112 protein-coding genes (1 of these 112 running past the window's edge) are annotated in these 112,856 nt (G+C 64.7%); 62 read left to right on the top strand and 50 right to left on the bottom strand.

The genetic code is table 11. From position 1 onward, the window contains the following. Positions 1–231: 231 nt before the first annotated feature. Both JAB6_RS20870 and JAB6_RS20865 read right to left on the bottom strand, forming a co-directional pair. Positions 232–636, bottom strand: coding sequence for a heme-binding protein (locus JAB6_RS20870; RefSeq protein WP_034757420.1), 405 nt, complete (start codon positions 634–636; stop codon positions 232–234). 59 nt (positions 637–695) lie between these two features. Continuing rightward, positions 696–1,607, bottom strand: a complete 912-nt coding sequence (locus JAB6_RS20865) for a patatin-like phospholipase family protein (protein ID WP_070304351.1) — start codon at positions 1,605–1,607, stop codon at positions 696–698. Positions 1,608–1,793: 186 nt separating this feature from the next. On the opposite strand from JAB6_RS20865, the gene JAB6_RS20860 reads away from it, so the two are divergent. The 4 genes from JAB6_RS20860 to JAB6_RS20845 all read left to right on the top strand — a co-directional run bounded on the left by JAB6_RS20860 (position 1,794) and on the right by JAB6_RS20845 (position 6,408). Beyond that, positions 1,794–2,243: a hypothetical protein gene (locus tag JAB6_RS20860; protein WP_070304350.1), complete on the top strand. Its 450-nt coding sequence runs from the start codon at positions 1,794–1,796 to the stop codon at positions 2,241–2,243. Positions 2,244–2,299: 56 nt separating this feature from the next. Continuing rightward, positions 2,300–2,587 carry a barstar family protein gene (locus JAB6_RS20855; protein ID WP_070304349.1) on the top strand — a complete coding sequence of 96 codons (288 nt, stop codon included), beginning with the start codon at positions 2,300–2,302 and terminating at the stop codon, positions 2,585–2,587. A gap of 352 nt (positions 2,588–2,939) precedes the next feature. Continuing rightward, positions 2,940–4,646 (top strand): 2-isopropylmalate synthase, encoded by a 1,707-nt coding sequence (gene leuA / locus JAB6_RS20850; RefSeq protein ID WP_070304348.1) that lies wholly within the window; start codon positions 2,940–2,942, stop codon positions 4,644–4,646. A 169-nt stretch (positions 4,647–4,815) separates the two neighbouring features. Continuing rightward, positions 4,816–6,408, top strand: a complete 1,593-nt coding sequence (locus JAB6_RS20845) for a methyl-accepting chemotaxis protein (RefSeq protein WP_070304347.1) — start codon at positions 4,816–4,818, stop codon at positions 6,406–6,408. Positions 6,409–6,413: 5 nt separating this feature from the next. On the opposite strand, the gene egtB is transcribed toward JAB6_RS20845, so the two are convergent. Together egtB and egtD are read right to left on the bottom strand one after the other, a co-directional pair. After that, entirely contained in the window at positions 6,414–7,646 is a 1,233-nt protein-coding gene (egtB, locus tag JAB6_RS20840) for an ergothioneine biosynthesis protein EgtB (protein WP_070304346.1), read from the bottom strand. 7 nt (positions 7,647–7,653) lie between these two features. After that, positions 7,654–8,646 (bottom strand): L-histidine N(alpha)-methyltransferase, encoded by a 993-nt coding sequence (gene egtD, locus JAB6_RS20835; protein WP_083292867.1) that lies wholly within the window; start codon positions 8,644–8,646, stop codon positions 7,654–7,656. A gap of 311 nt (positions 8,647–8,957) precedes the next feature. Here egtD and JAB6_RS20830 point away from each other — a divergent pair, with 311 nt between their 5' ends. The 3 genes from JAB6_RS20830 (at position 8,958) to JAB6_RS20820 (ending at position 15,862) form a co-directional block, all read left to right on the top strand. Next, a complete protein-coding gene (locus JAB6_RS20830) occupies positions 8,958–9,650 on the top strand; it encodes an ABC transporter ATP-binding protein (RefSeq protein WP_034757401.1) in 693 nt (230 codons plus the stop codon). 178 nt (positions 9,651–9,828) lie between these two features. Then, positions 9,829–10,116: a hypothetical protein gene (locus JAB6_RS20825; protein ID WP_034757399.1), complete on the top strand. Its 288-nt coding sequence runs from the start codon at positions 9,829–9,831 to the stop codon at positions 10,114–10,116. Between the two features lie 274 nt (positions 10,117–10,390). After that, entirely contained in the window at positions 10,391–15,862 is a 5,472-nt protein-coding gene (locus JAB6_RS20820) for a CHAT domain-containing protein (RefSeq protein WP_070304345.1), read from the top strand. On the opposite strand, the gene JAB6_RS20815 is transcribed toward JAB6_RS20820, so the two are convergent. Further along, positions 15,795–16,556, bottom strand: a complete 762-nt coding sequence (locus JAB6_RS20815; RefSeq protein ID WP_034757395.1) for a GNAT family N-acetyltransferase — start codon at positions 16,554–16,556, stop codon at positions 15,795–15,797. The two genes, JAB6_RS20820 and JAB6_RS20815, sit on opposite strands and share 68 nt — an antisense overlap. Before the next feature lie 144 nt (positions 16,557–16,700). On the opposite strand from JAB6_RS20815, the gene JAB6_RS20810 reads away from it, so the two are divergent. Further along, positions 16,701–19,010: an FdhF/YdeP family oxidoreductase gene (locus tag JAB6_RS20810; RefSeq protein ID WP_070304344.1), complete on the top strand. Its 2,310-nt coding sequence runs from the start codon at positions 16,701–16,703 to the stop codon at positions 19,008–19,010. Here JAB6_RS20810 and fdhD read toward each other — a convergent pair. The 4 genes from fdhD to JAB6_RS20790 form a co-directional block, all read right to left on the bottom strand. After that, the gene (gene fdhD / locus JAB6_RS20805; protein ID WP_083292865.1) at positions 19,000–19,827 is read right to left on the bottom strand and encodes a formate dehydrogenase accessory sulfurtransferase FdhD; all 828 of its coding nucleotides are present in this window, start codon (positions 19,825–19,827) and stop codon (positions 19,000–19,002) included. The genes JAB6_RS20810 and fdhD overlap by 11 nt on opposite strands. A gap of 68 nt (positions 19,828–19,895) precedes the next feature. Beyond that, positions 19,896–20,609 carry a hypothetical protein gene (locus tag JAB6_RS20800; RefSeq protein ID WP_083292863.1) on the bottom strand — a complete coding sequence of 238 codons (714 nt, stop codon included), beginning with the start codon at positions 20,607–20,609 and terminating at the stop codon, positions 19,896–19,898. Positions 20,610–20,710: 101 nt separating this feature from the next. After that, positions 20,711–22,168, bottom strand: a complete 1,458-nt coding sequence (locus tag JAB6_RS20795; protein ID WP_034757385.1) for a Ppx/GppA phosphatase family protein — start codon at positions 22,166–22,168, stop codon at positions 20,711–20,713. A gap of 289 nt (positions 22,169–22,457) precedes the next feature. Continuing rightward, the gene (locus tag JAB6_RS20790) at positions 22,458–23,540 is read right to left on the bottom strand and encodes a calcium:proton antiporter (protein ID WP_034757382.1); all 1,083 of its coding nucleotides are present in this window, start codon (positions 23,538–23,540) and stop codon (positions 22,458–22,460) included. A 304-nt stretch (positions 23,541–23,844) separates the two neighbouring features. Here JAB6_RS20790 and JAB6_RS20785 point away from each other — a divergent pair, with 304 nt between their 5' ends. After that, positions 23,845–24,189, top strand: a complete 345-nt coding sequence (locus JAB6_RS20785) for a hypothetical protein (RefSeq protein ID WP_070304343.1) — start codon at positions 23,845–23,847, stop codon at positions 24,187–24,189. Positions 24,190–24,195: 6 nt separating this feature from the next. Here JAB6_RS20785 and JAB6_RS20780 read toward each other — a convergent pair whose 3' ends face one another. Together JAB6_RS20780 and JAB6_RS20775 are read right to left on the bottom strand one after the other, a co-directional pair. Continuing rightward, positions 24,196–25,347 (bottom strand): diguanylate cyclase, encoded by a 1,152-nt coding sequence (locus JAB6_RS20780; protein WP_034757375.1) that lies wholly within the window; start codon positions 25,345–25,347, stop codon positions 24,196–24,198. Between the two features lie 37 nt (positions 25,348–25,384). Further along, positions 25,385–25,660 carry a hypothetical protein gene (locus JAB6_RS20775; protein WP_034757372.1) on the bottom strand — a complete coding sequence of 92 codons (276 nt, stop codon included), beginning with the start codon at positions 25,658–25,660 and terminating at the stop codon, positions 25,385–25,387. Positions 25,661–25,817: 157 nt separating this feature from the next. On the opposite strand from JAB6_RS20775, the gene JAB6_RS20770 reads away from it, so the two are divergent. Beyond that, positions 25,818–26,594 (top strand): transferase spermidine synthase, encoded by a 777-nt coding sequence (locus JAB6_RS20770; RefSeq protein WP_034757369.1) that lies wholly within the window; start codon positions 25,818–25,820, stop codon positions 26,592–26,594. A gap of 154 nt (positions 26,595–26,748) precedes the next feature. Next, positions 26,749–29,634 carry an EAL domain-containing protein gene (locus JAB6_RS20765; RefSeq protein ID WP_070304342.1) on the top strand — a complete coding sequence of 962 codons (2,886 nt, stop codon included), beginning with the start codon at positions 26,749–26,751 and terminating at the stop codon, positions 29,632–29,634. 16 nt (positions 29,635–29,650) lie between these two features. Here the strand turns inward: JAB6_RS20765 and JAB6_RS20760 are convergent, their stop codons facing one another. The 4 genes from JAB6_RS20760 to JAB6_RS20745 all read right to left on the bottom strand — a co-directional run bounded on the left by JAB6_RS20760 (position 29,651) and on the right by JAB6_RS20745 (position 34,007). Then, on the bottom strand, positions 29,651–30,532 hold the full coding sequence (locus JAB6_RS20760) for a LysR family transcriptional regulator (RefSeq protein WP_070304341.1): 882 nt from the start codon (positions 30,530–30,532) through the stop codon (positions 29,651–29,653). Between the two features lie 80 nt (positions 30,533–30,612). Further along, positions 30,613–31,230: a hemolysin III family protein gene (locus JAB6_RS20755; RefSeq protein WP_070304340.1), complete on the bottom strand. Its 618-nt coding sequence runs from the start codon at positions 31,228–31,230 to the stop codon at positions 30,613–30,615. Between the two features lie 101 nt (positions 31,231–31,331). Then, positions 31,332–32,807, bottom strand: a complete 1,476-nt coding sequence (locus JAB6_RS20750; RefSeq protein ID WP_083292861.1) for an NYN domain-containing protein — start codon at positions 32,805–32,807, stop codon at positions 31,332–31,334. A 111-nt stretch (positions 32,808–32,918) separates the two neighbouring features. Then, positions 32,919–34,007, bottom strand: coding sequence for a dienelactone hydrolase family protein (locus JAB6_RS20745; protein WP_254671720.1), 1,089 nt, complete (start codon positions 34,005–34,007; stop codon positions 32,919–32,921). A 266-nt stretch (positions 34,008–34,273) separates the two neighbouring features. Between JAB6_RS20745 and JAB6_RS20740 the strand changes: the two genes are divergently transcribed. After that, positions 34,274–34,645 carry a flagellar basal body protein gene (locus JAB6_RS20740; RefSeq protein ID WP_034757354.1) on the top strand — a complete coding sequence of 124 codons (372 nt, stop codon included), beginning with the start codon at positions 34,274–34,276 and terminating at the stop codon, positions 34,643–34,645. A gap of 16 nt (positions 34,646–34,661) precedes the next feature. Here JAB6_RS20740 and JAB6_RS20735 read toward each other — a convergent pair whose 3' ends face one another. After that, positions 34,662–35,270, bottom strand: coding sequence for a TetR/AcrR family transcriptional regulator (locus tag JAB6_RS20735; RefSeq protein ID WP_070304338.1), 609 nt, complete (start codon positions 35,268–35,270; stop codon positions 34,662–34,664). Between the two features lie 140 nt (positions 35,271–35,410). Here JAB6_RS20735 and JAB6_RS20730 point away from each other — a divergent pair, with 140 nt between their 5' ends. From JAB6_RS20730 to JAB6_RS20680, 11 genes are all read left to right on the top strand, one after another. After that, entirely contained in the window at positions 35,411–36,472 is a 1,062-nt protein-coding gene (locus JAB6_RS20730) for a sugar phosphate isomerase/epimerase (protein ID WP_070304337.1), read from the top strand. A gap of 13 nt (positions 36,473–36,485) precedes the next feature. Then, positions 36,486–37,346, top strand: a complete 861-nt coding sequence (locus JAB6_RS20725; RefSeq protein WP_034757345.1) for an alpha/beta fold hydrolase — start codon at positions 36,486–36,488, stop codon at positions 37,344–37,346. Next, positions 37,343–38,272, top strand: coding sequence for an alpha/beta hydrolase (locus JAB6_RS20720; RefSeq protein ID WP_070304336.1), 930 nt, complete (start codon positions 37,343–37,345; stop codon positions 38,270–38,272). Before JAB6_RS20725 ends, JAB6_RS20720 begins: the two co-directional genes overlap by 4 nt. A 286-nt stretch (positions 38,273–38,558) precedes the next feature. After that, positions 38,559–39,383 (top strand): IclR family transcriptional regulator, encoded by an 825-nt coding sequence (locus JAB6_RS20715; protein WP_035817702.1) that lies wholly within the window; start codon positions 38,559–38,561, stop codon positions 39,381–39,383. 51 nt (positions 39,384–39,434) lie between these two features. Continuing rightward, entirely contained in the window at positions 39,435–40,589 is a 1,155-nt protein-coding gene (locus JAB6_RS20710) for an acyl-CoA dehydrogenase family protein (protein WP_070304335.1), read from the top strand. A gap of 11 nt (positions 40,590–40,600) precedes the next feature. Continuing rightward, complete coding sequence (locus tag JAB6_RS20705) at positions 40,601–42,139, top strand: class I adenylate-forming enzyme family protein (protein ID WP_070304334.1); 1,539 nt, start codon at positions 40,601–40,603, stop codon at positions 42,137–42,139. A 60-nt stretch (positions 42,140–42,199) separates the two neighbouring features. Further along, a complete protein-coding gene (locus tag JAB6_RS20700) occupies positions 42,200–43,366 on the top strand; it encodes an ABC transporter substrate-binding protein (protein WP_034757328.1) in 1,167 nt (388 codons plus the stop codon). A 109-nt stretch (positions 43,367–43,475) separates the two neighbouring features. Continuing rightward, positions 43,476–44,348 (top strand): branched-chain amino acid ABC transporter permease, encoded by an 873-nt coding sequence (locus JAB6_RS20695; protein ID WP_035817692.1) that lies wholly within the window; start codon positions 43,476–43,478, stop codon positions 44,346–44,348. After that, positions 44,345–45,307, top strand: a complete 963-nt coding sequence (locus JAB6_RS20690) for a branched-chain amino acid ABC transporter permease (protein ID WP_070304333.1) — start codon at positions 44,345–44,347, stop codon at positions 45,305–45,307. Before JAB6_RS20695 ends, JAB6_RS20690 begins: the two co-directional genes overlap by 4 nt. Then, entirely contained in the window at positions 45,300–46,013 is a 714-nt protein-coding gene (locus JAB6_RS20685; protein ID WP_034757316.1) for an ABC transporter ATP-binding protein, read from the top strand. The genes JAB6_RS20690 and JAB6_RS20685 overlap by 8 nt, the downstream gene beginning before the upstream one ends. Further along, the gene (locus JAB6_RS20680; protein WP_070304332.1) at positions 46,006–46,707 is read left to right on the top strand and encodes an ABC transporter ATP-binding protein; all 702 of its coding nucleotides are present in this window, start codon (positions 46,006–46,008) and stop codon (positions 46,705–46,707) included. Before JAB6_RS20685 ends, JAB6_RS20680 begins: the two co-directional genes overlap by 8 nt. A gap of 26 nt (positions 46,708–46,733) precedes the next feature. Here the strand turns inward: JAB6_RS20680 and JAB6_RS20675 are convergent, their stop codons facing one another. Further along, positions 46,734–47,735: an HDOD domain-containing protein gene (locus JAB6_RS20675; RefSeq protein ID WP_254671719.1), complete on the bottom strand. Its 1,002-nt coding sequence runs from the start codon at positions 47,733–47,735 to the stop codon at positions 46,734–46,736. A gap of 150 nt (positions 47,736–47,885) precedes the next feature. Between JAB6_RS20675 and JAB6_RS20670 the strand changes: the two genes are divergently transcribed. Then, entirely contained in the window at positions 47,886–48,470 is a 585-nt protein-coding gene (locus JAB6_RS20670; RefSeq protein WP_070304330.1) for a DinB family protein, read from the top strand. A gap of 1 nt (position 48,471) precedes the next feature. On the opposite strand, the gene JAB6_RS20665 is transcribed toward JAB6_RS20670, so the two are convergent. Beyond that, the gene (locus JAB6_RS20665; RefSeq protein ID WP_070304329.1) at positions 48,472–48,864 is read right to left on the bottom strand and encodes a VOC family protein; all 393 of its coding nucleotides are present in this window, start codon (positions 48,862–48,864) and stop codon (positions 48,472–48,474) included. A gap of 83 nt (positions 48,865–48,947) precedes the next feature. Here JAB6_RS20665 and JAB6_RS20660 point away from each other — a divergent pair, with 83 nt between their 5' ends. From JAB6_RS20660 to fghA, 6 genes are all read left to right on the top strand, one after another. Then, a complete protein-coding gene (locus tag JAB6_RS20660) occupies positions 48,948–49,487 on the top strand; it encodes a GNAT family N-acetyltransferase (protein ID WP_070304328.1) in 540 nt (179 codons plus the stop codon). A gap of 131 nt (positions 49,488–49,618) precedes the next feature. Next, positions 49,619–49,870 carry a hypothetical protein gene (locus JAB6_RS20655; RefSeq protein WP_070304327.1) on the top strand — a complete coding sequence of 84 codons (252 nt, stop codon included), beginning with the start codon at positions 49,619–49,621 and terminating at the stop codon, positions 49,868–49,870. Further along, on the top strand, positions 49,867–50,109 hold the full coding sequence (locus JAB6_RS20650) for a hypothetical protein (RefSeq protein ID WP_070304326.1): 243 nt from the start codon (positions 49,867–49,869) through the stop codon (positions 50,107–50,109). Before JAB6_RS20655 ends, JAB6_RS20650 begins: the two co-directional genes overlap by 4 nt. A 172-nt stretch (positions 50,110–50,281) precedes the next feature. Then, positions 50,282–50,953, top strand: coding sequence for a signal peptidase I (gene lepB, locus JAB6_RS20645; protein WP_070304325.1), 672 nt, complete (start codon positions 50,282–50,284; stop codon positions 50,951–50,953). Between the two features lie 49 nt (positions 50,954–51,002). Further along, entirely contained in the window at positions 51,003–51,866 is an 864-nt protein-coding gene (locus tag JAB6_RS20640; RefSeq protein WP_070304324.1) for an NAD-dependent protein deacetylase, read from the top strand. A 56-nt stretch (positions 51,867–51,922) separates the two neighbouring features. Next, a complete protein-coding gene (gene fghA, locus JAB6_RS20635; protein ID WP_070304323.1) occupies positions 51,923–52,789 on the top strand; it encodes an S-formylglutathione hydrolase in 867 nt (288 codons plus the stop codon). Positions 52,790–52,798: 9 nt separating this feature from the next. Here the strand turns inward: fghA and JAB6_RS20630 are convergent, their stop codons facing one another. The 4 genes from JAB6_RS20630 to JAB6_RS20615 all read right to left on the bottom strand — a co-directional run bounded on the left by JAB6_RS20630 (position 52,799) and on the right by JAB6_RS20615 (position 57,695). Continuing rightward, entirely contained in the window at positions 52,799–53,464 is a 666-nt protein-coding gene (locus JAB6_RS20630; protein WP_070304322.1) for a dienelactone hydrolase family protein, read from the bottom strand. Between the two features lie 138 nt (positions 53,465–53,602). After that, positions 53,603–55,921, bottom strand: coding sequence for a xanthine dehydrogenase family protein molybdopterin-binding subunit (locus JAB6_RS20625; RefSeq protein ID WP_070304321.1), 2,319 nt, complete (start codon positions 55,919–55,921; stop codon positions 53,603–53,605). Continuing rightward, on the bottom strand, positions 55,914–56,381 hold the full coding sequence (locus JAB6_RS20620) for a (2Fe-2S)-binding protein (protein ID WP_034757277.1): 468 nt from the start codon (positions 56,379–56,381) through the stop codon (positions 55,914–55,916). Before JAB6_RS20620 ends, JAB6_RS20625 begins: the two co-directional genes overlap by 8 nt. 15 nt (positions 56,382–56,396) lie before the next feature. Beyond that, complete coding sequence (locus JAB6_RS20615) at positions 56,397–57,695, bottom strand: cytochrome c (RefSeq protein ID WP_070304320.1); 1,299 nt, start codon at positions 57,693–57,695, stop codon at positions 56,397–56,399. 190 nt (positions 57,696–57,885) lie between these two features. Between JAB6_RS20615 and JAB6_RS20610 the strand changes: the two genes are divergently transcribed. From JAB6_RS20610 to JAB6_RS20570, 9 genes are all read left to right on the top strand, one after another. Further along, positions 57,886–59,538, top strand: coding sequence for a Na+/H+ antiporter (locus JAB6_RS20610; RefSeq protein WP_070304412.1), 1,653 nt, complete (start codon positions 57,886–57,888; stop codon positions 59,536–59,538). A gap of 193 nt (positions 59,539–59,731) precedes the next feature. Further along, positions 59,732–60,313: a YfiR family protein gene (locus JAB6_RS20605; protein ID WP_254671718.1), complete on the top strand. Its 582-nt coding sequence runs from the start codon at positions 59,732–59,734 to the stop codon at positions 60,311–60,313. Positions 60,314–60,321: 8 nt separating this feature from the next. Further along, positions 60,322–61,581 (top strand): diguanylate cyclase, encoded by a 1,260-nt coding sequence (locus tag JAB6_RS20600; protein WP_070304410.1) that lies wholly within the window; start codon positions 60,322–60,324, stop codon positions 61,579–61,581. A 16-nt stretch (positions 61,582–61,597) separates the two neighbouring features. Next, on the top strand, positions 61,598–62,101 hold the full coding sequence (locus JAB6_RS20595) for an OmpA family protein (protein ID WP_070304319.1): 504 nt from the start codon (positions 61,598–61,600) through the stop codon (positions 62,099–62,101). An 8-nt stretch (positions 62,102–62,109) separates the two neighbouring features. After that, positions 62,110–62,604: a gluconokinase gene (locus tag JAB6_RS20590; RefSeq protein WP_139143470.1), complete on the top strand. Its 495-nt coding sequence runs from the start codon at positions 62,110–62,112 to the stop codon at positions 62,602–62,604. Positions 62,605–62,675: 71 nt separating this feature from the next. Next, positions 62,676–62,993 carry a DUF3144 domain-containing protein gene (locus tag JAB6_RS20585; RefSeq protein WP_034757267.1) on the top strand — a complete coding sequence of 106 codons (318 nt, stop codon included), beginning with the start codon at positions 62,676–62,678 and terminating at the stop codon, positions 62,991–62,993. Beyond that, positions 62,993–63,907 carry an acyl-CoA desaturase gene (locus tag JAB6_RS20580; RefSeq protein WP_070304318.1) on the top strand — a complete coding sequence of 305 codons (915 nt, stop codon included), beginning with the start codon at positions 62,993–62,995 and terminating at the stop codon, positions 63,905–63,907. Before JAB6_RS20585 ends, JAB6_RS20580 begins: the two co-directional genes overlap by 1 nt. Before the next feature lie 82 nt (positions 63,908–63,989). Further along, a complete protein-coding gene (locus JAB6_RS20575) occupies positions 63,990–64,385 on the top strand; it encodes a helix-turn-helix domain-containing protein (RefSeq protein WP_070304317.1) in 396 nt (131 codons plus the stop codon). Then, a complete protein-coding gene (locus tag JAB6_RS20570) occupies positions 64,367–64,726 on the top strand; it encodes a hypothetical protein (RefSeq protein WP_034757252.1) in 360 nt (119 codons plus the stop codon). The genes JAB6_RS20575 and JAB6_RS20570 overlap by 19 nt, the downstream gene beginning before the upstream one ends. A 4-nt stretch (positions 64,727–64,730) precedes the next feature. On the opposite strand, the gene JAB6_RS20565 is transcribed toward JAB6_RS20570, so the two are convergent. The 5 genes from JAB6_RS20565 to JAB6_RS20545 form a co-directional block, all read right to left on the bottom strand. After that, positions 64,731–65,270: a gamma carbonic anhydrase family protein gene (locus tag JAB6_RS20565; protein ID WP_070304316.1), complete on the bottom strand. Its 540-nt coding sequence runs from the start codon at positions 65,268–65,270 to the stop codon at positions 64,731–64,733. A gap of 37 nt (positions 65,271–65,307) precedes the next feature. Further along, on the bottom strand, positions 65,308–66,039 hold the full coding sequence (locus JAB6_RS20560; RefSeq protein ID WP_070304315.1) for a CPBP family intramembrane glutamic endopeptidase: 732 nt from the start codon (positions 66,037–66,039) through the stop codon (positions 65,308–65,310). Positions 66,040–66,122: 83 nt separating this feature from the next. After that, on the bottom strand, positions 66,123–67,328 hold the full coding sequence (locus JAB6_RS20555) for a benzoate/H(+) symporter BenE family transporter (RefSeq protein ID WP_217494647.1): 1,206 nt from the start codon (positions 67,326–67,328) through the stop codon (positions 66,123–66,125). A gap of 97 nt (positions 67,329–67,425) precedes the next feature. Beyond that, the gene (locus JAB6_RS20550; RefSeq protein WP_070304313.1) at positions 67,426–68,895 is read right to left on the bottom strand and encodes a PLP-dependent aminotransferase family protein; all 1,470 of its coding nucleotides are present in this window, start codon (positions 68,893–68,895) and stop codon (positions 67,426–67,428) included. Then, positions 68,892–69,836: a hypothetical protein gene (locus JAB6_RS20545; protein WP_070304312.1), complete on the bottom strand. Its 945-nt coding sequence runs from the start codon at positions 69,834–69,836 to the stop codon at positions 68,892–68,894. The genes JAB6_RS20550 and JAB6_RS20545 overlap by 4 nt, the downstream gene beginning before the upstream one ends. Positions 69,837–69,978: 142 nt before the next feature. On the opposite strand from JAB6_RS20545, the gene JAB6_RS20540 reads away from it, so the two are divergent. Together JAB6_RS20540 and JAB6_RS20535 are read left to right on the top strand one after the other, a co-directional pair. Then, a complete protein-coding gene (locus JAB6_RS20540) occupies positions 69,979–70,434 on the top strand; it encodes an META domain-containing protein (protein WP_070304311.1) in 456 nt (151 codons plus the stop codon). 55 nt (positions 70,435–70,489) lie between these two features. After that, on the top strand, positions 70,490–71,200 hold the full coding sequence (locus JAB6_RS20535; RefSeq protein ID WP_070304310.1) for an HAD-IA family hydrolase: 711 nt from the start codon (positions 70,490–70,492) through the stop codon (positions 71,198–71,200). Here the strand turns inward: JAB6_RS20535 and JAB6_RS20530 are convergent. The 5 genes from JAB6_RS20530 to ssuE form a co-directional block, all read right to left on the bottom strand. Beyond that, positions 71,157–71,984 carry an ATP-binding cassette domain-containing protein gene (locus JAB6_RS20530; protein ID WP_083292880.1) on the bottom strand — a complete coding sequence of 276 codons (828 nt, stop codon included), beginning with the start codon at positions 71,982–71,984 and terminating at the stop codon, positions 71,157–71,159. The genes JAB6_RS20535 and JAB6_RS20530 overlap by 44 nt on opposite strands. Positions 71,985–72,009: 25 nt before the next feature. Next, complete coding sequence (gene ssuC, locus JAB6_RS20525; RefSeq protein WP_070304309.1) at positions 72,010–72,801, bottom strand: aliphatic sulfonate ABC transporter permease SsuC; 792 nt, start codon at positions 72,799–72,801, stop codon at positions 72,010–72,012. 1 nt (position 72,802) lies between these two features. Continuing rightward, complete coding sequence (ssuD, locus tag JAB6_RS20520) at positions 72,803–73,963, bottom strand: FMNH2-dependent alkanesulfonate monooxygenase (RefSeq protein ID WP_070279091.1); 1,161 nt, start codon at positions 73,961–73,963, stop codon at positions 72,803–72,805. A 12-nt stretch (positions 73,964–73,975) separates the two neighbouring features. Beyond that, a complete protein-coding gene (locus JAB6_RS20515) occupies positions 73,976–74,905 on the bottom strand; it encodes a sulfonate ABC transporter substrate-binding protein (RefSeq protein WP_254671725.1) in 930 nt (309 codons plus the stop codon). A gap of 99 nt (positions 74,906–75,004) precedes the next feature. After that, entirely contained in the window at positions 75,005–75,625 is a 621-nt protein-coding gene (gene ssuE, locus JAB6_RS20510; protein ID WP_070304307.1) for an NADPH-dependent FMN reductase, read from the bottom strand. Between the two features lie 254 nt (positions 75,626–75,879). Between ssuE and JAB6_RS20505 the strand changes: the two genes are divergently transcribed. From JAB6_RS20505 to JAB6_RS20465, 9 genes are all read left to right on the top strand, one after another. After that, positions 75,880–77,094 (top strand): acyl-CoA dehydrogenase family protein, encoded by a 1,215-nt coding sequence (locus tag JAB6_RS20505; RefSeq protein WP_070304306.1) that lies wholly within the window; start codon positions 75,880–75,882, stop codon positions 77,092–77,094. 107 nt (positions 77,095–77,201) lie between these two features. Continuing rightward, complete coding sequence (locus JAB6_RS20500) at positions 77,202–78,029, top strand: MetQ/NlpA family ABC transporter substrate-binding protein (protein WP_070304305.1); 828 nt, start codon at positions 77,202–77,204, stop codon at positions 78,027–78,029. Between the two features lie 3 nt (positions 78,030–78,032). Continuing rightward, on the top strand, positions 78,033–79,424 hold the full coding sequence (locus JAB6_RS20495; protein ID WP_070304304.1) for an LLM class flavin-dependent oxidoreductase: 1,392 nt from the start codon (positions 78,033–78,035) through the stop codon (positions 79,422–79,424). A gap of 28 nt (positions 79,425–79,452) precedes the next feature. Next, entirely contained in the window at positions 79,453–80,451 is a 999-nt protein-coding gene (locus tag JAB6_RS20490) for an aliphatic sulfonate ABC transporter substrate-binding protein (RefSeq protein ID WP_070304303.1), read from the top strand. Positions 80,452–80,457: 6 nt separating this feature from the next. Continuing rightward, on the top strand, positions 80,458–81,282 hold the full coding sequence (locus JAB6_RS20485; RefSeq protein ID WP_070304302.1) for an ABC transporter permease: 825 nt from the start codon (positions 80,458–80,460) through the stop codon (positions 81,280–81,282). Positions 81,283–81,297: 15 nt separating this feature from the next. After that, entirely contained in the window at positions 81,298–82,032 is a 735-nt protein-coding gene (locus JAB6_RS20480; protein ID WP_070304301.1) for an ABC transporter ATP-binding protein, read from the top strand. A gap of 75 nt (positions 82,033–82,107) precedes the next feature. After that, on the top strand, positions 82,108–82,866 hold the full coding sequence (locus tag JAB6_RS20475) for a hypothetical protein (protein ID WP_058047950.1): 759 nt from the start codon (positions 82,108–82,110) through the stop codon (positions 82,864–82,866). A 64-nt stretch (positions 82,867–82,930) separates the two neighbouring features. Further along, positions 82,931–83,821 (top strand): subclass B3 metallo-beta-lactamase, encoded by an 891-nt coding sequence (bla, locus tag JAB6_RS20470; RefSeq protein WP_070304300.1) that lies wholly within the window; start codon positions 82,931–82,933, stop codon positions 83,819–83,821. A gap of 92 nt (positions 83,822–83,913) precedes the next feature. Next, positions 83,914–84,393 carry an META domain-containing protein gene (locus JAB6_RS20465; protein ID WP_070304299.1) on the top strand — a complete coding sequence of 160 codons (480 nt, stop codon included), beginning with the start codon at positions 83,914–83,916 and terminating at the stop codon, positions 84,391–84,393. Between the two features lie 136 nt (positions 84,394–84,529). Here the strand turns inward: JAB6_RS20465 and epsC are convergent, their stop codons facing one another. After that, entirely contained in the window at positions 84,530–85,468 is a 939-nt protein-coding gene (gene epsC / locus JAB6_RS20460; RefSeq protein ID WP_052140419.1) for a serine O-acetyltransferase EpsC, read from the bottom strand. 188 nt (positions 85,469–85,656) lie between these two features. Between epsC and JAB6_RS20455 the strand changes: the two genes are divergently transcribed. Beyond that, positions 85,657–86,832 carry a multidrug effflux MFS transporter gene (locus tag JAB6_RS20455; protein WP_070304298.1) on the top strand — a complete coding sequence of 392 codons (1,176 nt, stop codon included), beginning with the start codon at positions 85,657–85,659 and terminating at the stop codon, positions 86,830–86,832. 80 nt (positions 86,833–86,912) lie between these two features. Here the strand turns inward: JAB6_RS20455 and JAB6_RS20450 are convergent, their stop codons facing one another. Next, positions 86,913–87,209, bottom strand: coding sequence for a hypothetical protein (locus JAB6_RS20450; protein ID WP_051991917.1), 297 nt, complete (start codon positions 87,207–87,209; stop codon positions 86,913–86,915). An 80-nt stretch (positions 87,210–87,289) separates the two neighbouring features. Continuing rightward, positions 87,290–87,730 carry a carboxymuconolactone decarboxylase family protein gene (locus tag JAB6_RS20445; protein WP_070304297.1) on the bottom strand — a complete coding sequence of 147 codons (441 nt, stop codon included), beginning with the start codon at positions 87,728–87,730 and terminating at the stop codon, positions 87,290–87,292. A gap of 105 nt (positions 87,731–87,835) precedes the next feature. On the opposite strand from JAB6_RS20445, the gene JAB6_RS20440 reads away from it, so the two are divergent. Next, complete coding sequence (locus JAB6_RS20440; protein ID WP_051991846.1) at positions 87,836–89,308, top strand: PLP-dependent aminotransferase family protein; 1,473 nt, start codon at positions 87,836–87,838, stop codon at positions 89,306–89,308. Here the strand turns inward: JAB6_RS20440 and JAB6_RS20435 are convergent. The 6 genes from JAB6_RS20435 to JAB6_RS20410 form a co-directional block, all read right to left on the bottom strand. Then, positions 89,277–89,867, bottom strand: coding sequence for a DUF1287 domain-containing protein (locus tag JAB6_RS20435; RefSeq protein ID WP_070304296.1), 591 nt, complete (start codon positions 89,865–89,867; stop codon positions 89,277–89,279). The genes JAB6_RS20440 and JAB6_RS20435 overlap by 32 nt on opposite strands. 62 nt (positions 89,868–89,929) lie before the next feature. Next, complete coding sequence (locus tag JAB6_RS20430; RefSeq protein ID WP_070304295.1) at positions 89,930–90,265, bottom strand: DUF6616 family protein; 336 nt, start codon at positions 90,263–90,265, stop codon at positions 89,930–89,932. A 17-nt stretch (positions 90,266–90,282) separates the two neighbouring features. Continuing rightward, the gene (locus JAB6_RS20425) at positions 90,283–91,029 is read right to left on the bottom strand and encodes a HEAT repeat domain-containing protein (RefSeq protein ID WP_070304294.1); all 747 of its coding nucleotides are present in this window, start codon (positions 91,027–91,029) and stop codon (positions 90,283–90,285) included. Further along, a complete protein-coding gene (locus tag JAB6_RS20420) occupies positions 91,026–91,535 on the bottom strand; it encodes a MarR family winged helix-turn-helix transcriptional regulator (protein WP_217494648.1) in 510 nt (169 codons plus the stop codon). The genes JAB6_RS20425 and JAB6_RS20420 overlap by 4 nt, the downstream gene beginning before the upstream one ends. Before the next feature lie 70 nt (positions 91,536–91,605). Further along, entirely contained in the window at positions 91,606–92,055 is a 450-nt protein-coding gene (trxC, locus tag JAB6_RS20415; RefSeq protein ID WP_046683653.1) for a thioredoxin TrxC, read from the bottom strand. A gap of 87 nt (positions 92,056–92,142) precedes the next feature. Further along, complete coding sequence (locus JAB6_RS20410; RefSeq protein ID WP_034757131.1) at positions 92,143–92,748, bottom strand: LysE/ArgO family amino acid transporter; 606 nt, start codon at positions 92,746–92,748, stop codon at positions 92,143–92,145. 202 nt (positions 92,749–92,950) lie between these two features. Here JAB6_RS20410 and JAB6_RS20405 point away from each other — a divergent pair, with 202 nt between their 5' ends. Together JAB6_RS20405 and JAB6_RS20400 are read left to right on the top strand one after the other, a co-directional pair. Continuing rightward, entirely contained in the window at positions 92,951–93,841 is an 891-nt protein-coding gene (locus JAB6_RS20405) for a LysR family transcriptional regulator ArgP (protein WP_070304292.1), read from the top strand. 105 nt (positions 93,842–93,946) lie between these two features. After that, positions 93,947–94,975, top strand: coding sequence for an alpha/beta hydrolase (locus JAB6_RS20400; RefSeq protein ID WP_254671717.1), 1,029 nt, complete (start codon positions 93,947–93,949; stop codon positions 94,973–94,975). Between the two features lie 106 nt (positions 94,976–95,081). On the opposite strand, the gene phaP is transcribed toward JAB6_RS20400, so the two are convergent. The 6 genes from phaP to JAB6_RS20370 form a co-directional block, all read right to left on the bottom strand. Next, on the bottom strand, positions 95,082–95,717 hold the full coding sequence (gene phaP / locus JAB6_RS20395; protein ID WP_034757122.1) for a TIGR01841 family phasin: 636 nt from the start codon (positions 95,715–95,717) through the stop codon (positions 95,082–95,084). A 274-nt stretch (positions 95,718–95,991) separates the two neighbouring features. Continuing rightward, positions 95,992–96,327, bottom strand: coding sequence for a hypothetical protein (locus tag JAB6_RS20390; protein ID WP_051991844.1), 336 nt, complete (start codon positions 96,325–96,327; stop codon positions 95,992–95,994). Between the two features lie 27 nt (positions 96,328–96,354). After that, positions 96,355–96,726, bottom strand: a complete 372-nt coding sequence (locus JAB6_RS20385; RefSeq protein ID WP_080698767.1) for a VOC family protein — start codon at positions 96,724–96,726, stop codon at positions 96,355–96,357. 115 nt (positions 96,727–96,841) lie between these two features. Beyond that, positions 96,842–98,113: a YncE family protein gene (locus JAB6_RS20380; protein WP_070304291.1), complete on the bottom strand. Its 1,272-nt coding sequence runs from the start codon at positions 98,111–98,113 to the stop codon at positions 96,842–96,844. Between the two features lie 54 nt (positions 98,114–98,167). Then, on the bottom strand, positions 98,168–99,061 hold the full coding sequence (locus JAB6_RS20375) for a creatininase family protein (RefSeq protein ID WP_368072929.1): 894 nt from the start codon (positions 99,059–99,061) through the stop codon (positions 98,168–98,170). 142 nt (positions 99,062–99,203) lie between these two features. Beyond that, a complete protein-coding gene (locus JAB6_RS20370; RefSeq protein ID WP_070304289.1) occupies positions 99,204–99,674 on the bottom strand; it encodes an SRPBCC family protein in 471 nt (156 codons plus the stop codon). 133 nt (positions 99,675–99,807) lie between these two features. Here JAB6_RS20370 and JAB6_RS20365 point away from each other — a divergent pair, with 133 nt between their 5' ends. Both JAB6_RS20365 and JAB6_RS28570 read left to right on the top strand, forming a co-directional pair. Continuing rightward, positions 99,808–100,224, top strand: a complete 417-nt coding sequence (locus tag JAB6_RS20365) for a hypothetical protein (RefSeq protein WP_070304288.1) — start codon at positions 99,808–99,810, stop codon at positions 100,222–100,224. A gap of 31 nt (positions 100,225–100,255) precedes the next feature. After that, positions 100,256–100,693 carry a GFA family protein gene (locus JAB6_RS28570; protein ID WP_083292857.1) on the top strand — a complete coding sequence of 146 codons (438 nt, stop codon included), beginning with the start codon at positions 100,256–100,258 and terminating at the stop codon, positions 100,691–100,693. Between the two features lie 36 nt (positions 100,694–100,729). On the opposite strand, the gene JAB6_RS20360 is transcribed toward JAB6_RS28570, so the two are convergent. From JAB6_RS20360 to JAB6_RS20350, 3 genes are all read right to left on the bottom strand, one after another. Continuing rightward, positions 100,730–102,367 (bottom strand): methyl-accepting chemotaxis protein, encoded by a 1,638-nt coding sequence (locus JAB6_RS20360; RefSeq protein ID WP_083292855.1) that lies wholly within the window; start codon positions 102,365–102,367, stop codon positions 100,730–100,732. An 84-nt stretch (positions 102,368–102,451) separates the two neighbouring features. Beyond that, positions 102,452–103,573: a patatin-like phospholipase family protein gene (locus tag JAB6_RS20355; protein ID WP_070304287.1), complete on the bottom strand. Its 1,122-nt coding sequence runs from the start codon at positions 103,571–103,573 to the stop codon at positions 102,452–102,454. 313 nt (positions 103,574–103,886) lie between these two features. Further along, the gene (locus JAB6_RS20350) at positions 103,887–104,813 is read right to left on the bottom strand and encodes a LysR family transcriptional regulator (protein ID WP_070304286.1); all 927 of its coding nucleotides are present in this window, start codon (positions 104,811–104,813) and stop codon (positions 103,887–103,889) included. A gap of 115 nt (positions 104,814–104,928) precedes the next feature. Between JAB6_RS20350 and JAB6_RS20345 the strand changes: the two genes are divergently transcribed. The 6 genes from JAB6_RS20345 to malE all read left to right on the top strand — a co-directional run. Then, positions 104,929–106,488, top strand: coding sequence for an MFS transporter (locus JAB6_RS20345; RefSeq protein WP_070304285.1), 1,560 nt, complete (start codon positions 104,929–104,931; stop codon positions 106,486–106,488). 221 nt (positions 106,489–106,709) lie between these two features. Continuing rightward, positions 106,710–107,927, top strand: coding sequence for a carbohydrate porin (locus tag JAB6_RS20340; RefSeq protein ID WP_034757095.1), 1,218 nt, complete (start codon positions 106,710–106,712; stop codon positions 107,925–107,927). 412 nt (positions 107,928–108,339) lie between these two features. Then, the gene (locus JAB6_RS20335; protein WP_070304284.1) at positions 108,340–109,350 is read left to right on the top strand and encodes a substrate-binding domain-containing protein; all 1,011 of its coding nucleotides are present in this window, start codon (positions 108,340–108,342) and stop codon (positions 109,348–109,350) included. A 240-nt stretch (positions 109,351–109,590) separates the two neighbouring features. After that, a complete protein-coding gene (locus tag JAB6_RS20330) occupies positions 109,591–111,228 on the top strand; it encodes an alpha-amylase family glycosyl hydrolase (RefSeq protein ID WP_051991838.1) in 1,638 nt (545 codons plus the stop codon). A gap of 84 nt (positions 111,229–111,312) precedes the next feature. Further along, positions 111,313–112,398 (top strand): ABC transporter ATP-binding protein, encoded by a 1,086-nt coding sequence (locus JAB6_RS20325; RefSeq protein ID WP_058047927.1) that lies wholly within the window; start codon positions 111,313–111,315, stop codon positions 112,396–112,398. 111 nt (positions 112,399–112,509) lie between these two features. Then, positions 112,510–112,856: the 5' portion of a maltose/maltodextrin ABC transporter substrate-binding protein MalE gene (gene malE / locus JAB6_RS20320; protein ID WP_051991836.1), read on the top strand. The gene runs 874 nt beyond the window's last position; only the first 347 of its 1,221 coding nucleotides appear in the window; it begins with the start codon at positions 112,510–112,512; its stop codon lies off the right edge, out of view.

Raw genomic sequence — 112,856 nt, 5'->3', positions numbered from 1 at the left:
CAGATGCACTCAGGGTGTTTCAACGGTCATTTTGAATGAGGGGATGGGTAGTCGCTACGGTATATGTGTGATTGGCTAAACCTTTGAATTATAACCAAAAGGAAGCTTTTCCACAAGGAAGAAAATACAGAAGCCCCGGCATTTTTTTGCGCAGCAGCATAAATCCTGCGCCCCATGAAAAAAGCCGCCCGGCTTGCGCGGAGCGGCTTGCAAAGCAATATCGGTTACTACTTACACTAAGGCCGCAATGCCAGCCTTGGCGATTTGTGCATCTTCCGCGGATTTCACGCCCGAGACGCCGACTGCGCCCACGTAGTGGCCATCGAACACGATGGGCACGCCGCCTTCGAGCAAGCCGTCGATTTCCGGCGCGCTCAGGAACGACACGCGGCCGCCATTGATCATCTCTTCGTAGATGCGCGATTCGCGGCGGCCCAGCGCGGCCGTCTTGGCTTTCGATGGGGCGATGTGCGACGAGATCGGCGCCACGCCATCCATGCGCTGCAGCCACAGCAGGTGGCCGCCGTCGTCGACGATGGCGATCGTGACCGCCCAGTTATTCTTGACCGCTTCCGCTTCGGCGGCGGCAGCGATTTTCTTTACGTCGTCCAGGGTCAAAATCGGTTTCGATTGCATGGTGCATCCTTGTTATGTTGAAACAAAATTGTATACGAAATGCGCGGTGGCGCTATTCATCACTGCTCGCGTTTGGCTTTCAGCTTTTGCTTGAGCTGCGCCATCACGGCAAAGGTCGCCTGCTCGCCCGCCAGGATGGCCTGGTTGCGGCTGTTGAAATCGTTGCCCTTCATGGTGCCCAGGCTGGGCTGGATCACCACGTCCGCATCTTTCAATTCAAACTGATTGATGCGCTGGCCCATGATGGCGAACGTCTGCATCAGCACTTCCATCGAGCTGATGGCCTTCTGGGTATCCGTTTGCGACGAAATATTCACGGCGATGATGAAATCGGCGCCCATGTCGCGCGCGAAGCGCACGGGCACGGGAGCGACGAGGCCGCCATCGACATAGGTGTGGCCGGCAATCGTCACGGGCTGGAACACGCCAGGCACGGCCGACGAGGCGCGCACGGCCATGCCGGTGTTACCGCGCTGGAACAGGATCGGCTGGCCATTTTTCAGATCGGTCGCCACCACGCCAAATGGAATCTTGAGTTTTTCCAGCGGCACGCCGCCGACAGCCTTGTTGACATAGCTTTGCAGCGCTTCGCCCTTGAGCACGCCGGACGACTTGCCGAACAGGGGCAAGGCCCAGTCGGAAATGGCCGCCTCGTCCATGTCGAACGCCATCTTTTGCAGGGCAAAGCCGGAGTTGCCAGCCGCATACATGGCGCCCACCACGCTGCCGGCGCTGGTGCCGGTGACGATATCAGCCTGGATGCCTTGCGATTCGAGCGCCTTGATCACGCCGATATGCGCGAAACCGCGCGCCGCGCCGCCGCCCAGCGCCAGGCCGATCTTGATCTTGCGCGGCGTGACGACGATGGGTTCGGGTGGCGTCAATACTTGGATGGGTTTCGGGGCGGTGGTATCGCAGCCGGCCAGCACGAAGGCGGCCAGGGCAAGCAGGGTCAGGCGTTTAGGGAGCATGGTGGAGAGGGGAAACCGCGCGCGGCAGTGGCAATAAAGGAGAGCCGATTGTAGCGCAAGCGGGGCCGCCCGCACTGAAGCCCGTCTTAAATGTTTACAAATGACAATGTTCCGAACCGTGCGCGCCACGCCGGCTGCTAGACTGGCCCCTGGCGTCCCACCTCCCCCACTTTCATTGAGCGGCTTATGAAAACAGACCTGTTCCATCTCATCGCGCACCCATGCTTGCTCGTTGCAGCCCTGCTGGGTGCGGCCTGCGCCAACGCCGCCCCCGTCGCGGCGACGGAGCGCCAGGATAGCATCGCGGCAAGAATGGAGGGCTTTACTTGTACGGGGAACATACAAATTCCCAATGATACGCAGGAGCACACGATTGAGCTCAGCTTCGACGCCCCCGACCAGCACGGCGCGCAAGGCACCCACCTGGTTGACGGGCGCGGCAAAGCGGGCAACTTTTACGGCTGCCGGCAAAGCGGCGACAGCCTGTCTTGCACATACGACGCAGGGCCGGCCAGCGGCCCGCTGACCATGCGCTTTACTGGCAACTTGACGCAGGTAAAGGGCGAGTTCAATTCCCCTTTTGAAAACAGTGCCACCATGCAATTTTCCGCACGCTGCCAAAAATCGGCGCCGTAGCGGCGTCCAGTCCATTTTGCCGAAACGGACCTGCGGAACTTGCTCAAGGAAATAGGATGAATCGACAAGCCCTCGTGACAATCGACTTGAGCGAGATCAACTCGCCGCGCCAACTGCATGCGGCCTTGGCTACGGCACTGGCTTTCCCTTCCTTCTATGGCATGAACTGGGATGCGTTCTGGGATGCCGTCACGGGCCTGGTGGACATGCCGCAACAGATCGAGCTGCGCGGGTGGCCAGCCTTCGCGGCACGGCTCCCTCACGATGCGGCCCAGTTGCAGCGCATCCTGGCGCGCATGGCACAAGAAATGCCCGACGAGGCAGCGCATGTGCTTTACATGTAGCGCGGAAACGCTTGACAGCCCGGCCCGACTTCCCTTACATTGAGTGCATGTCCTCCTTCAAACATCCATCCCCTTCCCTGCTGTCGCTATCGCGACTACACCTAGCACGCGCATAAGTTTGCCGCATTGCTTCGCCTGGCCACACGCCGGCGTGTTTCAAAAACCCTGGAAGGTTTGATGATGTTTGCACCATCCCCATTCGTACACGTAATCCCCACTGCGACCGCCCCCGCTGGCATCGCAGCCGCTCTGCTACCGCTACCGATCGCTTGCCTGGCCTAGTGTCTCGTGGCCGCCCGGCAAGCTTGCGCCACAACCATTGATTTCCCCCTATCTTCAGGAGTACCCGATCATGATGTTGCAAAACCCAGCTTCCAAATACCGCGCCTTTCCTCCAGTTAAATTGACCGACCGTCAATGGCCGAACCAGATCATCAGCAAACCGCCTATCTGGATGAGCACCGATTTGCGCGACGGCAACCAGTCGCTGATCGAGCCGATGAGCGCGGAAAAGAAGCTGCGTTTCTTCGAAATGCTGATCGCCATCGGCTTGAAGGAAATCGAAGTGGGTTTCCCATCGGCATCGCAGACGGACTTCGATTTTGTACGCAAGCTCGTCGATGAAGGCCGCATCCCGGACGACGTCACCATCATCGTGCTGACACAGTCGCGTGAAGAATTGATACGCCGCACGGTGGAATCCGTCGTCGGCGCCAAGCGCGCCATCGTCCACCTGTACAACTCCGTGGCGCCCGTGTTCCGCAAGGTCGTGTTCGGCATGTCGCGCGAAGAAATCACGAATATCGCCACCACCGGCACCACCCTCGTCAAACAGCTGGTGGCCCAGCATCCGCAAACGGAATGGGGCTTTGAATACACGCCGGAATCGTTCTCGACGACGGAACTCGATTTCTCCAAGCATATCTGCGACGCCGTCAGCGCCATCTGGAAGCCGACGCCCGCCAACAAGATGATCATCAACCTGCCATCGACGGTGGAATGCAGCACGCCCAACGTGTATGCGGACCAGATCGAATGGATGTCGCGCAAGCTGGCGCGCCGCGATTCCATCATCATCAGCGTGCACCCGCATAACGACCGCGGCACGGCCGTCGCGTCGGCCGAACTGGCCGTGATGGCGGGTGCCGACCGCGTGGAAGGCTGCTTGTTCGGCAATGGCGAGCGCACGGGCAACGTCGACCTGGTGACGTTGGCGATGAACTTGTACACGCAAGGCGTGCACCCGGGCCTCGATTTCTCCGACATCGACAGCGTGCGCAAGTGCGTGGAAGAGTGCAACCAGTTGCCCGTCCACCCGCGCCACCCGTATGCGGGCGACCTGGTCTTCACGGCCTTCTCCGGCTCGCACCAGGATGCGATCAAGAAAGGTTTCGCCAAGCAACAACCGGACAGCATCTGGGAAGTGCCGTACTTGCCGATCGACCCGGCCGACCTGGGCCGCAGCTACGACGCCGTGATCCGCGTCAACAGCCAGTCCGGCAAGGGCGGCATGGCGTACTTGCTGGAACAGGAATACGGCCTGGTCTTGCCGCGCCGCCTGCAGATCGAATTCTCGCGCGCCGTGCAAGCGGTGGCTGATGCCACGGGCCGCGAAATCGCCGCGCAGGATATCCATGAAATCTTCCAGCAGGAATACCTGGAGCAGACGGCGCCGTACGCCTACGCTTCGCACCGCATGGTGGAAGACACGAGCAGCGACGAATCCGTGCAGATCGACATCAGCCTGTCGCACCGCCAGACGCCGCTGGCCCTGCAAGGCGGCGGCAACGGCCCCATCGATGCCTTCGTCAATGCGCTCGGTCTCGACATCAAGCTGATGGATTACCATGAGCACTCGATCGGCTCCGGCGCCAACGCGCAAGCGGCTTGCTACGTGGAATTGCGCCTCGATAACGGTCCGACCCTGTTCGGCGCCGCCATCGACAGCAATATCGTCACCGCCTCGTTCAAGGCCGTCTTGTCGGCCGTGAACCGCCGCATCAAGCAGACGGACGCCGAAAAAACAACAGCGGCCGACGTGGCTGCCAGCGCCGCCTGAACACGGATCAAGCATCCCTCATAGGGAGAAAAAGCGGTAGGGCTTGATCGCCGTGCCGCTTTTTCATTTCTATAAGGCAATTAGTAGTGCAAATCAGGTATCGCCAGCCGTATAATCATTTCATAACAAGACCACCGGAGACAGATCACTAGCTACCGAGGGAATCAGTATGAAATTGACGGATATGAAGATAGGCGTGCGCCTGGGCGCCGGTTTTGGCGTGGTGCTGCTGCTGATGGCAGTGCTGGTAGGCACGGGCCTTTTCCGGCTGGACAAGATCGGCGCGCTCAGCGAAGCCATCATCGAGAAAGACTGGGCCAAGGCCGACGCCATCGCCACCATCCGCAGCACCACGCGTTCGAACGCGGCACTGGTGCTGGAACTGTTCATCCATGAAGATCCGGCCCGCGCCAACGCCATCCACGGTGAAATCGACGCCAACAAGGCCACCATCACCGATGCGCTGACCATCCTCGACCGCCTGATCGTGCTGCCTGAAGGCAAGGAACTACTGGCTACGCTGAAGCAGCAGCGCAAGGCCTATGTCGTCTCGTTCAGCCAGGCCGACAAGCTGCTGGTGGCGGGACAGCGCGCGGAAGCGGCCACGCACGTGCGCGACGACACCCTGCCCGCCCTGAACCAGTTGCAAAAGACCGTGAACCGCCTGAATGAAATCCAGCGCGGCGTCGTCGTGCATGGCGGCCAGCAAATCCAGCAGAATATTTCCGCAGCCAATGTGCTGATGGCCAGCCTGGGCACGGCCGCCCTGCTGCTGGGCGTGCTCTTTGCGTGGCGGGTCACGCGCTCGATCACCACGCCGATCGCATACGCCCTGCGCGTGGCGCAAGCGGTGGCCGGAGGCGACTTGAGCAGCAAAATCGTGGCCGACGGCAAGGATGAAGCGGGCCAGCTGCTGCAGGCGCTGCGCGACATGAACACCAACCTGGCCACCCTGGTGGGGCAAGTGCGCGGCGGCACGGGCACCATTGCCGTCGCGTCGAGCCAGATCGCCAGCGGCAATGCCGACCTGTCGGCCCGCACGGAAGCGCAGGCCAGCGCGCTGGAAGAGACAGCCTCGTCGATGATCGAACTGACGGGCACCGTGCGCAGCAACAGCGACAATGCGCGCCAGGCCGACAGCCTGGCCCGCTCGGCGTCGGCCATCGCGCAGCGCGGCGGCTCGGCCATGGCGGAAGTGGTCGGCACCATGGACGCCATCAATACATCGTCGCGCAAGATCGTCGACATCATCGCCGTCATCGACGGCATCGCTTTCCAGACGAATATCCTGGCCCTGAATGCGGCCGTCGAGGCAGCGCGTGCCGGCGAGCAAGGACGCGGCTTTGCCGTGGTGGCCTCCGAAGTGCGCAACCTGGCGCAACGCTCGGCCGCGGCTGCGAAGGAAATCAAGGAACTGATCGCCGACTCCGTCGACCGGGTCGGCCAGGGCGCGCAGCTGGTCAGCCAGGCGGGCGCCACAATGGATGAAGTGGTGGCCAGCGTGGGCCGGGTCAGCGCCATCGTCGGTGAAATCAGCGTCGCCAACCACGAGCAAAGCGAAGGCATCGAGCAGATCAATGCCGCCATCATGCAGATGGACCAGACGACGCAGCAAAACGCGGCCCTCGTCGAGGAAGCGGCCGCGGCTGCGGCGGCCATGCATGAACAGGCGGGCGAACTGGAAACCCTCGTCAGCCAGTTCAAGCTGGAACAGAACGCCGGAGGCAAAGCGCCGCCACCTGCCGTCCCGCGGTTGCACTAAGCCGATTACTCCACCTGGCGTGCCAGGCGGATGCCGGAAAATTGCCAGCGCGCGCCGGCCGGGAAGAAATTGCGGTAGCTGGCACGCGCATGGCCGGCCGGCGTGGCGCAGGACGAGCCGCGCAGCACATACTGGTTCAGCATGAACTTGCCGTTGTATTCACCGAGTGCCCCAGGCGCCGTGCGGTAGCCCGGATACGGCGCGTAGCTGCTGCTGGTCCATTGCCAGCAGTGGCCGAACATCTGCCGCAATCCCGTTCCCGGCACGCCCGCCGCTGGATGCAGCTGGCCAACTTCCACGGCGGTGCCTTGCGCCGCCAGCTCCCACTCCGCTTCCGTCGGCAGGCGCGCGCCAGCCCAGTGCGCATAGGCGTCCGCCTCGAACAGGGACAGATGCGTGGCCGGCGCCTGCAGGTCGAGCGGACGCAAGCCGAACAAGGTGAATTCCTGCCAGTGTCCGGCATCATCGCGCTGCCAGTACAGCGGACACTCGAGCTGCTGGCTGCGTACCCAGTCCCAGCCTTCGGCCAGCCACAAATGCGCCGTGCGGTAGCCGCCCGCCTCGATGAAGGCGAGATATTCGCCATTCGTCACCAGCGCGCTGGCCAGTTCGAACGGCGCCACGTATTGCGGGTGGCGCGGCAATTCATTGTCGAAACAGAAGCCATCGCCCGCATGACCGATCTGCGCCAGGCCGCCATCGAACGCGAGCCAGGCCGTGGGCTGCGCGTGTTCTTGCGCTAGCGCAGGCGCAGTGTCAAGGTAAGCGGGAAACAGGGCGCTCTGCGCGAGCAGGTGCTTGACGTCCGTCAACAGCAACTCCTGGTGCTGCTGCTCATGCTCGAGGCCCAGCGCCAGCAGCATGGTCAGCCGTTCGCGCTCGCCGCGCGCCAGTTCGCCCGCCAGCAGGCACGCGATGCGCGCATCGACATTGGCGCGGTAAGCGCGCACCTGGGCCATGCCGGGGCGCGTCAGCAAGCCCCGCTGGGCGCGCGGGTGCTTCTCGCCCACGCCGTTGTAATACGAGTTGAACAGCACGCGGAAGGCCGGGTGAAAGGGCGCGAACGCCGCTTCCATGCTTTCCAGAATAAACGTTTCGAAAAACCAGGTCGTATGCGCGAGATGCCATTTCACGGGACTGGCGTCCGGCATCGACTGGGCACCGCAATCCTCGTCGGACAGCGGTTCGGCCAGCAGCAGCGAGTGCTGGCGCACCTTGTTGTAGTGATCGATCAGCATCTTTTTCTTAGTCCCTGATCACGCGTGCGTAAATCACGGCAAACCATTGCTGCGGGTCCGTCCAGACTTGCACGGTGGAAAACCCCGCCTGTTCCAGCAAGCCGACGAAGCTGGCGCGCGTGTATTTGTAGCTGTCTTCTGTATGGATGCGCTCGCCTTTCGCGAAACGCCGCTGGCCGCCTTTCCAATGGACAAGCTGCTCGCTGCGCGCTTCCAAGTGCATTTCGACGCGGCGCTCGTCGGCGTTGAAAAAGCCATGGTGCTGCCACGCGCGCACGTCGAAGTCGGCGCCGATCAACCCGTTCACGTGGCGCAGCATGTTCAGGTTGAAGGCAGCCGTGACGCCCAGCGCATCGTCATAGGCGGCGTCGAGGATGGCGTCGTCCTTGATCAGGTCGACGCCGATCAGCAGGCCGCCATCGCCGTCCGCATTCGCGCGCAGGCGGCGCAAAAAGGCGGTCGCTTGCTCAGGCGCAAAATTGCCGATCGACGAGCCGGGGTAGAAGAACAGGCGCCGCGCGTCGCGCACGCTGTCGGGCAAGTCCAGGCGGCTGGAGAAATCCAGGCCCAGACCCGTCATCTCGATGTGCGGAAAGCGCTGCTGCAGCCGGCTCAGCGATTCACTGAGGAAATCGTAGGAAATATCCACGGCCACGTACTGGGCCGGATGCAGCAGCGGAAACAGGCTGGCGGCCTTGGCGCAATTGCCCGCGCCCAAGTCGATCAGGGTGCTGCCCGGCCCCACGGCGTGCGCGATCTCGGCGCCGTGACGGGCGAAGATGGCCGCTTCCGTGCGCGTCGGATAGTACTCGGGCAAGGCGCAGATGGCTTCGAACAACTTCGAGCCGAGCGCGTCGTACAGGTATTTGGGCGAGGTCCAGGCATCGCGCGCCAGCAGGCCGCTGCTGATCTCGGCTATCGTGGCAGGAGTGGCGCTGGCCGCTTCTGCGTTGCTGGTGGGATACAAATTGGACTGCTGTTGCGCAAGTGGCATGGTCATGGGCTGGCGTCGTCAATATTAGGTTCACGAAGGGCTTGCACGGTCAGCCAACGGGCGCGCCGCCCCTGCCATAGCGGTTTGCAGGCGCCTTGCCGATGACTTTTTTCCATCATAACGGAATCCGCACAAGCCAGCCGTGCGGCAGGTAACTTAAGGTCAAACAGGCTGCGCACAGAAAAATTGGTATTACCAAGCAAAAAGCATAAGCCTGTCGTATACTACACATTGCCGGCCAAACAATCCGCGCGCCATTGCAGTTCCCAGGCCCCCCTCTCCCCCGCGTGCCTCCCTTTACGGTAACCGTTAACACCATGCTCGAATTGCGCCATCTGTCGAAGTCCTATGCCAATGCCCGTCCCGTGCTGGCCAACATTTCCTGCCGCTTCAAGGCCGGGGAATTCATCGCCATCATGGGCGACTCTGGCGTGGGCAAGTCGACACTGCTGAACCTGATCGCCGGCCTCGATACGCCCGATGCGGGTGCCGAAGCGCACCCTATCCTGGTGGACGGCATTGCCATGTCCAGCCTCGATGACGCCGCCGCGACCCGGCTGCGTCGCGCCCGCATGGGCTTTATCTTCCAGGCGTTTCACGTCTTGCCGCACCTGACCCTGCTGCAAAACGTGGCCCTGCCGCTGCTGCTCAACGGACTGCCCCAGGAGCGTGCCGCCAGCATGCTCGAGGCCGTCGGCCTGGGCGGACGCGGCGGCGACTTCCCGCAGCAATTATCGGGTGGCGAAATGCAGCGCGTGGCCATCGCCCGCGCGCTCGTCCACAAGCCGGCGCTGGTGCTGGCCGATGAGCCGACCGGCAACCTCGACCCGGACACGGCGCACAGCATCCTGCAATTGCTGCGCGCCGAAATCAAGGCCAACGGCAGTTGCGCGATCATGGTCACGCATTCGCTGGCCGCCGCCGAAATGGCGGACCGGACCATGATCCTGACGAAAAGCGGATTACAAAATACAACAATCGTCAACCAAATTGATCAAACAATCAGTTAATTTAACTGACCATCTGTCACAAGTTTTGTTATCGTAGTATTATTTAAACACTTGCCTGGTTATCAATGTTGTAACGCGAATGTTGTCACGTCACCCAGACAGCCGTACTGCGATGACGAACTATAGCCGGGACCATATAAAGTGGTCTCGTCCCTTGCATAACCTGAAGGAGGAGTAAATGAACGTTCGGCAAAAGAAGCTGGAAATGATTGAAGCGATGAACCGGGCGCGTGCGCTCGAACCATCGAGTTTTGTGCCCAACAAGCTGCTCGATACCTTGATCGAGAAGTTGAACTTGAAAAATGATGCGGAACTGTGCCGTGTCCTGGAAGTTCAGCCTCCCATCATCAGCAAGATTCGGCACGGAAAACTGTCGGTCGGTGCAACGATTTTATTGCGCATGCATGAAAAATCGGACATCACCATCCGCGAACTGAAGGAACTGTCCGCCACGCCAGTCCATTGAAGCACCCGCTGTTGTAATGCCATGCCAGGCACCCCAGGTTCCCGGCGCAATGAACTTTTGCCATACAATTCGCGTAGTTCGCTCACCGCACAACATCCGAGCACGATAGCGAAGAGACCCAGCCCAAACCATGCTGACCGTTTCTCTGCCCTCCCGCTCCAGCAAGCCCTCTCCAGCTTCTCCCCCCCTGCATTTCCACGCAAACTTGATCTGACACAACACGCATAGTCCCAGCAGGCATCAAGGTCAGCTTTTAACCAGCGATCCCAACCGCATGTCCAGCGATCCCCTTGCGCCGTCCGTGCTGCGCCTGACGCTCACGCGCGATCCCCTCGCCAGCGCCGGCGACTGCCCCGCCGCGCCCGGCTGGCACGCCGAAACCCATGTGCTGTCCAGCGCGCGCGGCATCGGCAGCTGCCGCACCGTGCTCGATATCGGCCCGTCCGACGTCGTGCAACTGCTGCTGTGCGACGGCAGTTCGCTGCTGGCGGGCAGCCTCGACCTGCCACGCTACCTGGGACCGGCCACGGTGGCGCGCGACGGCGCCCCCGCCAGCATCGAAGTGGGACTGGCCTTGCGCCCGCAGGCGGCGCGCCAGCCGCCCGGCGCCAGCCGCGACGGCCTGGGCGCCTGGATGCTGCGGGCCGTGCGCGTGTACCGCTGCGGCGCCGCCGCCATGACGGCGCTGGCGGCGGCGGGCGCCTTCCAGGACCGCCAGCTGGAACAGCGCCTGGGCCTGTACCGCTGCGGCATCGAGGCGGGCAGCATGACGGCCGTCGCCAGCCTGCCCGCCGGGCCGGAACCGGTGCTGCTGCTGTTGCACGGCACGGCCTCGTCGACCCGGCGCAGCTTTGGCGGCCTGTGGCGCAACGGGCTGGCGCCGCAACTGGCGGCGCAATACGGCAACCGCATCTACGGCTATGAGCACCGCAGCCTCAGCGACAGCCCCATCGAGAATGCGCTGACCCTCGTGCGCCAGCTGCCGCACGGCGCCGTGCTGCACCTGCTGGCCCATTCGCGCGGCGGCCTGGTGGGCGAATTGCTGGCGCGCGCGCAGCGCATCGACAGCTGCGGCGCCGTCGACCTGGCCGGCGACGGCCTGGAGCGGTTGAGCGAAAACACCGTGGGCGGCGAAGCGTTCAACAGCCACGATATCGAACACTTCACGGCGCAGGCGCGGCTGGGCGGACGCGGCGGCTACGACGAAGATGCGGCGCGCCTGCGCGCGCTCAGCGTGGAACTGAAGACGCGCGCCATCCGCATCGCCCGCTTCGTGCGCGTGGCTTGCCCGGCGCGCGGCACCACCCTGATGTCGGGCCGCCTCGACCGCTGGGCCAGCGTGATGTTCAACCTGCTGCTGCACGGCGGCGTTCCCGACGGCGCCATGGCCTTCCTGCTGGCCGTGGTGCGGCAGCGCTGCGACGCGCGCATCCTGCCCGGCCTGGAAGCGATGATGCCCGACTCGCCGCTGGTGGCCCTGCTCAACGCGCCCGACGTGCGCGTGGCCAGTCCGCTGCACGTGCTGGCCGGTGCCTGCAGCGGCGATGGCTTGCTGGGCTGGCTGGGCGACTGCCTCGGCGACCAGCTGTACGGTGGGCAGAACGACCTGGTGGTCAATTGCGCCTCGATGGCCGGCGGCGCCACGCGCAGCACGCCGGTGCGGCAACTGCTGCTGCGCGGGCCGCACACGCACCACATGAACTACTTCGAGCGCGCGCCGTCCAGCCAGGCCGCCGTGCAGGTGCTCACCGGCGACGAGGCAGCCTACCAGCCGCTGCCCGGCATCGAGCACGGCCCGCTGGCGCGCGGCGGCGAAGTGCCGAAACGGCGCGCGCACGCGCCCATCGCGCTGCTGCTGCCCGATATCATGGGCAGCCACCTGCAAGTGGGCAGCAACCGCATCTGGTTCGATCCCGTCAACCTGGTCGAAGGGCGCATCGAACGCCTGGCCGTGGGCCAGCCGCACATCGTCAGCGCCGGCTGGATCGAGTCCTGCTATGAACCGTTTGCCCGCTTTCTCGCGCAAAGCCAGGAAGTGCGGCCTTTTACCTATGACTGGCGATTGTCGCTGCAGGAGTCGTGCCGCGCCTTCCTGCCCGTGCTCGACGACGCCATGCGCGACGCGGAACAGCGCGGACAACCGTTGCGCATCGTCGCCCACGGCATGGGCGGACTGGTGGCGCGCCTGGCCCTGAAAGACCGCTGGCAGCGCTTCGGCGCCCTGCCCGGCAGCCGATTGCTGCAGGTGGGCACGGCCAACCGCGGCACGCAGGCGATGGTGCAAGTGCTGCTGGGGCGCGACCGGCTGGTGCAGATGCTGGCGTGCTGGATAGGCTGGAAGCACACGCGGCGCCAGTTTCTCGGCTTCGTGCGCGCCTTTCCCGGCGTGCTGGACATGCTGCCGTGGCCGCAGGCGGGCGGCGGTGTCGATTATTTCGACGCCAATACATGGGCGCAGCTGGCCGCCGGCGACGCGCAAGCGAACCTGCCCGGCGGCTGGCAGGCGCCCGAGGCCCAAGCGCTGGCTGCGGCGCGCGCCACCGTCGCCCTGCTGGAAGCGGCCCCGCTCGACGCCCGCCTTTGCAGCTATCTGACCGGCTGCGCCGACACGCCGGTGGCGCTGCGCCTGCGCGACGGCGGCATCGAGACGGCCTGGTCGCCCGATGGCGATGGCCGCACGGCCTGGCAAGGCGCAGTGCCGGACGGCGTGGCCGCCTGCTACCTGCCCGTGGCGCATGGCGACCTGCTGCTGCAAAAAGACTACTACCCGGCCATCGCGCAGCTGCTCGACAGCGGCCAGGCCGCAGCCCTGCCCCGCCATCCGCCGCATGCGCCCGGCGGCGCCCCGCCCCGCTTCCATTCCTACGTGCCAGAGGCGACGCCGCTGTACCCGCAGCCGCAGGAATTGCTCGACGCGGCCATCGGCGCCGCCGGCCCGGCCAGTGCGCCGGAAAGCCGCGCGCCGCAGCTGAGCCTATCCGTCATCCACGGCAGCATGGCCTCGGCCGACGCGCCCGTCATGAGCGGCTGCTACGCGTCCGAATCGCTGCGCGGCAGCATGAGTTTTCTCGACCGCCTGCTGGCGGGCAAGCTGCAGGAAATCCACGCGCTGGGCCGCTTTCCGCAACGCCCCGACTCCGCCCTCGTGGTGCTGCAGCCCGACGCGGCGCGCCGTCCCGGCGGCGCCATCGTCATCGGCCTGGGCGCGCTGGGCGAACTGACGCCGGGCGAACTGGCGCGCGCCTTTGCCGGCGGCCTGCTCGAATACGCGTGCGTCTGCCTGCAGGTGCGCGCCGCCGGCCACGTGGCCGCGCCGCCGATGGGCGAACACGGCTTGCGCGTGGCCAGCCTGTTGTCCGGTTCCGGCTATGGCGGCTTGAGCATCGCCCTGTGCGCGCGGGCCCTGATCGACGGCGCGCGCAGCGCCAACCGGCGCCTCGAAGACGCGGGCATGGCGTGCCGCATCGGCCACATCGCCATCTATGAACAGTCCGAGGCGCGCGCCATCGCCGCCGCCGTGGCCATCGAACAGATCATGGCCGAAGCGCGCTACCAGGGCAGCTTCACGTTCGAGCGGCGCATCCGCCACAGCCCCGGCGGCTACCGGCGCATCCTGCCCAGCCTGAGCGGCGACAATGGCTGGCGCCGCGTGCAGATCGTCGCCGCCGACCTCTCCGGCGCCCTGCGCTTCACCGTGCTGACGGACCGCGCCCACAACAGCGTCGACGAGGAGCCGAACCAGCGGCAGGCCGTCGATGGCCTGATCATGGACGCCACCGACAACACCACCGACCAGCCGGGCCTGTCGCGCGCCCTGTACGAACTGATGCTGCCCAATGGCCTGAAGGCGGCCATCCCCGAAATGCGCGGCCTGATCCTGGCCGTCGACCAGAGCGCCGCCATCTATCCCTGGGAACTGATGCGCGACGAGGCGGGCAGCGAGGAAAGCCCGTTGTCGACGCGCATCGGCATGGTGCGCCAGCTGGCCAGCCTGCGCGAGCAGCCGTCCGCCGTCAGCCCGCCCAGCAACAGCGTGCTGGTGATCGGCGACACCGATTCCGGCCTGCCCGAACTGCCCGCCGCGCAGGCCGAGGCGCAGGACGTGGCGCACATGTTCGGCACGTACGGCTACCAGGTGCGTGAGCTGCTGCGCCCGCAGGCCCAGCGCGTGCTGGTGCACCTGTTCGACGAGCGCTATTTCGCCATCCACCTGGCCGGCCACGGCGAAGTGGCCGGTCCCGGCATCGCCCATACGGGCCTGGTGCTGGGACCGAAGACGCGGCTGACGGCGGCGCAGGTGGGCAAACTCAAACGCGTGCCGCAATTCGTCTTCATCAATTGCTGCCACCTGGGCGACATGCGCCCGGACGCCATCGCGCCGTGGTCGAAACTGGCCGCCAGCCTGGCCACGGCCTTCATTGAAATGGGTTCGCAGGCCGTGATCGCGGCCGGCTGGCGCATCGACGACCAGGCGGCCAGCATCTTCGCGCACAGCTTCTATCACGCCATGCTGAGCGGCGAATATTTCGGCGACGCCGTGCGCCTGGCGCGCGAAGCGGCCTACCTGCAGTTCCCCGCCTCGAACACCTGGGGCGCCTACCAGGCGTACGGCGACGACCGCTACCGCTTTCCGAACACCCAGAGCCGGCCCTGGCAAGCGCCCGACTACCACTACCACGGCCATTTGCTGGCCGACCTGGAAACCCTGCACGCACGCCTGGCCGGCGCCGATCCTGCGCGCCGCGCGGCCATCGAGGAAAAGCTGGCCAGCATCGAGGAAGCCGTGCGCGCGCGCTTCTTCGGCTGCGCCGACATCCGCGAAAACATGGCCGCCACGCGCGCCGGCCTCGGTGGGCTGGAGAACACCTTGCGCGCCATCGAACACTACCGGGCGGCGCACAGCGCGGCCGACGGCAAGGTGGGCTTGCGCGCGCTGGCGCACTGGGCGGAACTGGAGATACGCCAGGGCGCGGCCCTGTGCGGCCTCGATGCGGGCGCCGGCATCGAGGTGCCGGCCGTACCCGATATGGCGCAGGGACGCCGGTTGCTGCAGGATGGGAAACAGCATATCGACCTGCTGGTGGCGCTGGCGCCCACGGCACAGCGCCTGGCCCTGCTGGGACGCTACTGGGCCTTGCAGGCGCGCCTGGCCTGCCGCGAAGGAAACTCGGGCGCGCCGGCCCTGCGCGCCATGACGGATGCCTGCCTGGCCGCGCTGGAAGAAGCGCGGCGGCGCAGCGGCGTAGCCGACTGCGACCTGATTTTCCAGGTGCTGGCCGGTGCCCTGCTGCTGAAAGCCCATGGCGACGGCGGCGCCTGGCGCGCGCTCGATCCGCAGCTGGGCGACTTGCTGCACGACGCCATCGCCTATGCGCGCCAGCGCCACGCGGACGAACACCGCGCCATCGACGCCGGCGCCCCCGTGCGCGCCGCCCTGCTGGCGGCCCTGTGGCAGGTGCCGGACGGCCAGCCCTTCGACGCGCCCGCGCGCGCCGCTTTCCTGGCCCTGTACCACGACGCCGTGCGGCGCCACGGCAGCATCGGCGAACCCGAAACGATCACGGCGCCGCTGCGCTTCCTGCTTGAACTGCTGCCGTCCGACAGCCCGGACACCGGCTTGCGCAGCGCCGTGCAGGTGCTGGCCGGCCAGCTGCAGGCATCACTTCCCGGCGCTAGCCTTAGCCAGGCACCACCCCGTAATGGCGCGCATAGCGCTCGTCCAGATTCGCCAGCGGCATCATCATGAACATGTCGGCGCTTTCGAAATCGGGATCCCATGCCGGTTCGCCGCAAATCCAGGCGCCCGAACGCAGATAGCCCTTGATCAGCGGCGGCACTTGCGGCTTGTGCGCCGCTTCCACCTGGTGGATGGGGAAAGGCAGGTGCGGCGTGACGCGGTATTCGCTTGGGGCCATGTGCTTTTCGGCCAGCGCCTGGTACACGGCGACAGCGTTATGGCCGCCATCGGCCAGGCTGATGCTGGCGCAGCCGACCAGGTAGTCGCAGCGCTCGCGGCGCATGTACTCGGCCAGGCCCGACCACAGCAGCATGATCACGCTGCCGCCCCGGTATTTCGGGTGGATGCAGGCGCGGCCCGCTTCGACCATGCGTCCGCGCAAATTCTTCAGGCGGCTCAGGTCGAACTCGTTTTCCGAATACAGCCGGCCGATCTTGGCCGCCTTGGCCGCGCTCAGCACGCGGTAGGTGCCCACCACTTTCAGGGTATCGGCGTCGCGCACGATCAGGTGATCGCAGTGCGCATCGAATTCATCGCTGTCGAGGCCATCGGCGTTCGCCAGCGACGTCAGCCCCATGGTCTCGATAAACACCTTGTAACGCAAACGCTGCACTTCGCGCAATTCCGACGCTGTCGTGGCCTGGCTCAGCACCAGTTGGACCGGACGGGCCTTGGCTTCGTTTGATGCGATTATGTTTTGCATGGTTTCATCCCTGTGATCAAGACAACTCCAGCGTACTTGCCTAATATGTCAGGAAAATGACAGCCGAATGTCATTTCCGTGACGCAAGTCAATGTCATTCTGGGATCGTGCATAATTACCACACTCGCCCAGCCGAAAGAGCCCATGAAAGACCAGGACGCACCGCACATCACGCCCTACACCAAGCCGGCCGCCGGCTGGGACGCGCTGAAACACGTGGCCATCAGCCTGCGCCAGGAACGGGTCGCGCCCGAGAACCTGAAGGCGCTGCTGGCACAAAACCAGCCGGACGGCTTCGATTGCCCCGGCTGCGCCTGGCCCGACCGCAACCACGCTTCCACGTTTGCCTTTTGCGAAAACGGCGCCAAGGCCGTCGCCGCCGAAGCGACCAGCCGCCGCGCCGGCCCCGAGCTGTTCGCCAGCCATACCGTCACGCAGTTGCTGGAGCAATCGGACTACGCGCTCGAACAGCACGGCCGTTTGACGGAACCGATGGTGTACGACGCCGCCAGCGACCGCTATATGCCGATTTCCTGGGATGACGCCTTTGCCCTCGTGGGCCGTCACCTGCGCGCGCTGCCCGACCCGGACCAGGCCGCGTTCTATACGTCGGGCCGCGCCAGCAACGAAGCCGCGTTTTTGTACCAGCTGATGGCGCGCCTGTACGGCACCAATAACTTCCCCGACTGCTCCAACATGTGCCACGAGGCGACCAGCCGCGGCTTGCCGGCCACCGTGGGCATCGGCAAGGGCACGGTGACCCTGGCCGACTTCGAACTGGCCGACACCATCCTCATCTTCGGCCAGAATCCCGCCACCAACCACCCGCGCATGCTGGGCGAACTGCGCGACTGCGCGCGCCGCGGCGGCAGCATCGCCTCCATCAATCCCCTGCGCGAGCGGGGCTTGCAGCGCTTCATGGACCCGCAAAGCGCGCTGGAAATGGCGACCCTGGGCAGCACGCGCCTGGCCGGCCTGTTCGTGCAACCGACGCTGGGCGGCGACTTCGCCCTGATCAAGGCCGTCGCCAAACGCGTCGTCGAGCATGACGATGCGGCGCAGGCGGCAGGCAGGCCCGCCGTCATCGACCACGCCTTCATCGCTGAACACTGCAGCGGTTTCGACGCCTTTCGCGATGACCTGCGCGCAGAGAATTGGCAACTGCTCGTGGCAGAATCGGGCGTGAACCGTTCGCAGATCGAGGCATTGACGGACATCTTCGTCAAGGGCCAGCGCATCATCGCCACCTGGGGCATGGGCCTGACGCAGCACAAGCACAGCGTGGCGGCCATCCGCATGCTGTCGAACCTGATGATGCTGCGCGGGCAGATCGGCAAGCCGGGCGCCGGCCTGTGTCCCGTGCGCGGCCACTCCAATGTGCAGGGCGACCGCACGGTGGGCATCGAGGAGAAGCCGACGGCGGCCTTCCTCGACCGCCTGGGCCAGGTGTATGGATTCGCGCCGCCGCGCGCGCATGGCCACGACGTGGTGGCGACCATCGCAGCCATGCAGCGCGGCGAGGTAAAAGTGTTCATTGCGCTGGGCGGCAATTTCGCGGCCGCCACGCCCGACACGCCGCTGACCTTTGCCGCCCTGCGCCAGTGCGCGCTGACGGTGCAGGTGGCCACCAAGCTCAATCGCAGCCACCTGGTCATCGGCAAGGAAGCGCTGCTGCTGCCCACCCTGGGGCGCACGGAAATCGACGTGCAAGGCGGCGTGGCGCAGGGCGTGACAGTGGAAGATTCGATGAGCATGGTGCATATCTCGTACGGCCGCAATGCGCCCGCTTCGCCGCAGCTGCGCTCGGAAGTGGCCATCGTGGCCGGCATGGCCGAAGCGACGGTGGGGAGCGTCCTGGTGAACTGGCGCGCGTATGCGGCCGACTATGCGCGCATCCGCGACGACATCGAAAAGGTGTTTGACGATTTTTACGACTACAACGCCAGGGTGGCGCAGCCGGGTGGCTTTCATCTGACGGTGGCGTCGCGCGAACGCGTGTGGAAGACGGTCAGCGGCAAGGCCAGCTTCCTCGTCGCCCCGCTGGACCTCGATACGCCGTTGCACCGTGCTAGAGCGCGCCACGGCGAGCGCCTGATGGTCTTGATGAGCACACGCTCGCACGACCAGTACAACACCACCATCTACGGCATGGATGACCGCTACCGGGGCGTGTACGGCACGCGCAAGGTGGTCTTCGCCAATGCGGACGATATCGCCATGCTGGGTTTTGCCGATGGCGAGCTGGTGGACTTGATCGGCGCCTGGGACGATGGCGTGGCGCGCCGCGCCGATGGCTTCCGGCTCGTCGCCTACGACATCCCGCGCGGCTGCCTGGGCGCGTACTACCCGGAGACGAACGCGCTGGTGCCGCTGGCCAGCACGGCCGACGGCGCCGGCACGCCCACGTCGAAGTCCGTGCCCGTGCTGCTGGAGCGCAGTGAAGTTAAAGCGTGATGCCGGGCGTGTAGTCGACGTAGGCATCCTGGCGGCAGAATCCCGCCAGCTTCATGCCCGCCTGCGTGGCGATGGAAATGGCCAGCGAACTGGGGGCGGAAATCGTCGCCAGCAGCGGAATCTGCATGCGCGCCGCCTTGCGCGCCAGCTCGTAGCTGCCGCGGCTGGACAGGAAGACGAAGCCGCGCCGCATGTCGATACCGTGCAGCGCGAGATGGCCGATCAGTTTATCGAGGCCGTTGTGGCGGCCGACATCCTCGAACACGTGCACGATATCGCCATCGGGCGTGCACCACGCGGCCGCGTGCACGCCGCCCGTCTCCCGCATCAGCGTCTGGTGCTCGCGCAAGCCGGCGGAGGCACGCGCCAGCGCGGCCGGCAAGTCGACGCGGATCAGGGATGGCGGCAGCGGCGCCGGCTGCAAGTCGAGCATGTCGATGCTGTCGATGCCGCACACGCCGCAGCCCGTGCGGCCCGTCAGCTGGCGGCGCCGGTCCTTCAGGCGCACGAAATCCTCTTGGGCGATGCGCAAGGCCACTTCGGCGGAATCGGGACGCAGGAACACTTCGCAATCGAAGATGGCATCGGCGGAAGCGACCACGCCTTCCGTCAGCGCGAAGCCGTAGGCGAACGCTTCCAGGTCGCGCGGGGTGGCCATCATGACGACGTGGGAAATGCCATTGAAGACCAGCGCGACGGGGATTTCCTCGGCGACGTGGTCGATGGCGGGGGTAGCAACGCCCGCCTGGTGGCGGACGATGGCGCGCTCGACGAAGCCGGCGCGTTCGATCTCTGTATCTTCTGACATGGCAACCATGGGGGAACTTTCACAGGCCCCATGGTAAACCAGAACGGCCAGGCAGGGGGCGGCCCCTGCCCGCGCCATCAATCCTTCTTCGGACGGCCCGTTTTCAGCTGCGGCAAGCCGGCCAGCACGTTTTGCAGGGTGGCCAGGTCGATCTGGCTGATCAGCGCTACGCCGATGCGCAGCAATTCGCTTTTCTTGATCTCGAAACCGGCCTTCAGGCAGGCTTTCTTCACCTGGCCCAGGACTTCGTATTCCGCCTCCGGCATGGTGAAGCTGTCGCGCACGAGTTTCGGCTTGCGGGCTTTTTCCTTGACGGCGGCGACCTTGGCGGCCGGCGCTTTTTTCGCTGGCGCAGGCTTGGCGGCTGGTTTGGCTACCGGTTTGACGGCGGCTTTCGCTGCCGGCTTGGCGGCGGGCTTCGCAATGGCTTTCACTGCCACCTTGGCGACCGGCTTGGCAGCGACTTTGGGGACCGGCTTGGCGACGACGGCCTTGGCCGCCGGCTTGGCGGCTGGCGCCTTGGCAGCGGCAGGCTTGGCGGCGACAGGTTTCGCTGCTACTGGCTTCACTGCTACTGGCTTCGCTGCTGCCGGCTTCGCTGCGGCAGGTTTGGCGGCCACTGGCTTGACGGCGGCTTTTGCCACCGGCTTGGCTGCGGGCTTCACTGCAGGCTTCACTGCAGGCTTGGCGGCCGGTGCGGCCTTGGCCGCTGCCGCATTGATCGAGGCGCTGGTAGGGAACATCGATACGGGCGCGCTGTCGGGCTTTTTCGCTGGGACGGTTTTGGTCATGGATTTTCCAATCTAGTAAATAATATAAACAATATATACTGTTTTTAAAAATCTTGCTTGCTGCACATCAAGTCATGCGCATGGCATGACCCAATGATCCACTACGCGCTGGCGCGGATGGTGAAATCGACCCCCACCTCGTCCCAGAATTCCTGCTCCTTCTCGATCCAGAACGACACGGTCGGATGGTGCGCCACCCAGCCGCGCTTGATATCGAGCTCGATGCGGTTCTTCATGCGCAGGCGCAGTTCGCTGAAATCGGCCTCGATGCGCGCATGCATGAGCAAAATCGACAGACGCAGCGCCAGCACGGCCTTGGCGAAATCGGGGTCGGACAGCACTTCGCCGATCTTGCGCAAGTTGCCCTTCTGCGCCAGGATCAGCCGGCTCATGGTCTTCTGCTCGCGCGTGGTAAAACCGGGCAAGTCCGCGTTTTCCACGATGTAGGAGGCGTGCTTGTGGTAGCCCGTCTGCGACACGGCCAGGCCCACCTCATGCAGCAGGCTACTCCAGCGCAGGCATTTCACCAGCGCGTCGGACGTGGGCTTGAGCTGCGCATACATGGCCAGCGCCTGCTCGGCCACCCGGCCGGCGCGCTGCTGGTCGATATGGAATTTCTCCATGCAGCCCTGCACCGACTGTTCGCGACGGTCGCGCTTGGTCGAACGCAGGTACAGATCCCACATCACGCCCATGCGCAAGCCCGCCTCGATCGGCGTCATGGCGGGAATGGCCAGTTCACGGAACAGGCCGATCAAGATCGCCAGGCCGCCGACGATGGTGCTGGCGCGGTCGGGCCGCAAGCCGGGCATGTCGATGCGGCTCGTGTGACCGAGTTCGATGAAGCGGCGCGCCAGCGCGTCGAGGCTGGCGCTCGTGAGCAAGCCGTCACCGAGCTTGTTGCGGGCGATGATGTCGGCGATCGTGCGGATGGTGCCGGAAGAACCATAGGCCGTCTTCCAGTGCTGCGGATGGTATGGCGGCGCGGCATCCTCGAAATGGCTGCGCGCCGACAGGATAGCCGCCTCGAACGACGGCGCGTCGATGCGCCCGCCGATGAAGAACGACAGGCTTTGCTTGACGGTGCCCAGGCTGAACGACTCGACCCGCTCGATATCGTTGCCGCGCCCCAGTATCAGTTCCGTCGAGCCGCCGCCGATATCCATCACCAGCCGGCGTTCGCCGGGTATGGCCAGCGCATTGGCCACGCCCATGTAGATCAAGCGCCCCTCTTCCTCGCCCGAGATGATTTCGATCGGGTAGCCGATGGCTTGCTCGGCCAGCGGCAGGAAGACGGCGCCGTTGCGCGCCACGCGCATGGCCGACGTGGCCACCACGCGCACGGCATCGAGCTCGAAGCCCGCGAGGATGGCGCGAAAGCGCTGCAGGCAGGCCAGCGCGCCCTGCATGGCCGCCTCGGTCAGGTCGCCATTGGCATCCAGGCCGGCGGCCAGGCGTATCGGATCGCGCACGCTCTTGACCACGCGGATCGTGTCGCCATCATGCTTGCCGACGTGTAAACGAAAACTGTTGGACCCCAGGTCCACCGCTGCATACATACTGGCCTCTTGTCTTGTCATTGCTGTGCCAACTGAAAAAGTTGGCAAACTCAGTTGCTAAACTATATAAATCATTTAAACGATTTAAAAATCCTACCACACTACCCCCATCGTATGACAGCGGCGTGACAGGATTGTGACAAAACAGCGCGTAGCCGTGACGTTTAAGAACGTCTGACAAAACCGTAGCGAGCGGAAGGAAGTTGTGGTTGAGAAGCGCAACTGTACGAAGGTACAGTGAGCATCGCAGGCCACAAATTCCGACGCGCAGTAGGTTTTGACAGGTGTTCTACGGCACGATGGTGGTAAATAAATACACGGCGAAAATCACCAGGTGCACCGTGCCCTGCATGACCGTGGTGCGGCCCGTGCCCAGCGACAGGGTGGCCACCATCAGCGACAGCAGCAGCAGCACCGTCGACTTGATATCGAGACCCAGGGTAATTGTCAGGCCCGTGGCCAGCGACACCACGACAACAGCCGGTATCGTCAGGCCGATGCTGGCCAGTGCGGAGCCGAGCGCCAGGTTCAGACTCGTTTGCAGGCGGTTGGCACGCGCGGCGCGCACGGCGGCCAGGCCTTCTGGCAGCAGCACGATGGCGGCGATGACGATACCGACCAGGGTTTTCGGCGCGCCCATGGCGGCAATCGCCGTCTCCAGCGCGGGCGCCAGCGACTTGGCCAGCAGCACCACGGCGCCCAGGCACACCAGCAGCGCGCCGGCGCTGACCCAGGCGACTGTTGGCGTGGGTGGCGCCGCATGCACCTCTTCATCACCGACGGCCTCCTTGGGCAGGAAGTAATCGCGGTGGCGCACCGTCTGCACCAGCACGAAGGTGCCATACAGGACGAGGGAAATGACGGCGATGAAGATCAGCTGGCTGGAATTGTAGAAGGGGCCGGCGGCGCTCGACGTGTAGTTCGGCAGCACCAGGGTCAGAACGGCGATGGCCGCCAGGGTGGCCAGCGAAGCGCTCACGCCCAGCAGGCCGAAGGTCTGCTCACGGTGGCGCCCTGCGCCCAGCAGCAAACAGATACCGACGATGCCGTTCAGGATGATCATGATGGCGGCAAACACGGTGTCGCGCGCCAGGCCCGTCGTTTCCGGTCCGCCTGCCAGCATCAGCGAGACGATCAGCGCCACCTCGATCAAGGTCACGGCCAGTGCCAGCACCAGGGTGCCGTACGGTTCGCCGATGCGGTGCGCCACCACTTCCGCGTGGTACACGGCGGCCAGCACGCTGCCGATCAGGCCAGCGACCAGCAGGATCTGGTAGGCGCCGCCGACATTGAAGGTGGAACCGAACAGGAACAGCCAGCCGGCAATCGGGGCGGCAAGCGGCCATACAGGCAGGGATTTAAGCATTTTCATTATGGGCCTGGCAAGAGTAAAAAAGGGGAACTGCGGTGTGGACAGCAAAGGACAACAAGGGCAGCCTGGCGTGCATGCCACAGCATAACTTGCCTAGCTTAAATGAAAGTTAGGGAATGCACATGTTCCGGTGAAGGCGCTCCACGCCTGGTTCACCGTTCAATCACCTTGCCGCGGCGCACGTGCTTGCTACCAGCAACTATAGTCCCTTTGGTAACATGCCGTTGCAATTTCCTTGTCTTTTTGCTTCCGGCTGCCGTCATAATGCAGGATCCGCCTTCGCGGCACCGACCAAGGACCAACCATGATTTCCATAAACAGCACAGCCATGCGCATGTTCTTCTTCGCGGGCAGCTTGCTGTGCGCCGCCGCGCACGCGGACACGCCGCCAGCGGACGCCGCGCAAGTTGACGCAGACTGGGCCACTGCGGCCGCGCCTGCAACAGCGTCAGAGTCACGCTGGCAAGACAGCCTGCCGCCCGCGCCGCCCGTGGCGCCACGCGAAGAAAAGATACTGCCCAAGAGCGAATGGCTGACCGTCGAGCCGATGAAAGCGCCTGACCGGCGCTGCGATCCGGGCCTCGATGCCCTGTTCCTGCCCAAGGAATGCGGCAAGGAACCGAGCTGGCTGGGCTCGCACAAGAAGTAATCCGATTTAAATATCGAGAGTGCTGGCAGCTTGCGCCTCGACGACGCGGTTGCGGCCCGCCTGCTTGGCCGATTGCAGCGCCTCGTCGGCCCGCTTGAACAGGCTGACGGTGCTGTCTTCGGCGCGGATGGTGGTCACGCCCAGGCTGGCCGTCAGCTGCAGCACGGCGCGCTCCGTCTTGACGGGCAGCGCTTCGACGGCGGCGCGGATGCGCTCGGCCACCATCAACGCATCGACCAGGGTCGTGCGCGGCAACTGGATGGCGAATTCGGCGCCGCCCAGGCGGCCCATCAGGTCGCTGTCGCGCAGTTGCTGGCGGCACGTGTCGACGATGGTTTTCAGCACCGCATCGCCCACGGGATGGCCATAGCTGTCGTTGACTCGCTTGAAGTGGTCGATATTGAGCACCACCAGCGCCGTCGGCAAACCGGGCCGGCGCGCCAGCGCCATCCATGGCGCCAGCGCCTGGTAAAAACCGCGCCGGTTCGGCACGCCCGTGGCCGCATCGAGCACTTCCAGACGCGCCAGCTCGCCGCCCAGTTTTTCACGCGACAGCAGCAGATAGCCGAAGGCGTTCGTCAGCATCATCAGGTACAGGGCGCCGAAGCCGGCCAGCTGCATCAGCTCCGCGTCAAAACCGGGGACGGCGGCGGCCAGCACACCGCGCGCGGCGATCAGCAGCGACAGGATGCCCATGCTGACGACGAGGAAGCGGCGCAGCATGCTCGCCTCGCGCCACTTCAGGCACAGGGCGGCCACGCCGGAGAGGAAGAAGCCGGCCACGATCAGCGAACCGCCGGCGCTGCGCAGCAGCGGCGCCACGTCGAACAGGTAGCAGGCGGCAAACAATCCCACCGACAGGCCCAGCGCCGGCAGAACGGTGCGGCGCCAGCCGCTGCGCCCGGCCGCCTGCCACAGCGCGCCCGCATCGAGCGCCATGCCGGCAAACAGCAGGCTGTTGCCAAGCAGGATGGAGAGGAAATCGGGCAGCACGCCGCGGAAATACAGCAGACACCAGGCCACGGCCTGGCATTGCTTGGCCACCGCCCAAGTGGACATGCTGAGCGACTTCTTGCGCTCGTACTCGAAGAAGAACAGGGCCGCGCACAGGCTCAGGTTGCCGAGCGCCAGGGCCAGTACCAGGGTCTTGATATCCATGGGCTACGCGATCGATGCGCAGGCGCGGCGCGCCAGGTCAGATTTCGTGTTCGACATTGGTGCTGCCGTCGCCGATCTTGCTGGCCCACGCCTGCACGAAATACTGCTTTTCCACTTCGCTGGGCGCCTCGTGCCAGAACACGATCAGGGTGCCCTTGTGGTCGTGGATCTGCGCCACTTTTTCAATGAATCCGACATTGGCGGCCTGGTCGGCCAGCGCCGCCGCGTAACCATACACGCGCGTCAGCCGCTCGATGCGGTCAGGCTCCGTGAAACTGTTCGTCGCCGTAATGATGGGGTGATCCAAAAACATGCTTGTCTCCATGGTGCCCGACTGCGCGGCCGTGCCGCCGCGCGCCGTACATATACGCATGCTCGGCGCGGATTAATCGGGTATGCTCACGGGAGCTTATCAGATTTCTCTGAATGCAACAAAGCATCTCCCCCAGCCTACTCAGCGAAGTCGTCCCATGCCGGAAAACAGAAGCACCACCCCACTTGCCCCGCAGGTGCACACCTGTGGCGACCGGCGCCGCCTGGAATTCCAGCCCGGCATGATCCAGAGCGAAATGCTGCTGTCACGCCCCGACCATCTGCTGCTGCGCTATGCGCGCGCGATGATGTGCTTTACGCTGTTCGTGCCGCGCCCGCGGCACATCCTGATGGTGGGACTGGGCGGCGGTTCGCTGCTGAAATTCTGCCACCGCCACCTGCCCGATACGCGCATCACGGTGCTGGAATTGCGCGCCGACGTGATCGCCCTGCGCGAGCAGTTCATGCTGCCGCCCGACGATGCGCGCCTGCGCATCATCGAGACGGATGCCGTCAGCTACATCCGCCAGCATCCGGGCTGCGCGGACGTGCTGCTGCTCGACGGCTACGACGAAACGGGCTTGCCGCCCGCCCTCGGCAGTGCGCGCTTCTATGCGGACTGCCTGCGCGCCCTGCTGCCCGGCGGCGTGCTGGTGGCCAACCTGTTCAGCTATGACGAGCATTACCCCGCCATGCTGGCGCGGCTGATGCTCACCTTCCGCGGCGCCGTCTGCCACTTCGACGGCATCGCCGGCAATAACCGCATCGTCTTCGCCGCCAAGCCCGGGCAGGACCCGGGCGCCGGCGGCCGCGCCGTGCGCGTGGTGCGCCTGGTGCGCTGGCGCCGGATGGCCGGCCTGGCGTTCCTGAACCGCTTTCTGCCGGCATGGCAATTGTGGCGTTTGCGCCGCCAGTCCGGCGCGGGCAGCGACTGAAAGTCATCTTCCCCGGCCAGAGATATTGTTGCTTATTTGCAGTGTTTTGGTGCAAAATCAGCATGCTGGATGTGGTTTATGACAAACTACGGCCTGCGTGGGGCCGGCAGGCGCTGCGGAACCCAAGTGACCATGAAGTGAGATAGGAAAAACCATGCTGCGTGGCCGCCTGCCATTGTCGATTTCCGCCGCGGCCGCGCTGACCTTTGCCTGCGGCGTCAGCGTGACGGCCGTGCTGTTCGCCGCCATCAGCCAGCTCGAATACGACAAGATGAGCCTGAGCCTGCAGCAGCGCGCCGGCGCCAGGGTGGCCGCCATCGAGCAGGGACTCGACGATGCGGTCGAGGTACTGACGACGACGAACCAGCTGTTTGCCGCCGTCGTGCCCGTCACGCGCGAACAGTTCCATGACTTCACCACGCCGTTGCTGCGGCGCCACCCGTTCATCCAGGCCTTCAATTTCCACCGCATCGTGCCGCATGCGCAGCGCGCCGCATTCGAAGCGGAGCTGCGGCGCATCGTGCCCGACTACGCCATGACGGAAATGCGCGACGGCGTCGTCGTGCCCGCGACGACGCGCGCCAGCTACCTGGTGGTTGACTACCTCGAACCCTTGCAGGGCAACGGCCCCGCCTTCGGCCTGAACGTCAGCCCGAACGGTGTGCTGGCGCGCGCGCTGGAACAGGCGATCATCAGCGGCCAGACCACCGCCACCGGCTTGCTGGCCCTGGCGCAGGGACCACGGCAAGGTTTCGTCATGGTGCATCCCGTGTACCGCCACGGCGCGCCCCTGCAGACGGTGCAGCAGCGGCGCGCGGCGCTGATCGGCGATACGGCGGCCGTCATCCTGGCCGGGGAACTGGTGCAGAAAATCCTCGCCGGCGCCGACCTGCTGGGCGACCCGCAGCTCGAACTGAGCGTCTACGCGGACGCCGGCGCCGACCCGCGCCAATTGATCTTCCGGCATGGCCAGGCGCCCGCCAACGAAGCTGGCGGCGCCTGGGAATCCTTGCCGCGCTGGCTGCACTTTGCCTACCACGACCATTATGACCGGGCCTTTACTTCCGCCGGCCGGCCCTGGCATGTGCGCGTGGTGGCCCATCCGCGCCCCTTCCTGGCCGACCATCTGGGCTCATTATTCACCGTGATCACGGGCTTGCTGTTCAGCTTGCTGACGGCCGCTTTCGTGCAGTCGCTGACGCAGCGCTCGCGCCGCGTACAGTTGCTGGTGGAGCAACGCACGGCCGACCTCAAGCGCAGCAACGAGCTGCTCAGCGCCGACGTGCGGGCGCGCCAGCGCACGGAGCGCGCCCTGCAGGAAAGCGAGAAGCGCTTCCGCCGCCTGCTGGCCCTGTCCTCGGACTGGTACTGGGAACAGGATGCCAACTTCTGCTTTACCCACATCACCAGCGGTTTCACGGACAAGTCGAACATGCCGCTGGAACGCTTCATCGGCATGACGCGCTGGGAAAACAATCCGGAGATGCGCAATTCGCGCTGGGGCAAGCAGCATATCGCCAACCTGGAAGCGCACCTGCCCTTTTCCAACCTCGAATATGCGATGCACGACCGCGACGGCCAGCTGCGCTGGTTCAGCATCAATGGCGAACCGCTGTTCAACGAACTCGGTGAATTCCGCGGCTACCGGGGCACGGGTTCCGAAATCACGGAACGCAAGCTGGCCGAGCAGCAAATCCAGCACATCGCCCACCACGACGTGCTGACGGGCTTGCCCAACCGCGCCCTGCTGCGCGACCGCCTGGCGCAGGCGATGGCCCTGTCGCGCCGCAAGAACCGCGCATTGTGGGTACTGTTGATCGACCTCGACCGCTTCAAGTTCGTCAACGACAGCCTCGGTCACAAGGCTGGCGACCTGCTGCTGAAAACCATCGCCACGCGCCTGCAGGCCAGCCTGCGCGAAAGCGATACGGTGGCGCGCCTGTCGGGCGACGAATTCGTCGCCATCCTGTGCGAACAGGCGGACGAAGTGCTCAGCAGCGCCATCGTGCAGCGCGTGATGGATGCCGTGGCCCAGCCGGTACTGTTGGATGGCAAGGAATTCTTCGTCACCTGCAGCATCGGCGTGGCCGTCTACGACATGTCGCGCTACGACGCGCCCGGCGACGTGACCCTGAATGGCGAGACGCAGAACCTGATCGAGCAGGCCGACATCGCCATGTACTGCGCCAAGAAACAGGGCCGCAACAACATCAAGTTCTACACGACGGCCATGAACCAGGCCACCCTGGAGCGCCTGCGCATCGAGACGGCGCTACGCAACGCGCTAGAACGCGAACAGTTCGTGCTGCACTACCAGCCGCAGGTGGACCTGGCCAGCGGGCGCATCGTCGGCGTGGAAGCGCTGCTGCGCTGGCAGCATCCGGACCTGGGCATGGTGGCGCCGCAGCGCTTCATCGCGCTGGCGGAAGACACGGGCCTGATCGTGCCGATCGGCGCCTGGGTCATGCGCGAAGCGTGCGCGCAGGTGAAACGCTGGCATGCGGCGGGACTCGATACCTTGCGCCTGGCCGTGAACCTGTCGGCGCGCCAGTTCAACGAGCCTAACCTGGTGGCATCGATCGCCGAAGTGCTGCTGGAAACGGGCTTGCCGCCCGCCTGCCTGGAGCTGGAACTGACGGAAAGCCTGTTCATGCACGACGTGGCGCTGGCCGTCAGCCAGCTGCACGACATGAAGGCGCTGGGGGTGCAGCTGTCGATCGACGACTTCGGCACCGGCTATTCCAGCTTCGCCTACCTGCGCACCTTCCCCATCGACGTGCTGAAGATCGACCGCAGTTTCGTCGGCGACGTGGCGCGCGACGCGGACGACGCGGCCATCGTCGTCTCCATCATCGCGCTGGCGCACAACCTGAAACTGCGCGTGGTGGCCGAAGGCGTGGAAACGGCCGAGCAGCTCGATTACCTGCGCCGCCATGGCTGCGACGAGGCGCAAGGCTATTACTTCAGCCACCCGCTGCCCGCGCATGAAGTGGAAGCGCTGCTGCATACGGCGGTGCAGGACAGCGGCGTCCTGACTTGAACATACGGCGCGGGCCTTACAGCTTGTGCTGCAGGAATTCGAGGAAGCAGCTGATGCGCTGCGCCAGCTGCGTGTTGCGGTAGTAGACGGCATGAATCTGCTGGCGATAGCCCGTATAGAACGGCTGCAGCACTTTCACCAGGCGGCCGGCCGCGATGTCGTCCTTCGTCATGAAGTCGGACAGGCAGACGATGCCCTGGTCGTGCAGGGCCAGCTGGCGCAGGGTTTCGCCGCTGGAGGCGGCCAGCGCGGGCACGATCTGCAGGCTGTTCCCCGCTTCGTGGCGCAGCGGCCAGTTGTTGCCCAGGTCATACTGGGCAAAGCCCAGCAGCGCGTGGCCGGACAGCGCTTCCGGCGTAGCCGGTTCGCCATGGCGCGCCAGGTAGGCGGGCGTGGCCAGCACGTGCAGCGGGCTGGCCGTCAAGGCGCGCGCATGCAGGGTCGAATCGACCAGGGCGCCGATGCGGATGGCGATATCGGTGCGGTGTTCGAGCAGGTCGGCGATCTGGTCGTTGCTGGTCAGTTCCAGACGGATGTCCGGGTACATGGCGCGAAATTCGGCCACGTGCGGCACCACGCAATGGAGCATGAAGGGTGAAGCGGCATCGACGGACAGGCGCCCGGCCGGCTTCTGGCGGCGGATGCGGATCGACTCTTCCACGTCTTCCATCGAGGCGAGAATGGCGCGCGCCTTGTCCAGGAACAGCTGCCCTTCTTCCGTCAGCTCCATGCGCCGCGTCGTGCGCGTCAGCAAGGAGGTGGCCAGCTTGTCTTCCAGCCGCGACAGGGCGCGGCTGACGCCCGACGTGGTTTGCCCCAGGTGCACGGCGGCCGCGCTCAGGGTGCCGCTGTCGATGACGGTGACGAAGATTTTCAGGTCGTCCGAATTGATATCCATTGTTGCCTTATTATTGCCTGCGTTTCACATATCGCGCCATTATAATGGAACCATAGCAACAGTGAGGGCAGGCAACAACGTCAGGCAACGTAGAACAAAATGGCGACAAAATGGCAGCTACTGCCGGCCAGCACGAACAGATGCCAGATGCCGTGGCCATGGCGCAGCTTGTGGTCGGTGGCATAGAAAGCGATGCCGCCCGTGTAGCACAGGCCGCCAGCCACCAGCCACAGGAAGCCTTTCCACTCGAGCGCCGCCAGCAGCGGCTTGATGCCGATGACGATCAGCCAGCCCATGGCCACGTAAATGACCAGCGACAGGATGCGCGCGCCTTTCGCGTACACATATTCCTGCACGATGCCAAACAGGGCCAGGCCCCAGACGACGCCGAACAGCGACCAGCCCCACGGCCCGCGCAGGGTCACCAGCATGAACGGCGTGTAGGTGCCCGCGATGAGCAGGTAGATGGCGCAGTGGTCGAGCCGCTGCAGCACGGCCTTGGCCTTGCCCCGCACGCTGTGGTACAGGGTGGACGTCAGATACAAGGTCAGCAGCATGGCCGCATACACGCTGCAGCTGACGATTTTCCACGGGTCGCCCGTGCGGGCCGCCACGACGATCAGGATGACGCCGCCGATGGCCGCCAGCGCGGCGCCCACCGTATGGGAGATGCTGTTGAAGCGTTCGCCGTGGTACATGGCTTAATACCGCTTTGCCAAGACGCAGCAGACACCCGGGGTCAGACCCGCCGGGACTCGGCGTCCCCGTCTGACCCCAGCCTTCCGCTGGGAGCGGTCAATCAAGCTTCTTCCGCCTTCTTGCGGGCAGGACGGCGCGCTGGCGTCTTGCGCGGCGCCTTGGCTGGCTTGTCTTCCGCTACAGGCGCGATTTCCACCGGTGCCGCTTCGACGACGGGAGCCGATTCCACGGCGTCAGCCGCCTTCTTGGCCGGCTTCTTCGCCGCTGCCGCCTTGCGGGCCGGCGTGCGCGGCTTGGCCTTCGGCTTCGCTTCGGCGACGGCTTCCACGATCGCTTCAACTACCGGCTCAGGCATGGCTTCCACAGCAGCGACTTCGACAACTTCGGCGCGCGCTTCGCGGGCGCCATCGCCATTCTTGCGGCCGCCACGGCCATTGCGGCGCGAACCGCGCTTGGCGTTGCCTTCTTCGGCCATTACTTCCACAACCTCGGCTACCTCGTGCCGCACCTCCGGCTGCGGCGCCGGCGCATACTGCTCGACGACTGCTTCGGCGTCGGCCACCGGCACGAAGGCCTGTGGCGCGGACTCGCCGCGGCGTTGTTCGTTCTGCTTGCGGCCGCCACGTCCATTGCGGCGCGAATCGCGGCGGCTGCCGCCTTCGCGCTGATTGCCCTCTTCCGCCGCCAGGCCGGTCTCGCCGGTGACGATGGCTTCGCTGGCCACTTCGCCGTTCACGGGCGCGGCGACAGGCACCAGGCCGCTGCTGCGGTAGACATAGGCGCCCGATTTTTCATCGCGGCCAAATTCCAGCAAGCCGCGCGTCTGCGCTTCTTCCAGCAGATTGCCGAAGGTGCGGAAACCGTAGTACGACTCGCTGAAGTCCGGCTTGCGGCGCTTGATCGCTTCTTTCAGCATCGAGGCCCAGATCTTGCCGCTGTCGCCGCGCTCCGAGACCAGCGCGTCGAAGGTGGCAACGGCCATCTCGATCGCTTCCGTCTTGCGCGACTCGTATTTTTCCTTGCGGCGCACTTCTTCGTCGGGCGAACGCTTGGCGGCCGGGGTTTCGCGCGCATCACGCTTGGCGGCCGTGCGGCGGCTCTCGCGCACCAGGTCATCGTAGAAAATGAATTCGTCGCAGTTGGCCACCAGCAGGTCGGAGGTCGACTGCTTGACGCCTACGCCGATCACCTGCTTGGCGTTTTCGCGCAGTTTCGACACGAGCGGCGAAAAGTCGGAATCGCCGCTGATGATGACGAAGGTGTTGACGTGGGCCTTGGTGTAGCACAGGTCCAGCGCATCGACCACCAGGCGGATGTCAGCCGAATTCTTGCCGGACTGGCGCACGTGGGGAATTTCGATCAGCTCGAAGTTCGCCTCGTGCATGGTGCCCTTGAAACTTTTATAACGGTCCCAGTCGCAATATGCCTTCTTGACAACGATGCTGCCCTTGAGCAGCAAGCGTTCGAGGATGGGCTTGATATCGAATTTTTCGTAATTTGCATCTCGCACGCCGAGCGCGACGTTCTCGAAGTCGCAAAACACGGCCATGCTGAGGTTTTCTGGGGATGACGCCATAGGGGTGAATTCTCGCTGATGATAAGGGCGGACGGGAAGCGCAACGCCTCCCTTTTCCCCTAGTATATTCGCCCATCCCCCGTTTCGGCGACAACTATCGTGCGCGGCGGCCTATTGCGCGCCGCCGGCGGCGCTCGCGCTGGCGCCGCCGACGGGCCAGACGACGCTTTCATCGACCGAATACAGCTGGCACGGCAGGCTGCTGCGCCGCTGGCACGAAGCGAGGGCGCGCACGTCGGGGCTTTCGCCCTCCTCGGCCCAGGCCCAGGCACCGCTGGCCGACAGGGCAAAGGCGCGCGGCGCGGTTTTCTCGAGGAAGTCGCGGTAGCCCGCGCGGCCCTGCTCTTCCAGATACGGCACGGCGGCGATATCGTCCTGCGGCGCGAAATGCGTGGCGGGCGGCGACGGCGCATCGGCCACGCGGTAGACCTGGCGCACCGGCATGCCGATTTTCTGCAGGAAGCGCTCGGTCGCAGGCAGCCACACGGCCACCCCATCGCGGCTGCCCAGGGTCAGGTGGGCGTCGCGCTTGAACGGGCCATAGGCGACCAGTTGCGCCTGGCCGCCGGAACCCGTGAACGAGCGAAACAGCCGCTGCGCCAGAACCGGCCCGAAATAGGAATCGTTGGCGCCATACAGCCACAGGCTGGGAATGTGGTTGTAGGCGCCCAGGGTGGCGAAGGTCTTGGCCAGCGCCCCTTGCCAGTCGCAGCCGGGCATGTCGACGCGCAAGCCGCCGGAAAAATTGAGCACGCCGCGCACGCCGGGCACCACCCGGGTGGCCAGCGCCAGCGCCGCCATGCCGCCATACGACTGTCCCGCGACGACGATGCGCTGCGGGTCGACCCAGCTCTGGCGGCGCGCATACGCGAGCGCGGCCAGCATGTCGCGCGCCTGGCCCTGCGCGTTGCCCAGCATGTCGCAGCCGAAATCGCGGTAGGCGCCCGTGGAACGGGCAAAGCCGGCGCGCATGGGCAGCATCACCGCATAGCCGCGGCGCACGAATTCCGTGGCCATATAGATAAAGCGCTCGCGCTGCTGCAACCGGGCCGGGCCGGCCTGCTTGCCATGATTCATCAGCAGCAGGGGGAACGGGCCGGGGCCGGCGGGACGAAACACCGTCGTCTCCAGCACCTCGCGCAAACCGTCGCCGGCCGGCACCATAATGACTTGCTCGTTCAGGCGTGCGTCGAGCGGCAAAGGCGAGGGGACAAGCTGGGCTTTCAGTGGCAGACAAGGCAGGCTGAGCAGCAAACCCAGCAAAATGGGGCGAAACAGGTGAAAAATGGCGGACTCCGTGGATGACTTCCCTGCCAGTCTAGACAGTGAAATGCCACAGAACAATATAAAAAAATTACGTGACGCACATATTTTTTACGGCAACCACCTGGGGAAAAATTGTTGCCTTGCACCAACCACTTTTCCTGTTGACGGGAGTACACTGGGCGCATACTGAAGGAGTTGCCATGTCCATATCCGCCCTTACCACCGGTACCTCGGGGCTGACCGCCAACCAGCGCGCGCTGGATGTGGCCGCCAACAATATCGCCAATGCGAATACGCCGGGCTTCCAGCCGCAGCAAGCCCAGTTCCAGGAAGCCAGCCCGGCCGGCACGGGCGTCACCCTGTCCGTCGAAGGACGCAAGCTGGCCGCCAGCGAAAGCGTCAGCGGCGCCAATGCGAATGCGGCCAAGGCGGCCGAAAGCCGGCCGAACGGCGTGGGCCTCGCGTCCGAACTGACGGATAACCTCGTCTACAAGGCCGGTTTTAATTTATCGGCGAATGTCGTCAAGGCAGCCGACCAGGCCTTGGGCAGCCTGATCGACGTCAAGACTTGAACCTGAAGGCTATCGATTAGGTAGCCTGGTTTTTCATTTCCAGCACCAAAGGCGCCATCGCCGGCCGTATCAGCGCCAGCAGCCGCTCGGCGGGAATGCCGTCGCGCGCCTGCACCGACAAGCCATGCAGCAGCGCCGCATAATAGTCGCCCAGCGCCTGCACGTCCGCTTCCCCTTTCAATTCTCCCGCCAATTGCGCCGCGCGCAGGCGCTCGATGACGGCTTGCGTGCGCGCGCGGCGGTGCTGCGCCAGCCAGTCGGCGATGCCCGAGTTTTCCGCGCTCGTGTTGGTGGCGGCCGTGACCACCATGCAGCCTTGCGGCTGGCCGCTGCGCGTGTACAGCAGCACGGCTTCTTCCAGCATGCGCGCCACCGCGTCGCGCACATTCAGGCTGGCGGCCAGCGCGTGCACGGCGAACGCGCCTTCGCCCGTTTCATACAGTTCCACGGCTTCGCGGAACAGCTGCTCCTTCGAGCCGAAGGCCGCGTAGATGCGCGCCGAGGCGATGCCCAGCGCCGCCACCAGGTCGGCCATCGACACGCCCTCGTAGCCGCGCATCCAAAACGCGTCGCGCGCTTTTGCCAGCGCCAGCGCGCGGTCGAATTCCCTCGGTCTTCCTGCCATTTCTATCCTCTGCTTGCGAACTGGCGGCCAGTATAACGCCTGGCGCCGACGGTGCGTTCGCCAATTATTTTGCATGACCGCCTTGACCGCGCAAAAAATTTCGCCTATTCTTTGTCGATCGACAAACAATAGGAGCCGATATGAAAACCATTCAAGGACCGAGCCTGCACCTGGCCCAATTCGCCGCCGACACGGCGCCCTTCAACACCCTGCCCGCCATCGCCGAGTGGGCGGCCGGCATGGGCTTCAAGGCCCTGCAGATTCCTGCCTGGGATGCGCGCCTGTTCGACGTGGCGCAGGCCGCACACAGCCAGCAATACTGCGACGATCTGGTCGCCATGCTGGCCGGCCATGGCCTCGTCATCAGCGAACTGACGACGCACATCTTCGGCCAGCTGGTGGCCGTGCATCCGGCCTATGACGCGCTGTGCGACAGCTTCGCGCCGGCACACCTGCATGGCCAGCCAGAAGCGCGCACGGCGTGGGCCATCGAGCAAGTCAAGCTGGCGGCCATGGCGTCGAAACGCCTGGGCCTGACCGACATGGGCACGTTTTCCGGCTCCTTCGCCTGGCCCTACCTGTTCCCGTTCCCGCAGCGCCCGCCCGGCCTGATCGAAACGGCCTTCGACGAACTGGCGCGCCGCTGGCTGCCCATCCTCGACGTGTGCGAAGAACAGGGCGTCAACCTGTGCTATGAAATCCACCCGAGCGAAGACCTGCATGACGGCATCAGCTTCGAGATGTTCTACGAGCGCGTGGGCCGCCACCCGCGCTGCAAGATGCTGTTCGACCCCAGCCACTTCGTGCTGCAGCAGCTGAACTACCTGGAATTCATCGACATCTACAAGGACCACATCCGCATGTTCCATGTGAAGGATGCGGAGTTCAATCCGACGGGCCGGCAAGGCATCTACGGCGGCTACCAGTCGTGGGAAAACCGCGCCGGGCGTTTCCGCTCGCTGGGCGATGGCCAGGTCGACTTCAAGGCGATCTTCTCGAAGATGGCGCAAAACGACTACGCGGGCTGGGCCACGCTGGAATGGGAGTGCTGCCTGAAGGACCAGGAGGTGGGCGCGCGCGAAGGCGTGGCCTTCATCAACGCCCACATCATTCCTGTGACCGACAAGATCTTCGACGACTTCGCCGGCGCCCCCGTCAGCGCGCAACAGATCCATCAATTGCTGGGCATCCGGCACAACTAATCAAGGAAACCCTATGAACGACTTCATTCACGACTACGTCCGCATCGACGGCCAGCGCCTCCATTGCGTCATCGCGGGTACCGGCAACGGCAAACCCGTGCTGCTGATCCCCGGCTGGCCGCAGACCTGGTATGCGTGGCGCCACGTGATGGCGGCGCTGGCCGCCAGCGGCTACCGGGCCATCGCCATCGATCCGCCGGGGAGCGGTCATTCGGACCGCCCGGCCGGCGGCTATGACACGGGCGCCGTGGCGACCACCCTGCACCGCGCCATGCTGGCCCTGGGCCATGCGCAGTACGACGTGGTCGGCCACGACATCGGCATGTGGGTCGGCTATGCGCTGGCCAGCGACTTCCCGCAAGCCGTGACGAAACTGGCGCTGACGGAAGCCGTCATTCCCGGCCTGGCGCCCGCGCCGCCGATTTTTGTTGCGCCGTCCGACAATATCTTCCTGTGGCACTTCATGTTCAACCAGGTGCTCGATTTGCCGGAGATGCTCACGGCGGGCAAGGAGCGCGAGTACATTCGCTTCATTTTCGACCGCTGGTCGTACCGCCGCGACAAGGTGGCCGTCGACGTGTATGCGGATGCCTACGCCACGCCGGGCGCCCTGCGCGCCGGTTTCGCCTACTACCGCGCCATTCCCGAAACCATCAAGCAAAACCTCGAGCGGGCCAAGCGCAGCCTGGCCATGCCCGTACTGGCCATCGGCGCCGACCATGCGACCAACGACGCGCCCCTGCTGACCATGCAGGGCAAGGCGGACAATCTGCAAGGCGCCATCGTCGCCGAATGCGGCCACTTCATCATGGAAGAACAGCCGGAAGCATTCATCGCCCACCTGCTGCCCTTCCTGGCCGGAGAGCTGGCGTGAGCCTCGATCCGCTGATCGCCGCCTGGCTGGAGGAAACAAAGGATACGCCGCCGCCCGCCTCGCTGGCAGCGCTGCGGGCGGCCACGGAAACGGGACTGCGCCAGCTGCACGGGCCATTGGAAGACGTCGCGGCCATCAAGGATTACGTGCTGCCCGGCGACAATGCACTCACCGTGCGCGCCTATGTGCCGGCTGGCGCGGATACGGCCACGAAGTCACCGGCCATCGTCTTTGCGCATGGGGGAGGATGGTGTCTGTGCTCGCTGGACCTGTACGACAATCCGTGCCGCGCGCTGGCCAACGCCACCGGCTGCGTGATCTTTTCCGTCGACTACCGGCTGGCGCCCGAGCACAAGTTCCCCGTGCCGCTCGACGATTTTTACCGGGCAGTGTGCTGGGTCGCCGAACATGCGGCGGCGCTGGGCATCGATGTGCGGCGGCTGGCCGTGGGCGGCGACAGCGCGGGCGGCAACCTGGCGGCGGCAGCGGCCTTGATGGCACGCGACCAGGCCGGGCCCGCGCTGGCGCACCAGTTGCTGCTGTACCCGGCCCTCGATTTCGCCTTCGACACAGCTTCGTATCAGCGCCATGCGGAAGGCTTTTCGCTGACACGGGAAGCCATGCGTTTTTGCTGGTCCGCCTACCTGAACGAACCGGCCGATGGCATGCATCCGTACGCAGCGCCGCTGCGGGCCGCTTCGCTCAAGGACTTGCCGACGGCGACGGTGCTCGTATGCGAATACGACCCGCTGCATGACGAAGGCGTCGCGTATGCGCGGCGGCTGCGCGACGATGGCGTAGAGGCCGAATGCGTGCAGCTCGACGGCATGATCCATGCGGCTATGCACATGCCGGGCTTGACGCCAGCAGCGCGGGGATTGTTCGACGTGGCAGGCCAGGCGATGCGAACAGCGCTGGGAGTGTAATAAAAATCCGCCGCCGGGGATGGCTCCACGGCGGCGGCCTGCTGCGCCGGCATCACGGCGGCGCCACTAGCCAGGGTGTTCCCTTCCGACGTATATCGTCTAGTTTGGCGCTACTCAGGCGACAAGCGCCAAAACGTTTGCGTACGTCAATTTTTCAGACATTTCTCCTGCACCATTTCATGCACCGCACCATTTCGCTGTGCGAACGAATGTTTCACAAAACGGTTGACACGCACAATTTGGCTAGGCAAACTGGTTTCCAGGGAGCCTGAAAATGAATGCAAATATGACAAATATTCAGACCGCGGCAGATCCGGAACTCATCGTCTTCGGCGATGACGAGGAAGGCAAGGACCGCCAGTTCGTCAACGCGCTGGCGCGCGGGCTGGAAGTGCTCCGTTGCTTTCGCCCCGGCGAAGTCTATCTGTCGAACGCGGACATGGCCAAGCGCACGGGCATCCCGAAACCGACGATCTCGCGCCTGACCTACACGCTCACCAAACTCGGTTACCTGAACTACTCGGACAGCCTGGGCAAGTACCAGCTGGGCGCCGGCGTGCTGGCCCTCGGCTACCGCATGCTGTCGAACCTGGACGTGCGCAAGATGGCGCGCCCGCTGATGGAGGAACTGGCCGAACATGCGCAAGCCTCCGTGTCGCTGGGCACGCGCGACCGCCTCAGCATGGTCTACGTGGAAACGTGCCGCAGCAGCGCCAACGTCACCTTGCGCCTCGATGTCGGTTCGCGCATTCCGCTGATGACGACGGCCATGGGCAAGGCCCTGCTGTGCATCCTGCCGCAGGCCGAACGCGACTACCTGATGGACCACGCCAGGGTGCACGAGACGGAACGCTGGCCCCGCATCAAGGCAGGCATCGAACAAGGCTTCAAGGATTACCAGGACCGGGGTTTTTGCATCTCGGCCGGCGAGTGGCAGAACGACGTGCATGCCGTGGGCGTGCCCATGCTGGGCGCCGATGGCGAACAGGTGATGGCCTTCAATTGCGGCGGCCCCGCCTTTTTGCTGTCGCGCGAAAAGCTCGAATCGGACCTGGGACCGCGCCTGGTGGCCCTCGTCAAGACAGTGGAAAAAAACCTGGGCCGCGGTTAGACTGCGCGCCCCCTTTCAACGACAGCTCAAATCAAAGCGCCGAGGAAACCGATGATACGCGACGAAGAAACCCTGAACATCCTGCTCGACAGCATCGCCCGTTTCGTGCGCGAAGTGCTGGTGCCGAACGAGGCGCTGGTGGCTGAAACAGATACGATACCGCCTGCCATCGTGGCGCAGATGCGCGAACTGGGCCTGTTCGGCCTGTCGATTCCGGAAGCGTACGGCGGCCTGGAACTGAGCATGGAAGAAGAAGTGCGCGTCGCTTTCAAGATCGCCCGTACCTCGCCCGCCTTCCGTTCGCTGATCGGCACCAACAACGGCATCGGCTCGCAAGGCATCGTCATCGACGGCACGGAAGCGCAAAAACAATACTACCTGCCCAAGCTGGCGGCGGGCGAGATCATCGGCTCGTTCGCCCTGACGGAAGCGGGTTCCGGTTCCGATGCGGCCTCGCTGCGCACGACGGCCGTGCGCGATGGCGACTTTTATATCCTCAACGGCAGCAAGCGCTATATCACCAACGCACCCGAAGCGAGCATCTTCACGGTGATGGCGCGCACGGACCCCGTCAAGCGCGGTGCCTCGGCCATTTCCGCCTTCATCGTGGAAAAGGATACGCCGGGCCTTTCCTTGGGCAAGATCGACAAGAAGATGGGCCAGCAAGGCGCGCATACCTGCGACGTGATCTTTGAAAACTGCCGTGTCCCGGCCGCGAATATCATCGGCGGCAAGGAAGGCGTGGGCTTTAAAACAGCCATGAAAGTGCTCGACAAGGGACGCCTGCACATCGCCGCCGTCTGCGTGGGCGCGGCCGAACGCATGCTGGCCGACGCCCTTGCCTACGCCATGGAGCGCCAGCAGTTCGGTCAGCCCATCGCGGAATTCCAGCTGATCCAGGCCATGCTGGCCGACAGCAAGGCCGAGATTTATGCGGCGCGCAGCATGGTGCTCGACGCGGCGCGCCGGCGCGACAACAAGGAAGACATCTCGACGGAAGCGTCGTGCTGCAAGCTGTTCGCCTCCGAAATGTGCGGCCGCGTGGCCGACCGCTCCGTGCAGATCCACGGCGGCGCCGGCTACATCAGCGAATATGCGGCCGAACGCTTCTACCGCGACGTGCGCCTGTTCCGCATTTATGAAGGCACGACGCAGATCCAGCAAATCGTCATCGCCCGCAACATGATCAAGGCAGCGCAAAAGTGAAGGAGGCCGCGATGGACATTCCTTCCCTGCTGGCCGGCCTGCCGGCGCGCCTGTCGGCCATCCCGGCCTACTGGGCCGCGCGCGCGCCCGATGCGCCAGCGCTGCATGAAGGTGGCCGCCACTGGACCTATGCGCAGCTGCAGCACTGTGTCGAACATGCGGCGCTGCTGCTGCGCCAGCTGGACGTGCGCGCCGGCGACCGCTTGATGGTGGTGGGCGAAAATGGCGCGCTGCAGGTGGCGCTGATCTTCGCGGCCGCCAGCATCGATGCATGGATCGTCAACGTCAATGCGCGGCTGTCGGCACGCGAGATCGACACCATCGCTACGCACAGTTCCGCACGGCGCGTGCTGTTCCTGGCCGGCGCCTCGCCGGAAGCGGCCGCCCATGCGGCGCGGCGCGGGGCCAGCCCCGTCACCGTCGATGGCATGGGCGAGCTGCTGGCGGGCGGTTTGAACGAGACGGCCATCGCGGAAGACACGGTTCCCGGCAACGAACAGGTGGCCGCGCTGATCTACACGACGGGCACGACGGGACAGTCGAAAGGCGTGATGCTCACGCACCGCAACCTGCTGTTCATCGCCGCCGTCTCCAGCATCTTGCGGGGCTTGACCCGCAGCGACCGCGCCTACGGCGTGCTGCCGATTTCGCACGTGTACGGCCTGGCCTCGGTAGCCCTGGGCACGCTGTATGCGGGCGCCGCCCTATATCTGGTGCCGCGCTTTTCCGTCGATGGTTTGCTGGCCGCGCTGAAAGACGATGAATTGACCATCGTGCAGGGCGTGCCCGCCATGTACGCCAAACTGCTGCAAACCCTGGGCGGTGCCGATACGCCGCTGCCGACGCGGCTGCGCTTTGCGTATGCGGGCGGCTCGCCGCTGGCGCCATCGCTCAAGCACGAGGTAGAAAAGCTGCTGGGCACCGCGCTGCACAATGGCTACGGCATGACGGAAAGCGCGCCCACCATCAGCCAGACGCGCCTGGAAACGCCACGCCGCGACGATTCCGTCGGCATGCCGATCCCCGGCGTGGAAGTGCGCGTGGTGGACGTGGCCGGCCTGGACGTGGCGCTGGGCGAGCCGGGAGAGCTGTGGATACGCGGGCCGAACATCATGGCCGGCTATTACCGCGAACCGGCCATGACGGCGGCCGCCATGCGCGACGGCGGCTGGCTGAACACGGGCGACATGGCACGCCAGGATCCCGACGGCGCGCTGTTCATCGTGGGACGCACCAAGGAACTGATCATCCGCTCCGGCTTCAATGTGTATCCGCTGGAAGTGGAAACGGCCCTGAACGCCCACCCGTCCGTGGTGCAGTCGGCCGTGGTGGGACGCACCCTCGCCGATGGCAACGAGGACGTCATCGCCTACGTGGAACTCGACCCGCGCCAGCCCGCCAGCGTGGCACAATTGCAGGCCTGGCTGGCGCAGACCCTGTCGCCGTACAAGTGCCCGTCCGTCATCATCGTCATGGAAGCGCTGCCGGCCGCCGCCACGGGCAAGATTTTAAAGGGGCAGCTGCGGCAAATGGCGCAGAATACCCTGTGAATTAACCCTGCTGTACCAGACCCGACAATAAAACCAAGCCACATCACCGGAGGAGACACGATGAAACGCACTTACACACGCATCGCCATGGCAGCGCTGGTTGCCAGCGCCTGGATGGCAAACGCCAGCGCCGACGAATTCCTGGTCGGCGCGGAAATCCCGCTGACGGGCAACCTGGCGCGCGTCGGCGCCGGCATGCAGGAAGGGATCATGGTCGCGGCCGAGGTATTCAACAAGACCAACGGCAAGCACACGATCAAGATCATCACCGTCGACGACGAATCGGCCCCCGCCAAGGCCATCGCCGCCGTGGAAAAGCTGGCCAGCCAGGGCGTGGTGGCCATCACGGGCGGCTACGGCTCGAACAATATCTCGCCCGCCTCGGACACGGCGAATAAACTGGGCCTCGTCTACATCACTTCGGGCGGCGTGGACGACAGCCTGGTGACCAGCGGGCGCAAGAATTTTTTCCGCATCAATAACACGGCAGGCTACGAAAAAGCCATGCTGGGATTGCTGCAGGACGTGGGCGCCAAGTCCGTCTCCATCGTGTATTCGACCAAGGACGCCACCACGGGCCTGGCGAAAGACGTGGAAAAAGCCCTGGCCGCCAAGGGCGTGAAAGTGACGACGCACTCGTTCGACCCGGCCATTACCGACTTCAAGCCCATCATCAACAAGATCAAGCTGCAGGACAAATCGGAAGTCGTGGCCATGGTCGGCTACGAAAACGATTACGTGGGCATCATCCGCGCCGCGCGCGTGCTGAAACCGAAGATCAAGGCCATGGTGGGCGTGTGGTCGCTGGCCACGCCGAAAATGGCGGCCGACTTTCCCGACCTGATGCCGAACGTGTTCGGCACGGCACTGCTGCCCTTCCCCACGGAATTCAAGACGGCCGACGGCAAGGCCTTCAGCGACGCCTACAAGCAGCTGTACAAGAAGGAGCCGGACTACCTGGGCCAGTTCGGCTATGTGCAATCGATGCTGCTGTTCGAAGCGATCGCGCGCGCGGCCGACAAGGGCACCATCAAGAAAGGCGGCGTGGCCGACGAGATGCGCAAGACGGACCGCGAAACGCTGATCGGCCGCGTGCAGTTTGCCGCCAATGGCGACAACCAGAACTTCGTGCACCGCATGGCGCAGCACCAGGACAAGAAAGTGGTCATCGTCTGGCCTAAGGAACACGCGACGGGCAAGCTGGCCTATCCAGCCCTACCCTGGTAAACGGCAGCCTCCCGCTGCACACGCGCGCGCCCGCACGGACGCGCACCGATGAACGGCCACCCTGGCGCATGCTTCGCGATGCGCCAGGGTGGCCTGACGGGATGACGACATGACAGAATTAATCTTGCAAGCCCTGTATTCTGGCTTGCTGCAGGGCGGCTCCTACGCCCTGATCGCACTGGGACTGGCGCTGGTCTTCGGCACCATGAAAGTGATCAATCTGGCGCACGGCGAACTGGTGCTGCTGGCCGCCTACATCGCCTACAGCGTGGAATCCGGGCTTGGGCTCGGCCCCATGTTCGCCATTCCCATCGCGCTGGTGATCGTCAGCCTGACGTCCGTCGGCGTGTACCTGATCGTCAGCCGCATCAAGAAAGACCGCGAAATCAATTCGCTGATCCTCACCTACGGCATCGGCGTGATCCTCACCAATTTCATCCTGCTCGTATGGAAGGCGGACATCCGTTCGACGTCGTCGAGCTGGCTGCAGGAAGGTTTTGAAATCGGCCCGTTTTTCAGCATGCGCAGCGAAGTGATTTTCTTTGGCGTCAGCCTGGTGCTGATGGCGGCCCTGTGGCGCTGGCTGTCGACCAGCTGGTATGGCCGCGCCGTGCGCGCCGTCTCCAGCAACCGCGACGCGGCCAAGCTGATGGGCATCGACCCGGGCCGCACGGAACTCGTGTCCTTTCTGGTCGCCGGCATCCTGGCCGCCTTCGCCGGCGTCGCCCTGTTCAGCTATGGCGTGATCCAGCCTGCCTACGGCGGCGCGCTGACGGTGAAAGCCTTCATCATCACGGTATTGGCCGGCATCGGCTCGATTCCCGGCGTGCTGCTGGCCGCCGTGCTGCTGGGCGTGGCCGAAGCGCTGACCGTCACCCTGGCCAGCTCCGCGCTGCAGGAATTGTCGGGCATGGTGCTGTTCCTGCTGGTGCTGTTCATCATGCCGAACGGCTTGTTCGGCGCACAACGGAGGCGCGGATGAAGCGCTCGACTTTGATTTCCACGGCGGGCCTGCTGCTGGCCGCCTATATTGCCGTGCCGCTGGCCCTGGGCACCAACCAGTACGTGATGAGCATGGTGGTGGCGGCCCTGATCATCGGCGGCGTGGCCATGTCCTGGGCCCTGCTCGGTAACTTGGGCGGCATGGTCAGCTTCGGCCATGCGGCGTTTTTCGGCGTGGGCGCGTATGTCTCCGCGCTGGCCACCGTGAAACTGGGCTTGCCCGTGTTTGCCGCCATGCTGCTGGGCGGCGCGGGGGCGGCCATCGCCGCCGTCATCATGCTGCCCGTGCTGCGCTTGCGCGGGCCGTATTTTGCGCTGGCCATCCTCGCCTACGCCCACATCTTCCGCATCCTGGCCACGGAATGGAGTTCGGTGACGGGCGGCGCCGGCGGCATCAACAATATTCCCACCTTGCCCACCGTCTTGGGCTTCGATCTGGCCAGCAAGACGGGCGCCTACCTGGTCGTACTGACCTTGGTGGTGGCATGCGCATTTGCCTACAGCCGCATCCGCGCCAGCCATTACGGCATCGCCCTGCGCGCCATGCACGACAGCGAAGACGCCACGCGCGTCGTCGGCGTCAACAGCACCTTGCTGAAAGGCGCGATGCTGCTCGTGTCGGCGTTCATGGCGGGCCTGTTCGGCGCCTTCAACGCCCACTACATCAACTTCCTGGAACCGGACTACGCCTTCAACAGCCTGTGGGTGACCTTGCCCATCGTGGCGGCCATCTTCGGCGGCTACCGCACGATACTCGGCCCCGTGCTGGGTGCCGTGGTGGTCTACCTGGTCGACCAGCTCATTTTCAAGTCGCTGATCCCCACGGGCCACCAGCTGGTGCTGGGCGTGCTGCTAGTGGCGATGATCGTCTTCAGCCCGAACGGCTTGCTGCCGCTACTACGCAAAATGTTCAAAGCAAAGGAGAAAGCACATGCTTGAACTCGATAATGTGTCCGTGCGCTTTGGCGGCCTGACGGCCGTCGATTCCGTCACGTTGAAAGTGGCCAGCCATGACGTGATCGGCCTCGTGGGCGCGAATGGCGCCGGCAAGACCACCCTGTTCAATGCGATCTCGGGCCTCGTGCGCCCCACCAGCGGCAGCATCCGCTTCGAAGGACGCGACATCATGGCCACGCCCATGTACCAGCGCGCGCGCCTGGGACTGGGGCGTACCTTTCAGATCCCGCAACCGATGCATGAATTGACGGTGCGCGAAAACCTCGTCGTGGCGCAGCGCTTCGGCACGGGCAAGGTCGACATGCGCAAGATCGATGAAATCCTCGATTTCACGAGCCTGCTTGACAAGGCCGGGCGCGACGCGGCCAGCGAACTGGCGCTGACGGAATTGAAAGCGCTGGAAGTGGCCAAGGCGCTGGCGACGAACCCGAAACTGCTGCTGCTCGATGAAGTGCTGGCGGGTCTGGAAACGAACGGCAAGCGCCGCTTCATGGGCATGCTGAAGGACTTGCACGCGGCCTTTGGCGTGGGCATCGTCATGATCGAGCACGATATCGAGACCATCAGCAATCTGTGCCAGCGCGTGGCCGTGCTCAATTTTGGCCAGCTGATCGCCGACGGCACGCCCGATGCCGTCTTCCGCGATCCGGCCGTCATCGAAAGCTATACGGGGGCAGCCCATGCTTAAAGTTGAAAACCTGCGCGCCGGCTATGGCGCCATCAATGTGCTGTGGGATGTGTCGCTGGCTATCCAGAAGGGCAAGCTGACTACCATCATCGGCCCGAACGGGGCCGGCAAGACGACCCTGCTGCGCGCCATCATGGGCTTGCTGCCGGTCGGCGCGGGCAGCATCGCGCTCGACGGCCAGTCCATCAACGGCACGCCGACATGGAAGATGAGCGACGCGAGAGTGACGATGATACCCGAAGGGCGCATGACGTTCCGCGACATGAGCGTGGAAGAAAACCTGATCATGGGCGCATTTCCGAAGGAGCACCGCAGCCACATGCCGGCGCGCCTGGCCGAAGCCTACGCCATGTTCCCGCGCCTGCACGAACGGCGCAAGCAGCTGGCCGGATCGCTCTCCGGCGGCGAGGCGCAAATGCTGGCGATGGCGCGGGGATTGATGTCGGACCCGTCGCTCCTGATCATCGACGAACCTTCGCTGGGCCTGGCGCCGCTGGTGGTCAACGAGCTGTTCGAGATTCTCGCGCGCCTGAACGACGGCAAGCGCACCATCATCCTCGTGGAACAGAACACGGCACGCGCCGTCGGCGTGGCCGATCACGTCTACCTGATGCAAAGCGGTAAAGTGGCGCTGTCGCAGGCGGCGCTTGACGTCGACCTCGAGCACCTGCACGAACTGTATTTTGCGCGCTGAGTGATATCAGCTGCACGCGGTTGCCATCAGTCCTCGTCGTCGGCCAGTTTGCCAAACGCCAGCAGGGCGTTCTTGTCGAGTCCGCTCGTCACGAAAGGATCGTCGGCGGGGAAGCGGCCCGTATCGGCCAGCATGCGCAGCTTGCTCAAGCGCTCACCCAGCGCCAGCGCTTGCGCCTGCGGATCGGCATCGGCTTGCCCCACCTGCCCGATCGCGCGGGTCACGGACTGGGGAAACTCCCACAATTCGGCGATCCGCACCGACAGGATGCGCGCTTGCGCAAACACCTGGGCAATGAAGGCGTCCGATTGCGGGAAGACATCGGGCGCATGCATCTGGTCGATCAGCCGGAACGCCACCACCAGGCCGACGTTGGCCATCAGTCCCGCGAGATAGGCGTCGAAGGCGTTGGCATGCATGGCCGGCGCGACGAGGCTGGCCGCCAGCGCACATTTCTCGGACTGACGCCAGATCAGCGGTGCCGTGCGCACAGTCAGCCCGCCGCTTTGCATGCTGACGATGGGGCGGAAGGCAACACGGGCGAGCAGCATGCGCATGCCGTTTTGCCCGAGCAGCATGATGGCGCCGTCCATATTGTTGATCGAAGGGCTGGCGTTATAGCGTGACTGATAGCAGGGCCGGTTCGCTTCGCGGTAGACCTCGGCGACCAGCAGCACGTCCTGGGCCAGCTGGGCCGACAGCTTGGCCGCGCTCATGTTTTCATCTTGCAAGGTACGCATCAACTGCGGAATGATGGCTGGAATGCGCGGTACCAGCGCAGCGCCAGCGATCGGTTCACGGACCAGGCGCGCCAGCTCGTCCAGAATCTGCTGTTCAGTCTGCTCCGGAGCCTGCGCCGCACTCGCGGCCGCCAGCCAGCGGTAGTACATGGCATCGATTTCAGTGATGGTGGCTGGCTGCCGTGCCGCTTCGGCAGCCGCCGCTGCCGCTGCCGAGACTGCCGCAGGCTTGTTTTTTTCGTCGCCGCCGTTCAGTAATTTTCCTATCCAGCCCATTTTGCTATCCAAGCCCTATCTGCATCACTATCGCGCAATCCGCCCCACGATTTTACTTGATGATGGCAGCGCTGGTGCGGCTGGCGTGAGCGCTTTGTCCATCTGCCGCAACATGCTAAAGTGGCATGGCAAAACCCTGCCCTGCCCGACAAGCGATCCATCATGAACAATCCACTTGCGCACTACCTCACCAGCCAGGCGTACAACAACGCCTGGGCCAACCACCGCCTGCTGAAGGCGTGCGGCCAGCTGACCCAGGCCGAATTCCAGGCCACGCGCGTCAGCTTTTTTCCCACCATCCAGTTCACCCTGAACCACATCCTCACATGTGACTGGTTTTATCTCGACGCGCTCGAACGCGAGCTGCGCGGCGAAGCGCCGCATGCCGACTGCTACGTCTTCTTTGAACAGGATGAACCGTTCAGCGATTGCGCGGCCCTGCATGCGGCGCAGCGCGCATCGGACCTGCGCCTGATCGCCCATTGCCGCAGCCTGTGCGATGCGGACCTGGCGCGGCCCGTGACGATATTGCGCGATACACCGCAAGTCGACACACGCCAGCGCCTGCTGGCACACCTGTTCCAGCACCAGATCCACCACCGGGGGCAAGTGCACGCCATGCTGGCCGGCACGCGCATCGCGCCGCCCCAGCTCGACGAATTCTATTGCGCCGGCGAAGCGGATGAGCGGGCGCAGGATTTCCTGGAACTGGGCTGGACGGAAGACGATATCTGGGGCCAGCGCTGAATCATTCTTCGGCGTGGCAGCAGACGCACAGCTTGTTGCCGTCGAGGTCGCGGAAGTAGGCGCCATAGTAATGGGCGTGGTAATGCGGGCGCAAACCGGGTGGCCCTTCGCACACGGCGCCCAGCGCCAGCACGGCCTGGTGGCAGCGGTCCACCTGCGCGCGGCTGGTCGCCAGCAAGGCCGTCATCTGGCCATTGCCTGGCGCGGCCGGCAAGCCGTCATGCGGTGCCGTCAGCACGAACAGGGGCCGCGGCGCCTGCTGCGCCATCCAGCCCGCCCAGGGCTTGGCCGTATCATGAAATTTTTCGATCAGATCGAGTTCTCCCAGCAGGGCCGTATAGAAAGCGTAGGCGCGGGGAAAGTCGTTGGTGCCGAGGCAGATATGGGACAGCATGCTGCTCCTTCTTGAGTTCAAACGGGTGTGCGGCGCAATGCGCGAGCTGATTATAATGGCGCATCGCTTTCCGACACGCTCCCATGCCAGACCTCGACCGCCTTCAGCTGCACCCGCCCTCCAGCGCCGACCTTCCCGCTTTGCTGGCCTTCGAACTGGAAAACCGCGCGTATTTTGAACACTGGGTCACGGCCCGCGCGCCGTCCTACTATCACCAGGAAGCCATCGCCGCCGCCATCGAGCAGGCGCAGCGCGAACGCGAACAGGACCGCGCCTACCAGTACCTGGCCAAGCTGGACGGGCAAATCATCGGCAGGGTCAACCTGACGGGCGTCACGCGCCCCTATTTCAACAAGGCAGCGCTCGGTTACCGCATCGGCGAACGGTTCGGCGGACGCGGCTACGCCACGCGCGTGGTAGCCCTGCTGCTGGACGAAGCGTTTGGCGCGCTGGACCTGTGGCGCCTGGAAGCGACGGCGCGGCCGCAAAACCTGGGCTCGGTCGCCGTCATGCAGCGCAACGGCTTTCATCAATATGGCAAGTCGGAACAAGCCATGTTTTTCCAGAATGCCTGGTCGGACTTACTGTATTTTGAGCGGCGCAACACGCAAGCCATGGCCTGAGATGCCGCATTTTTCCGGCAGCAACGCCACTTTTATCCTATCAGGGGCGACTTTGTCACAGCGCAAAGCCGCACCATGATGGACTGATAACGTCAAGGTTCGGGAATCTTCCCAACCTTGCCAAGTCCTACATGAAACTGCGGCTACGCCTGTTCGAACATGTGCTGCTGGCGCTGGCCTTGGCCGTCGTCATCTTTGCCGCCGCCATCGTGCTGGCGCGCATGACACAGTGGGCGGAAGCGCAGGAGCTGCCCGCCTATCTCGTGCAGGGCATGCACCTGGTGGGCAAGGTGCTGTTTTTCCTGGACGGCTGCATCGTCATCGCCGTCAGCAGCATCCTGGCCGCCCGGCTGTTCCGCATGCTCACCAAGGAGGATTTATGAACGATCTTCACTACCTGCTGACGCTCCGGCATCCGCGCCGCTTCTGGTGCAGCGCCATCGTCATCGCCGTGGCCTCGGCCATCGTGCTGGGCCCTTGGCTCGACAGCATTCCATGGCTGGTGGCCATCCCCTTCGTGGGCGGCGGCTTGCTGGTGGCGCTCGGTGAGCTGTGGGATGACATGCATGGCAAGCGCCTGCACAATGGCGACGATACGCAGTCACCATGCCGCCATCCTTGAAACCGGCATGGTGATGCGTGCACGCAACAGCAATCACGCCATGCCTGCCATTTGCCTGCGCAGTGCGCCTATTTAAGACTGGCTTCAGCCTCGCCGTGCATCGTGAACAGGTCGCCAGCAGCCATGGCGTTTCCCTTCACCATCACGGGCACAGCCCAGCGAAAGAGCCGACATGAGCACATGGATGCGCGCCAACAAAGGTTTTTTGATGTTTCTCCTGCTGTTCGGCGTGTTCCGCACGGCCGTGGCGGACTGGAATCCTATCCCGTCGGCATCCATGCGCCCCAACCTGCTCGAGGGCGACGTGGTCTTCGTCAACCGCCTCGCCTTCAACCTGAAAGTGCCGCTCACCGATATCGTGCTGCAGCGTCTGGGGGAACCGCAACGGGGCGACATCGTCACCTTTTCCTCCCCGAAAGACGGCACACGCCTGATCAAGCGCATCATCGCCCTGCCCGGCGACACGGTGGAAATGCGCAATGAACAGCTGGTCATCAATGGCCAGCCCGCCCAGTACACGGCGCTCGACACGGCGCCTGAAACCATCGCCCACGTGGGCCAGCTGACGGCGCAGCGCATCAGCGAACGCAACCAGACGGAACAGCACCGCATCCAAGTCTTGCCGCAAATCGCAGGCGCGGCCCGCAGCTTTGCCCCCGTGACGGTGCCGGCCGACCATTTCCTCATGCTGGGCGATAACCGCGACAACAGCGCCGATTCGCGCTACTTCGGTTTCGTGCCCCGCGCATTGCTGATCGGCAAGGCCGAGCGCATCCTTGTCTCGGCCAATATCCAGGAGCATTGGCAGCCGCGGCTGCAGCGTTTTGGCATGAAACTGGAGTAATCGCCGTCCCGTGCAACGGCGCCATGCTTTTCGGTTAGCATGGCGCATCATGCAAAACTTTTCCTCAGCCAGCCTGCAGCCAGCCAGTCAGCACTACGCTCTCGATCAACTGGCCCAGTTCCTGCAGCGCCATCCCGACGTGTTGCTGCTGACGGGCGCCGGCATCAGCACGGCGTCCGGCATACCGGCATACCGCGACACGGAAGGCGTACGGCGCGGCAATACGCCCGTGCAAGGGCCCGATTTTCGCCGCCAGGAAGCCGTGCGCCGCCGCTACTGGGCGCGCAGCATGGTGGGCTGGCCGACCCTGGCGCGCGCCACGCCGAATCCCGGCCACCTGGCCATCGCGCAACTGGCCCAGCGCCAGAGAATAGGCGGCCTGATCACGCAAAACGTCGATGGTCTGCATCAGCAAGCCGGCAGCGCCGCCGTCACGGAGTTGCACGGCAGCATACATGGCGTCGTCTGCCTCGATTGCCGGGCCCGCCACACGCGCCGCCTGATCCAGGAGCAACTCGAACGCGACAATCCCCAACTGCTGGGCGCCACGGCCACGCCGGCGCCCGATGGCGACGCCTTGCTCGAGCCGTCCCAGCTGGCCATTTTCCACGTGCCGGTCTGTCCCCGCTGCGGTGGCACCTTGCAGCCCGACGTGGTGTTTTTCGGCGATGGCGTGCCCGCCGCCTGTGCGGCCGAGGCCGAAAGCAAGATGCACACGGCCAGCGCCCTGCTGGTGGTGGGCTCGTCCGTGATGGTGTATTCGAGCTTTCGCCTGTGCCGCATGGCGGCCGAAACGGGCAAGCCCGCGGCCGCCATCAACATGGGCAAGACGCGCGCCGACCATTTGCTGGCATTCAAGACCGATGCCCCGGCACAAGACATCTTGCCTGCATTAGCGGCCATGCTGGGCTGATCCCGTGCCGGCCCTGCGCCGCTCTGGCTATACTGTGGCATTAACGAGGAGAATTCATGCTGGAACTGTTGAGTGAACACGCCTGTTTTGGCGGCGTACAACGCTTTTATCGCCACGACGCGCAAGCCATCGGCTTGCCCATGCGTTTCTCGGCCTTCATTCCCGACACGGCGCCGGGCGCCACGGTCACTACCAAGCGCCCCGCCCTGTTTTACCTGGCGGGCCTGACCTGCACGGAAGAAACGTTCATGATCAAGGGCGGCGCGCAGCGCGTGGCGGCCGAGGAAGGCTTGATCCTGATCGCCCCCGACACCAGCCCCCGTGGCGCGGACATCGCGGGCGAAAGCGACTCCTGGGATTTCGGCGCGGGCGCCGGCTTTTACGTGGACGCCACCGAGGCGCCATGGAGCAGCCACTACCGCATGTACAGCTACCTGCTGGAACTGCGCGCCCTGCTGGAGCAGGAACTGGCGATCGATGCGCAACGCACGGGCATTTTCGGCCACTCGATGGGCGGCCATGGCGCGCTGGTGCTGGCCTTGCGCAACCCGGCCCTGTTCCGCTCCGTGTCCGCCTTCGCCCCCATCGCCGCACCGAGCCAATGTCCATGGGGCAAGAAAGCATTCACGGGCTACCTTGGCGGCGATGCCGCCAGCTGGCAGCAGTACGACGCCAGCGCGCTGATGCGCGGCCTGCAGGGCCAGCCGCCGCTATTCCACGAAGGCATCTTGATCGACCAGGGCCTGGCCGACAAATTCCTGCCCGAACAACTGCACCCCGATGTCTTCGAAGCGGCGTGCCGCGACGCCGGCCAGCCATTACGGCTGCGCCGCCATGCTGGCTATGACCACGGCTATTACTTCATCGCCAGCTTCATGGAAGAGCATGTGCGCTTCCATGCGAGGAATCTGCGCGCCGCCTGATCCGCCGCGCTACTGCGCCGTACTGGTATGCCCGTTGAAATGGCGCGTGTACCAGTCCGTGGCCAGCAGCGCCGCCTGGTGGCGCGTGTCGGGGCCGCTGGGCGCGGCGATCTGTTCCAATTGCTTGTCGCAGCGCAAGGTGGCAAATGCCATGCGGTTCAGGCCGGCCACGTCGGGGTCGCGTCCGCCCACGATCAGCAGAGACGGCACGCGCACGTTTTCAAGCGCCGCCTTGCCCGCCATTTCCACCTGCCCATCGCAAACGGCCAGCGCGGCGATTTCCGCGCTGCGCCAGGCCGCCAGTTGCATCACGACGGCCGCGCTGGTGCCATAGCCATACAGGCCGCAGGGCAAGCGCCGCGTGGACGGGTCCACTTGCAGCCAGCCCAGGGCTTTTTCCAGCTGGCGCGCGAGCAGCACGATATCGCTGCGCACGAAATACGCGTGGCCATTGCTGCCGCCGCCAGGCTCGATACCGCCCTGGTCGAAGCGCAGGGTAGCGATGCCCGCTCGCAAAAAATCCTGGGAGGTGGCGTGGCTGGAAGCGCCAAGGTAGTCCCTATCGGCGCCCGCGCCGTGGGCAAACAGGACGATGCCCACGGGCCGCTCGGGCATTTCAAGCACGCCGTCCATTTGAAGTTCATCGGCCGTGATGCTGACAAATTGTTCTTGCATGGCTGCCTCCGCTATCGAGCTGGAATGACGCTGACATCAAGCTGAAATCACGCTGCTAGTACGCTGATCGGCAAGCATCAGTGTACCAGCCTGCGCCCGTCCACGCGCGGCGCACGTCAAATTCGCCACGCGCGCCCATCAGACGGCGCCGTGCCGGTCCAGCCCCTTGAGCACGGCTTCCGGGCGGATCGGCAAATGCCGCACGCGCGAGGCCACGGCGGCAAAGATGGCGTTGCCGATCGCCGGCGCCACGGCCGTCGTGGGCGGCTCGCCCATGCCCGTCGACGTTGCCGTGCTGGCCACGAATTCGATGTCGAGCTCGGGCACGTCGGCCATGCGCAGCGGCGTGTAGGTATTCAGGTTGATATCCTTCACCTGGCCGTTGAGGAAAGCCGTGCCTTCATGCAAGGCCATGCTCACGCCCCACAGGGCGCCCCCTTCCGCCTGCGCCAGCGCGCCATCGGGGTCGACGATGCTGCCCGCGTCGATCACCATGAACAGCTTTTCGACTTTCACCATGCAAGTGCTGCGGTCCACTTTCACTCTGGCAACGCACGCCGTCCACGTGGGCATATCGCGTTCCTGGCCAAACGTGGCGGCAATGCCCAGGCCCGTGTCGGGCGGCATGGCCGTACCCCAGCCCGCCTTGTCCGCCACCCGGCGCAATACATGAGCCAGGCGCGCGGCGCCGCCGACGGCGTTCGGCGCGCTGCCCGCATTGCGCCCCGTCGCCTGCAACAGCGACAAACGGAACGCCAGCGGATCGACCTTGGCCGCCTGCGCCGCCTCGTCCATGAAACTTTCCACAGCCCAATTCGTCCAGCCGGGCCCCACGGAACGCAGCCAGCCGGGGCGAAAACTGCTGTTGGCCAGGTCGTTCGACACGGCCCGCACGCGCTGCGCACCCACCGAATACCAGTGGTCGGCGCCGGCGATGGCGAACGGGTCATACGGATGGCCCTGCTTATCCTTGGCCAGGAAGGCGGGGATCATCGCTTGCGTGGGCCAGCCCGCGCTCGCTTCGTGCACCATCGCCGACACCTTGCCCGTGTCGTCGAACGCCATGCGCACGTGCTGCACGGACGGCGAACGGGGCGAATCGAAACGGGCGTCGTCGGCCCGCGTGCATATCATCTTGACGGGGCGCCCCACGGCTTGCGCGGCCAGCGCGGCCGGCACGCAATAATCGCCATTCAGGCGACGGCCGAAGCCGCCACCGAGCAGATAAGTGTGCAGCATGACATGGCTCTCGGGCACCTTCAACGCCTGCGCCAGCACGGGCAGTATCAACGATTGCCACTGGTTGCCCGCATGAATGTGCCAGACGCCGTCGATTTCCTGCGCCAGGGCATTCACGGGTTCCAGCTGGAAATGCAACACGGTACTGGTCGTGTAGTGGCGTTCCAGCTGCAGGCTGGCCTCCTTGAACGCTTGCTCCACGCCATCGTCATCGACGACGCGGGCGCCCAGGCTCGCGTCGGCCAGCTGTTTGGTCGCGTAGTTGACAATATCCTGCTCCGCCACGTGGGCGGCCGCGCCGGCCCGCCATTTCACTTGCACGAGCTCGGCCGCGCGCATGGCGGCCGCATACGTTTCGGCCACCACCATGACCCAGCCGGGCACCGTGCCGCTGGGGTCTTGCAGGGCTACACTGCGCAGGTAGCCCGGCACCTTCCTGGCCGCCGTATCATCGATGGACACCACTTTCGAACCGTAGCGCGTGGGCGGGATCTTCGGGCGCGCAAACAGCATGCCCTCGACTTCCGCATCGATGCCGTACATGGCCGTGCCATTGATTTTCGCGGGGATGTCGAGCGCCTGCACGTGCTGGCCGATCAGGCTGCGCTGCTGCGGCGTCTTCAGCACGATGGCTTTCAATTGCTCGGGCGAGTACTGGCGCGCCAGCTTGCCACGGCGCACGATGTCGCCATAGCTGATCGACCGCCCCCGGCCATGCACGACGCCCAGCCTGGCGTGGCAGGCGGACACGGGCACGCGCAGCAGGCGCGCGCCCTCCTCGACCAGCGCGAGGCGCCCGGCCGCGCCGGCGCGGCTGAGCGGGTCGAAATTCTGCCAGACGGACCAGCTGCCGCCCGTCACCATCAAGCCCCATTTCGGGTCCGTGTCCACGTAATGCAAGCGTACTTTGCTCCAGTCCGCTTCAAGCTCCTCGGCCACGATGCGCGCCAGGGCCGTGCCGATATGCTGGCCCATTTCCGCCTTGGCGATGTTGACGGTAACGATGCCGTCGCGGCCGATCTCAAACCAGATGCTGGGATCGAACACGGGCGCGGCGCTTTGCTTAGACTGCACGGGCGCCGCCTTGCCTGCGGCCAGGGAGCTGTCGGCGCGCAGGAAGGCCAAGGTAAACCCCGTGCCGGCGGCGGCGATCAGGAAACCGCGCCGGCCCAGCACACTGGGGCGGGCAGCTGAATTTTCTTTCGGCAACTTAAACACCGGGCGCCTCCTGCATGCCGGCCGCCAGTTTGATGGCCTTGCGGATGCGCACATACGCCATGCAGCGGCACAGGTTGCCGCTCATGACGGCGTCGATATTCGCATCGGTCGGCTGCGGATAGTCTTTCAGCAGGGTGGCCGCCTGCATGATCTGGCCCGACTGGCAATAGCCGCACTGGGGCGCCTGCGTGGCGAGCCACGCCCGCTGCAAGGGGTGCGTGCCATCGGGCGACAGGCCTTCGATGGTGGTGATGGCGCAGCCGGCCACGGCGGCAATCGGCGTGATGCACGAGCGCATGGCGCGGCCATCCACGTGCACGGTGCAAGCGCCGCACATGCCGATGCCGCAGCCAAACTTCGTGCCTTTTAATTTCACTTCGTCGCGCAGCACCCACAGCAGGGGCGTCTCGGCGTCAACCTCGGTGCCGAAGGGCTGGCCATTCACGGTCATGTTGTACATAGAGTCTTTCAGTAATTACTTGCCAGCGCGGGCGCGTGCCACGGCCGCTTCCAGGTTCGTCCAGGCCGGATGGTGGCTGCGGCTGCGGCGCAGATAGGCGGCCAGCTGGGCCACGTCGTTGTCCGTCAGCGAGGCGGCAAAGCCGGGCATCAGCACGCCGGGCATGGCTTCGTCCTTGCTCAAGCCGTGCAATATCACCTGGATCAGGTTGGCGGGATCGGGCGCGCTGACGGCGCTGTTCAGGCTCAGTTCCGGCCGCAGCGCCGCGGGCTTGCCATCGCTGTTCGAGTGGCACGACGCGCAGGCGGCCACGTACAGGCTGGCGCCACGGTCGTTGTCGACCAGGCTGACGCGCTGCGAGCGGGCGATGCCGGCTTTTACCACGGTATCGGTATCGACCTGGCGTTGCTCTGCCCCGGCCAGGCCGGCAAAATACACGGACAGCGCGCGGATATCGCTATCGGGCGAGGCGCCCATGCCTTCGTGCACGACGGCCGACATGGGCCCGGCCGCCACGCCGTGCAGGGACGTCGCCCCCGTGCGCAAAAAGGCGTACAGCTCGTCCTGCGTCCACGGCAGCGGGGCCGTGTTGGCGCTGGTCAAGGCCGGCGCATACCAGTGGTCGATGGGCGCGCCCAGGTAGGATGAGCCGGCAAGTTCGGCGCCCAGCGCATTGCGCGGCGTGTGGCAGGCGGCGCAATGGGCCAGGCCCTCGGCCAGGTAGCGGCCCCGGTTCCAGTCCAGGCCTTGCGCGGGGTTCAGCTGAAAGCTGGCCGGCTTGAAGAACAGCAGCTTCCAGCCCGCCTGCAAGGGCCGCAAGTTCAGGGGGAAAGGCACGCTGTTGGCGGGCGCCACCGCATACACGGGCGGGCGCGTCATGAAATACGCGTACAAGGCCGCCAGGTCGTCATCCGAGACGAGGTTGAAATGGGTGTACGGAAAGACGGGATACAAATGGGCACCGTCGCGGCCCACGCCTTCGCGCATGGCCCGCTGGAAGGCGGCCTGCGACCAGCGGCCGATGCCCGTTTGCCGGTCGGGCGTGATATTCGTCGCATAGATGGTGCCGAACGGCGTGGCCAGGCCGTGGCCGCCCGCATACTCGGCGCCGCCCTTGGCCGTATGGCAGGCGGCGCAATTGCCCATGCCGGCCAGGATGCGGCCCCGCTCCACCACTTGCGGGGAAAATGCCGTGACGGCAGGGGGATCGATGGGCGCCAGCGCGGGGCGCCAGTAATACAGATACGCGGCCAGGGCCGCCACGATGAGCAATGCCAGCGACAGCAGCAGGCCGGTGAAGATTTTCTTGAGCAAAACAGGAGTCCGGTAAAAGGCCAGGCACACGCCCGCCGCGCACGTACGGCGGCAGCAGGGCAGATTGTGACAATGAATGGGAGAATCTTACCGCGATTGTGACTTGTTGTATGTACGCAATGACACGCAGGTGCCGCCTGCAGGCGGGCTGCGCCTTATAATCAGCGTTTCAGCACGCCGCCGCTCCTTCATGCATACCGTTACCATCATCCTCATCCTCGTGTTGACCGTCGTCCTGTGCGGCTTTCTCGCCCGCTCGCGCTGGGTCAGGCTGCCGCTGCCCCTGATCCAGATCGCCGGTGGCACGGGATTGGCCGTGTTTGGCGTGCAAGTGCCGCTCGATCCCGATATTTTCTTCCTGCTCTTCATCCCGCCGCTGCTGTTTCTCGACGGCTGGCGCATTCCCAAGGGCGCCTTCTTTTCCGATGCGCGCTCGATCCTGATGCTGGCCATCGGCCTCGTGCTGTTTACCGTGCTGGGCATGGGCTTTTTCATCGACTGGCTGATTCCCAGCGTGCCGCTGGCCGTCGCCTTCGCGCTGGGCGCCATCCTCTCGCCGACGGACCCCGTGGCCGTCTCCGCGATCGCCGCAGGCAATCCGATCCCGCCGCGCCTGATGCACATCCTCGAAGGCGAATCCCTGCTCAACGACGCGTCGGGCCTCGTCTGCTTCACGTTTGCCGTGGGCGCCATGATGACGGGCGGCTTTTCCATCGGCGCCGCCTCGCTGAGTTTCCTGCAGGAAGCGGGCGGCGGCATCATCATCGGTCTGGCCATCTCCTGGGGCGTGGGCCTGGCGAATAAGTGGCTGGTGAGCAAGGTGGGCGAAGAGCCGGGCCTGCAAATCCTCATCAGCATCCTGATCCCGTTTGCCGCCTACCTGGGCGCCGAGCAAATCCACGGCTCCGGCATCCTGGCCGCCGCCACGGCGGGCGTGTCCATGCATTATGCCGACCTGATCGGCCGCCCGCTGGCCGCCACGCGCACCCAGCGCAAGGCCGTGTGGGATACCGTGCAACTGGTCTTGAATGGCGTGATCTTCGTCATGCTGGGCGCGCAGCTGCCCACCACCGTTGCCGGCTTGCCGGCCGCCTCGGCCGAAATCGGCGCTGGCAGCGCCTGGAAACTGCCACTGTTCGTCATCGCCATCACGGTGGGACTGACCTTCATGCGCTTCCTCTGGGTCTTCATTTCCATGAAGCTGACCCTGTTCAAGCACCACAAGAAGGTGGCGGGCGAACCGAAGGACGCGGCGCTGCTGGCCCGCCCCAGCCTGCGATTGCTGCTGGTGGCGTCGTTCGCGGGCGTGCGCGGCGCGCTGACCCTGGCCGGCATTTTGACCCTGCCCTTGTTCTTGCCTGACGGCACGCGCTTTCCCGCGCGCGACCTCGTCATCTTCCTGGCCATGGGCGTGATTTTGCTGTCGCTGCTGCTGGCCAGCGTCACCCTGCCCCTGCTGACCAAGGGCCTCGTATTCGCACCGCCCGCGCGCCGCTCGACGGAAGAGCGCAACGCCCGCGCCGCTGCCGCCGAAGCGGCCATCGCGCGGCTGGAAAAAGTGTGCGAAGGCATCGACAAGAATGACAAGCAGCAAGTCGTCACGGAAGCGGCCAACCGCCTGATTGAAGCCTACCGGCGCCGCCTCGCGTATGGCGAAAGCAGCAACGACGAGGCGATGCGCTTGCAGGAACTGGCCAGGGCCGAACGCTCGCTGCGCCTGGAAGCGCTCAATGCGGAGCGCGATGAACTGTTCCGCCGCCGCATCTCGGGCGAGCTGGACGATACCATTCACTTGCGCCTGCTGCGCGAAATCGACTTGCTGGAAGCGACACTGGAAGAATAGCAACACTCTGGCCCGCCTAGGCAGTGTTGATAAGTAATTCTCATGGTAAAGAATGCAAGTTTTCACATTCGTGTTTATAATGCAAGGTTTATGGCGTCATGCCGTGATTTACTTTCAACATGGACTTCCGTAGAGTCTGTGTCGCGAAGTAACTATTTGAATAGCCACCGACCTGCATAAAGACACCGACGCCGTGCCCTTCTCCCCTCGCCACCGGCAGCGCCCCGCGCCGCCCGTCCTGATCGCTGTCGTGCTGCTGGCCTCGCTGCTCGCCTGCGGTGCGCTGGCGCCGTGCGCGGTGTGGGCGCAAACGGGTGCGGCTGCCGACGCCAGGCGTCCCGCCGAAGTGGCGCAGGTCCTGTTCGGCATCATCAGTTATGTGCGCTGGCCTGTGGCGCGCCAGGAAGTGCGCGTCTGCATGCTCGGTGCGCCACGCTACGGCGCGTCCATCGTCGACACGCCCGCTTCCAGCCTGGGCCAGCGCATCCGCGTGAAACTCCCGGCGATGGCCAGCGCGGCCAGCGAATGCGACGTCGTCTACATGGGCAGCCTGCCCGAGGGCGAACGCGAGCATCTGCTGGCGCAGATCATCGGCAAACCGATTCTATCGGTCGCCGAACCGGGTACTTCCTGCGCCGTGGGCACGATGTTCTGCCTGCGCCTGACCGAGGCGCAGATCGGTTTTGACGTCAACCTCGACGCCATCGCCCGCAGCGGCCTGCGCGTGCATCCGAATGCCTTGCAAATTGCACGTCGCAAGGGACCGCCGCCATGAGCGCCCGCATGAGCAACAAGCACGCCCGCCAGCCCCGCCGCACGCTCGACAGCGTGCTGCGGCGCGCCCACCTGAGCGTGTCGCTGATCGCCGTGCTGGCGGCCGGCCTGACGCTGACTGCCGTGGCGCTGCTGGCCCTGCGCGTGTATTCGGACCAGAACCTGCGCCTGGTGGCCCGGTCGATGAGCTACACGGTGGAAGGGGCCGTCGTCTTTGGCGACTCCATGGCCGCCAGGGAAGCGCTGGCCCTGATCGGCGTCAATGAAGATATCGACCAGGCCCAGGTAAGCGACCAGGCCGGCAAGGTGCTGGCCCGCTGGGAACGGGGCGAACACGGCACGCGCTATTACATCGAACGCGCGCTGACGGGCTGGATGCTGCCCGATTCGCTGACCTTCCCCATCATGCGCAATGAACAGGCCATCGGCAGCATCAAGCTGGTGCCGCACAGCCGCAGCCTGCTGCCCTTCCTGCTCAGCGGCCTTTCCTGCCTGCTCGCCTGTCTGGTGCTGAGCCTGGTCGTCGCCGTGCGCCTGTCGCGCAGCATGGAAACGGAAATCACGTCGCCGCTGCGCCACCTGGCTGAAACGGCGCACCGGGTGCGGCGCGACCGCTCGTTCGAGCTGCGCGTACCGCCCGCCAATATCGCCGAGCTGAACCAGATCAATGACGACTTCAACGCCCTGCTCGACGAACTTGAAGCGTGGCAAAGCCATCTGCAGAAGGAACACGCCTCGCTGTCGCACCGCGCCAACCATGACAGCCTGACAGGCCTGTCGAACCGCGCCTTCATGGAAGCGGAACTGGAACGCGCCATCCTCGACGCGCGGGTCGGCAATGGCAAGGTGGCCGTGCTGTTCCTCGACAGCGACCGCTTCAAGTACATCAACGACACCTTCGGCCATGCCTCGGGTGACCGCGTGCTGGTGACGATCGCCGCGCGCATCAAGCAGCAATTGCGCGAAGGCGACCTGGTGGCGCGCCTGGGCGGCGACGAATTCGCCATCGTGCTCAAGCCGCTGCGCAACAGCAGCGACGCCATGCACATCGCCGACAACATCATCGCCGCCATGGCGCAAGCCATTGAACTGCCCACCGGCAACAGCATCGTCAGCTCGCTGACCATCGGCGTGGCCGTCTTTCCCGATCACGCCATCGACGCCATCTCGCTGGTCGGCGCGGCGGACGAAGCCATGTACCGCGCCAAGCAGGCGCAGCGCGGCACGCGCCAGGTGGCGCGCCTGCCGCAACCCCATACTCACCCCTGAACCAAGGAGCAACACCATGCAATTCATCTACACGCAATTACGCCGCGGCTTACTCGGCTTGTTCATGCTGGGCCTGCTGGCCGCCTGCCAGAGCACGCCAGAAATCAAACCGCTGTTCAATGCCGAGCAAGTCGCCACCTTGAAGGAGCAAGGCTTCAACCAGACGGACGAAGGCTGGGAACTGAGCTTTACCGACAAGCTGCTGTTCGAATTCGACGCCGCCAAGCTGATCGCGCCCAGCCGGGGCGCCATCCAGAAAATCAGCGCCGCCCTGCTGAAAGTGGGCATCACGCACATGCGCGTGGAAGGCCATACGGATAACGAAGGCACGGAAGCGTACAACAACAAGCTGTCGCTGGCGCGCGCCAACGTGGTGGCCGACGCCATGAGCGCATCGGGCATTCCGCGCGAGAACATCACCGTCAAGGGCCTGGGCATGAGCAAGCCCGTGGCCTCGAACGCCAGCAAGACGGGCAAGGCGGAAAACCGCCGCGTCACCGTCATCGTTTCGGCGCCTTGACCGTGGGCGTGCCCGCCGTGCGCTGGGTCGTGATGGGCGTATCGGGCTGCGGCAAGAGCGCCGTCGGCAGCCTGCTGGCCGGCGCCTTGCACGTGCCTTACGTGGAAGGCGACGAGGTGCACTCCCCGGAAAACGTGGCCAAGATGGCGGCCGGCATACCCCTCGACGATGCCGACCGGGCCGGCTGGCTGGCCGCCCTGCGCGAGCGCATCGCCATGGCCCGCGCGCAAGGCAGCGGCCTCGTCGTCTCGTGCTCGGCCCTGAAGCGCGCCTACCGCGACGTGCTGCGCGAGGGCGACCCGGCCCTGCGCTTTATCCACCTCGATGGCCCGCGCGACGTGCTGGAAAGCCGCTTGCAGCGCCCCGGCCATTTCATGCCGGCCAGCCTGCTCGACAGCCAGCTGGCCACCCTGCAGCCCCTGCAGGCGGACGAGGCCGGCATGGTGCTCGACATCCGCCAGCCGCTGCCCGTTTTACTGGAACAAATCCTGCAGGCGCCCTGACTGGCGGCCGCGCGGCTGGACAGCCCGCGGCCCCCTGTGTAGACTGGCGCGCACTTTCATGAGGGATTTCTATGAGCACACCAACGACAAAACCAGCACCGGGCCCGGAATTCTGGGAACGCGCCGACCAGGTCATCGCCCTGGCCAATGAGCAATGCATGCACAGCGGCGGCAATGAAGTGGCCACCTCGCTGCTGTACGCGGCCGCTCGCTTCAACGCCTTCCTCGTCGCCAGCAAGAGCAACGACGTGGCCAAGATGCAGGAAGAAAAGGAAGGCGCCGTGGCCTTCTTCACGGAACAGTACAAGCGCATGCTGACCGACAACTTCAACGACTACATCACCAACTTCGACAAATACACGCAACCATCGTCGGCCCCCAAGGCCTGATGACGGCGGCCAGCCTGGATGGCCACCGCGCCCGCGCCACCCACGCCGATAGCGTGCTGCACGGCACGGTGCGCTTTGCGCCTTTACCATCGGTATGGCTGACGGCCATGCTGGCCGGCGCCGTGACGGGCGCCCTGTACTTCTTCAGCTGGACCGGCCTGCTGCTGTTCGTGGCCGGCACGGCCATCGTCCTGCTGTTCGGCCACTCGCTGGGCAGCCACCGCAAGCTGATCCACGACAGCTTTGAATGCCCGCAATGGCTGGAATACCTGCTGGTGTACCTGGGCGTGCTGGTGGGCCTCAGCGGTCCGCTGGGCCTGCTGCGCCAGCACGAACTGCGCGACTATGCGCAGCGCCTGCCCGATTGCCACCCCTATTTGCGCCACGGCGCCGGTTTCTGGCGCGATGCCTGGTGGCAATTGTTCTGCCGCCTCGACCTCGACCACCCGCCGCACATCGCCATCGAGCCGCGCATCGCGCACGACCGCTTTTACTGTTTTCTGGAAAGAAGCTGGATGCTGCAGCAACTGCCATGGGCCCTGCTGTTCTTTGTCTGGGGCGGCTGGGGCCTGGTCTGCTGGGGCGTCTGCGCGCGGGTCAGCGCCGGCGTGCTCGGCCATTGGCTGATCGGCTACTTCGCCCACAACCATGGCCAGATGCACTTCCACGTCGACGGCGCCGCCGTGCAGGGCCGCAATATCCGCCTGACGTCGCTGCTGACCATGGGCGAATGCTGGCACAACAACCATCACGCGTATCCGGGCTCGGCCAGGCTGGGCCTGCTGCCGGGCGAATGGGACCCGGGCTGGTGGATGCTGCTGCTGTTGCGGCGCCTAGGGCTCGTCTCCGGCCTGCGCCTGCCGCAAGACCTGGCGCCGCGGCCGGAACTGCGCGAAACGGCTGGCCGCAGATAGTTATTGACCAATCGTTCACCAATGCATATAGTGGTGCCAGAAACAGGGCATCCCGCCCCGTCGTACCCATCGCCTACCTACCATGGCCAGACCACGCAACTTTGACGAAGCGACCGTCACCAGCCAGGCTGCCGCCGTCTTTGGCAGCCTGGGCTACAACGCCGCGTCGGTCGATGACCTGGTCAAGGCGACGGGTTTGCTGCGCGGCAGCCTGTACAAGGCTTTCGGCTCCAAACGCCATCTGTTTGAGCGCGTGCTGACACAAGCACTGCAGCCTGGCTGGCCGACGCGGGAAGAAGCGGTCGATTTGCTGATCATCGCCTTGAAGGAACTGGCGCCCTCTGACGCCGCCATCACGGCGCTGTGCCGTGCCGCCGTACTGGACACGGGTGCCGATACGTCCCGCCTGCTGGGCGAACGCCTGTTAAGCCATCTGGATCAACCAACGAAGGAGACACCATGCCTAGCCTCGAATTGAACGACGATGCACTGACCATCCGCCTGGCCCTGTGGGAAAAACTGGCGTCCTTTCAGGGCAACCTGTGCATTCCCCTGCAGCATGTGCGTGGAGCCACCGACGATGACGGTTTCCGCGGCGCGGCCCTTGGCTTGCGCGCACCGGGCACCAACCTGCCGGGAGTCATTTCGGCAGGCACGTATCACAAGGGCGGCGACCGCCAGTTCGTCTTCATGACGCGTGGCATGCAGCCACTGGTCATCGAATTGCAAGGCGAAAAATGGGCGCGCCTGGTGCTGGGCGTGCCTGATGCACGCGCCATGGCGGCGCGCATCAATGCACTGGCCATGGCGCCAGGCTGAAGCATCAGCCCGGTTCGCCAAGCAGGTAGTTGTTCTTCACGCGCACATAGTGCTCGGCCGAATAGCGCAGGTAGGCGATTTCCGCTTCCGTCAGCGCGCGTACCTTGGCGGCGGGGCGGCCCACGTACAGGTGGCCGCTTTCCAGCACCTTGCCCGGCGACACCAGGCTGCCCGCGCCCAGCATCACGTGCTTTTCCACCACCACGTCATCCATGACGATGCTGCCCATGCCGATCAGGCACTCGTCGCCGATCGTGCAGCCGTGCAAGATGACGGAGTGGCCGATGGTCACGTACTTGCCGATGGTCAACGGTGAACCGTCAGGCTTGGCCGCATTCCTGTGCGACACGTGACCCATGGAAAAGTCCTGGATATTGCTGCCTTCACCGATGACGATGCGGTTGACGTCGCCGCGCAGCACGCTGTTGCACCAGATCGAGCAGTCGTCGCCGATCTGCACATCGCCAATCACTTGCGCCGTGTCATGCAGGTAGACGCGCTCGCCCACGACGGGGCGGGTATTCAGGTAGGAACTGACAGGCATCGCTTTCTCACTCTTCATTAAATTGAAACAACAGGATTCACACCCAGCCGGCGGCCAGCGCAAAAATCGCCAGGCCATGGGCCAGGGATGCGCCCAACAAGCCGGCACGGCAATATACCAGCCCCGCCACCACGCCTTCGATCACGGTAAACACGACGATGGGCGCACCCACCTGCGTGACGGTGGTGGCAAGGAAGGCGTGGCACAAGCCAAACAGCAGGCCCGACACCAGCGCCGCGCGCCAGGCCGGCAGCCAGGCGCGCAATTGCTGCTGCAGCAAGCCGCGAAACAGCAATTCCTCATAACAGTTGGCCGCCAGCGCAAAGCCCAGCAGCAAGGGTAGCAGCGATGGCGCGACGGGCGGCAGGGACGGCAAGCCGAACAGCGCTTTCAAGCCCGCCGCCAGCGCGATGATCACGCAAGCGCCCGCCACGCCCAGCAGCACGGACAGGACCGGGCGCATGCCGAACCAGCGGATCTGGCGGCGCGCCTCGTTTTCCAGCCAGCACGTGCTGGCCACCAGCCCCAGCGACATGGCGCCCAGCACCAGCAAGACCAGCGGCGGCGCAGTGAAGCGCAAACCGCCCGCCGCCACTTGCCAGTAGCCGTGCGCCGTCATCGCGTCGCGCGCCAGCACGAAAAACACGATGTGCACGAGCACGCGCAGCAGCGGCACGGTCCGGGGAACGGCCAGCAGCAAGGCGGCGCAGACGAGGAAGGCGGGCGTGATCGCCAGCAGATACTGCGCCAGGAAAGTCAGGTCGGCCATCGTTCACATCGGAAAAGACGGTGCCAACGGGCACGGGCGCAGCAATTGTATGCGGCGGCTGGCAAAATGGGCAAATATCCAGGCTATGCCGCCTTGCGCCCCCAATGCATCAGCCCATGCGCCGCCAGTCCCGCCGCCAGCCCCCACAGGGCGCCGCCCACGCCCAGCAGGGTCACGTTCGCAGCCGTCGCCAGGAAAGTAATCAAGGCCGTTTCGCGCATGCGCACGTCCGCCATCGCCTGCGCCAGGCTGTTGCCGATGGCGCCCAGCAAGGCCAGGCCCGCCAGCGCCGTGATGAAGGGGCGCGGCAAGACCATGAACAGGCTGGCCAGGGTGACGCCGAAGATACCCACGAGGATATACAGCACGCCGCACGCCAGCCCCGCGACATAGCGCTTCGACGGGTCCGCATGCGCATCCTTGCCCGTGCAGATGGCGGCCGTGATGGCGGCCACGTTGAAGGCGTGCGCGCCGAACGGCGCCATGAGCAGCGAACCGAGCCCCGTCACCGTCAGAATGGGATTGGCGCTGACATTGTAGCCGTCGTTGCGCAGCACCAGCATGCCGGGCATGTATTGCCCCGTCAGGGTGATCAGGAACAGGGGCAGCGCCACGCCCAGCAGGGACGCCACGGAAAAACGCGGCATCTCGAACACGGGCGCGGCCAGGGCCAGTTCGATGCCTTGCGCATCGATGCGCCCCTGCGCCAGCAGCAGGGCCAGGCCGATCAGCATGATGCCGACCACGGCAAAGCGTGCCGTAAAGCGGCGCAGCACGGCGTACGACAGCAGCAAGACCACCACCAGCACGGGATCGGCGCTGGCGCCGCCAAACGCGTTCACGCCGAACTGCAGCAGGATGCCGGCCAGCAGACCGGCCGCGATGCCGCCGGGGATCAGCCGCACCAGGCGTTCGAAGGCGCCGGACATGCCCAGCAGAATGAAGGCGATGGCGGAAATCATATAGGCGCCGATCACCTCGGCATACGGCGTGTGCGGCATCACGGTGGCAAGGAAGGCCACACCGGGCGTAGACCAGGCCGTGATGATGGGCGCGCGGTAGCGGTAGCTGAGCCAGATGCCCGTCACGCCCACACCGATGCTCAGCGACCAGACCCAGGACGCCGTCTGCGCGGCACTCAGCTGGGCCAGCTGGGCCGCCTGGAACACCAGCACGAAGGTGCCGCCATAGTTGACGAGGACGGAAATGAAAGCGGCCATGGCGGGGGATGCCAGGTCGCGCCAGCGCGCCCGGCCGGCCATGGCGGCGGTTGTTGTGGTTGTTGTCATGTATATGCCTCTGCCATTAAAAGCCAGCATATTAATGCTCACATGGACTGCTCAGGCAGGCCAATTCAAGAACATACAGCAGACCACTTTGACAACATTAACCGAGCGCGCGGGCCAGGCGGACAATGCCGCTGTCAATCTCGTGCGGCGTGAGCGCCGCAAAACCCAGCAGCCAGCCACCGCGGGCCGGCGGCGTCGCGTACAAGCGGCTCAGGCCTGGCAGCACGATGCCCGCCTGCGCCGCCAGGCGTATCGTGTCCAGCTCCACCCTGCCCTCGTGCAGCAGACAGGGCATCTGCAAGCCGCCCGGCGGCAGCTGCGCCGTGACCACGTGCGGCAAGTGCCGCTGCACGGCCTGCGCCATCGCATCGCGGCGCACGGCGTAGACCTTGCGCATGGCGCGCACATGGGCCGCGAAATGGCCATCGGCGATGAAACGGGCCAGTGTCAGCTGGTCCAGTTGCGGCGTGTGGCCATCGAGGATGCTGCGCGCATGGGTCATCGCTTGCACCAGCGCGGGCGGCAGCACCATGTAGCCGATGCGCAGCCCCGGATACAGCGACTTGGCGAAGGTGCCCAGGTAAATCGTGCGCTGCTGCGTGTCGAGCCCCTGCACGCACGCCGTCGGCAAGCCCGCGTAGTGGAACTGGCTGTCGTAATCATCCTCGATGATCCAGCCCTGGCGCTCGGCCGCCCAGGCAGTCAGGGCCAGGCGGCGCTCGAGCGCCAGGGTGGCGCCCGTCGGATATTGATGCGACGGCGTGACGTACGCCGTGTTGGCGCCGCTGCGGTCCGCCCGCAGATGTTTGATGGACAAGCCATGCGCATCGACGGGCACGGGCACGACGCGCAGCTGCGCCATCTCGAACGCCTTGCGCGCGCCGAAATAGCCGGGGTCTTCCATCAGGATGGGGCCATGCGCATCGGCCAGCACCTGCGCGCACAGGTACAGCGCCTGGCGCGTGCTGCTCAGCACCAGCACCTGGCTGGCCGTGGCCCGCGCGCCCCGCTCCAGGTTCACATAGTCGGCGATGGCCTGGCGCAAAGGCTCGGCACCTTGCGGGTCGCCGTGCAGCAGCACATGGTGTTCGCTGGCCGCCTGGCGCCGCAAGCGCTCCCACACGTCAAGCGGAAAAGCCCGCGTTTCCGGCAAGCCCGTGGCAAACGCCTTCACGCTTTGCTGGTCAAGCACGCCGCCGCTGGCGAGAATCTGCGCACCGCGTGTGCTGAGCGCCACCGGCTGCGCCGGCATGGACAGCGGCGCCACCGCCGGCTTGCCCAGCAAGTTCGCCCCTATCGTCGGCGAGACAAAACTGCCCGATCCCGCCTGGCGCTGGATATAACCGTCCAGGCGCAGCTGCGCGTACGCCATTTCCACCGTATCGCGCGACACGCCCAGCGACTGCGCCAGCGCGCGCGTGGCCGGCAGGCGCAGGCCGGGCGCCAGCACGCCATCGAGTATCAGCTGGCGCAGCGCGCGCTGCACGCGCACGCGCAAATCGAGCGCCGCCAGTTCGGGAGCGGCGATGCGGATTTTCAGGGTGTCAAGTTCGAACTGCGGCGTCATATGGCCTTGGCGCGGGCAGCATCCACGGCAGCCATGCTGCTGTCCAGCGAAAAACCGTGCTGCTGCAGCACGGCCACCAGCTGTTCGCGGGCGCAGCCCAAGCGCAGGTTTTCCGCCACCCAGTCCTGCCAGGCGGCGCCGATCTCCGGCATCGCTTCCTCTTCCAGCGTAAGACCGAGTATGCACTTGGCCAGCAAGCCGTTGATGCGCTTCGTGTCGATCAGGTGCTGCACCACGGCGTGGCCCGAGTGCGGAAACGGGTGCAGGGTGCATTGACCATAGGCGGCCAGGCGCTGCGCGTGCATGGCGTCGAGGTTGACCGATTCGCTGGCGCCAGGGTTAGCTACATCCGGTCGGGCCGCGTCAGGCCGCGTGCCGAACACCAGGTGCAGCTGCGTGGCGTCCGTCGCCCTGGCGCGGCACAGGGCCGCCAGATCGTAATAGCCGGAGGCTGGCGGGTCTTGCGCCAGCGATTCCATCACGGGCAGCCAGCGCAGCTCATGGTACAAGCGCGCCTGCTGCACGTCGAGGAAGGACAGCGGCCCGAAGGCGACGATCTGCTGCGCGTCCAGCAGCAAGCCATACATGACGGCCGCGTACGCACCCATGGACTGGCCGACGGTCGTGACCTGGCTGGGCGCGATGCGGCGCACGAGTTCGCGCAAGGCTTGCGCCGTCTCGTCGACATGGTTGCCCAGGCCTGCGATGCGGCGGTGGTACCAGGCATTGCCCGAATCGCGCACGAGGATTTTGTTCAGCGGCTGCCCGCTGGCCTGCTCCAGCTTTCTCAGGCGCCCGTAAAAATCGAAGGCGGGACGCGTGGTCCACGAAACAAAGCCGAAGGCGACGACCAGCGGCGCGCCGGGCACGATGCGGTCGACCAGCACGTCGTCGTCAGTGGTGGCCACCAGTCGATTATCCAGCGCTTGCGCTTGCAGCATCGGCCCGGCTCCCCGATCAACGTTAAAGAAAGCATGAGTTTAATGCCAGGACTGGCAAAATGGAAACGATCACCGCTGCCGTGCGCTGAGCGGCGCAAAAAACCTGCTAGTCTGCAGGCATTCCCCCTCACAGGAGCATCCCATGCCGCATCGCCTGAAATACATCCCCCTCGCCGCCGCCATCGCCATGGCCGGTGGCTGTGCCGCCACCAGCGACAGCGCCAAGCCGAACGCCAGCCTGGCGCCGCAGGCCAGCCTGACGAATACCTACTGGAAGCTGACGCAGCTCGATGGGACTCCCGTGGCGATGGCGCCGCAGCAGGAACGCGAAGTGCGCATCACCCTTACCGCCGATGGCAAGGTCACCGGTTTCACAGGCTGCAACCGCGTCATGGGCGGCTATACGCTGGCCGGCACGGCCCTGCGCTTCACGCAACTGGCCGGCACGCGCATGGCCTGCCCGCCCCCTTTGATGCAGCTGGAAAGCGCCGTACTGGCCAATTTGAACAGCGTGACGGGCTACCAGATCGAAGGCGAGAAGCTGATCCTGCTCAAGGATGGCGCGCCCGTGGCCAGGTTTGAATCGGTGTACCTGTGAAATAAAAATCGACTGCCGTTACAATGGCTTCCAGCCCATCATCTGGAAGGAAGCCATGTCCGCACTGCCCTCGCCGTCTTCATCCCCGACACCATCGGCCACCGGCCGCTACCGCGCTTTTCTGTTCGACATGGACGGCACCGTCATCAATTCCATCGCCGCCGCCGAACGCATCTGGGGCACGTGGGCCCAGCGCCAGGGCCTCGACGTGGCGGCCTTTTTGCCCACCATCCACGGCGCGCGCTCGGTCGATACCATCGCCAAGCTGCGCTTGCCCGGCGTCGACGCGCAGCGCGAGTCGCAAGGCATCACGGATGCGGAAATCATCGATGTGGAAGGGATTATTGAAATCGCGGGCGCGCTGCGCTTTTTGGAATCGCTGCCGCCCGCGCAATGGGCCATCGTCACCTCGGCGCCGCGCGCGCTGGCGACGGCCCGACTGAAGGCGGCCGGCATGCCGATACCGGCCATCATGGTGACGGCGGAAGACGTCAAGGCAGGCAAGCCGAAACCCGATTGCTACTTGCTGGCGGCTGAAAAACTGCGCGTGGCGCCTGCTGACTGCCTGGTGTTCGAAGACGCGTCGGTCGGCATCGAGGCGGGCGAAGCGGCCGGTGCGAAGGTCATCGTCGTCACCGCCACGCATGCGCATCCGCTGGCAACGCGCCACCCGGCCATCGTCAATTATGAAGCCATCGTGGCAAGCGTCGATGCCGACGGTTTCATTGTGCTGGCCGAGACGGCTGCAGCACGCGCGACAAGATAGCCTGCTCCAGCGCGGCGAAGGCCGCATGGCCGCGCTGTCGCGGGCGCGGCAAGTCCACCTGCACGTCCATGGTGATCTGGCCATCCTCGATCAGCAGCACCCTGTCGGCCAGGGCCACGGCTTCGGCCACGTCATGCGTCACCAGCACGGCCGTGAAACCGCGCGCCAGCCACAGCGACTCGATCAGCTGCTGCATCTCGATGCGCGTGAGGGCGTCGAGCGCCCCCAATGGCTCGTCGAGCAGCAGCAGTTGCGGCTCGTGCACGAGGGCGCGCGCCAGCGCCACGCGCTGCTTCTGCCCGCCCGACAGGGCCGACGGCCAGTCGTCGGCCCGCTCGGCCAGTCCCACCGTCCACAGCGAGGCGGCCGCCGCGCCGACGGAACGGGGCAGGCCCAGGGCCACGTTGTCGAGCACCGTCTTCCACGGCAGCAGACGCGATTCCTGGAACATGATGCGGATGTCGGGCGCGCCCACGCCGCTGCCGATGGCAACCTTGCCGTCATCGGCGCTTTCCAGTCCCGCGATCGAGCGCAGCAAGGTGCTCTTGCCGCAGCCGCTGCGCCCCACGATGGCGACGAACTCGCCCGCTTCCAGCTGCAGGTCGACGTTTTTCAAAACAGGACGTTCGCCATAGGCCTTGCTCAGTTGCGTCAGCTCCAAAGGCACGCCGCGGCGCGCCAAAGGAGCTTGCGGCGCAGCCTTGGCCTGCGGCGCGCTGGCCGGGTCGTACTGCACGAAGTGCGACAAAAAATCCGTTTCGATCTGGATGGGGGCAAGCAGCATGGTGTCTTCCTTCGTCATTTCGTCACTATCGGTAAGCGGGATTCCAGCGCAGGCAGTGGCGCTCCAGCCGGCGTGAGAACAGATCGGCCAGTTTGCCCAGCAAGGCGTACAGCAAAATCCCCACCAGCACCACGTCCGTTTGCAAAAATTCGCGCGCATTCATCGTCATGTAGCCAATACCGGCCTGCGCCGAAATGGTTTCGGCGACGATCAGCAGCACCCACACGAGGCCCAGCGAAAAGCGCACGCCAACCAGGATGGACGGCATGGCAGCCGGCAGGATCACGTCGCGGTACAAAGGCCAGCCGGACAAGCCATAGCTTTTCGCCATTTCGATCAAGCCCTGGTCGGCCGAGCGTATGCCGTGGAAGGTGTTCAGGTAGACGGGAAAGAAGACGCCGACGGCCAGCAAAAACAGCTTGGCCGTTTCATCGATGCCGAACCACAGGATCACCAGCGGAATCAGGGCCAGCGCGGGGATGTTGCGCACCATTTGCAAGGTCGTGTCGAGCAAGGTTTCCGCGTGGCGGAAACTGCCCGTCAATAGCCCCAGCAGCAAGCCCAGTCCCGCGCCGACGGCAAAACCGACCGTGGCGCGCCACAAGCTCGTTTTCAGGTGCAGCCACAATTCGCCCGACACGGCCAGGTGCCAGAACGCTTTCGCCACGGCCCACGGCTCGGGCAGGATGCGGCTCGACAGCCAGCCCCACTGCGTCGCCAGCTGCCAGGCCAGCAGCAACACCACGGGCAAGGCCCATGGCGCCAGCGAATCACGCCATGGCGCGGCGCGTGCCCGTCGTATGGAGCCGGCCGCCATCTCAGGCCGCCTTTTTCTGCGGCGCGGCAGGCACGATATTGCTGGCCATGACTTCGCCGAAGGGCCCCGTCAGTGACTGCTCACCCACGGCCTTGCCCTTGCCCAGCAACGGAAACACCAGTTCGGCAAAGCGGTACGATTCTTCCAGGTGCGGGTAGCCCGAGAAAATGAAGGTGTCGATGCCCAGGTCCGCGTATTCCTGCATGCGCGCCACCACGGTCGGGCCGTCGCCGACGAGGGCCGTGCCAGCGCCGCCGCGCACCAGGCCCACGCCGGCCCACAGGTTGGGCGATACTTCGAGCTTGTCGCGCCGCCCTCCATGCAGGGCCGCCATGCGCTGCTGGCCCACGGAATCCATCTTGCCGAAGGCCGCCTGCGCCTTGGCGATGATGTCGTCGTCCAGGTGGCTGATCAGTTCATCGGCCGCGCGCCAGGCCGCCTCGTTCGTTTCGCGCACGATCACGTGCAATCGGATGCCAAACCGGACCGTGCGACCTTTTTTTGCCGCGCGCGCGCGGATGTCGGCGATTTTCTCGGCGACGGCGGCCGGAGGCTCGCCCCACGTCAGGTAGACGTCCATCTGCTCGGCCGCCAGTTCATGCGCCGGTTCCGATGAGCCGCCGAAATACAGCGGTGGATACGGCTTTTGCACGGGCGGATACAGGGTTTTCGCGCCCTTCACCTGGATATGCTTGCCCTCGAAATCGTAGCCGGCTGCGCCGCCCTCGCCCGCGAGCGTGGCGCGCCACACCTTGATGAATTCATCGGAGATTTCATAGCGCTTGGCGTGGTCGGCAAACAGGCCGTCCGCTTCCAGCTCGCCCTGGTCGCCGCCCGTGACGACGTTGATCAGCAGGCGCCCGTTCGACAGGCGGTCGAACGTGGACGCCATGCGCACGGCCAGGCCCGGCGTGGACAGGCCGGGACGGATGGCGACGAGGAATTTGAGCTTTTGCGTCACGCTGATCAGCGACGACGCCACCACCCACGCGTCTTCGCAGGAGCGGCCCGTCGGCAGCAGCACGCCGTCGTAGCCGAGCGTGTCGGCGGCCACGGCCACCTGGCGCAGGTAATCGGCATCGACGGGGCGCGCGCCCTGCGACGTGCCCAGGTAACGGCTGTCGCCGTGGGTAGGGATAAACCAGAAGACATTCAATGACATGGTATTCGTTCCTTATTTTGTGCTGGTGGCCAGCTGGCGCGCCGGCAGCAGCGCATCCTTGACGACAATCGGTTTCGGGATCAGCTTCAGGCTGGAAAAGGCATCCGCCACCCTTTGCTGCGAAGCGATGACATCGACCGACACGGGTTTGACGCCATACGCATAGCGCGAGGCGGCCAGCGCCACGACATCCTTGCCCAGCCCCGTCTGTGCCGACAGGATCGTCGCCACTTCGTCCGGATTGTTGCGGCCCCAGTCATCGACCTTGGCCACTTCATCGAGCACGATGCGCAGGATCTCGGGATTTTTTTCCGCATACGTGCGCGAAGCCAGGTAGAACTGGTAGTTCGCCACCAGACCCTTGCCATCGGCCAGCACGCGTGCACCCAGCTGCTTTTCGGCGGCCGCCAGGAACGGATCCCAGATGGCCCACGCATCCACGCTGCCCCGTTCAAAAGCGGCGCGCGCATCGGCCGGCGGCAGGAACACGGGCTGGATGTCGGCGTACGCGACACCGGCCTTTTCCAGCGCTTTCAATAACAGGTAGTGCACGTTCGAGCCCTTGTTCAGGGCGATCTTCTTGCCCTTCAAGTCGGCCAGGGTGCGCAGGCCGGAACCCTTGGGCACGACGATGGCTTCGCTGGCCGGCGACGCCGGCTCATTGCCGACGTAGACCAGGTTGGCGCCGGCCGCCTGGGCAAAGATCGGCGGCGCCTCACCCACGGTGCCGAAATCGATGCTGCCCACGTTCAAGCCTTCCAGCAGCACGGGGCCGGCCGGAAACTCCGTCCATTTCACGCCCACGCCCTGTTCGGCCAGGCGTTTTTCCAGGGTGCCGCGCCCCTTCAGCAGGGTCAAGGTGCCGTATTTCTGGTAGCCGATGCGCACCTGGAGCTCCCCTTTGGCCTGCGCCTGCGCCGCGGCCGGCATGCCGGCCGCCATCACGCCGGCAGCGGCGGCAAACAGCAGGCCCAGGGTGGTACGGCGCGAGAGGCGTTGTGCGTGGCGGTGTGTCATGGCAGTTCCTTGGTCGGTGAATAATCAGGCGGCTTGGTAGTGGGGCGCATACGGCTGGTCTTGCAGCGAACGTACGGGGTGCGGGATCTCGGCTGGCGCGGGCGGACGCTGTCCCTGCAGCACGAACAGGCCCGTGGAGAGTTCCTCGATGCCGGCCTGCACGCGGTCGGCAATCGGCGCGTCCAGGCTCAGGCCCCCTTCTTCATGCCACGCCAGCTGCTGCGCATTCGCATAGATGCTGGTGAAGACTTGCTTGGCGCCCAGCGCATGGAGCACGGGACGCAGCGCATAGTCGAGCGCCAGGGTGTGGGCATGGCCGCCGCCCGTGGCCAGCGGCAGCACCAGCTTGCCGGCCAGGCCATCTTGCGGCAGCAAGTCGAGGAAGGCTTTCAGCAGCCCTGTATAGGACGCCTTGTAGATGGGCGTGGCGATCACGATGGCGTCGGCGTCGGCCACGGCGCGCACGGCGCGGGCGATTGCCGCATCGTCGTAGTCGGCCAGCAGCAAGGCACTCGCCGGCAAGTCGCGCACATGCAGCTGCGCGTAGCTGTGGCCTTGCAGCACCAGCTGTTCGCCGATATGCAGCAACAGGCGGCTGGAACTCGATGGGAGTTGCGGGCTACCGCCCAATAACAAGATGCTCATGTGATGCCCGTCCCTGTAGGTTGTCGAAAGTGGCGTTGTTCGGATGCTTGCAGCCTATCGCCATCAGAAGCCCAGTAAAACGAATGCTTTCGCGCTTCGATATGCGTTTTTTGACTATCCGGGCCTGACGCCCCGCAAGCGAAGGCGCAGGTCCCCGCATGCCTTTTTTCGCATATCCATGCGCGGTTTTCTTCGTGTACGGCGCACGCGGAGCGGTGCAATATCGGCGTCATCGTCTTTCTGGAATCTCACTCATGTCTAGCGTTTTTCTCCATGCCGCCCGTCCCCAGCCGCCTGTGCCGGAACCCCTGCAGGACGCCATCAGCATCGCCACGTCGCTGGCCGCGCGCCTGGCCGAAACGGCCAATGCCCGCGACCAGGCCGGCGGCCATGCGGCGCAGGAACGCGAATGGCTGCGCGAGTCCGGCTTGCTGACCCTGTCGATCCCCGTGGAATTCGGCGGCCAGGGCGCGTCGTGGCCCCTCGTGTACGAGGTGATCCGCATCCTGGCGCGCGCCGACAGCGCGCTCGCGCACGTCTTCGGCTTCCACCATTTGCAGCTGGCCGGCTTGCAGCTGTATGGCAGCGCGCAGCAGCAGCGCCGCCTGCTCACCTTGACCGTCGACGAGCGCCTGTTCTGGGGCAATGCCTTGAACCCGCTCGACAAACGGGTCACGGCCAGCGACAGCGGCGACGGCTATATCCTCGACGGCATCAAGAGCTTTTCTTCAGGTTCCGTGGGGTCCGACTGGCTGACCGTCTCCGCCTGGCACGCGCCCACACAGACGGCGCTGATCGCCGCCTTGCCCACGCGCCAGGATGGCATCACTGTGCAGGCGGACTGGGACGCCTTCGGCCAGCGCCAGACGGATAGCGGCAACGTGCACTTCCAGAATGTCGCCCTGCCGCGCGACCTCGTGCTGCAGGCGCCCGCGCAGGCCCCCACGCCGCAAGCGACCGTGCGCTCGCAGATCGCGCAACTGATCATGAGCAACCTCTATCTGGGCATCGCCGAAGGCGCGTTCGAGGCGGCGCGCCAGTACACGGACGAACAGGCGAAAGCCTGGTTTGCCTCGGGCGTGGCCAAGGCAGCGGACGACCCTTTGGTGCAGCACCGCTATGGCCAGCTGTGGCTGTTGCTGCGCCCCGCGCAAGTGCTGGCCGACTTGGCGGCGCAGGAACTGGAAAAAGTGTTCCGCAAGGGCGCGCTGGTGACGGCGCGCGAACGGGGCTTGCTGGCCGTGGCCGTGGCTGAAGCCAAGTGCCTGGCGCACAAGGCGGGACTCGAGATCAGCAGCCAGATGTTCGAACTGACGGGTGCCCGTTCCACCTCGGCCCAGTATGGCTACGACCGCTACTGGCGCAACGTGCGCGTGCATACCCTGCACGACCCCATCGACTACAAGCTGCGCGACCTGGGACGCTTTGCCTTGACAGGCACGGTGCCCGAGCCGACGGCGTATTCGTAAAACCACGGCCTGGCGAATCGATACATTCACGCCGCAGGCTATTTAGCGGACTTCCGGGGTCAGACCCGGCGGGTCTGACCCCAGTTCTTCATTATGCAGGAGTTAACATGACCATCGCCCGCCGCAGCATCATCCTCACCGCCCTGTCACTCGCCCTGGCCGGCGGCTTCGTCCACGCCAAGGACCCGAAAGACATCACCATCGGCACCAGCGCCGGGCCGTATGCGGACCAGATCAAGCTGGGCATCAAGCCTATCCTGGAAAAACAGGGCTACAAGGTCAAGCTGGTGGAGTTCAATGACTACATCCAGCCGAACTTCGCGCTGGCCGAGGGTTCGCTCGACGCCAACGTCTTCCAGCACATCGTCTACCTGAAGAAATTCGCGCTGGAACACAAGCTGGCCCTGACGGACCTGATCACGATCCCCACGGCGCCGATTGCCATCTACAGCAAGAAGCACAAGACGCTGGACGACGTGAAGGAAGGCACGACGGTGGGCTTGCCAAACGATCCGACCAACCAGGCGCGCGCACTGGTGCTGCTCGACCAGCTGGGATGGATCAAGCTGCGCCCCAGCTTCGACCCCGTGCGCGCGTCGGAAAAGGATATCGCCGTCAACGCGAAGAAAATCAAGCTGCTGCCGCTGGAAGCGGCGCAACTGCCACGCTCGCTGGGCGACACCGATTACTCCTTCATCAATGGCAATTACGCGCTGGCCTCGGGACTGAAACTGACGGAGGCGCTGGTGGCCGAGAAAATCTCGCCCAACTACATCAACCTGGTGGCCGTCCGCACGGCCGACAAGGACAAGCAGTTCGCGAAAGACCTGGCGGCCGCCTACCGCTCGCGCGAATTCCTCGACATCACGAACAAGCACTTTGCCGGCTATTCAAAACCCGATTACCAGCAAGCGTTGCAGACGGCAGCCAAATAAGCCATGGCAAAGACGATACGCTTCAATGCCTTCCAGATGAACACCGTCGGCCACCAGTCGCCGGGGCTGTGGACGCATGCGCGCGACCGCAGCCACCGCTATACCGACCCGCAGCACTGGACGGAACTGGCGCAGCTGCTGGAAGCGGGCCTGTTCGACGCGGTGTTCCTGGCCGACGTGCTGGGCGTGTACGACGTGTACCGGGGCAGCCTCGATGCGGCCCTGGAACACGGCGTGCAAGTGCCGCTGAACGATCCGCTGGCGCTTGTGCCCATCATGGCGCAGGCCACCACGCACCTGGGTTTCGGCGTCACCTGCGCCCTCACCTATGAACATCCGTACACGTTCGCGCGGCGCATCTCCACGCTCGATCACCTGACGGGTGGACGCATCGGCTGGAATATCGTCACCGGCTATTTAGACAGCGCGGCGCGCAACCTGGGCTTGAGCCAGCAATTGGGCCACGACGAGCGCTACGACCTGGCCGACGAATACCTCGACGTCGTCTACAAGCTGTGGGAAAAAAGCTGGGATGACGACGCCGTCGTCAACGACAAGGCGCGCGGCATCTACGCCGATCCGGCCAAGGTACATCCGATCAACCATGCCGGGCGCCACTACCAGGTGCCCGGCATCCATTTGTGCGAGCCTTCGCCCCAGCGCACGCCCCTGCTGTACCAGGCGGGCACCTCGCCACGCGGCACGCGCTTCGCGGCGCGCCATGCGGAAGCGACCTTTGTCAGTGGCCCCAGCAAGACGGTGGTGAAACGCTACGCGGACGACTTGCGCGCCGCCGTGCGGCAAAGCGGGCGCGATGGCGACGCGCTGCTGATCTACGCGCAGGCGCTCGTCATCACGGGCGCCACGGAAGAAGAAGCGCGCGCCAAGCACGCCGACTACCTGCGCCACGTGAATATCGAGGCGGCCCTCGTGCTGCTATCGGGATGGACGGGCGTCGATTTCAGCCGCTACCCGCTCGACGCCACCATCGACTACATCGATTCCCCGGCCGGCCGCTCGGCGCTGGCCTCGTTCAGCCAGGCTGACCCGGATCGCACGTGGACGGTGCGCGAGGCAGCCGAATACATCGGCCTGGGCGGGCGCGGCCCCGTGCTGGTGGGCGATGCGCGCCAGGTGGCCGACCAGCTGGAAAGCTGGCTCGATGAAACGGGCATCGACGGTTTCAACCTCGCCTTCGCCGTCGCGCACGACAGCATGGCCGATGTGGTGGCCCACATCGTGCCGGAACTGCAACGGCGCGGCCGCTACCGCACCCATTACGAGGAAGGCAGCTTGCGGCACAAGGTCTTCGGCCAGGGCCCGCGCCTGCCTGCCGATCACGCGGGACGCCTGGTCAGCATCGCACCCGCCGCCGACGCCCTGGCAGCGGCCTGACATATCCGATTCCCCATTCAAGGACACCATGAAACGCAGAACCATCTTGCAACTGGCCGCCAGCGGCGCCGCCTTCACCGCCTTCACCGCCTTGCCCGGCCTCACCCGCGCCGCCGCGCAAGCGCCGCTGAAGGAGCTGCGCCTCGATTACGCCTATTATTCGCCCGCCAGCCTGGTGCTGCGCCGCTTCGGCTGGCTGGAAGAAGCGTTCAAGCCGGACGGTACCAGCATCAAGTGGGTGCTCAGCGCGGGCAGCAACCGCGCGCTCGAATACCTGAACGCCAACAGCATCGACATCGGTTCGAGCGCCGGTCTGGCCGCCCTGCTGGCGCGCGCCAACGGCAATCCTATCCGCGCGCCGTATATTTTTTCGCGTCCCGAATGGACGGCGCTGGTGGTGCGCAAGGATAGCCCCATCCGCAGCCTCGCCGACTTGAAAGGCAAGAAGGTGGCCGCCACCAAGGGCACCGACCCGTATCTGTTCCTGCTGCGCGCATTGAAGACGGCGGGACTGAAACGCGGCGATATCGAACACGTGAGCCTGCAGCATGCCGATGGCCGCGCGGCGCTGGAGCAGGGCAAGGTCGATGCCTGGGCCGGCCTCGATCCGCACATGGCCGCCAGCGAACTGGAAGCGGGGTCGCGTCTGATCTACCGCAACGTGGCCTTCAACACCTACGGCTTTCTGAACGTGCGCGAGGAATTCCTCGCCAGCCGCCCCGCCGAAGTGGGCAAGGTGATCCAGGCCTACGAACGGGCGCGCGCCTGGATACGCGCCTATCCGGCCGAGGCGGCGAAGATCCTGTCGGAGGAAGCCAAGGTCAGCCTGCCGGTGGCGCTGCTGCAGGTGAAGCTGCGCAGTGACTTCAGCAATCCGCAGCCGTCGAACGAACATGTGAAAGCCCTGCTGGTGGCCGCGCCCATCCTCGTCGATGAAGCGCTGGTCAAGCCGGGCGCCGACTTGAACCGCGCCATCGCGGACCTGGTCGACACGCGCTTCGCCGCCCCCTTCATCGGCAAAGCGTAAGCGGTCATGGCCAGAGACACGCTCGCCGCACCGGTACAGGCCAACGCGACCGGCGTCCGGCGCAAGCTTCCTCCCTTGCCGCGCGCGGCGCTTGGCCTGCTGCTGCCCACCCTGGCGCTGCTGGCGGCGGAACTGGGCGTGCGCGCGGGCGCCATCCCCGCCAACCTGCTGCCGGCGCCCAGCGACATCGCCACCACCATCGCCGACCTGGCACGCCAGGGCCTGGCCGGCCACGTGCTGGCCAGTACCACACGCGTGGCCATCGGCTTTGCGGGCGGCGCGCTGCTGGCCATCGTGCTCGGCGCGGCCGTGGGCTTGAACCGCACGCTGGAGGCGCTGCTCGACCCCACGTTCCAGGCCCTGCGCGCGATTCCCTCTCTGGCCTGGGTGCCCTTGCTGCTGCTGTGGCTGGGCATCGATGAAGCGCCCAAGCTGGTACTGATCGGCATCGGCGCCTTCTTCCCCGTCTACATGGGCGTGGCGTCGGGCATCCGCGACGTGGACCGCAAGCTGATCGACGCGGCGCGCATGTACCGTTTGAGCCGTCCCGCGCTGGCGCGGCGCGTGCTGCTGCCGGCCGCCCTGCCCGCCATCTTCACAGGCCTGCGCAATGGTTTGAGCCTGGCCTGGATGTTCATGGTGGCGGCAGAACTGATCGCCGCCAGCCAGGGCCTCGGCTATCTGCTCAGCGACGGGCGCGAAACGAGCCGCGCCGACATCGTGCTGGCCGCCATCGTGCTGCTGGCCTTGCTGGGCAAGGCCAGCGACAGCCTGATGCGGCGCCTGGAAACCCGTTTGCTCGCCTGGCGCGACAGCTATGCCACCACCTGACGAAAGCCTCCACGCATGACTGCCCTGCTTGACATTGCCATCCATGACAAATCCTATGGCGCGCGGCGCGCGCTGCATAACCTCCAATTGCAGCTGCGCCAGGGCGAGATCGTCAGCCTGATCGGCGCCAGCGGCTGCGGCAAGAGCAGCCTGCTGTCCATCGTGGCGGGGCTCGATACGGACTTTCGCGGCACATTGCGCCTGGGTGGCAAGCCGCTGGCGGGCGTGCACGCCGACATCGGCCTGATCTTCCAGGAACCGCGTTTGTTTCCCTGGCTGACGGTGGCACAAAACATCGCCTTCGGCCTCGGTGCCGGTGGCGCAGACGATCCCAGGGTCGCGCAACTGCTGGAGGAAGTAGGCTTGCAAGGCCATGCGCACAGCCTGCCCAAGCAGCTGTCGGGCGGCCAGGCGCAGCGCGCGGCGATTGCCCGCGGCCTGTTCGGCCAGCCCCGCATCCTGCTGCTGGACGAACCGTTTTCCGCCGTCGACGCTTTTACACGCATGAAGCTGCAGGACTTGCTGGCCGCCGTCGCCGCGCGCCATGGTTTGAGCGTGCTGCTGGTGACGCACGATATCGATGAAGCGCTGTACCTGAGCGACCGCATCGTCATGCTCGATACGCGCGCCGGACCGCCGCGCGCCCATTACGACGTGGCCGCACCCCGCCCCCGCCTGCGCACGCCGGCAGCGCAGGCGCAATTGAAGGAGACCATCCTCGACGAACTGCACGCCGCGCACGCGATCTGAGGCTGGCTCGCCGCCCCAGTGACAAGCCTTGCCATTCATGTTAGCTTGCCATGTTAAAAACAAACAGGCGGCTACGTGCACCTTTTTTTCCTTACCGCCCTCGCCATCCTGGCCCTCGGCCACAGCGCGGCGCACGCCGATGCGCCGGCCGACACCGGCCAGTCCATCCACGTCAACAGCATCCGCAATCCGGAATTGAAATCCTACCGCGTGATGGCGGCGGGCCTCGATGCCTTTGACAACTACCATGCACTGGCGCCCAAGGCGCGCGAAGTGCGCTTCCAACTGATTCCAGGACCCGACGCTCCGGCGGACGCCATGCAGGACGTGACCTTGCGCATCGCCGGCAACGACACCACTATCCCCGTACCCCTGTCGGCCAATGGCAGCTTTGTGCTGCCCCGCAGCGCGCAAGCCGACAGCGAAGATGCGGACCTGGTCACCAACAGGAAGCAAGGCCAGTTCCGCTGGCAGGCCAGCGTCCGCAGCGACGGTGTGCCGCCCGGCATGCGCCGCCTGGGCGACTTGCGCCTGCAATGCCAGGTGACGGTCGCCATCGCCAAGAAAGAGACCCCATTTTTGATACGCACCTTGGTCGCCACCAAGCTGCGCACCACCGACTGGTGTTCCGCCGACGCGCTCAAGATGGGCACGCACAGCGATCCGGCCATCGCCAGCGCCACCCTGCTCGATGGGGAGCGCCGCGTCGCGCTGCAGGTGAAAAATGGCGGCACGTCCTTCCTGGCCCCCGTGGGCGATACCCGCTATGCGGACGATACCCTGATCGAACTGGTGTACAAGGACACTGGCGATGCGCCGCCCGCATCGTTGTGACGTTTGCGTCTAGCCCCGTTCCATGTCAGCATACGCCACCTTGGCAACACGGATAAGGATCGCAATGCCCCTCACACTTACACGCGCGCCGGCGCTGGCGCTGGCGCTTCTGTTGGCCAGCCCCGTCGCCCAGGCACAGACGCCGGGCTGCGATGTCTGCGCCATCTGGAACGCGGACCAGGCGCCGTTCCGCATCTTCGGCAATACCTATTATGTGGGAGTGAAAGGTCTCAGCTCCGTGCTGGTGACGTCGCCGCAGGGCCATGTGCTGATGGACGGCGGCTTGCCGGAGTCGGCGCCCAAGATCATCGCCAATATCGCCATCCTGGGCTTTCGCATCGAGGATGTGAAACTGATCCTCAATTCGCACGGCCATATCGACCATGCGGGCGGCCTGGCCGAACTGCAGCGGCGCAGCGATGCGCTGGTGGCGGCCAGCCCGTCGGCCGCGCTGGACCTGGCGTCGGGCGAAGTGGGCCCGGACGATCCGCAATACCACGCGCTGCCCAAGTACCCGCCCGTCAAGGACATGCGCCTGGCGCGCGACGGCGGCCAGTTCAACGTCGGTCCCGTCAACCTGACGGCGCACGCCACGCCGGGCCACACGCCCGGAGGCCTGAGTTGGACGTGGCAATCGTGCGACGGCCCCCGCTGCCTGAACATGGTCTATGCGGACAGCCTCAACGCCGTTTCGCGTCCCGGCTTCAAGTTCAGCGCCAGCAGCGAATATCCGAACGCGGTGGCGGACTTGCGCCACAGCTTCGAGACCCTGGAAAAACTGCCGTGCGACGTGCTGATCTCGGCCCACCCGGAAGCGTCCCAATTGTGGGAAAGGCTGGAAGCGAGCACCACGGCCGGCAGCGAGGCGTTTGTCGACCCGCAGGCTTGCCGCGCCTATGTGGCGGCGGCGCGCACCGTGCTCGAGTCCCGCCTGGAACAGGAAAAACAGCAGTGAACTTGCCAGCGAGCTTGTCAACCGTGCACGCTGGCGCGGCACCGATCTGCTACGCTGGCGGCTATCATTTATCACCTTAACCAGGAAATACCATGTTCACACTCGCCAGACTGATTCCCCTCGCCGCCATCGTCGCCATCACGGCCGGCTGCGCGCAAACGCCCGTGCGCAGCGATGCTGCCGCCGCCGGGCCTGGCGCCACCTCGCCCGCCAAGCCGGCGCCGAAGCTGACGGGCACGCAGTGGAAGCTGAAGGAATTGAAGGGCAAGCAAGTGGTGCGCAAGGCGCCCGAGCAGCGCGAAGTGACCCTGCAGCTGGCTGATGGCCGCGCCAGCGGCAACAGCGGCTGCAACCAGATGATGGGCGGCTACACCAGCGATGGCGTCAGCACCTTGAACTTTGGACAAATGGCCGGCACCATGATGATGTGCCAGCCGCAGGACATGGACCTCGAGCGCCTGCTCTTGAGCACCCTGGGCGAAGTCAATGGCTACCGCTACGCCGACCAGGAATTGCTGCTGCTGAAGGATGGCGTGCCAGTGGCGCGGTATGAAGTGCTGACGGTGAAGTAAGTAACTACAAGGCCAGGACTATCTCCTGGCATGAAGAGTGATCGAAAAACGTTCAGGGCAAGGCGCGGCGCCGCAGGCAGTACGCTAGTACGCCAAGGCGCTGCAACGCCGCCATGGACATTTTCTCGGCCACTCTTCAATCGTTACGCATCTGCGCCTGCGATACATTGCTGTTAGCCGGCACGCTCTGCGTCAGCCACACATTCCCCCCGATAGTCGACCCCGCGCCGATGGTGATGCGCCCCAGCACGGTCGCGCCCGCGTATATGACCACGTCGTCCTCGACGATGGGGTGGCGCGGCGTGCCCTTGATCAGCGCACCGGAAGCATCCGCCGGAAAACGCTTGGCGCCCAGGGTGACGGCCTGGTACAGGCGCACCCGCTGGCCGATGATGGCCGTCTCGCCGATCACGACGCCCGTGCCATGGTCGATGAAAAAGGAGGCGCCGATGTGCGCGCCCGGGTGAATGTCGATGCCCGTCAGGGTATGCGCGATGTCGGCGATCAGGCGCGCCAGGAACGGCGCACCGAGCGCATGCAGGCGGTGCGCCAGGCGGTGGTACAGGATGGCGATGGTGCCCGGATAGCACAGCATGATCTCGGCCACCGAGGTGGCGGCCGGGTCGCCCGCATAGGCGGCCTGCACGTCCGACACGAGCAAGGCGCGGATGTCGGGCAGGCTGGCGGCGAAGGCGCGCGTGATGTCGCGCGCCTGCTGCGCCAGGGCCGCATCGTCGCTGGCGGCATCACCCTCATCGCCGGCCGGCACCGAGAACAGCAAGCCGCGCCGCACCTGTTCGCTGAGGCGGTTCAAGGTGGTGTTGAGGGTGTCGCCGACAAAGTAATCGATGCTTTCATCCGTCAGGTTGGGCCGCCCGTAATGCGTGGGGAACAGGGCCGCCGACAGGCCGTTGACGATGGTGGTGAGCGCTTCGCGCGACGGCAGTTCGCGCACCCTGCCGTTATGGCGGATCTTGTGCTTGTCTTCGCGCGAGCTGCGCAAGGCCTGGATCACGGGCCCCAGGTTCCACTGGGCCGTGTCGTCGGCGGGCGCCGCTGGATAAATGCTGTGCATGGCGTATCACTTCCAAAAATGGCAAACAAGCCGGGTCGCCCAAGCTTAGCGGCCAGGCATGGCGATTCAAACGAAGAATTTCAAGATTCAATATGCGAAAAACGCATATAGATCACGTGGCGGCCTGCGATCAAACCCGATTGTTGCCACTAGCGTAAAATGACGGACTAACAAAAACACTCTTCAACATGACTAAATTATTAACATGGATTTTGGCGGGCCTGGCGATGGTCGGACCGCTTGCAATTGACACCTATCTGCCGTCGTTCCCCGCCATCGTGCAAGATTTCAATGCCAGCCCCCTGCTGGTGCAGCAAACCCTGAGCTTTTTCCTGTTCACGTTCGCTTTCATGATGCTGTTTTACGGCACCCTGTCCGACTCGTTCGGCCGCCGTCCCGTGATTCTCGTCTCGCTGGTGCTGTATGTGATCGCCTCCGTGGGCGCCGCGCTGGCGCCGTCGCTGGGCTGGCTGCTGGCCTGGCGCGTGCTGCAGGGACTCTCGGCGGGCGCCGGTTCCGTCATTGGCCGCGCCATCGTGCAAGACCGCTATTCGGGCGCCGCCGCGCAAAAAATCCTCTCGCACATCATGATGGTGTTCGCGCTGGCGCCGGCCATCGCGCCCGTGCTGGGCGGCTGGCTGCAGGTGGGCCTGGGATGGCGCTGGATCTTCTGGTTCCTCACGGCGTTCGGCGTGCTGATGTTCGTCGTCGTCTGGCGCGCGCTGCCGGAAAGCTTGCCGAAGGAACAGCGCCACGCCTTCCACCTTGGCGACATCGCCGTCAATTACTGGAAAGTGCTGTGCCACCGCCAGTTCCTGCTGCTGTCGACAGCCATCGGCGCCGCCTTTGGCGGCTTCGCGCTGTACATCGGTTCGGCCGCCTACTTCATCATCAATATCCTGCATCTGCCGGAAACAGCGTTTGCCTGGCTGTTCATTCCCCTGATCAGCGGCATGGTGTTCGGTTCGGCCCTGTCGGCGAAAATCGCCCACCGCTACAGCCAGCGCCAGATGATCTGGGCCGGTTTCATATTGATGCTGGTGGCGGCCGCCGCCAACATCGGCTACAACTATGTCTTTGCCGCCGAAGTGCCGTGGGCCGTGCTGCCGCTGTTCTTCTACTCGTTCGCCCTGTCGATCGCCATGCCGCCGATGACCCTGATGGCGCTCAACCACTTCCCCAACAACAGCGGACTGGCGTCGTCGATGCAATCGTTCATCCAGATGCTGCTGTTCGCCCTCGTCTCGGGCCTGGTGGCGCCGCTGCTGTTCGACAGCGCCTTGAACCTGGCGTATGGCGTGATGGCGGGGTTGCTGGTGAGTTTGGTTTGCTGGGTGTTTGCTCAAGGGAAGAGCAACGCGTAGGTCGGATTAGGCCCGGAGGGCCATAATCCGACAACATTGTTGACGGGTGACGTCGGATTACGCGCAAGCGCCAATCCGACCTACGGCCAAGGCGCTGGCGTCACATCCAGGTACTGCGCCCCGCCCTGCTCCGGTTCCGCTTCATCCTTTTGCGACGGCTGGTTCAACGACCCCGCCGGCGAACGCAGACTCAATATCTCCTTGCGCGTCTCAACGAAGTCTGCCGAACTGAGCGGGTGCTGCTGGTCGGGCCAGTGGCTGACAGCCCACTCCTGCAAGGCTTCGAAACGCCGCCACAGTTCGGCGATGAATTCGCGGCGCGCTTCTTCCTGTTGCTCGGGCGTCTTGTCGGCGCCCTCCCCGATAGGTACTTGCATGGCTGCTCCCTGGCTGATCAATCGTCCTGCCAGCCTACGCAGGGGCAAGCCATGCGTCTGTTCGCGAACGAACAAAGAACTTATTCCGGCATCTTGCGAAAGCCCACGGCCAGGCGGTTCCAGGTATTGATGGAGCCGATGGCCAAGGTCACGTTGACCATTTCCGCCGGCGTCAATTGTTCCGCCAGCGCCGCATAGTCTTCATCGGATGCATGGTTCTGCGGCAGCAGGGTCAGCGCTTCCGTCCAGGCCAGCACGGCCCGCTCGCGCGGCGTGAAGAACGGCGTTTCGCGCCAGACGGACACGGCATACAAGCGGCGCTCCGTTTCGCCCGCCTTGCGCGCGTCGCTCGTGTGCATGTCCACGCAAAAGGCGCAGCCATTGATTTGCGAGGCGCGCAGGCGGATCAGCTCGAGCAGCGAGTGTTCGACGCCCAGCTTGGCGATCGCCGCTTCCAGCCCGTACATGGCCTTGATGGCATCGGGCGAGGCTTGCATGAAATCGAGTCGTTGCTGTGTCATGATGGCATTCCTTGATAAAGTAGAGATGCATCATTGTAGAAGCGCAAGAAGTACGTGCGGCAGGCCAATCTCCCCGAAAAACAGCAGACCACCAGCAGACACACCATGGAATTACATATCCTGATCGACGGCACGCGCGACCTGGGCGGCCAGCTGTACCGCCAGCTCAGCGAAGCCATCCGCTCGGGCCGGCTGACGGACGGCCAGCAATTGCCACCCTCGCGCCTGCTGGCCAGCCAGTTGGGCCTGTCGCGCAAGACGGTGTCCGACGTGTATGACAAACTCGGCTATGAAAAACTGCTGGTCGGCAAAGTGGGCGTGGGCAGCTTCGTGCAAACGCCGCACGCCTCGCCGCAGCGCCGCCACGCCAGCGCGCCGCTGGCCAGCGCGCAGCGCATCGCCCGCTGGGAAGCGACGCCCACGCCCTTGCGCCGCGCCAGCCAGGAAACGCCGGCGCGCTACGCCTTTATCGGCGGACGTGCCACGCCCGCGCACTTCCCGCAGGATGAATGGCGCGCCTGCATGCTGCACGCGCTGCGCCAGGGTGGCCAGGCGCGTGGCCGTTATGGCCCCGTGGAAGGCTTGCCCGCCTTGCGCGCGGCGATTGCCGGCCATGCCGCCTTCAGCCGCGGCATCCATTGCACCGAGGAACAGGTGCTCGTCACCAGCGGCGCGCAGCAAGCTTTGCACCTGCTGGCGCAAACCTTGCTGGAACCAGGCGACACGGTTGCCGTGGAAGAACCCGGCTACCCGGTGGCGCGCGCCGTGTTCGCCAGCCAGGGCGCGCGCGTGGTGGGCATTGAAGTGGACGAGGATGGCCTGATCGTCGGGCAAATTCCGGACGGCACGCGGCTGATCTATGTCACGCCCGCGCATCAATTCCCGCTGGGTATGCCGATGAGCATGGCGCGCCGTCACGCCTTGCTGGAGCGGGCGCAACAGCTGGGTGCCATCATCATCGAGGACGATTACGACAGCGCGTTCCGCTACGAGGGCCGGCCCGAGGATGCGCTGCAAAGCATGGACCGCTACGGCATCGTCGCGCATGTGGGCAGCTTTTCCAAGATCATGCTGCCGGAACTGCGGCTCGGCTATGTGGTGCTGCCGCAAGCCATCGTGGCCGCCGTGCAGACGGTAAAATACCTGAGCGATTGCCATACGGCCAGCCTGGGCCAGCATGCGCTGGCCAAGTTCATCGGCGACGGCCATTTGCTGCGCCACATCCGGCGCTGCCACGATATCTATGCGGGGCGGCGCGAGCGTCTGCTGCACTGGTTCAACGGTCCGCTGGCGCCGTGGTTCCGCCTGGTGCCGGCCAGCGCCGGCTTTCACGTGGCGGCCCTGGCCCAGGCGCCGCTCGATATCGCTGAATTGCAGCGCCGCGCGCGCCAGGCCGACATCAGCCTGTATGCGCTGGCCAGCTTTTACCATGGCCCCGCCCGCCATGAAGGCCTGTTCCTCGGCTATGGCGCCATCGACAAGCTCGATATCGACACGGCGCTGGCCAAGGTGCTGGCGATCCTGCAGGAAATAGCGCCCGTATCCGTCAGCGCGGCTGCCAGCGGTAGTGTCCCGTGATCGGATAGCTGAACAGAATATTCTCCTCGCGCGCGCCCTCGCCGATGTTGTGGATGATGAGCGGCACACCGCCCAACGACTGTTTGTCGCTGACGATGCCGATGTGCGTGAGGTTGCCCGGCAGGCGCCACGTGACGATGTCGCCCGCGCGGTAGGCCTTCTGTTCCTTGCTTGGCGGCAGGCTGGTGCCGTGGCGGGCAAAGTAGGTGCCCAGGTTCGGCACGCGGCGGTGGTCGATATTGCGGTCCGGTCCCTTCATCTGCCAGCGTCCCTGCTGCTGGTACACCTGCCACGCCTTGCGCATGTCTTCGTGTACGAGCACCTGCAAATCCTGCCCCAGCTGGCGGTAAGCGCGCACGACCACGTCCGTGCACACGCCCCGCTCGAGCGGCACGTCGCCGCCCGGATAGGCGAGCCGTTCATAGCGCGGATCGTACTGCACGGTCACGCCCACCTGCTTGCGGGCGGCGGCGACGAGGGCTTGCGGGGTGGCAGGGACTGCTGACGCCAGCATGGGCGCCAGGGCAAGCAACAGGGTGGAGAGCAGTTTGGTTGGCATCAACGTCAGTGTTCGGATGGAAATGCCAACTTTACCGCAGCGGCAAGGAAAACGCCGTACGCTTAAACTGCGGCCAGCTGCGCCAGGTGGCCAGGGAAATCCACGGCCGTGCCAGCCGCGTTGATGGTGTCGAAGTAATCATGCCAGCCCGTGCCGGCGATGCCCGCCAGCAAGGCGTCCAGTGCCGCCCCGTCCGGGAAGCGCCAGACGGCATAGAATTGCTGGGCAGCCGCGTGCAGCTTGCCGCCATCGATGGCGCCCATGGCCAGCGCTTCGGCGCCCAGGCCGGACAAGGCCGCCATGCCGGCGCCGACCCTGTCGAAATACGCCTGGCGCGCGGTGCCATCGAGGGCCAGCCAGGCCGGTTTCGGGCTGTATAGTTCTAACAGGTAATGCATGTTTGTCCTCCAAAGGATTAAGAAAGCGAGCGCTGGGCGCGCTTGCAGATGCGTTGCGTCGCGGCAGCGGGGCTTTCCTGCAGCCATTGCCCGCACAGGCTGCGCACCCAGTCCGGCTGAGTCTTCGCCGCATCGTTGAGCCAGTTGGCCACGGAATCCTGCACATAGATGGCCGGGTCGGCGCGCAAAGGCTGCAGCAGGGGCAAGGCCAGCTGCGGCTGCGCTGTTAACCGGGCGATATGCGCGCACCACACGCCGCGCGGACGCAGCGCTTCGCAGGCAAAGCGGCGCACCCGTTCCGACGGGTCCGCCGTCCACGGCGCCAGCAAGGTGATTGCCTCGTCAAGATGCGCCGCCAGATGGGGACGCAGCGCCAGCCAGGCCCATTCACGCACGCCAAAGTGGCCATCGTCGGCCAGCGGCCGCATGGCGGCCAGCCGCTGCGGCAAGCTCAATCCAGCCTGGGCGGCGATGGCAAAGCAGACCCAGCCGCGTACCGTGTCGGATGGGTGGGCTTGCAACTGCGCCAGGTCAACTTGTGCGTCAAGCAGCAATTGCGCCGCCAGCGCCATGCGCCTGGTGATGCCGTCTGCCGCCAGCGCGCGCATCTGCTCCAGGTGGGCGGCGCCAATACCGGGCACGGCCGCGGCCAGCAGCTGGGCGAAATCGATGGCCAGCCCTTCCGTCAGGGTGGCGCTGGGCACATTGCCCCCGTTCAGCAGGGCCAGGCGCGCGGGCGCGATGTCGGCGACGCCGCGGCTCATGCGGCACCCCGGTCCGTCTTGCGCCAGGCTTTTTCCAGCAGCGCGCTCAACAACTGCATTTCTGCCGGCGTGAAATCGGCAAACAGGCTGGCGATCCATTGCGCGTGCTCGTCGACCAGGGTCGCGGCGGCCATTTCTCCCTTGGGACTCAGGCGCACCAGCAGCTTGCGCCTATCAAGCTGGTCAGGATGGCGCGCGAGGAAACCGTCGCGTTCCATGCCGTCGAGCAAGCCCGTGATGGTGCCGCGCGTTACGCCTGCCCGCTCGGCCAGTGCGTGCGGAGAAAGTCCGTCTTGCACATCGCGCAACAGGGACAGCAAGACAAACTTGCCTTCCGACAAGCCATGCCGGCCCAGGCGCGCGGCACAATCGCCATCGATGGCGGACGCCAGACCCAGCACTTCAAAACACAGGCGCAAGCGCGCCAAGGACTGCATCATGTCGAGACCGCTGGCGCGGCGCTGCACGTCACCGAGCAATGCCGTGTATTTCTGTTCGAGTTTTATCATATGGCGCAATATAATATGGCACCATATTAAATGTCAAATGGAAAACCGCGAAGGCTTTCCTTGCTGCTCAAAGACGGGCTTTATCCCTCGCCCACGCGACGATGGCATTCGCATCGATGGCGCCCGGCTGGCGCGCCACTTCCACGCCCCTGCGAAACAGGGCCAGAGTGGGAATGCTGCGGATATTGAAACGGCTGCCCAGGTCCGGCGACGCTTCCGTATTCACCTTGACGACGCGGAACGCCGGCTCCAGGGTCCTGGTAGCCTGGACATAGAATGGCGCCATGCTGCGGCACGGGCCGCACCACGGCGCCCAGAAATCGACCAGCACGGGAATGTCGCTGCGTTCGATATGCTTGAGGAAACGGGCGCTGGCCAGGTCCACGGGCTGGCCCGTGAATAAATCCTTCTGGCACTTGCCGCACGTAGGCTGTTCTGCGAGCCGCGCAGCCGGCAAGCGGTTGACGGCGTCGCAATGGGGGCACACGATGTGCAGGGAGTCTGGCGTGGTGGTCATGGCATTCCTGAAAGCATAGCGTCAAGTTGACGGCTATTCTACGGGGAATTGCCGCGCGCCGCAGGCAGGCTGCGGCGCTTGTCCCGCTTACAGGAACAGCGAGGCGGCGATGGCCCACATGACGAGGGCAATGATGCCGTCGAGCACGCGCCAGGCCATGGGCTTGGCAAACACGGGCGCCAGGTAGCGGGCGCCAAAGCCCAGCAGGAAGAACCACAGGGCTGATGCCATGATGGCGCCGCCGGCGAAGTAGAAGCGTCCCACGCCTTCATGCTGGCCGCCGATCGAGCCGAGCAGGATGACCGTGTCGAGGAAGGCGTGCGGGTTCAGCAGGCTGAACGCCAGCGCCGCGCCGATCACGGCCCAGTAGCCTTCGGGCGACTTGGCGGCCGACACCGTCAGGGCCGTTGGGCGCCAGGCGGACTTGGCCGCGCGTAAGCCGTAGGCGATCAGGAACGTGGCGCCGCCGGCCTTGGCCCACAGCAGGAAATTCGGGTTGTCGGCGATGAAGGTGCCCATGCCGGCCACGCCGGCCGTGATCAGCATCGCGTCGCACACGAGGCAGACCAGAATACAGGTGAGCACGTAGTGGCGCTTCAAGCCCTGTTTGAGCAAGAAGGCGTTTTGCGTGCCGATGGCCACGATCAGGCTCGCGCCGAGCCCCATACCTTTCAAGAAGATTGCGCTGTCCATATCGATTCCTTTATTGCTTTCCATCACGCGCACGGCCGCCCACGCTCTGCCGGCAAAGGCAAAGTCATCAGAGGTAGGTGGAGGGTGGTGCGGAACCAGGAGGACCGCGCGGCAGAGTGGAGTTGTTACCCTATTTCAACAGTGTAAAGAAAAAGTAAATATAAGTATAATGAATGATTCTAACCATATATAAGAGAAACTTATGCGTGTCGTCGATTACCGTGGATTGGCCGCCCTCGACGCCGTGATCGGACTGGGAAGCTTTGAAAAGGCCGCGCAGGCGCTGGCGATCAGCCAGCCGGCCGTGTCGCAGCGCATCCGCACCCTGGAAAATCTGGAAGGCACCCTGCTGATCATCCGCAGCCACCCGCCCCTGCCGACGGAAGCGGGCCAGCGCCTGATCGCTCACTACCGCCAAGTCAAGCTGCTCGAAGCGGCGCTCGACGCCCAGCCCGGCCCCACCACGCAATTGCCGGCGCTGGCCATCGCCGTCAACGCCGACAGCGCCGCCACCTGGATTCCGGAAGCGCTGGGGCCGCTGCTATTGCCGCCGTCCTGCCTGCTCGATATCCGCCTCGACGACCAGGACCACACTCTGAGCCAGCTGCGCGAAGGGCGCGTGTTTGCCTGCGTCACCAGCGCCAACGACCTGGTGGCCGGTACCACGGCCACGCCGCTGGGCGGCATGCGCTACCTGTGCGTGGCCTCACCAGGGTTCGCGCAGCAGTGGTTTCCCCATGGCTTTACGGTGAAAGCCGTCAGCCAGGCGCCCGCCATCACGTTTGGCAGCAAGGATGCGCTGCACGAGCGCTACCTGCAGCACCGGCTCGGCTACACGGGCCGCTATCCGCACCATGTGCTCGGTTCGGCGCGCGACTTCGTGCGCTTCATCGAAGCGGGCTATGCTTACGGCATGGTGCCCTTGCTGCAGGCGGAAACGGCGCTGGCCGCCGGCAGGCTCATCGATGTGGCGGCCGGGCAAGCGCTCGACGTGCCCCTGACCTGGCATGCCTGGGATATCCAGACGCCCCTCACGCGCACCCTGTCGGACGCCGTCATCGCCACGGCGCGCAAATGGCTGTTACAGGATTGATTGACACATGCAACATTTATCTATGTTAGAAAGCAACTTCCCCGTGTGCGCCCTGCCCAGCCTGGCCTACACTGCAAGCATCATCCACCACCATCGGGAGCTTGCATGACGATCCTGCGCACCACCCTGCTCGGCGTGCTGGCGGCCATACCGCTCGCTGCCGGCCTGGCCGCCTGCTCGCCCTTGACCGCCATCAATGCCTTGTCGTCCGGCAGCGCCTCGCAAGTGACGCGGGGCCTGGCCTACGGCCCCCTGCCACGGCAGAAGCTCGATGTGTATGCCCCCAAGACCCGCACGGGACCCGTGCCCGTCGTGGTGTTCTTTTATGGCGGCAACTGGACGACGGGCGAACGCGCCGACTATGCCTTCGTCGGCCACGCGCTCGCTGCGCGCGGCTACCTGGCCGTGATCGCCGATTACCGGTTGTATCCGGACGTGCACTACCCCGAGATCTTGCAGGATGCGGCCCGCGCCGTGGCCTGGGCCGCGATGGAATCGCGCCGCCATGGGGGCGACCCGACGCGCCTGTTCGTCATGGGCCATAGCGCCGGCGCCTACAATGCGGCCATGCTGGCGCTCGACGCCAGCCTGCTGGCGCGCCACGGCATGCGTCCGCACGACTTGCGGGGCTGGATAGGCCTGGCCGGCCCCTATGATTTCCTGCCCATCGAAAACACCACGACCCGGCCCGTCTTCTTTTACCCGGACACGCCCGCAGCTTCGCAGCCCATCCACCATGTGACGGCCGACGCCCCGCCCGCCCTGCTGATCGCCCCGCTGCCCGGCAAGGACAAGCTGGTCAATCCGCAACGCAACACGGGCGGCCTGGCCAGCGCCTTGCGGGCGCTGCACCGGCCCGTGACGGAAACCTATTTCGACCACGTGGGCCACGCCACCCTGGTCGCCACGCTGGCCCGCCCCTTGCGCAGGCTGGCGCCTACCCTGGATGCCGTCAGCGCCTTCATCGATGCGAACAGCGGGACCGGGAGCGGTGACGCGGCCTCGTCTACAGTCTTGTCCGCGGTCTTGTCCAATGCAGCCTTGCCGGCAGGCATAGCCTTGCAGCCTCACGTACCTGGCGCGGCCACGCCGGCGCCTGAGCCGCACGCCTACGACAAAACGCCCGCCCCGTGAAGGGCGGGCGCTCTGCCCGGATCAATACGCACGATGCCGCGTGCCGGCTGGCCGCATAGCAAGGCTCGGCCCTCGCGATGCGGCTCAGCTGCAAGCAGCCTCGTGCTTACTCTTTGCGGCTGGCGCCGCTCTTGCTTTGTGCAGAGCCCGCTTGCGAAGCGCTGCCGCTGGCCGAGCCTTCGCTGCCGGCCGACTGCTGGCTGCCCTGGTGGCTCGCGCTTTGCAGGCTTTGACCGTCACGGCTTTGCGCACCACGTTGCTGGTCGCGGTTGGCGCCGTTTTGCTGATAAGCCTGGAACGGTTCGGCCATGCGCTGCATCGCTTCCTGCTGCTTGCGCACGTTTTTCTCCGTTTCTTCCGAAGCGGTGCGGGCCACTTCTTCGGCCAGGGCCTTGGCGGTACGGCTCGTTTCATTCACATGACGCTCTGCCACATTGGCCAGTTCGACCTGCGTATCGGCGGCCAGGCGCGACACCTGTTGCTGGTACTTGCGCAATTGCTCGGCGGCTGGCTGGCCCGATGCGGCAGCCACCTGGAACGCATCTTCAGCGCGCTCGACCGTCAGCAGGTTCTGGCTGGTGACCGTGGTTTCTTCCAGCAAGCCTTGCGCCAGTTGCATATTCAGGTCACTGAACTGCTGCATCGATTGAAACAGCGACTTCGACAGGCCATTGAAGAAAGCCAGTTGTGCTTCCAGGTGGTTTTTGGCGGCGGGGGTAACACTACGGGAATATGGATACATGGAGTTCCTCATTAAATAGCGGTTGGGTGGAGATATGGCGGCACCACCGGCTGTCGAACGGATAGGCAGACGGCCGGGCTACGCCACGAAACGCGAAAAAACATATCCGGTTGGTGGGAAGATGCTTTGCAACGCGAGTCCCAAGGCTACGTGAGCACCGCAGGTGAGGGATGATCTGGATCAAAGGTGCGCCAGGCAGCGCAGAAAGTTTGTACTGGACAGCCTGCCCTTGGCAAACGTCAGTAACAGAGGGGGAAATTTGTGCCAGGCAGGCTCAGCCAACGGCGCCCGTGCCCGGCACAACGGGCTTGTAACCATGGCTGCGCAACGAGGCTTCCAGCCAGCGGTTGCCATACCAGCCGCGCGCCAGCAGGTAACTGAGTTCCGCGCCCGCCATCAGCAGCATCATCGGGCCGATGCGCATTCCGGTGGCGAGATGACTGCCAAACCACAGGCAGGCATCCATCGCCAGCATGAGCAGCAACAGCCACCAGCGGCGCTTGGCGACGGCCCAGAACGAGCCCAGGAACAGGGCCGGCCAGGAAAAACCCGCTTTGACGTAGGCATAGCGGCCGGCATCGTCGGCGAACAGGGTGGCGCTGTGCTTCATGCTGCTCTCTTCAGGTAATGCCCGGCGTCAAGGCTCGGGACGGTGGCAGACGGCTTCGACATTGTGGCCATCGGGCCCCAGCACGAAAGCGCCATAGTAATTCGGGTGGTACAGGGCGCGGATGCCTGGCGCGCCATTATCCTTGCCGCCCGCTTCCAGCGCGGCCTTGTAGAATGCGTCCACCTGGCCACGGTTGTCCGCCGCGAAGGCCAGATGCATGCCGGCATGCGGCTTGTCGCCCACGCCGAACCAGAAATCGGGCTTGCCATCCTTGCCCATGCCAACCCAGCCCTGCTCTTCCATCACCACCGATACGCCCAAGGGCGCCAGAGCGGCCGAAAAGAAGGCCTTGCTGGCCTGTGCATCGCTGACATTCAAACCGATGTGATCAAGAATCATAATGGTGCTCCCTGGAGGTAGTGGAATGGAAAATACAGTATGCGCCAATATTGCCTTTTAGGCAATCACGACTGTATATCCGCCGCAGTTACTCCAGGAAGCACCATGCGCCAGCCTAGCGCAGGTTGCCCGTATGGCCGAGCGAATAGCGGCCCGGCTGCGGCCACACGGTCAGGCCGTGCGGCTCCTGGCCGACTTTGACCTTGGCAACGTCGCCACTGTTCGTATCGATGCGGTAGACCACGTCGTCGAAACGGCCGGACAGCCACAGATATTTGCCGTCGGCGGACACATTGCCCATGTCGGGGCTGCCGCCGCCGGGAATCGGCCAGTTCGACACGACTTTTTCCGTGGCGAAATCGATCACGCTGACGCTGCCCTTGCCCTTCGGCTTGCCATGGATGCGGTGCGTGCCGCGGTTGGCCACGTACAATTTCTTGCCGTCACGGCTAGGGTACAGGCCGTGCGCGCCCACGCCCGTCTGGATGAAGCCGATTTCCTTCAGGGTGGCGCCATCGACGATGTGCACGCCGTCGGCGTCCATGTCGGCGATAAAGAATTTCTTGCCATCCGGCGAGATCCGTATGTCTTGCGGCATGCCTTTCTTGACGCTGCAGATTTCATTCGCCGGGCCGCCCACGGGACCGGACTCGGCAAAGCGCTTGGCCGGCATCTGCAATTTCAGGTAGCCGTCGACCTTGCGGCCCACCAGGTCGATCTTGGCGATGGTGCCGTCGAACTCGCAGGTGAACATGGCGTAGCGGCCGTCATTCGAAAAGTCCGCATGGTTGATGCCGCCGCACTGGGGCGTGTCGATCGAATACTGCACGGCCATGGTCTTCGGATCGCGGAAATCGAGGCGGTGGCGCGCTTCGGCCACGACGATGGCGGACTTGCCATCGGGCGTGTAGTACATATTGTAGGGGTCATCGACGGGCACTTCCTTGCCCGGCTTGCCCGTCAACGGGTCGATTGGCGTCAGACTACCCTTGTCCGTGCGCTCGGCATTGTTCGCCACCCACAGGGTGCGCAAGTCCCACGACGGCACGACGTGCTGCGGGCCGCTGCCGACCTTGAACTTGTCGACCACTTTCAGGCTCTCCTGGTCGATCACGTACACATCGTTCGAGCGCAGATTGGGCACGTAGACCCGGCGCAAATGATCCTTGACGACGGGGCTCATATTGCTGCCGGCGATGCTGCCGTACACGTTTTTCGGATCCACCAGCGGCGGCATGCCCGGCAGCGGCGAATAGGCGGCGGCCGGCGCTACGGCGGCCGGGGCCGGCGTGCTGGCGCCGATGACCTGGCTGGCCACGCCCAGGCCGGCCAATGCGGCAGCCAGGGCGGACAAGGTGACGATGGTGCGTCGTTGAGATTTTTTCATGTAATTTCGCGTCGTTTCGTTGCAAAAGCCGGAAGTTCAGCACTTCCAGCGGAATTATTTAGTACGTTGCAGCAGCTGCTTGATGGCAGCCACCGACGTGTCCACCTGCAGCTTGATACCGATCTGGCCCAGCTCCGCCGTCGCCCGCGAGGCATCGCCGCGCACGCCGTCCGCCACGCCGGGCTTCGGCCCGTGCGCCATGGCCTCACTGCGCACCAGCGACGGGGCCGTCGCCAGCATCAGCGCCGCGTCCGCCAAGCCCGCATGCAGGCCGATCTCGGCGCTGCTGTGGCCACGCTTTTGCAGTTCGGCAATATACGCCGATTGCGTGATGTCATAGTAGTCGAGCAAGGCGTAAGCGCGCGCATCCTTGGCGGTGGCGGCTTTGCCCCAGGCACGGTTGAGCTTGTTGGCTACGTTCTGTTCGTTCTTTTGATAGCCGCCATGGTCGCCGAGAAAGATGATGTCGCGGAAACCATGCTGGCGCAGGCTGGCGGCCGCCCCCTCCAGCACGGCTTCGAAAGCGGCGGGCGGTATCGAGATCGTGCCGGCAAAACGCATGTGGCCGGCCGGCGGAGCAATCGCGCCTTCGGGCACATAGGAAACGACGGGTGCGACGATGGTATTGCCCAGCTTTTGCGCAATCTGCCGCGCCAGCAGCCCGGCGCGCACATTGTGCTTGCCCAGCGCGATATACGGCCCGCTCTGCTCGACGCCACCTATCGGCACCAACACGGTCGTGGCGCCGTGGTCGATACGGCTGCGCAACTCCGTGCTCGTCAGCTCTTCCAGCATGACGCTGCTGCTGGCGGGCGCAGCCGCCATCACGGACGCGGCTGGAATCAGGCAGAACAGGGTCAGGGCAAACAGGGAGCCGAGTGGCTGGGACCGACTCGATGGCGCGCAAGGCGCAAGAGGTACATTCGGCAGGGGGAACTGCAGAGTCATAAGCAAACATCTTTCCGAGGTCAAAGGCGCCGTGCCCGGCATTGCCAGGCAAGCTGGCTGCCACGCAAGAATTGTATTCCATCATGAGGGGAACGGCACGTTAATTTGACGCGGCAGTTTGCAAGGAATTGACGAGGGGAAACTATCTATCAGGCTGTTGTCGCGCTGGCCCCGCCGCTTCACCATCATGGGGAGTCTCGTTGCGCTTCTCGGCATAGGCCTTGAGCGAGCGCATCGTCCTGGGAAGCCCGTCCCGGACTTGCCTGGCAACGCCTGGCCCGAACAAAAAGGCAAGCGCTCCCGTAAACCACACGCGGTGAACGACTTCCGATCCGCCATCTGCGGCAACCACCGTGTGCTCGAAATGGATGCGGAACAAAGGGATGTAGCCTTCGACGGTGAACGAGCGGCCCGCGGAGCGCTCCGTGACGAGCATGGGAATGCCCATCCCCTTGCTGGGAACGATACGGCCATGTGTGCCCACCGCAAATGGCCCATTGAGCCGGGCTTGCTTTGTATCCGGATCCCACTGATGCCATCGGTCAACCTCGCTCCAAATCTGATCGACGGCCGTGGGCGGGACTGCAATGTGGATGCTTTCTTCGATTTGCATCAGTGGGTATCTCCCTATTAATATCAATATAATTGCATTCTGGCTATACAAACAAATGACAAGGCATGTATCCACACCTGGGCACGATGCTACCCTAGAAACGCTGGCCAAGAGCCCTTAGATTTTGAAAATTATGAATGCAACACATTGGAGGATTCAGGAGCTACAGCATCACTCGGCCGATATTGTCTGGCTGGATGCCGAGGAAGCTCGCCGTGCCTATGATTTGGTCGGCCTTCATGACTCGAAGACGCATCTGGGCTTGAACGTTGACACCGTTGACTCAATCGAGCGGCTCGCCTTCGGAGACGATGTGGCCGCCGCAAGCAGCTGGTTACGTGCCCGTATGCCGGGAATTCAGCAGGTCGTCGTGGTGTTTGGAGAAGACGAATGCTTCGTCTGCAGCAGTGCGTTCCTGATCGAGAACTGGTCGGATATTTTTGTGCCGTCACGTGACGACGCGATGATCTATTCGAAGGACACGCCGCTTATCGTGTTTTATTGCCATGAGAATCAATTCGAGGTGGGGCAGCGGATTGTCTTTGATTGAACGGCCATAAGCCGTCATTGAAAGGAAAAAAATGAACAGTAATGATGGGAAGTTACGAGGTTCATGCCATTGTGGATCTGTAAGATTTCAAGTTCGACTTAGCGACGGACTCAAGACAGCAAGGCGCTGCAATTGCTCCTATTGCCGCATGCGCGGTGCGATAGCGGTTTCTGCGGCGCTTCAGGATATAGAGATCACTTCTGGAGAGGAATTGCTCACCCTCTATCAGTTTCACACCATGCAAGCGAAGCACTATTTCTGCTCAAAATGCGGGATATACACACATCACCAACGCCGGTCAAAACCCGATCAATTCGGGATCAATGTAGCCTGCCTGGAAGGAATCAGTCCGTTTGACTTTGAAGAGGTAGCAGTCAACGAAGGCCGACTCCATCCAAAAGACAAAAGTGCTGGAGGCGGACCTGACATCGCTGGATACCTACGCTTTTTTCCTAATACCGCCCCTTAAATGAACCGGAGCGGTCAAAAGATTTAGCCGCGAGCACTACGTCCCGGCAGCGCCACCCGCCACCCGCCGGCTGGTGGCGGCTGCCGGGGCAGGCAAGCCGCCCGCCACTTTCAACGCCTTTCCCTGAGCATCGCCACGCAGGCGGAACACGGCCACCACGTCGACCAGCTCGACCGCGCGGTCTTGCAGCGAGGATGCGGCGGCGGCCGCCTCCTCCACCAGGGCCGCGTTTTGCTGGGTGACCTGGTCCATTTGTGAAATGGCCTGGTTCACTTGCTCGATGCCGGCGCTTTGCTCGTGGCTGGCGTTGGCGATGTCGCCCATGATGTCCGTCACGCGGCGGATGCTGGCGACGATTTCTTCCATCGTCGCGCCCGCCTGGTCGACCAGCGCGCTGCCCGTGTTGACTTTATCAACGGAATCCTCGATCAAGCCCTTGATTTCCTTGGCGGCAGCCGCAGAGCGCTGCGCCAGGTTGCGCACCTCGGTGGCCACCACGGCGAAGCCACGGCCCTGCTCGCCTGCACGGGCCGCTTCCACGGCCGCGTTCAGCGCCAGAATATTGGTTTGGAAGGCAATGCCATCAATCACGCCGATAATGTCGGCGATCTTCTTCGCCGATTCGTTGATCGACCCCATCGTGCCCACCACTTGCGCCACCACGGCGCCACCCTTGCGTGCCACGTCCGAGGCGGACACGGCCAGGGTATTCGCCTGGCGCGCATTGTCCGTATTCTGACGTACAGCCGAGGTCAGCTCTTCCAGGCTGGACGCCGTTTCTTCCAGCGACGACGCCTGCTGTTCCGTACGCACGGACAAGTCCGCGTTGCCGGCGGAAATCTGCGCGGCCGCCACGCTGACCGTATCGGCCGAAGCGCGCACGGTGGCGATCACGCCGACGATGCGCTCGAGGAACTTGTTGAAGGCCGTGGCCGTGCGGCCCACTTCATCCATGCGCTCGACGGGCATGGCGGCGGATAGGTCCAGCGAAGCGCTGACGCGCTCCAGGGTATGTTCGATATTGCCCAGTCCACCGCTGATGGTGCGGTAGATATGCCAGGCCAGCGCGCCCGTCAGCAGCACGGCCACGCCCAGCACGGCCAGCATGGTGTTGAACGCCGTGTCGTAGGCGGCCAGGCTTTCCGCCTTCACGTCGTCGACCAGCTTGTTGTTGTAGGCGATATGGTCATCCATGCTCTTTTTCGCGGCGGCGGCCGTGATGGCCAGCGGCGTGCCGGCGAGCAAGGTGGCGCGCACGCCATCCATGTCGCCCGCGTAGGCGGCGGCAAAGAATGGCGCCAGCGCGCGGCGGTAGGCTTCCATGGCGGCCTGGTCGGCGTCGAGCATCTTGCTGTCCGTCGCATCGTACAGGCGCTCGGCGCGGTAGGTGGCGATGACCTTGTCGAAATTCGTGTTGGCGTCGGCCACGGCCTTGTCCAGCGCCGTCTTGTCGGCCAGGTTCGAGAACACGGACAGGCGGTAGCCGGCCAGGCGCGAATCGGCGAGGAAACCCTTGGCCGCATTCAAGCCCTGGATGCTGGGAATGATACGGTTTTGCACGGTGTCAAAACGCTCCTGGGCGCGCTGCAGCTGGATGGCGCCGCCGGCGCCCAGCAATAGCAGGGCCAGCAAGGCGATGGTGAGGGTCAGAATTAATTGCTTGGTGATATTCATGGTGTGTCACAGTAAAAAGGTAGCCTGGCAAGGTCAGGCGGGATAAGAGCTGCCGATCAGGTGGCGGGGATCGCTTGCTAGCGGCTAGGCCGCCATTGGGGCGGCGTCAGGCGCGCGGCGCAGCAAGTCGCCATGCTGGCGGCAAAACGCCAACCCCGCCTTGTGGCCCACGTCGAACAGCAGTTGCATGTTCGAACTGGACCAGTCCAGGGTGTCGGGCCAGTGCTGCTCCGGGATGCCGCCCATCAGGTCGAGCTTGAGCAAACGCCGCTTGGGCTGGCCCGTGCGCGCATCCGTGTTGTGCTCGAGCTCAAACAGGCGCAGCTCGCTCTTGGAAATCTTCACCAGCGGCGTAATGATGGAGCGCACCCAGGCGTCGTACAGGTTGCGCGGCTTGCGCAGCAAGCGCTCGTCACCGAGGATGTCGAGGATGACCAGGGTGTCGGCGTCATGGTGCTCGCCCTTGCCTTCGATAAACGGGTCGAAATTGAGGGTGTCGAGCGCCGCGCCTTCGATGTAGTCGTCGCCGGCGATGGTCGTCGGTGCATACAGGAAGGGAAACGACAGGGCCGCACGCACGTGGATCGGTTCGATCTCGTGCTTGCCCCAGATTTGCATGCGATGCTCGCTGAGGTTGTAGGCATTGATGTAGAAATCGGGACGCATGCGCGCCACGCCGGAAAAATCCACGGCTTTTTCCAGGAAGGGCAAGTGCGCGCACAGCCCCAGGCTTTTCGCCGACAGGTCCGATGGCGACAGCGACGACACCATCAGCTTGCCCCAGTCCGACCAGGCCGTGGGCACGCCCGCAAACGTTTGCTGGAACGCCTGAAAAAAAGGATTGTTGGCCGGCGGCTGGAAGGCATCGCGGAAAGTGCTCGCATGCATGCCCGGCTTCTGGAAGACCTTGTAGTTGATCGGGATCATCTTGTAGATGCTGTCGGCCACGCCCGTGTCGGCCCAGCTTTGCAAGGCCTGGCGCGGCGTGGCTTCGTGCGGCGTCGTGTAAAGCAAGCCCATCAACACACCGGCGCCCGAGGCGGAAATGACGTCGAATTCGATGCCCTCATCGAGAAACGCGGCCAGGGCACCGGCGATCAAAGTGGAATTTGGTGCACCGCCACCGAGCAGCAAACCCGTTTTGCGGGCCGGTTTCGCTGTCGCGGCTGATGCCGGATCCGGCGGTGTCGTCGTGACTGTCTTCATGCACACTCCCTGAACGGAACGGGACTATCATCCCTTAATTGTTGGTTACTACGCGCTGATGGCGCCTAATCCTGCCCATGTCCCCGCAAGCGGCGAGCCGATGCAATGTTGCAGAAACAGATATGAAATTAACATAAATAAATTCCTTATGGCAATTTCCATAACGAATGATGGGTATTCAGAAAGGGTATAAGTTGATGCCGTGCGGCATAGCTTGATGCGGTGCAGCAAATATAAATTCGGCGGCGTTAGGATTAATCGCTTTAGGGTAGGAATATTCCCCAAGCAGCCGCCAGCGCGGCGGCCAGGGGCATCAAGGGAGTGGCGCGGGGCCGGGAGGGAGTGAAGAGAAATGCAAGTAGGTACACAAATGGTCAACAAAGACGCGAATCTTCGGCGACAGGTGGCGGCTTGACGGCCACAGCACCCAGAACTTGCTCGAGTGCAGCAAGTAGCCGGTCAGCACGGCTTGCAGTTCGCCGCGCGCGATGGCGTCGCGCACGATAAAGTCAGGCAGATAGGCGAGGCCCACACCCTGTGTGGCGGCGCCGATCAAGGCTTCGATATTGTTGCAAGTCAAGGCGGTCGGCAAGCGCAACTCCCCGCCGCTGTCGCCCTCGGCGCGCTGCAATGCCCATTCCTGCAACTTGCCCGTGGTGGGAAATTTGTAGCGCACGCAAGCGTGCTCTTCCAGCGCGCGCGGCGTGGCCGGCACGCCATGGCGGGCGAAATACGCGGGCGAGCCGACGATGGCAAAGGCAAACGGCCCCAGTTCGCGCGCCATCAGACGCGAATCGGTGAGCGTACCGCTGCGCACGGCCACGTCCACGCCTTCGGCCACCACGTCGACGAGGCGGTCGTTGAAATCGAGGTCGAGTTCGATCTCCGGGTACAGCCGCGTAAACTCGGCCAGCAAGGGCAGGATGATGCGGTAGCCGATCACGGGCAGGCTGACGCGCAGCTTGCCGCGCGGCGCTTCTGCCAGGTGCGACAGTTCCGCCTCGGCATCGCCGAGGTCGGCAAGGATGCGCTGGCAACGCTCGTAGAACAGCGCGCCCTCGTTGCTCAGGCTGATGCGCCGCGTGCTGCGGTTGAGCAGGCGCACACCCAGCTTTTCTTCCAGCCGCGCCACGCTCTTGCCCACGGCCGAGGCCGACACACCGAGCAGCCGCCCGGCCGCCACATAGCTGGAAGTTTCCGCCGCGCGCACGAAGGCGGCAATGCCATTCAGATTATCCATGCGACCTCGCTGTCTCTATTAGGGAATATTTGTCCGTTATGAGCGGATTTTCAACCACTTTTTCACAGATTACGTCCATATTATCATCGGATTCCCTCTTTCTGGAATCATTCCCATGGATACGAATCTTCCCGCGCAAGCCCCGGAACCAGCGACTGCACGGCGCACGCTGGTGCTGGCAGCCGTCTGCCTGGCCGCGCTGTGCATGCCGCTCAGTTTTACGGGGCCGGCCATCGCCATTCCCGCCATCGCCGCCGACCTGCACGGCACGCCGCTGGCGCTGGCGTGGATCACGAATGCCTTCATGCTCAGTTTTGGCGGCTGCCTGATGGTGGCCGGCGCGCTGGCCGACCGCTATGGCCGCAAGCGCGTGTTCCTGCTGGGCATGGCCGTGTTTTCCGCCGCCGCGCTGGCACTGGCGGCCGCGCCCGGCATTGTGTGGCTCGACGTGCTGCGCGCCGTCCAGGGCCTCGGTTGCGCCATGGCCCTGTCGAGCGGACTGGCGGCCCTGGCGCAGGAATTCGACGGCCCCGCCCGTGCGCGCGCCTTCAGCCTGATCGGCACGGCCTTCGGCGTAGGTCTGGCCTTCGGCCCCTTCCTGGCAGGCACCTTGATCACGCACACGGGCTGGCGCGCCATTTTTGCGGCCACGGCCGCGGCCGGCCTGGCCGCCCTGCTGGCCGCCGCGCGCGCCATGCGCGAATCGCGCGACCCGCAGGCGCAAGGTGTCGACTGGCCCGGCGCCCTGACGTTTACCGGTGCCCTGTCCTTGTTTACCTATGGCTTGCTGCAGGCGCCCGATAGTGGCTGGGGCAGCGCCGCCAGCCTGGGGCTGCTCGGTGGCGCGGCCTTGCTGCTGGGCGTGTTCATCCGCGTGGAGCGGCGCGCGTCGCGCCCCATGCTGGACTTGACCCTGTTCCGCCTGCCCGCCTTTGCCGGTGTGCAATTGCTGGCGGCCGCGCCCGCGTTTTCCTTTGTCGTGCTGCTGGTATTGCTGCCGGCCCGCTTCATCGGCATCGAAGGCTACAGCGCGCTGGAGGCGGGACGCATGATGATCGCCCTGTCGGCGCCCATGCTGGTGCTGCCGATCCTGGCCGGCATGGCGGCGCAGCGCATCGCCGCCGCGCACATTTGCGCCACCGGACTGCTGCTGGCGGCGGGCGGCTTGCTGTGGCTGTCCACTTGTGCGCCGGGCCAACCGCCCGTTACCTTGATCGGGCCGCTGCTGCTGATCGGCTGCGGCATCAGTCTGCCGTGGGGCTTGATGGATGGCCTGGCCATCAGCGTCGTGCCCGTCGAGCGGGCCGGCATGGCGGCCGGCATCTTCAATACGACGCGCGTGGCGGGTGAAGGCCTGGCGCTGGCCATCGTCAGCGCGCTGCTCGGTACGCTCACGATGGCGGCCTTGGGCAAGGTGCCCGGCCTCGCCACGGAGCAGGCGGCGCTGGCGGCGCCCTTCCTGGCGCTGGGAGAATTACGCCATGCGGGCGCTCTGTTGCCGCAGGCCGGCGCCGCCGAACTGGCGCAAGCGTATGGCGCCGCCTTCCGCCACTTGCTGTATGTGCTGGCCAGCATTACGACGGCCTCGGCCTTGCTGATCCTGGCCTTCCTGCGTCATCCGGCGGCCGTGCCAACGGACACGACCGCCCTGCCCGCCTGCAAGGCGCAGCAATAAGTCACGACCATCACCGTTCCTCCTGCCGTACACGGCGGCGCCCACGCGCCGCCGTCCCTGATGTTTCTCCGCAACACCTCAAAAGTTTCAAGGAATAAAACTAGTTTACTGATCAAAGCGCTTTGAACTATACTCAAAGCGCTTTGAAACATAACTAAAGCGCTTTGGTTGTGCGAAATTACGCGCGCTAATCCCACACCTATAAAAACACTGGAGACACAATGAACAAATTTTTCTTGAAAGCGTTGCCAGCGGCAGTGCTCATGGCCTTGAGCGCGTCGGCCCAGGCCGCCCTGCCGATCGACTTCGGCGGCTACATCCGTTCGGGCTTCGGCACCAGCAGCGAAGGCGGCAAGGAAGCGTGTTTCGGCCTGGCTGGCGCATCGTCCAAGTATCGTCTGGGCAATGAGTGCGAAACCTACGGCGAGCTGAAATTCGGCGGCGAAGCCTTCAAGGCAGCCAACGGCACCACTTTCCGCATCAATACCCTGGTGGCGTTTTCCGTCAATCAGAACCAGGACTGGGAGCAATCGGACCCGGCGTGGCGTGAAATGAACGTGGTCGCCGACAAGATCGGCACGGGCGCCTTCGCCGAAGCGCGCGCCTGGGTCGGCAAGCGCTACTATGACCGCCAGGACGTGCACATCACCGATTACTACTTCTGGAATAACAGCGGCCCGGGCGCCGGCCTGGAAAACATCGACCTGGGCGCCGCCAAGCTGGCCTACGCCATCGTGCGCACGGCCGACGATGGCGACAGCAATCGCATGGGCCTGTCGCACGACTTGCGCTTCTCCGGCATCAAGGTCAACCCCGATGGCGAACTGACCCTGGGCTTGCAATTCAACCAGAAACGCAACGCGCAAGGCGCGGCCCCCATCGCCAGCGGCCACTTGCTGACCATCATGCATACGCAAGGCAATCTGCTGGGCGGCTTCAACAAGGTGGCATTGCAGTACGGCAAAGGCAGCGCCGCCAACACGGGCGGCTTCAGCCTGGGCGCCGGCAAGGATGACAAGGTCGTGCGCCTGACGGAACAGATCATGATCCAGCCCAAAGGCGCGTGGTCGGGCATGGGCACCTTCGTCTACGAAGACAAGGAAACGGCAGGCGTGAGCAGCAAATGGACATCGATCGGCGCGCGTCCCGTCTACCACTTCACGGACAACTACAGCCTGGCCGTGGAACTGGGCCACGACATCGTCAAGCCGGAAGGCGGCGAGAGCCGCAACCTGACCAAGCTGACCTTCGCGCCGCAACTGTCGGCCGGCAACAGCTTCTGGTCGCGTCCCGTGCTGCGCGCCTTCTACACCTACGCCAAATGGAACAAGGCAGCCCAGTCGGCCGCCGCCGCGGAATCGGCGCTGTCGTCGACGGGCGTGTTTGGTGGCAAGACCAACGGCAGCTCGGTCGGTTTCCAGGTCGAGTCGTGGTGGTAAGAGCTTCTGAAAAACGTCCATGGCGGCGTTGCACGGTCTTGCCGTACTAGCGTACTGTCTGCGACCGTGCGCCTTGCCCTGAACGTTTTATCAGGCGCTCTTTATTGATCAGAGGCATCCGACACTGGCTGACGCCGCAAGGCGCCAGCCAGTGGCAGCAGCACCGCCCGCTCATTCAGGGGCAGGTAGTAACCGGACCCACCATTTCGCCGCTGCACGCGATGGCCGGCAGCTTCAATGTAGTGATTCAGCAGTATCCTCTTTTAGCGCGGGCGCCCCTGGGTTTGCCCGCGTATTTTTTTGGGCGCCGCCGCCGCTTGCCATACCTCTGATCATTCCGGCATTTATCAGATAAACTACCCTGCATTGCACGGCACCGCACCGCTCCCGACCCACCCCGACTGCAGCATCCATGAACCTCAAAAATCTCGCCAAAACGCTAGGAATATCCGAAACCACCGTCAGCCGCGCCTTGAATGGCTATCCGGAAGTAAGCGAACGCACGCGCGAGCGGGTACTGGCCGCCGCGCAGGCGGCCGGCTACCGTCCCAATCCCATGGCGCGCAGCCTGGCCGTGGGGCGCACGAATATCGTCGGCATCATCTACCCGCTGATGCCGAACGACCTGGCCGACCCCATGTTCATCGACATCGTGGGCGGCATGTCGGAAGCGCTGGAAGCGCAGCAGATGGACATGATGATCGCGCCCGCTTCGGCCACCAATGAATTCCACACCTATGAACGCATGGTCAAAGGGCGCCGCATCGACGGCCTGATCGTTGGCCGTACAAAGCCGTTCGACGAGCGCATCGCCTACCTGGCGCAGCAGGGCATGCCGTTTGTCGCGCATGGCCGCACGCAGCTGAACCAGCCGCACGCCTGGTTCGATTACGACAACGAGGCGGGCATGCGCCTGGCCGTCGAGCGCCTGGCGCAGCTGGGCCACCAGCGCATCGGCCTGATCAGCGCAACGCCGGACTTGAACTTCGTGCGCCAGCGCGTCGAGAGTTTCCAGCACGCCATGCAGGCGGGCGGCCTGGCCGTCGACCCGGACAACCTGGTCGACAACGCCCACGACCGCCGCGCCGGCTACCAGGCCATGCAGCGCCTGCTGGCCCGCTCGCCCCGCCCTACCGCCGTTATCGTCGATAACCACATGTCGGGCGTGGGCGCCGTGCGCGCCCTGCTCGACGCGGGCATCAGCATCGGCCGCGAGATGTCGCTGATCGTCTGGGGCGTGATGGAAGATTCCCTGGCCGGCCACAACGTCACTACCATCGTCCAGCCCGACCCGCGCGGCGCAGGAGCAAAAATGATCAACATGCTGCTGGCCCTGATGGACGGCACGCCCGTCACCGATTTGCAGGAACTGTGGCCGTGCGAACTGCTGCCGGGCGAGTCGGCGGGCCCCGTGCCGAACTAGGCGTTTTCCGCCGCCCCTGCACCGCTGGCCGCCTGGCCGGCGGCGCCACCTTGTTGTGCTGAATCACCCTCATAAAAAAATCGTATGTCTGGAGCGTGTATCGCTTTACTTTTCAAAGCGCTTTGAACTATACTCATTTCATACCCAAAGCGCTTTGAATTTTAAAATAAGACGTTCGCCTACCAACCAGCAGCGCCGCCCTGATAGCCACGGCTACAGGCAACTTTTAAGAAATCATTCATGCCGACCATCCAGAACAATCTTGCCCACCTGCCCGCCGACTGGTGGCGCAGCGCCGTCATCTACCAGGTCTATCCACGCAGCTTCCTCGACAGCAATGGCGACGGCATCGGCGACTTGCCCGGCATTACTTCCAAGCTCGACTACATCGCCGCCCTGGGCGCCGACATCGTGTGGATCTCGCCCTTCTTCACGTCGCCGATGAAAGACTTCGGCTATGACGTGGCCGATTTCTGCGACGTCGACCCGATGTTTGGTACTTTGGCCGACTTCGACCGCCTCGTGGCACGCGCCCATGAACTGGGCTTGAAAGTGATGATCGACCAAGTGCTGTCGCACTCGTCCGACAACCATCCGTGGTTCGTGGAAAGCCGCTCGAGCCGCGACAATCCCAAGGCCGACTGGTATGTGTGGGCCGACCAGAAGCCGGACGGCACGGCGCCGAACAACTGGCTGTCCGTGTTCGGCGGTTCCGCGTGGCAATGGGAGCCGCGCCGCGGCCAGTATTACCTGCATGATTTCCTCGTCAGCCAGCCCGACCTGAACTTCCACAATCCGGCCGTACAGCAGGCCCAGCTGGACAACCTGCGCTTCTGGCTCGAGCGCGGCGTCGACGGCTTCCGCTTCGATTCCTGCAACTTCCCGTATCACGATCAATTGCTGCGCGATAATCCGCCAGCCGCGCAGCGCGACGCGAGCAGCGTGTCGGCCATCAACCCGTACGGCATGCAAGCGCACGTGTACGACAAGACGCAGCCGGAAAACATCGCCTACCTGCAGCGCGTGCGCGCCGTGCTCGATGAATACAAGGCCGTTTCCATCGGCGAAGTGGGCGACGACAATGCGCTGGCCACCATGGCTGCCTATACGGGCGCCGACAAGCTGCACATGGCCTACAGTTTCAACTTGCTGACGGCGGAGTTTTCGGCCGCGCACATCCGCAAGCAAGTGGAAGAATTCGAAGCGCAAGTGGCCGACGGCTGGGCTTCCTGGTCCGTGGGCAACCACGACAGCGTGCGCGTCATGACGCGCTGGGGCGGCGAGAACCCATCGCCCTCGCTGGCCAAGGTCGTGCTGGCCGTGCAGGCGGCGCTGAAAGGCACGCCGTGCCTGTACCAGGGCGACGAGCTGGCCCTGACGGAAGCGGACATTCCTTTCGAAGCGCTGCAAGACCCGTACGGCATCCCGTTCTGGCCCCAGTTCAAGGGCCGCGACGGCTGCCGCACGCCGATGCCATGGGTGGCCGAAGCGCCGCATGGCGGCTTCAGCACCACCACGCCGTGGTTGCCCGTGCCGCCGGAACACCTGGCGCGCGCCGCTGACGTGGAAGAACACGATAGCGGCTCGGCGCTGCGCTTTGCGCAGAACATCCTCGCCTGGCGCCGCACCCTGCCGCAATTGCTGCGCGGCGATATCGTCTTCTTCGATGCACCGGAACCTGTGCTGGCCCTGCGCCGCGACTTGCCCGGCCAACCGTCCGTGCTGGCTGCCTTCAACCTGGGCACCGAGGCCGTCACCTTCACTTGGCCGGACGCGGCGGCAGCGGCCGATCTTGCCGGTCACGGCTTGCCAGGTAGTAAAGATAACCAACAGCTCAGCCTGCCCCCGCATGGCGGCTGGTTCGGCACCCTGGCGTAAATCGCAGGCTTTGGCGGCCATGCCGCCAATTACAATAACGAGCCCCGCGCATCAGCGAGGACGGATTGACATAGTGAGGAAGACATGGCTGGACTGAAGTTAACAGGCCTGAAGAAGGCATATGGCGACGTGCAAACCCTGCACGGCATCGACCTGGAGATCGCCGATGGCGAATTCATGGTCTTCGTGGGCCCGTCGGGTTGCGGAAAATCCACCTTGCTGCGCAGCATCTGCGGCCTGGAAGAAATCAGCGGCGGCGACTTGTTCATCGGCAAGACGCGCATGAACGACGTGCCGCCCGCCAAGCGCGGCATCGCCATGGTGTTCCAGAGCTACGCCCTGTACCCGCACATGAGCGTGGCGCAGAACATGGCCTTCGGTCTCAAACTGGCCGGCATGAGCAAGGTGCAGATCGCCGACGCCGTGCAGCGCGCCGCGCAGATCCTGCGCATCGAACCTTTGCTCGAGCGCAAACCAAAAGACTTGTCGGGCGGCCAGCGCCAGCGCGTGGCCATCGGCCGCGCCATCGTGCGCAAGCCTGACGTCTTCCTGTTTGACGAACCGCTGTCCAATCTCGACGCATCGCTGCGCGTGCAGATGCGCATCGAACTGGCGAATTTGCACCGCGAATTGCGCTCGACCATGATTTACGTCACGCATGACCAGGTCGAAGCGATGACCCTGGCCGACCGCATCGTCGTGCTCAACGCGGGCCGCATCGAACAGGTGGGCGCACCGCTCGAGCTGTACCACCACCCCGCCAACCTGTTCGTGGCTGGCTTCCTCGGTTCGCCCCGCATGAATTTCCTCAAGGGCAAGATCCACAGCTATGCCGACGGCGTGGCCACCATCGCCACCAACGCGGGCGGCATGCTGCAAGCCGTCTTGACGCAGCCATTGGCCAGCGGCACCCCCGTCACCGTCGGCGCGCGTCCCGAACACGTGCAGGCTTGCGCACCCGGCGCCACGGCCGCCATCACGGCCACCGTGCAGGCCGTGGAGAAACTGGGCGACATCAGCTATCTGTACGTGCACGTAGCAGGCGGCGACGAGCCGCTGGTGGTGCGCGCCGATGCGGAAACGGACTGGGCCATTGGCCAATCCGTGGCGCTGCAGGTGGCGCCGGCCCGCGTCCACGTGTTCGACGAGCACGGCCAGACCCGTACCTGACACCCCGGCTTTAAGGGGCCAGGCGCTACAGGCGCCGCCTGGCCTGGTTGTATCGTTTCAGCCTTGATACTCAACATAAACTTAGCATAAAAAAAGACACTGGAGATTGACATGTCCTTCACGCATCCGAAACGCAGCTTCATCAAAACCACCCTGATCGCCGCCGCCCTGGCCGGCATCGGCAACCTGGCCGCCGTCAGCATGGCGAACGCGGCCGAAGCAGGCACCCTGCTGATCTGGATCAATGGCGACAAAGGCTACAAGGGCCTGGCCAAGGTCGGCGAAGAATTCACCAAGAAGACGGGCATCAAGGTCGTCGTCGAGCATCCGGAAGATGCGCCGAACAAATTCCAGCAAGCGGCCGCCGCCGGCAAGGGTCCGGACATCTGGATCTGGCCGCATGACCGCATCGGCACCTGGATCGACGCCGGCTTGCTGCAACCATTGACGCCAAGCAA

It is taken from the genome of Janthinobacterium sp. HH104, assembly GCF_001758715.1.
GTDB lineage: Bacteria > Pseudomonadota > Gammaproteobacteria > Burkholderiales > Burkholderiaceae_D > Janthinobacterium > Janthinobacterium aestuarii.
This window is presented reverse-complemented; position numbering and strand designations above follow the sequence as displayed.

Bases quoted from the DNA above. Each gene is read 5' to 3' on its own strand.
- JAB6_RS20870 (WP_034757420.1), bottom strand. From the start codon at position 636: ATGCAATCGAAACCGATTTTGACCCTGGACGACGTAAAGAAAATCGCT.
- JAB6_RS20865 (WP_070304351.1), bottom strand. From the start codon at position 1,607: ATGCTCCCTAAACGCCTGACCCTGCTTGCCCTGGCCGCCTTCGTGCTG.
- JAB6_RS20860 (WP_070304350.1), top strand. From the start codon at position 1,794: ATGAAAACAGACCTGTTCCATCTCATCGCGCACCCATGCTTGCTCGTT.
- JAB6_RS20855 (WP_070304349.1), top strand. From the start codon at position 2,300: ATGAATCGACAAGCCCTCGTGACAATCGACTTGAGCGAGATCAACTCG.
- leuA (WP_070304348.1), top strand. From the start codon at position 2,940: ATGATGTTGCAAAACCCAGCTTCCAAATACCGCGCCTTTCCTCCAGTT.
- JAB6_RS20845 (WP_070304347.1), top strand. From the start codon at position 4,816: ATGAAATTGACGGATATGAAGATAGGCGTGCGCCTGGGCGCCGGTTTT.
- egtB (WP_070304346.1), bottom strand. From the start codon at position 7,646: ATGCTGATCGATCACTACAACAAGGTGCGCCAGCACTCGCTGCTGCTG.
- egtD (WP_083292867.1), bottom strand. From the start codon at position 8,646: ATGACCATGCCACTTGCGCAACAGCAGTCCAATTTGTATCCCACCAGC.
- JAB6_RS20830 (WP_034757401.1), top strand. From the start codon at position 8,958: ATGCTCGAATTGCGCCATCTGTCGAAGTCCTATGCCAATGCCCGTCCC.
- JAB6_RS20825 (WP_034757399.1), top strand. From the start codon at position 9,829: ATGAACGTTCGGCAAAAGAAGCTGGAAATGATTGAAGCGATGAACCGG.
- JAB6_RS20820 (WP_070304345.1), top strand. From the start codon at position 10,391: ATGTCCAGCGATCCCCTTGCGCCGTCCGTGCTGCGCCTGACGCTCACG.
- JAB6_RS20815 (WP_034757395.1), bottom strand. From the start codon at position 16,556: ATGCAAAACATAATCGCATCAAACGAAGCCAAGGCCCGTCCGGTCCAA.
- JAB6_RS20810 (WP_070304344.1), top strand. From the start codon at position 16,701: ATGAAAGACCAGGACGCACCGCACATCACGCCCTACACCAAGCCGGCC.
- fdhD (WP_083292865.1), bottom strand. From the start codon at position 19,827: ATGGTTGCCATGTCAGAAGATACAGAGATCGAACGCGCCGGCTTCGTC.
- JAB6_RS20800 (WP_083292863.1), bottom strand. From the start codon at position 20,609: ATGACCAAAACCGTCCCAGCGAAAAAGCCCGACAGCGCGCCCGTATCG.
- JAB6_RS20795 (WP_034757385.1), bottom strand. From the start codon at position 22,168: ATGTATGCAGCGGTGGACCTGGGGTCCAACAGTTTTCGTTTACACGTC.
- JAB6_RS20790 (WP_034757382.1), bottom strand. From the start codon at position 23,540: ATGAAAATGCTTAAATCCCTGCCTGTATGGCCGCTTGCCGCCCCGATT.
- JAB6_RS20785 (WP_070304343.1), top strand. From the start codon at position 23,845: ATGATTTCCATAAACAGCACAGCCATGCGCATGTTCTTCTTCGCGGGC.
- JAB6_RS20780 (WP_034757375.1), bottom strand. From the start codon at position 25,347: ATGGATATCAAGACCCTGGTACTGGCCCTGGCGCTCGGCAACCTGAGC.
- JAB6_RS20775 (WP_034757372.1), bottom strand. From the start codon at position 25,660: ATGTTTTTGGATCACCCCATCATTACGGCGACGAACAGTTTCACGGAG.
- JAB6_RS20770 (WP_034757369.1), top strand. From the start codon at position 25,818: ATGCCGGAAAACAGAAGCACCACCCCACTTGCCCCGCAGGTGCACACC.
- JAB6_RS20765 (WP_070304342.1), top strand. From the start codon at position 26,749: ATGCTGCGTGGCCGCCTGCCATTGTCGATTTCCGCCGCGGCCGCGCTG.
- JAB6_RS20760 (WP_070304341.1), bottom strand. From the start codon at position 30,532: ATGGATATCAATTCGGACGACCTGAAAATCTTCGTCACCGTCATCGAC.
- JAB6_RS20755 (WP_070304340.1), bottom strand. From the start codon at position 31,230: ATGTACCACGGCGAACGCTTCAACAGCATCTCCCATACGGTGGGCGCC.
- JAB6_RS20750 (WP_083292861.1), bottom strand. From the start codon at position 32,807: ATGGCGTCATCCCCAGAAAACCTCAGCATGGCCGTGTTTTGCGACTTC.
- JAB6_RS20740 (WP_034757354.1), top strand. From the start codon at position 34,274: ATGTCCATATCCGCCCTTACCACCGGTACCTCGGGGCTGACCGCCAAC.
- JAB6_RS20735 (WP_070304338.1), bottom strand. From the start codon at position 35,270: ATGGCAGGAAGACCGAGGGAATTCGACCGCGCGCTGGCGCTGGCAAAA.
- JAB6_RS20730 (WP_070304337.1), top strand. From the start codon at position 35,411: ATGAAAACCATTCAAGGACCGAGCCTGCACCTGGCCCAATTCGCCGCC.
- JAB6_RS20725 (WP_034757345.1), top strand. From the start codon at position 36,486: ATGAACGACTTCATTCACGACTACGTCCGCATCGACGGCCAGCGCCTC.
- JAB6_RS20715 (WP_035817702.1), top strand. From the start codon at position 38,559: ATGACAAATATTCAGACCGCGGCAGATCCGGAACTCATCGTCTTCGGC.
- JAB6_RS20710 (WP_070304335.1), top strand. From the start codon at position 39,435: ATGATACGCGACGAAGAAACCCTGAACATCCTGCTCGACAGCATCGCC.
- JAB6_RS20705 (WP_070304334.1), top strand. From the start codon at position 40,601: ATGGACATTCCTTCCCTGCTGGCCGGCCTGCCGGCGCGCCTGTCGGCC.
- JAB6_RS20700 (WP_034757328.1), top strand. From the start codon at position 42,200: ATGAAACGCACTTACACACGCATCGCCATGGCAGCGCTGGTTGCCAGC.
- JAB6_RS20695 (WP_035817692.1), top strand. From the start codon at position 43,476: ATGACAGAATTAATCTTGCAAGCCCTGTATTCTGGCTTGCTGCAGGGC.
- JAB6_RS20690 (WP_070304333.1), top strand. From the start codon at position 44,345: ATGAAGCGCTCGACTTTGATTTCCACGGCGGGCCTGCTGCTGGCCGCC.
- JAB6_RS20685 (WP_034757316.1), top strand. From the start codon at position 45,300: ATGCTTGAACTCGATAATGTGTCCGTGCGCTTTGGCGGCCTGACGGCC.
- JAB6_RS20680 (WP_070304332.1), top strand. From the start codon at position 46,006: ATGCTTAAAGTTGAAAACCTGCGCGCCGGCTATGGCGCCATCAATGTG.
- JAB6_RS20670 (WP_070304330.1), top strand. From the start codon at position 47,886: ATGAACAATCCACTTGCGCACTACCTCACCAGCCAGGCGTACAACAAC.
- JAB6_RS20665 (WP_070304329.1), bottom strand. From the start codon at position 48,864: ATGCTGTCCCATATCTGCCTCGGCACCAACGACTTTCCCCGCGCCTAC.
- JAB6_RS20660 (WP_070304328.1), top strand. From the start codon at position 48,948: ATGCCAGACCTCGACCGCCTTCAGCTGCACCCGCCCTCCAGCGCCGAC.
- JAB6_RS20655 (WP_070304327.1), top strand. From the start codon at position 49,619: ATGAAACTGCGGCTACGCCTGTTCGAACATGTGCTGCTGGCGCTGGCC.
- JAB6_RS20650 (WP_070304326.1), top strand. From the start codon at position 49,867: ATGAACGATCTTCACTACCTGCTGACGCTCCGGCATCCGCGCCGCTTC.
- lepB (WP_070304325.1), top strand. From the start codon at position 50,282: ATGAGCACATGGATGCGCGCCAACAAAGGTTTTTTGATGTTTCTCCTG.
- JAB6_RS20640 (WP_070304324.1), top strand. From the start codon at position 51,003: ATGCAAAACTTTTCCTCAGCCAGCCTGCAGCCAGCCAGTCAGCACTAC.
- fghA (WP_070304323.1), top strand. From the start codon at position 51,923: ATGCTGGAACTGTTGAGTGAACACGCCTGTTTTGGCGGCGTACAACGC.
- JAB6_RS20630 (WP_070304322.1), bottom strand. From the start codon at position 53,464: ATGCAAGAACAATTTGTCAGCATCACGGCCGATGAACTTCAAATGGAC.
- JAB6_RS20620 (WP_034757277.1), bottom strand. From the start codon at position 56,381: ATGTACAACATGACCGTGAATGGCCAGCCCTTCGGCACCGAGGTTGAC.
- JAB6_RS20610 (WP_070304412.1), top strand. From the start codon at position 57,886: ATGCATACCGTTACCATCATCCTCATCCTCGTGTTGACCGTCGTCCTG.
- JAB6_RS20600 (WP_070304410.1), top strand. From the start codon at position 60,322: ATGAGCAACAAGCACGCCCGCCAGCCCCGCCGCACGCTCGACAGCGTG.
- JAB6_RS20595 (WP_070304319.1), top strand. From the start codon at position 61,598: ATGCAATTCATCTACACGCAATTACGCCGCGGCTTACTCGGCTTGTTC.
- JAB6_RS20585 (WP_034757267.1), top strand. From the start codon at position 62,676: ATGAGCACACCAACGACAAAACCAGCACCGGGCCCGGAATTCTGGGAA.
- JAB6_RS20580 (WP_070304318.1), top strand. From the start codon at position 62,993: ATGACGGCGGCCAGCCTGGATGGCCACCGCGCCCGCGCCACCCACGCC.
- JAB6_RS20575 (WP_070304317.1), top strand. From the start codon at position 63,990: ATGGCCAGACCACGCAACTTTGACGAAGCGACCGTCACCAGCCAGGCT.
- JAB6_RS20570 (WP_034757252.1), top strand. From the start codon at position 64,367: ATGCCTAGCCTCGAATTGAACGACGATGCACTGACCATCCGCCTGGCC.
- JAB6_RS20565 (WP_070304316.1), bottom strand. From the start codon at position 65,270: ATGCCTGTCAGTTCCTACCTGAATACCCGCCCCGTCGTGGGCGAGCGC.
- JAB6_RS20560 (WP_070304315.1), bottom strand. From the start codon at position 66,039: ATGGCCGACCTGACTTTCCTGGCGCAGTATCTGCTGGCGATCACGCCC.
- JAB6_RS20555 (WP_217494647.1), bottom strand. From the start codon at position 67,328: ATGACAACAACCACAACAACCGCCGCCATGGCCGGCCGGGCGCGCTGG.
- JAB6_RS20550 (WP_070304313.1), bottom strand. From the start codon at position 68,895: ATGACGCCGCAGTTCGAACTTGACACCCTGAAAATCCGCATCGCCGCT.
- JAB6_RS20545 (WP_070304312.1), bottom strand. From the start codon at position 69,836: ATGCTGCAAGCGCAAGCGCTGGATAATCGACTGGTGGCCACCACTGAC.
- JAB6_RS20540 (WP_070304311.1), top strand. From the start codon at position 69,979: ATGCCGCATCGCCTGAAATACATCCCCCTCGCCGCCGCCATCGCCATG.
- JAB6_RS20535 (WP_070304310.1), top strand. From the start codon at position 70,490: ATGTCCGCACTGCCCTCGCCGTCTTCATCCCCGACACCATCGGCCACC.
- JAB6_RS20530 (WP_083292880.1), bottom strand. From the start codon at position 71,984: ATGCTGCTTGCCCCCATCCAGATCGAAACGGATTTTTTGTCGCACTTC.
- ssuC (WP_070304309.1), bottom strand. From the start codon at position 72,801: ATGGCGGCCGGCTCCATACGACGGGCACGCGCCGCGCCATGGCGTGAT.
- ssuD (WP_070279091.1), bottom strand. From the start codon at position 73,963: ATGTCATTGAATGTCTTCTGGTTTATCCCTACCCACGGCGACAGCCGT.
- JAB6_RS20515 (WP_254671725.1), bottom strand. From the start codon at position 74,905: ATGGCGGCCGGCATGCCGGCCGCGGCGCAGGCGCAGGCCAAAGGGGAG.
- ssuE (WP_070304307.1), bottom strand. From the start codon at position 75,625: ATGAGCATCTTGTTATTGGGCGGTAGCCCGCAACTCCCATCGAGTTCC.
- JAB6_RS20505 (WP_070304306.1), top strand. From the start codon at position 75,880: ATGTCTAGCGTTTTTCTCCATGCCGCCCGTCCCCAGCCGCCTGTGCCG.
- JAB6_RS20500 (WP_070304305.1), top strand. From the start codon at position 77,202: ATGACCATCGCCCGCCGCAGCATCATCCTCACCGCCCTGTCACTCGCC.
- JAB6_RS20495 (WP_070304304.1), top strand. From the start codon at position 78,033: ATGGCAAAGACGATACGCTTCAATGCCTTCCAGATGAACACCGTCGGC.
- JAB6_RS20490 (WP_070304303.1), top strand. From the start codon at position 79,453: ATGAAACGCAGAACCATCTTGCAACTGGCCGCCAGCGGCGCCGCCTTC.
- JAB6_RS20485 (WP_070304302.1), top strand. From the start codon at position 80,458: ATGGCCAGAGACACGCTCGCCGCACCGGTACAGGCCAACGCGACCGGC.
- JAB6_RS20480 (WP_070304301.1), top strand. From the start codon at position 81,298: ATGACTGCCCTGCTTGACATTGCCATCCATGACAAATCCTATGGCGCG.
- bla (WP_070304300.1), top strand. From the start codon at position 82,931: ATGCCCCTCACACTTACACGCGCGCCGGCGCTGGCGCTGGCGCTTCTG.
- JAB6_RS20465 (WP_070304299.1), top strand. From the start codon at position 83,914: ATGTTCACACTCGCCAGACTGATTCCCCTCGCCGCCATCGTCGCCATC.
- epsC (WP_052140419.1), bottom strand. From the start codon at position 85,468: ATGCACAGCATTTATCCAGCGGCGCCCGCCGACGACACGGCCCAGTGG.
- JAB6_RS20455 (WP_070304298.1), top strand. From the start codon at position 85,657: ATGACTAAATTATTAACATGGATTTTGGCGGGCCTGGCGATGGTCGGA.
- JAB6_RS20450 (WP_051991917.1), bottom strand. From the start codon at position 87,209: ATGCAAGTACCTATCGGGGAGGGCGCCGACAAGACGCCCGAGCAACAG.
- JAB6_RS20445 (WP_070304297.1), bottom strand. From the start codon at position 87,730: ATGACACAGCAACGACTCGATTTCATGCAAGCCTCGCCCGATGCCATC.
- JAB6_RS20440 (WP_051991846.1), top strand. From the start codon at position 87,836: ATGGAATTACATATCCTGATCGACGGCACGCGCGACCTGGGCGGCCAG.
- JAB6_RS20435 (WP_070304296.1), bottom strand. From the start codon at position 89,867: ATGCCAACCAAACTGCTCTCCACCCTGTTGCTTGCCCTGGCGCCCATG.
- JAB6_RS20430 (WP_070304295.1), bottom strand. From the start codon at position 90,265: ATGCATTACCTGTTAGAACTATACAGCCCGAAACCGGCCTGGCTGGCC.
- JAB6_RS20425 (WP_070304294.1), bottom strand. From the start codon at position 91,029: ATGAGCCGCGGCGTCGCCGACATCGCGCCCGCGCGCCTGGCCCTGCTG.
- trxC (WP_046683653.1), bottom strand. From the start codon at position 92,055: ATGACCACCACGCCAGACTCCCTGCACATCGTGTGCCCCCATTGCGAC.
- JAB6_RS20410 (WP_034757131.1), bottom strand. From the start codon at position 92,748: ATGGACAGCGCAATCTTCTTGAAAGGTATGGGGCTCGGCGCGAGCCTG.
- JAB6_RS20405 (WP_070304292.1), top strand. From the start codon at position 92,951: ATGCGTGTCGTCGATTACCGTGGATTGGCCGCCCTCGACGCCGTGATC.
- JAB6_RS20400 (WP_254671717.1), top strand. From the start codon at position 93,947: ATGACGATCCTGCGCACCACCCTGCTCGGCGTGCTGGCGGCCATACCG.
- phaP (WP_034757122.1), bottom strand. From the start codon at position 95,717: ATGTATCCATATTCCCGTAGTGTTACCCCCGCCGCCAAAAACCACCTG.
- JAB6_RS20390 (WP_051991844.1), bottom strand. From the start codon at position 96,327: ATGAAGCACAGCGCCACCCTGTTCGCCGACGATGCCGGCCGCTATGCC.
- JAB6_RS20385 (WP_080698767.1), bottom strand. From the start codon at position 96,726: ATGATTCTTGATCACATCGGTTTGAATGTCAGCGATGCACAGGCCAGC.
- JAB6_RS20380 (WP_070304291.1), bottom strand. From the start codon at position 98,113: ATGAAAAAATCTCAACGACGCACCATCGTCACCTTGTCCGCCCTGGCT.
- JAB6_RS20375 (WP_368072929.1), bottom strand. From the start codon at position 99,061: ATGACTCTGCAGTTCCCCCTGCCGAATGTACCTCTTGCGCCTTGCGCG.
- JAB6_RS20370 (WP_070304289.1), bottom strand. From the start codon at position 99,674: ATGCAAATCGAAGAAAGCATCCACATTGCAGTCCCGCCCACGGCCGTC.
- JAB6_RS20365 (WP_070304288.1), top strand. From the start codon at position 99,808: ATGAATGCAACACATTGGAGGATTCAGGAGCTACAGCATCACTCGGCC.
- JAB6_RS28570 (WP_083292857.1), top strand. From the start codon at position 100,256: ATGAACAGTAATGATGGGAAGTTACGAGGTTCATGCCATTGTGGATCT.
- JAB6_RS20360 (WP_083292855.1), bottom strand. From the start codon at position 102,367: ATGAATATCACCAAGCAATTAATTCTGACCCTCACCATCGCCTTGCTG.
- JAB6_RS20355 (WP_070304287.1), bottom strand. From the start codon at position 103,573: ATGAAGACAGTCACGACGACACCGCCGGATCCGGCATCAGCCGCGACA.
- JAB6_RS20350 (WP_070304286.1), bottom strand. From the start codon at position 104,813: ATGGATAATCTGAATGGCATTGCCGCCTTCGTGCGCGCGGCGGAAACT.
- JAB6_RS20345 (WP_070304285.1), top strand. From the start codon at position 104,929: ATGGATACGAATCTTCCCGCGCAAGCCCCGGAACCAGCGACTGCACGG.
- JAB6_RS20340 (WP_034757095.1), top strand. From the start codon at position 106,710: ATGAACAAATTTTTCTTGAAAGCGTTGCCAGCGGCAGTGCTCATGGCC.
- JAB6_RS20335 (WP_070304284.1), top strand. From the start codon at position 108,340: ATGAACCTCAAAAATCTCGCCAAAACGCTAGGAATATCCGAAACCACC.
- JAB6_RS20330 (WP_051991838.1), top strand. From the start codon at position 109,591: ATGCCGACCATCCAGAACAATCTTGCCCACCTGCCCGCCGACTGGTGG.
- JAB6_RS20325 (WP_058047927.1), top strand. From the start codon at position 111,313: ATGGCTGGACTGAAGTTAACAGGCCTGAAGAAGGCATATGGCGACGTG.